Consider the following 98843-nt stretch of genomic DNA (forward strand, 5'->3'; position numbering starts at 1 on the left):
TCCAACCAAACCGGCTATTCCAGCCCTTCCGGACCCAGCATCCAGTCCCAGGTTTCCCGCCGGCGCACAAGGCACACAGCAGATCAACCATCGAAAGAAAGTTGGGGTTTGGCCGCCATGCTTCAGGCGCTCCGTGAGCGTCCCGGCTGCGGCGACTCAGAAAACATTACAGGCCTGCGGACGGCTGCGCAAATCGGAATGACGTGTCCTGCGACACCCTGAGAATCATCACCAAACTGACAAAATTACGACTCTTGATTCAGGCCCTCCGCCCTGCCGTCCCGCGCAGTCAAGACGAGGCACTGGCTATTGTCAGGAGCCCTATACATAGGGGCACTTCTGCGGGCGGCCATCTATTGGTGCGGCAGAGCCGGCCAGCACCCGCAGGGCGCCTGGCGCAGACGGCGCCGTTCAGGCCCCGGCCGTCGGGTCCCTGCACAAGACGCAGCGCACCAGGCCCTGCCCGCCGGGGTGTGCAGGAGTACGGCGCAGGACCAGCAGTCCTGGATACGCAGGGGCGTCTGTATATAGGAGTCCTATATACAGACCTATATACAGACCTGCGGACGTGTCATCCCCACTGCCCTGTTCCTGGCCGGACAACCCACCCGGTGACGCCGCCTCCGCCGATGTCCTGCGCCCAGAATTCCGGGCAGTCCGCCAACGCAGGCCAAGGCCCACGGAGCCCGGAATAGGCACCCGAAAAATCGGGTAGACTTGTTCCCGGCCCCTCATGTGGTGTCATCCTGTGAACTCCCCCAGGACCGGAAGGTAGCAAGGGTAAGCGGGCTCTGGCAGGTGCATGGGGGGTCTTTAATTTATCCGGAAACAGCGGTGCTGCACCCCGCCCCGGGTCCGGATGCGAACCGTCAGTGCCAACCGATAAGGTTCTATCTGTGAGTACAGCCCTTTACCGCCGTTACCGTCCCGAGAGCTTCGCGGACGTGATCGGCCAGGAGCATGTCACCGAGCCGCTGATGGCGGCCCTCTCAAAGAACCGCGTCAACCACGCCTACCTCTTCTCAGGTCCGCGCGGATGCGGCAAGACCACCTCAGCCCGAATCCTGGCCAGGTGCCTAAACTGCGCGCAGGGTCCGACGCCGATCCCCTGCGGCACATGCGACAGCTGTGTTGAACTGGCCCGCAACGGCGCCGGCAGCCTTGATGTCATTGAAATCGACGCGGCCAGCCACGGCGGCGTGGACGACGCCCGCGACCTGCGCGAGCGGGCCACCTTTGCCCCCGTGCGGGACCGGTACAAGATCTTCATCATCGATGAAGCCCACATGGTCACCTCTGCCGGGTTCAATGCCCTGCTGAAGATCGTGGAAGAGCCGCCTGAACACATCAAGTTCATCTTTGCCACTACGGAACCGGACAAGGTCATTGGCACCATCCGTTCCCGGACGCACCACTACCCGTTCCGGCTGGTTCCGCCGGAGCCGCTGCTGGCTTACCTGGAGAAACTCTGCGTCCAGGAAGGCGTTCCGGTTGCCCCGGGCGTACTGTCCCTCGTGATCCGGGCCGGCGGCGGGTCCGTCCGCGACTCCCTCTCCGTCCTGGACCAGCTGATGGCCGGCGCCGGGGAATCCGGCCTGGACTATGAGCTCGCCGTCAACCTCCTTGGCTACACCCATGTGGCCCTGCTCGACGACGTCGTCGACGCCTTTGCTGCCGGCGACGCCGCCACGGTCTTCAGCGCTGTTGACCGCGTCATCCAGACCGGACAGGATCCCCGCCGCTTCGTGGAGGACCTCCTGGAACGCTTCCGGGACCTGATTGTGGTCAATGCGATGCCCGACGCCGCTGCCGCGGTACTGCGCGGCGTGCCGGAGGACCAGATCAACCGCATGCGCACACAGTCTGCACAGTTTGGCGGTGCAGAGCTTTCCCGAGCAGCGGACATCACCAATACCGCACTGACGGAAATGACCGGCGCCACCTCGCCCCGCCTGCATTTGGAACTGCTCTGCGCGCGGATCCTGCTTCCCGCAGCCGATCAGTCCGAACGCGGAACCGCGGCACGGGTGGACCGGATTGAGCGCCGGCTGACCTACGCGGGCGACGCCGCTCCCCCCGCCGCGGCCATTCCGCAGCAGCGTGCCGCGCAGGTACCAGAGCAGAGCACGGCACCGGCCGCTTCGCAGCAGGGTTCACGCCAGCCGGCCGCGCCGGCAACGAGTGCGCCGGCACCCAGCACTCCGGCGGCAGCTCCGGTTGCCGTCGACACTGCGTCCGACGCCGCAGCCTCCGCCAGCGGCGCAGCCGACTGGGGCGGCACTTGGGCCACCCCGGCAGCTCCGGCAACCCCCGCCGCGTCCAGCGCCCGCCCGGCTCCTGCCGGCGGTTCGATGCCCGATGCCGCGGCGCCCGGCCGCACCTGGGACGACGTCTCCCGTGAGGCCGCGTCGCAGCAGCCGCAGGGACCGGGCGAGCAGCACGCCACCCAGCCGCAGCAGTCCGCCCAGCGGCAGGGCCCTGATCCGGAAGCCGACACAGCGCAGCGCGGTCCAGCCGGCACAGCGCAGGGCGGTCCGGCCGACGCGGTCCACGGCCGTCCGGCCGACGCCGCGCAGGCTCGTGTTCCGTCGACCCCGGCGAACCCGCTGTCGAACACTCCATCAACAGCTCCGGCAGCCGCCGGGGTCCAGTCTGCGGCGCCCGTCCAGCAGGGTGCAGCCGGCAACACTCCGACTGCCCCCACAGGCGCGTCAGGACCCGGTCAGGTGGAAATGATCCGCCGTGCGTGGCCGGAGATCATGGACGCCCTAACCAGCATCCGCCGGGCAACCTGGCTCAATGTCAGCAAGAACGCTTCACCGCGTTCCTTCGACGGCCGGGTGCTGGAACTCGCCTTCTCCAACCCCGGCGCGGCCACGAACTTCAACCGTCCGGACCACCTGGAGAACCTGCGCAAGGCCATCCACCAGGTCCTGGGCGTTGACTGCCAGGTCAACGCCGTACACGACAGCACCGCGTCAGCGGGTGAACCCGGCCCAAAAGCTGGTAGCCGGCTGACGCCGCCGGCACAGACTCCGGCACCGGCTTCCACTTCCGCGCAGCCCCAAGGGAATTCTTCGGTTCCTGCGGCGGCAGGAGCACTCGCGCCCGCACGTGACGGAGCGCCCACCGGCGGACCGGCAGCCGGTGCACCCGTCTGGAACATCCCGCCCGCTGCCCCCGCACGCGCGAAACAGGCTCCCGCAGGATCCGCTCCGGCAGCCCGGCAGGCTCCCGCAAATCCGCAGGCACCCGCAACTCCGCAGGCACCCGCATCCGAACAGAGGGCGCAGGTCCCTCCGGCGGCAGATCCGGCGGCAGGTCAGGCCAAGGGCCAGGCAGCCCCAGCACAGAAACCCATGCAGCCGGCACCGCGAACGCAGCCGCCTGCATCCGGTTCAGGGCCGCGCGGCGGCGCACCTCTGCCCGAGGACTGGCCACAGGAACCCTCAGAGCCGGCTGACGCACCGGAAAGCAACGCCTGGGAAACGGCTGCCGTCCCCGAGGACATCCATGTCAGCAGCGCCGTCAGCGACGACGAATGGGCCAGCACCAATTGGGCGGGCACCACGGCGACGCGCCCGGGCACCGCTTCCAGCGCCGGTCCCGGCACGGGATCCAGCATGCCCGGCCCAGGCTCCACCGCTCCCGGCGGCACTGACACGGCAGGGTCGGGGCGTGGAACGGCTCCGCAGCCGTCAGCCCATGGCGCTTCGGCCCAGCAGTCCGCGGCCCATCCCGCAGCAGGCGCGAACACACCCGGCGCGACCTCCCCCAGCCCGAACAGCAACGGCGCCTCGCCCGCAGCTGCAGGCTCCGCGCCGTCGGGCGTCACAGCGTATGCGGGGGCACCTGGAAGCAGCGGCAGCGCCGCACCCGGCACCCCGCAGGGCGCCCCGGATCAAGCCGGCCAGGTGCAGCGCCAGCCGGCCCCCGGCCAGAAACTCAGCCGCTACCAGCAGCTGCTCAACGAGGCTGCCCAGCGGGGCGGCACTGCGCCGTCCGCAGCGGTCCGCGGCAACGTAGACTTGGCGTACGTCGAAGATGTCCCCAGCGCCGACGATGTAACGCTTGAAGATTCCGGGCTGGTTGGCCGCAAGGCAATCGAACGGATCCTGGGCGGCCGGCTCATTGAGGAACGAAGCCTCGACGGCCACGGCGCCCACCGGTAGCCGGCGGCAATCAGCCGGAACAACAACTATCTCCCTAAGAAGGCCACGTGTACGAAGGTGCGGTTCAGGAACTGATCGACGAGTTGGGCCGCCTTCCCGGCGTGGGCCCCAAGTCGGCCCAGCGGATCGCGTTTCACATCCTCGAGTCCAATGCCGAGGACATGTCCCGGCTGGCTGCGGCCATCGTGACGGTGAAGGAAAAAGTGAAGTTCTGCCAGGCGTGCGGCAACGTCACCGAGCAGGAAACCTGCAATATCTGCCGCGACCCGCGCCGGGACCCCACCATGATCTGCGTGGTGGAAGAGTCCAAGGACGTGATCGCCGTCGAGCGCACCCGCTCCTTCCGCGGCCGCTACCACGTCCTGGGCGGGGCGATTAACCCCATCGCCGGCATCGGCCCCGATCAGCTGCGCATCCGCGAACTGCTCAGCCGGCTCTCCGATGAGCAGATCAGCGAGATCATCATTGCCACCGACCCGAACCTGGAAGGCGAGGCCACGGCCACCTACCTGGTCCGCATGCTCAAGACCCTGGGCATCACCGTCACCCGGCTGGCCTCCGGCCTTCCCGTTGGCGGCGACCTTGAATACGCCGACGAGATCACGCTGGGCCGCGCCTTCGAAGGACGCCGCAGCCTCAGCTAGGCCCCGCCACCCCGGCCCCTACGCGATCCGGGTCCCGGCTGACAGCCTGCGGGCGGGCGTGCGCAGCCGGCGCCAGGCGAGCACCAGTGCCAGCGCCGCACCCGCAAACTGCACGGCCAGCCCCAGCGGCCAGATGGGGGAAGACGACGGCGGCGCCGTGGGGTTCCGTGCCTCGCCGTCCACGCACAGCGGGCCCGTGTATTCGGATCCTGCCTGCACGTACCGCACTGCTTGGCTAATGCCTTCCAGCGGACCTCCGCTGGTGCCTTCGGCCGCGTACGGCAGGGCATCGGCGAGGACTACGAAAGGATTCGCGGCCAGCATCCAGGCGACCCGGTCCGTGTGGATGACATCCACCTCCAAAAGCGGTCCAACGCAGGTAAACCCGGGGTCGCCGTCCACCGGCGGGTAATAGGTTTGTTGCCACTGCGGGCTGTTGGCTTCGGCAGTTCCCCTCACCAGCGGCGTGCTCAGGCCAAAGGCGATGACGGTGCCGATGGAAAGCAGTGCCACCAGCATGTAGGTGACCACGATCGAGAAGAGCGGCCGGTTGGCCAGGGTGGAAACTGCAACACCGAGTGCGCAGACCACTCCCAGTTCGACGCCGAGCAGCAGCAGGGATACCACGGCAATACCCGGGTTCACCCCGCCCAGCGCCAGCGCCCACAACAGGAACGGGACACTGGCTGCCAGGAAACCCAGCGAAGCTGCCCAGGACGCCAGCCACTTCCCGGCCAGGAGCTGCCCCGGACGCAGCAGGGTCACCTGCAGGACCGCCAAGGTTCCGGCCGCCCGGTCACCGTTCACGGCATTCGCGGACAGGGCAGGAGCCACGAGGAGCCCGAAGAACAGCACAAAGGCAACCATCAGCTCGAAGAGCACCTGGCCGGCTTCGGCCTGCTGGTCAGTCACCCAGGCCGTGAAGGCGGCCACAAGACCGATCACCACAAACCAGACTCCCAGCAGGATGTACCAGCCGCGGGAGCGCAGCCGCTGCTTCATCTCCAGCCCAAAGACTGTTCCCACGCCGGTGAAGTAACCGAGTCCCGCCTGCTGCGGGCTGAGTGCTGTGCTCATTCTTTCTCGGCCTCCAGGCTCATGTAGGTTTCCTCCAGTGCTCCGGTGGCGGGCGCGAAGGCGTAAACCTCGACGCCGGAGGCCACCAGGTGCCGCAGCACTTCCGCGGCCTGCTCCTCGCCGCCAAGCTGCACCCGCACGTGGCTGCGCCGGGTCCCTTCCCCCACGGCCGCGGCCAGGCCCCGGGATTCAAGGGCCCGCAGCAGCGCCCCGGTGTTGCGGGCGCTGACGGCGTACCAGCGAAGCTGCGTTCCGGCGTCGTCCAGGCTTTGTGTCTTGACCGTCTCACCGCCGGAGACGAACACGGCGCGGTCCGCCATCTCGTCCAGTTCGGAGAGCACATGGGAAGAGACCAGGATGGTCTTGCCGGCAGAAGCCAGGCGCCGCAGCAGCAGCCGAAGCTCCACCCGGGAGCCCGGGTCCAGGCCGGAGGCCGGTTCATCGAGCAGGAGCACTGCCGGATCGTGGATAAGCGCGCGGGCCAGGCTTAGCCGCTGCTGCTGCCCACGGGAAAAGACCCTGGCCGGTTTGTCCGCGAAGTCCAATAGGCGCACTTCGGCGAGGAGCTCCCCGGCCCGCTGTGCGGCGGCGGCAGGTGCCATCCCATACAGCTTGCCCATTGTGACCAGGATTTCGGCAGCGGTCAGGGAGTCCCAGACCCCAAGGGTGTCCGGCATCCAGCCCACGGAGCGGCGCACGGCCAGCGGATCCTGCACCGGATCGGCACCGGCAATCCGGATTGCCCCCGAATCCGGGGCCAGCAGGGACGCCAGCATCAGCAGCAGCGTCGTCTTGCCGGACCCGTTGGGGCCGATCAGTGCAGTGACGGCGCCCTGAGGTGCCTCAAACGTCATGCCCCGCACGGCCTGCACGGTTCCGAAGCTGCGCGTAACGCCCTGGGCGGAGATGCCGCCGTGTTCACTAGTCCCCATGCGCACACCCTATAGCCCCGGATTGCTTCCACGACCTGTCTGCGGGCACTCGCCGCAGCATGTCCCGGCGGGTAAAGCGCAACTTTCAGTGCGCTGGATTCGTTAAGGACAGGTTGAGCGGCATGTCGGCATCATTTCGGTGCCGCAGGACGGCCGCTATAGACTTTGGAGGTTGGCCGCCGTCGCGCGGCCCCACGGACATTCAGTGCCGCAGCGGCTTACACGCCGCCGGGCAACAAGTTGGAAGAGTTCCAGAGAGCGTGTACGCATGAGCCTGATAGTGCAGAAATTCGGCGGATCCTCCGTATCGGACGCCGAGGGCATCAAGCGCGTTGCCAAGCGCGTGGTGGACACACAGAACGCCGGGAACGACGTCATCGTGGTGGTTTCAGCGATGGGCGACAGCACCGACGAGCTGCTGGACCTGGCCGGACAGATCACTACCGGCGCCTACCCCCGTGAGATGGACATGCTGCTGAGCTCCGGGGAGCGCATCTCCATGGCCCTGCTGGCGATGGCCATCAACGAACTCGGCGCCTCAGCCCAGTCCTTCACCGGCAGCCAGGCCGGCATGATCACCGACGCGATCCACGGCAAGGCCCGGATCATCGACGTCTCCCCGCACCGGATCAAGACGGCCATCGAAAAGGGCGACGTTGCGATCGTCGCAGGGTTCCAGGGCATGAGCCGGGACAGCCACGACATCACCACCCTGGGCCGGGGCGGTTCGGACACCACCGCCGTCGCCCTTGCAGCAGCGCTCGACGCCGATGTCTGCGAGATCTACACGGACGTGGACGGCGTCTACACCGCCGACCCGCGCGTGGCCCCCACAGCCCAGAAGATCGAAAAGATCTCCAGCGAGGAAATGCTGGAGATGGCGGCGTCCGGTGCGAAGATCCTGCACCTGCGCTGTGTCGAGTACGCCCGCCGCTTCGGAGTGCCGCTGCACGTGCGGTCCTCCTTCAGCCAGCACGAGGGGACCTGGGTACTGCCCAGCCCGGATGACAAGATCAAGATTCAAGAGGGAGAACCCTTGGAACAGCCCATCATTTCCGGCGTCGCGCATGACCGCTCCGAAGCCAAGCTCACCGTCGTCGGTGTTCCGGATATCCCCGGCAAGGCCGCGGAGATCTTCGGCATCGTCGCCGGCGCCAACACGAACATCGACATGATCGTGCAGAACGTCTCCACCAAGGGCTCGGGCAAGACGGATATTTCCTTCACCCTGCCGATCGTCGACGGCCAGGCCGCGATGGCCGCACTGAACGCCGCCAAGGCCGAGGTCGGCTTCGACAGCATCGACTACGACGAGCAGATCGGCAAGCTCTCCCTGATCGGCGCCGGCATGCGCTCCAACCCGGGCGTCTCGCACAAGTTCTTCGAAGCGCTCCACCTGGCCGGCGTGAACATCGACATGATCTCGACATCGGAGATCCGCATCTCCGTGGTCACCAGCGCTTCCAAGCTCGACGACGCAGTCCGTGCGGTTCACGCCGCGTTCGGGCTCGACGGCGAAGCAGAAGCCACCGTATACGGCGGCACCGGCCGCTAGCCGCAGCTTGCAGCCAGGGGCGTCCGGGAGACCGGGCGCTCCTTTTGTCTGGGCCCAGCAGGCCTGTCAGTACAGGTGCTCGCGGAACAGCGGCGAGTGCATGTAGTCCTGGTACACCACCGGTTCGGCCGGTTCACGGTGCGGTTTGCCGTCCATGTACTCCCGGTCCACTCCGTAGTGGTGCCCTTCGCTGTCTATTTCAACGACGTAGTCGGGCAGTTCGGATTGCGGAAACTCATCTTCGGGCAGCCTCGGCTCTCCGCCGCTGCCCGGATCCGGCATGGTTGCCATGTGGATCCCCTCCTTCAAGGACCAACGCAGGTTCCTTCAGGATAGGGTTCCGGGGCGGAAAAGGACCCCGCCCGCGAAAAAGTCAGTCCTTCTTGCGGGGCAGGATGTAGCTGCTGCCGTCGGCCCTCTTCACGGTCTCCCACATGGCCTTCTCTTCGGCCTGCTGGGCTTCGAGGAGGCGCTTGTTCTCCTCCGTCATGTCATGGGTAAGGGAGGAACTTTGGGCGGGGCCAAAGATGAGCCGGGCCTTGCCGGTTGCACGCATAAATCTTGCCGTGAAGCTTTCCCGAGCTGCCATGAGATGTCCCTTCCGAGGTGTACCTGTGATCTATAGTACGCTAATTGTTAGTGCACTAAACATGAGGAGGCGGCCATGGATCCGGTCGACGATGATCTGCTGCTGGAACACCAGCTGTGCTTCGCCCTGTCCGTCGCATCCCGGTCAGTGGTCGGCGCCTACCGTCCGGTCCTGGAAGACCTGGGGGTTACCCATCCCCAGTACCTGGTGCTGCTGGCGCTCTGGGAACAGAGCCCCCGCACCGTGCGCAACCTGAGCGAAGCCCTCCTGATGGAACCTGCCACGCTCTCCCCCATGCTCAAGCGGATGGAATCCGCTGGCCTGGTATCACGCAACCGCGCACCGGACAATGACCGGTCCCTGGCCGTGGACCTGACCGAACACGGCCGCGCCTTGCGCCAAAAGGCCCTTGCTGTCCCCGGGGCCATGTTGGAGCGCCTGCAGCTCAGCCGGAAGGAAGTCCTGGAGCTCAACGCCTCCATGCGGCGCCTGATCGAGGCCACCCAGGACTCCGGTGCACTTAACGACGCCCATTAGACAAATTCGCACGTAAAGGGCAACAACAAGATAACAATTGAAGTGTGGTATATAAGTCACCTTATTGCCGCAATCAATAGGACATATAAGGCGTATTCTTCTTCGCGTCCCAAAACGCACCCCATGGGCGGCAGCGCGTCCGCCCCAAGGAGAAGAAACCTGTGGATACACCGCCCTCATCAAGGCAGACACCGCCCTCCGGGCCGTCCGAAGACGGCTCGCCCGGCAGCCCCGGCCGCCGCAAGGGAAGTGAACGGCCGGCCAAGGCCTCCCTGGGCCAGCGGGCCGCCCGCGTGCTCCGCAGGGAGAAGAAAGAGTACCCGCATAACACCCATCCCGGCCTGGTGCCCGGGATCGCCGTCGATGACCAGCGTGTCCGCTACGGGACGGATCCCCTGGTCTTTGGGGTCGCTGCCGTGCTGGTGCTTGGGTTCGTGGCCTGGGGAATCTTCTCCACCGAGACGCTGAAGTCGGTATCCGACCTCGCACTGGGCTGGGTTGTGAAGAATACCGGCTGGCTGTTCAGCTCTCTGCTGGTAGTGATCCTGGTGTTCATGCTGTTCATCGGGTTCAGCCGCTATGGGAAAATTCCGCTTGGCGTGGACGGGGAGAAACCCGAGTATTCAAAATTCTCCTGGGTGGCCATGATGTTCTCCGCCGGCGTCGGAATCGGCCTGTTCTTCTTCGGACCGTACGAGCCGCTGACCTACTTCATGACGCCGGCCCCCGGCGAGGCCGCGCCCGAATCAGCGGAAGCCCTGCACAAGGCCATGGCCCAGACCTACTTCCACTGGGGTTTCAACGCCTGGGCCATCTATGCCCTGGTGGGCGCGGCCGTGGCGTACGGTTCCTACCGCCGCGGCAGGGTTCCCCTGATGAGCGCTATCTTCACGCCGCTGCTCGGACGCAGGCAGGCAGACGGCCCCGCGGGACGGCTGATCGACATGTTCGCCATCGTCGCCACCCTCTTTGGCACCGCCGCTTCCCTGGGCATCGGCGCACTGCAGATCGGCCGCGGCGTGGAAATCGTCAGCGGTATCGGAGCGCTCCCCAATGCCGCGCTGATCGGCATCATCGCCGTCCTCACAGCGGCGTTCATTGCTTCCGCCGTTTCCGGAATAGGCCGCGGCATTCGAATGCTCTCCAACATCAACATGTCCCTGGCGATAGTGCTGGTGGTCTTCATCTTCCTGACCGGCCCCACACTGTTCCTTCTGAACCTGATTCCCGCTTCCATTACTGAATACCTCTCCGACCTTCTGCACCTGATGAGCAAGGGACCGTCCTGGGGTGCGGAGGCGGCGGATTTCTCCGCTAACTGGACTGTCTTCTACTGGGCCTGGTGGATTTCCTGGTCCCCGTTCGTTGGCATCTTCCTGGCCCGTATCTCACGTGGACGGACACTGCGTGAATACGTGCAGTACGTCCTGGTGGTGCCCACGCTGGTGTGCGTGATCGCGTTCGGCATTTTCGGCGGCACTGCGATCTGGATGCGGATGCAGGGGTCGGAGATCTCCGCGGACGGCGCTCCGGAAGCGCTGTTCTTCCAGATCCTGGACGGACTTCCCCTGGGCTCCATCACGCCGTTCCTCGCGATGTTCTGCATCGCAATTTTCTTCATCACCTCAGCCGACTCCGCCTCGCTGGTCATGGGAAGCCTGTCACAGCGCGGCAAACCGGCACCGGACCGCAAGGTCACCGTCTTCTGGGGCCTGGCCATGATGGGCATTGCCGTGGTCATGCTGCTGGTGGGAGGAAACGAGGCATTGTCCGGCCTGCAGAACCTGATTATCGTTTCTGCGCTGCCCTTCGCCGTTATCCTGGCGCTGATGATGGTCGCCTTCACCAGGGACCTCCAGACCGACCCGCTGATTATCCGCCGCGAGTACGCGACGGCCGCCCTGGAACAGGCCGTGCGGACCGGCATCGATGAACACGGAGACGACTTCGCCATTGCGGTCAAGAAGGCTCCGCAAGGGCAGGGCGCCGGAGCCGATTTCGACTCCCACGACAAGACCGTCACCGACTGGTACCAGCGCAGGGACGAGGACGGTAAGCCCGTGGACTACGACTACGACTCCGGAGAATACGCCGACGGCTGGACCCCGGAGGGCGTAGACGCGGAGGAGGGCGCCGGAACGGCTGGCGACCGGGACAGCGGCCTGTCCCCCGACTCGCAGCCTTCACCGGTCCGCTAGGAGGCCCGGCAGCATGGCGGGATAATGGGGGCCGTGAGCCATTCTTATTCCGCCGTGCTGCCTGAGCAGGCTTGGCTTCCCCGCCAGGCCGCCTACCAGGAGCGGGTCCGCCCGTTCACGGACGGTTTCCTGCGCCGCCGTTCTGCCGGGCAGAAGCACCCGGTGGAGGATTTCCTCTTCACCTACTACTCCCTGAAACCGGGCCAGCTGATGCGCTGGCACCCGGGCGCCGGCGTCGTACTGACCGGCGCCGCCGCGGCGGAGCGAACGGATTGGAAGTTCTACCGCGAGCTGACGCCGGAGGAGCTGGCTGCCTCCGGACTGGACCCGGAATCGCCGGCAGTCACGGTGGACCTGGCGGCATTCGCCGCAGCCCGGGGCACGGCCGCCGGATTCACCCGAATGCTGCTCTCCCGCACGGCCGCGAGGAAACCGTCACTGGGCTGCTTCGGCATGCACGAGTGGGCTATGGCCTACAAGTCCGAGGTGAACGGAATCCGGCATGAATACCTCGGGCTGCGGCTGGGCGCCCAGGGCACGAATAACCTGGTGGAGCAAAGCCGAATCCGCTGCACCCACTTCGACGCGTTCCGGTTCTACGCACCCGAGGCCATTGAACTCAATGAGCTGACGCCCACGCGGGAAAACCAGCGCGACCTGGAACAGCCCGGCTGCCTCCACGCGAACATGGACCTCTACAAGTGGGCCTACAAACTGACCCCGCTGCTGCCGGGGGACCTGGTGATGGACTGTTTCGAACTGGCCTGGCGGATCCGCGAGATGGACATGCGCGCTTCGCCGTACGATCTGCAGGACTGGGGATATGAACCTATCCAGGTAGAGACTCCGGCGGGGCGCGCGGCGTACGCTTCCTACCAACGCGGTTTCACCGAAGAATCGCAGCAGCTGCGGGCCCGGATTCTGGACCTGCTTGATCCGCTCCAGGAGCAGCTATGCAGCGCGAACCCACAGGCCGGGTCCACCGCACCGGAGAACACTCCTACAACCTGGTCCTAACCCGCCGGCTTGCCGGCACTCCGTCAGAAGTCTGGACCAGCTTTACGGATGCACGCCAGGCTGCCGCCTGGATCGGACGCTGGGACGGCGCCCCCGGGCCGGGAGCAGAGTTCGACTTCCAGCTGCTCTACGAAGAAGGGCAGCCAACCAGCCCGGCCCGGCTCTCCCAGTGCATTCCCCGGGAGCGCCTGCGCGTGCTCATGGAGGACGACGGCGGCAGCTGGGACGTGGAGGTGCGGCTCCGGGACGACGACGGCGGAACCCGGCTGGAGTTCATCCAGCACCTTGCCGTTCCGGCCCCGGCGGAAGACACCGGTCCGGGCTGGGAGTACTACCTTGACCGGCTTGAGGCCGCCCGCGCCGGCGCCGCCCCGCCGGAGTTCGACCAGCATTACCTTGACCAGGGCCCCTACTATGCCGCCCAGGCCCGGGACGCGGCCGCCGCACCACCCCCCGCCTGACCTTCCCCTCACCACACCCCGGGCCGCTAGGCTGTATGCCAATCGACTCCGGAAGGTCCTGCCACATGCCGAACCGCCTGCCCCGCACCGCCCTGGCCCTGACCGCTGCTGCCCTTCTGCTCGCCGGGTGCGCCGACTCGAATCCCGGCACCTCGCCGTCGTCGTCGGAGCCCGCGCCGCCGGCGTCCAGTTCCGCGGCGTCAACGCCTGCGTCACCTGCCGCGGCAACGTCGCTGAGCGTGGAGCTGATGGCCGACGGCGAGGCCGTTACGGACACATGGACCCTGGAGTGCGACGGCGCCAATCCGGTGGGGGAATCGGGTGCCCCTGATCCCGCAGCGGCGTGCGCTGCCCTCGCCGAGGGCGGAACCGGGCTGTTCGCGGAACCGGGCACCGACGTCGCCTGCACCATGCAGTACGGGGGACCGCAGCGGGCATCCGTAAGCGGCACCGTGGACGGTGAAGAGGTTGACGCGGAGTTCGCGGCGTCGGACGGCTGTCAGATCAGCCGCTGGGAAGCGCTTAGCGGACTGCTTGGTCCGGCAACGGCGGCAATGTAGCGCTGCCGGCGGGGCCTCCGGCGGCGGGCAGGTCCCGCTTGCGGCGCAGGTAGACCTGCTTGCGGACCCGTGCCACGACGTCACCGCTTGAATCACGGACTTCGACGGTGAACCACTCCAGCACTTTCGCGCCGCCGGCCGCCGCCTTCCGCAGCCGCTCAATGTCCGCCTCTGTGATGGCGAAGTGCGCCGCCACGTCTCCCTTGCCCGGCTTGATGAAGTCGATTTCGGCCGCGCGGTCCCAGATGACGTTCTCCTTGCCCAGGTGGCGCAGCAGCAGCATCATCCAGAACGGGTCCGTCATGGCGAAGAGGCTCCCGCCGAACAGCACCCCCGCAACGTTGCGGTTCCACCAGCGCAGACGCAGGCGGACCGTGGCGGACAGGAAGTCTTCCGGCAGGTCCGTGATCTTGATGCCTGAAAAGAGGAAAGGCGGCCAGAGGTTCATGGACATCCGGACAAGGCCCGGGCGCGCAGCAACGAGTTTCACCAGGCCACTCTATCGAGTGTGATCCAGGCCATTCCAACTTCCATAGTAAGTACCCTTAGGGCTATTATTGGATCAGCTTGCTTACTATCCACGTACGGACCGCGCCCCGACAGGCGCACCGGGCTTTACCGGAGGAACCAGATTGTCGATCGAAGCAACACCTGAAGACCCGCAGTGCCCAGCAGCACCGAACGCAGAGGCGCCCGCAGAGTACGTGCCGTGGTGCTCCTACTGCGGCACCGATGAGTACCTGATCATCGAATCCGTTGAACCGTCCAGGACCGCCGATGCGGCCGAGTTCCTGGAAATCAGCTACACCTGCGGCGAATGTGACCGTTTCTACGGGCACCCGGTACGCCATTCCCCGCTGTGGGCCCGCGTGGCCACGGCCGAACCGGCGGATACTGAGTACCTGCACTGCGGCGAGCCGATGAAGCCGAAGGACACCCGCACTGTTTCACTCTTCGAGCCGCTGAGCACCGACCCGGATGCGGATACCGGAGATGTGCGCCTGGAAATCAACATCCTGCGCTGCACGTGCGGATTCCAGATCGAACTTCCGGCCTAATTATCGGGCAACAGTGGAGCGCTTCCGGACTCTCCGGGGGCGCTCCTGCTGTTTCCGGCCACTGCGATTCCTGGAGGGACCCGATGCGAAAACTGAAGATCACCGCCGCTTTCGCAGCAGGTGCCGCATCGCTTTTCCTGACGGCATGCGCCGGCGGGTCACCGACCAGCCTTGACGCTATCCGGAACGAAGGGACGCTGGTTGTCGGCACGGAAGGTACATACCGGCCGTTCAGCTTCCATGCGGACGGCGTTGGAGACCTGACGGGATACGACGTCGAGATCACCGAAGCCGTCGCAGCGAAACTCGGTGTCGAAGCGCAGTTTGGGGAAGCGCCGTGGGATGCGCTTTTCGCCGGCCTGAACGCGGGACGCTTCGCCATGGTCGCCAACCAGGTCTCGATCACCCCGGAGCGCGTGGATTCCTATGAGTTCTCCGATCCCTACACGGTGAGTCCAGGGGTGATAGTGGTGCCGAAGGGAGACACAACCATTACCTCCTTTCCTGACCTGACGGGCAAGACAACGGCACAGTCCCTGTCCAGCAACTGGTACGAGCTGGCCCAGGAAAACGGTGCCAGTGTGGAAGCAGTCGAGGGCTGGGCCCAGTCCGTCTCCCTGCTGGAGCAGGGACGGGTGGACGCCACCATCAATGACCGCCTGACCTTCCTGGACTACATTCTGCAGACTCCGGACGCGCCGATTCAGGTCGCTGCCGAAACTGATGACCCGGCCCTCATGGCTTTTGCCTTCGCCAAGGGCAACACTGAACTGCGGAACGCCGTCAACGCAGCCTTGGAGGAACTGCGCGAGGACGGCACCCTGGCAGAGATCTCAATGAAGTACTTCGGCGAAGACGTTTCGCAGTAAGGGGCCGCCGTGGACCAGCCGACGTGGGACCTCATAGCCGCTTCCTTCCTGCCCCTGCTCCAGGGCGCCGTCACCGGCACCATTCCCCTGGCCCTCATCTCCTTCGCCGTCGGCCTGGTGCTGGCCCTCGGTGTTGCGCTGATGCGGCTGTCCAAAATCCGGCTGGTATCCGGAATCGCACGGGCGTACGTGTCCATCATCCGCGGCACGCCCCTGCTGGTTCAGCTGTTCGTCATCTTCTACGGCCTGCCCTCCATCGGAGTCCTGGTCGATCCATGGCCCAGCGCCATCATCGCGTTCTCCCTGAACGTGGGCGGGTACGCCGCGGAAGTGATCCGGGCAGCGATCCTCTCGGTGCCGCGCGGACAGTGGGAAGCGGCCTACACCATCCGGATGTCTCCGGCACAGACGCTTATGCGAGTGATCCTCCCCCAGGCCGCCCGGGTGTCGGTGCCGCCGCTGTCCAACACCTTCATCAGCCTGGTCAAGGACACCTCCCTGGCATCACTGATCCTGGTCACGGAGCTGTTCCGGCGGGCCCAGGAGATTGCGGCGTTCAGCCAGGAGTTCATGGTCATCTACATAGAGGCTGCCCTTATCTACTGGCTTATCTGCGTTGTGCTCTCAACCGGGCAGTCGGCGCTGGAGAGGAGGCTCGACCGCCATGTCGCAAACTGAAGACGGCAGCGCTCCGGTCCTGAGTGCCCGGGACCTGCACAAGCGGTTCGGGAGCGTTGAGGTGCTTAAGGGCATCGACCTGGAAATCCCCGGCGGCCAGGTTGTGGCTCTGATAGGTCCCAGCGGATCAGGGAAGACCACCGTGCTCCGCTGCCTCAACGGGCTGGAGGTTCCGGACTCCGGAACCGTCCGGTTCGACGGCGGTGAGACCGTGGATTTCGGCGCCAAGCCTCCCCGCTCAGCAGTCTCCGGACTGCGCGAGTACAGCGCCATGGTGTTCCAGCACTACAACCTGTTTCCGCACCGCACGGTCCTGGAGAACATCATCGAAGGACCGGTCCGGGTGCAGCGCCGCCCCAAAGCGGAGGCTACGGCGGATGCGATGGCCCTGCTTTCCCGGGTGGGACTCGAAGACAAGGCCGGAGCCTACCCCAACGAGCTCTCCGGCGGACAGCAGCAGCGGGTGGGCATTGTCCGCGCGCTGGCGCTGAAACCCCGCCTGCTGCTTTTCGACGAGCCGACCTCCGCGCTTGACCCGGAACTGGTGGGCGACGTCCTGGAAGCTATCCGCGAACTCGCTTCCGAGGGCTGGACCATGCTCCTTGTCACCCACGAACTGCGCTTCGCCCGGGACGTCGCGGACCAGGTGGTCTTTATGGACGGCGGGGTGGTGGTTGAGTCCGGTCCGCCGTCCGAGGTGCTTGGCGCCCCGCGCCAGGAGCGCACCCTGCAGTTCGTCCAGCGGCTGCTCAACCATTAGCCCCTCCCCTGCCCCCGCTCCAAATCGAGATAGCAGAAAGTGCTCCTTTGAGCCCTGTAACGGGCACTTTCTGCTATCTCGCGGTGCGGCCGTAGAATGAAGGAGCAAGCTCGCGGAGCGCTGAATCAGCGTGAGACGGCACGGTCCGCGGCCACCCTTTTCACTCACAGGAGTTACCCCGATGCCCCGGATCGTTGTTGACGTCATGCCCAAGCCCGAGATCCTCGATCCGCAGGGCAAGGCCATTGCCGGCGCCCTTCCCCGACTGGGCCTGAACGGCTTCACCGGGGTCCGCCAGGGCAAGCGCTTCGAACTCACCGTTGACGGCGACGTCACCCCTGAAATCCTGGAGCAGGCCCGCACCGCAGCCGCCACCCTGCTCTCCAACCCCGTGATCGAAGACGTCACCCGCGTCGAAGTTATTTCGGAGGCTTAGTCTTGAGTACCCCGCTGATCGGCGACTACTCCGCCGCTCCCGAGGACGCTGCCCTGCGCGCCGTCCGCGTTGGCGTCATCACCTTCCCCGGCACGCTTGACGACCGCGACGCCGCCCGCGCCGTGCGCCTGGCCGGCGGCACCGCCGTCGAACTCTGGCACGGAGACGCGAACCTGCGCGACGTCGACGCCGTCATCATCCCCGGCGGCTTCTCCTACGGCGACTACCTGCGCGCCGGAGCGATTTCCCGGTTTGCCCCGCTGATGGAAAAGGTCGTGGACGCCTCCAAGGGCGGCATGCCCGTGCTGGGCATCTGCAACGGCTTCCAGATCCTCACCGAAGCGCACCTGCTGCCCGGTTCGATGATCAAGAACGACCACCTGAAGTTCATGTGCCGGGACCAGCTGCTCCGCGTGGAGAACAACGCCACCGCCTGGACGTCCGGCTACACGCAGGGCGAAGGCATGGTCATTCCGCTGAAGAACCAGGACGGCCAGTACGTCGCCGACGAAAAGACCCTGGATGAGCTGGAAGGCGAAGGCCGTGTGGTCTTCCGCTACGACGGCTTCAACCCCAACGGTTCTCGCCGCGACATCGCCGGCATCACCAACGCCGCCGGCAACGTCGTCGGCCTGATGCCGCACCCCGAACACGCTGTGGAAGCCGGCTTCGGCCCGGATTCCTCCGCCCGAGGCAACGTCGCACTGCGCGGCGGCACCGACGGAATCGGCGTCTTCACCTCTGTACTCACCTCGCTCGTTGCCGGAGGCAAATAATGACTGTGTCCGCGAACTCCACCGCCGAGCAGAAGAAGTTCAACATCGATACCGTTGAGCACGCGGCGTCCACCCCGGACACCCCGCTGCCGTGGGCCGAACTGGGCCTGAAGGAAGACGAATACAACCGCGTCGTCGAGATCCTGGGCCGCCGCCCCACTGCCGCCGAATTGGCAATGTACTCGGTCATGTGGTCCGAGCACTGCTCCTACAAGTCTTCCAAGGTGCACCTAAAGCAGTTCGGTGACAAGGTCACCGAGAAGATGAAGGAACACCTGCTGGTCGGCATCGGCGAGAACGCCGGCGTCGTGGACATCGGCGAGGGCTGGGCGGTGACCTTCAAGGTCGAGTCCCACAACCACCCGTCCTTCGTGGAGCCGTACCAGGGTGCCGCGACCGGCGTCGGCGGCATTGTCCGCGACATCATCTCCATGGGTGCCCGCCCGGTTGCCGTGATGGATCCGCTGCGCTTCGGCGCGATCGACCACCCGGACACCGCACGCCTGGTGCACGGCATCGTCTCCGGCATCGGCGGCTACGGCAACTCCCTGGGCCTGCCGAACATCGGCGGCGAAGTCGTCTTCGACTCCGTCTACCAGGGCAACCCGCTGGTCAACGCACTGGCAGTCGGCGTCATGCGCCACGAGGACATCCGCCTGGCCAACGCTTCCGGCGCCGGCAACAAGGTGGTCCTCTTCGGTGCCCGCACCGGCGGCGACGGGATCGGCGGCGCTTCGGTGCTGGCTTCAGAATCCTTCGACGACGCCAAGCCTTCCAAGCGGCCCGCCGTACAGGTTGGCGACCCGTTCGCTGAAAAGGTGCTCATCGAGTGCTGCCTGGAACTGTTCAAGGCCTCCGTGGTCGAAGGCATCCAGGACCTCGGCGCGGCCGGCATCTCCTGCGCGACGTCGGAACTCGCTTCCAACGGCGACGGCGGCATGCACGTTGAGCTGACCAAGGTCCTGCTCCGCGACCCGTCCCTGACCCCGGGTGAAATCCTGATGTCCGAGTCGCAGGAACGCATGATGGCCGTAGTGACGCCGGAGAACGTGGAAGCGTTCGAGGCGATCATGGACAAGTGGAACGTCGAATACTCCTGGCTGGGCGAAGTCACCGGCACCGGCCGGCTGATCATCGACTGGGACGGCGAGACGATTGTCGACGTCGATCCCCGCACCGTGGCGCACGAAGGCCCGGTCTACAACCGTCCGTTCCACCGCCCCGAGTGGCTCGACGGCGTGCAGGCCGACTCCTTCGCCGCGGAGCGCCCCTTCGGCGGCGATGCCGTGAAGCAGGCCGTGCTGGAGCTGATGGCGTCCCCGAACATGTGCGACAAGTCCTGGGTCACCAACCAGTACGACCGCTACGTGCAGGGCAACACGGCCCTGGCCATGCCCGACGACGCCGGCGTGATCCGCGTTGACGAGGAAACCGGCCTGGGCGTGGCAATCTCCACCGACGCCAACGGCCGCTACACCTACCTGAACCCGTACGAGGGCGCCAAGCTGGCCCTCGCCGAGTCCTACCGCAACGTCGCCACCTCCGGCGCTCGCCCGATGGCCGTCACCGACTGCCTGAACTTCGGCTCCCCCGAGGATCCCGAGGTCATGTGGCAGTTCGCCGAAGCCGTCCGCGGCCTGGCCGACGGCTGCCAGGAACTCGGCGTGCCCGTCACCGGCGGCAACGTTTCGCTCTACAACCAGACCGGCGGCGTCGCCATCCACCCCACCCCCGTGGTGGGCGTGCTGGGCGTGTTCGACGACGTCTCCCGCCGCACGCCGTCGGGCTGGCGCGAAGACGGGCAGGCCATCTACCTGATGGGCGTCACCCGGGACGAGCTGGACGGTTCCGAGTTCGCCAACCTGCGCGGACACCTGGGCGGCCAGCCGCCGAAGGTGGACCTGCAGGCCGAGAAGCTGCTGGGCGACCTGCTGATCAACGCTTCACGCGACGGCATGATCGACGCTGCGCACGACCTCTCCGAGGGCGGCCTCGCGGCTGCGCTGTCCGAGATGGCGCTGCGCTTCGGCGTCGGTGCCCGGATTGGCTTGGACGAAGTTGCCGAGCGCGACGGCGTGGACCTGTTCACGCTGCTGTTCTCCGAGTCCCAGGCACGCGCCGTCGTCTCCGTGGCCCGCAGCGAAGAGGTCCGGTTCAAGGACATGTGCTCCGCCCGCGGCTTTGCGCACTCCCGCATCGGCGTCGTGGACACCGAGATTGGCGCACTGGATTTCCAGGGCCACTTTGTCCTGCCGCTCGCTGAGCTGAAGGAAGCCCACGAGGGGACCCTGCCGAAGCACTTCGGCTAACCCCTCCCTCTCCGGGATCCCATCGAGATTACAGAAACTGCCCGTTTGGAGCCTCAAACGGGCAGTTTCTGTAATCTCGTTCAAGGGATCAGGCCGCCGGACGGTCAGCGCGCCAGCCCGCCGCCCACAGCGCAGCCCGGACCTTCTCCACAGCGGGCCGGGCGCCGTCGACCATGTGCCGCCGCGATAAGCGCACCTCGGTCCAGCCCAGCGCGCGGGTACGCTCTTCACGGCTGATGTCCCGTGCCACCTGTTCCGGGTCCGAATGCCCGGCGCCTTCATACTGGACTGCCACCCGGTACTTTCGGTATCCCAGGTCCGGCTCATGGTGCAGGACGCCGTCGTCATCCACTATGGGGGCATTTACCTCCGGTTCGGGCAGCCCCGCCGCGCCAAGCGCAAGCCGCAGCTGGGTTTCCGGCGGGGAATCCGCACCCACCCGGCTCAGCTGCAAGGCCTCACGTGCCGTCCGGATGCCCCGCTGGCCCGGATGACGTCCGATGATCTCAGCCAGTTCTTCCTGTGTCGCATACGGATCCGACCGCCCTTCGAACAGCGGCCGGGGAAACCGGATCAGGTAATCCGCGATCACCGTGAGTTCCTCCACAGTGAGGTCTTTCGACAGGTCGAGCCACGTTTTTACCCGTGAGGTAAGGACCAAACCTTCCAGCGTGGTCACTTCGCCGGGCAGTATCCGGCCGGTGTGGCCAACCACACCGAACCGTCTCGGCGGCGCCAGCCCTTCCGGACGGGTGATGTGCAGTTCGGGTGCCCGCCCAGGCACAACCGGAAGTGGAAAACCCCAAGCCTCTGCCGCCGTCCGGTGCGAAGCCACGGAAAATGAGGTGACCCTTGTGAACGGGGCAATCCTCTCCGGCGGCACAGATGAGCTGCGGTCACTCAAATCCAGGTTGTCCGCGGCCCGGATAGCCCTGCTGATACGGCGGATGCGAACGTTGCGAAGAGTCCCTCTGCTTACTCCAAGGGCATCCGAGTCATAGACGGTATACGTCGACTGGCTGAGCTCTTGGGGCAGTTCACGAGGAGTGCGCATGGCCAGCATTATGGTTGTTGAAATGAGGCGGCGTTTCGTTATCCACAGCTCCGCTCATCGAGATTGCAGAAAGTGCACGTTACGGGCCTCAAACGGGCAGTTTCTGTCATCTCGATGGTGGAGAATATTGCCGTGACCATCCTTTCGAATGAGCCGGTACCCGCCAGCAGCCTGCTGACTGAGCGGTTGGAACTGGCGGAAATGTCGGCCGCGGACGTCGACGCACTAATAGTCGGCGCCCGCTGCGAGCTGTGGGCCGACGACTTTCCCCAGGGCGTCGACGAAGACGCCGCCCTGCAGTACTTCCAGGCAGGTTTGCTGGGGCCGCGCGCCGGAACCTTTGGGGCACGGCTGATCCGCGAGCGCGGCGGCCTGGTGATCGGCACCATTGGCTTCCTGGGCCCGCCCGTCGACGGCGCCGTGGAAGTCACCTACAACATCGTTCCCTCGCGGCAGAACCTCGGGTTCGCCACCGAAGCGCTCATCGCCTTGAGCAGGTTCGCGCTGAACCAGCCCGACGTCGACTGCGTCACCGCCTACACCGACGAAGCCAACGAGGCCTCCATCTCGCTGCTGCTGACGGCCGGGTTCATGCCGGTTGAACTCTCCGGACCCGCGCTGGCATTCGTGCTGCACAGCAAGGAACAGCTGCCCGACGCCGCGGACTGAGCTGGTAGGGTCGGCTCAACTTTAGGGGGCCGGAATGAAGAAAGCGTCGCGCAGCGACAGGGCCATGCTTGCAGCAGGCCTGGTGCTTCTGGCTATGGGAACGGTCTCGGTAGCCGTGAACCTCCCGTATCTGCCCGACGGCGGCGGTTGGGACGCCGGCGTGCCCTGGGTCGCTGCGGGATGCGGCGTCGTAGGTTTTGCCTGCGGCCTGTGGTGCCTGGCCCAGTTTTGGCGCACCTCGGAGGTCACCGGCCTGGTGCTGCGAAGCGGCGGCGGCCTTACGTTCGGCGTGATCATGCTGGGTGTTTGCATCGCCTTGCTGCTGGCGGGCCTGACCGTTTCCCAGCCATCCGTGAGTACCGGTCTGCCGTCGCTGATCGCCTTCAACTTCATCCGCAGCCTGTTCACGCCCCGCCGGGACGTTACCCCGCCCCCTCAGCCAACCGCCGGGCAGCGCGGTAACACCGGCAGGTAACCGGCTCCCGCTCCTCCTATGGGGCGGGCGCGAAGTGGTCCTGGGATTGTGCACTGGCCTCAGCGGTCACTGGTTTCCCGAAGAAGCCGGCAAGCACAAAGGCCATGGCAAGCGCCCCGCCCGCGAATGCCGTCCGCTCGATTTTCGTCATACGCCGGCGGAGCAGCGCAACGCCGGCGGCGGTGTTGGCTGCGCTCCACGCGACGTTGGCTGCAGGGGAAGACGGGGCACGGCCTGGCGGGTTGGAAAACGGCGACGGGAACTCCCGGCCCTGAACGCCGCTAACACCGTGTGGAATGGCATTGACCAGAAAAACACCGGCTGCAAGGCTTGAAATCACGCGGGCGGCTGACATATTGCTCCTCAAGACGTTGGTGCTCGGCACTGTACCCGATGCTCCCCGGCCGTCACCGCGGCACCTGCTTCTAGGCACTCCCCACGGCAAGACGCCGGGCAGCGCGGACATAGCGGCGGGTGATCAGTTCCTGGGTCCGCCGGCTCACCGGATTGCCCAGCGCCATGAACCAGTTGGCCGGCCGGCTGTAGGCAGCCACCCGGAAGAACAGCCGCCCGTCCGCTGTGAGTTCCGCGTAGAAGCCTTCTTCCCCGGCCACGGGATGGCCGTGCAGCGTGCCGTAGCCGAACCCGGCCCGCTGGCCGGGAACCGGAACGCCGCCGTCGAGCATCGGTTCAGCACTCCAGAGCACCCGGCACGGTGCCTGCCAGCGCAGCGGACCCAACCCCACCCCGGAGGCCATCTCCACACCGGCCGCCGCCCGCGGCGTCGATGCGGCAACCCGCAGCCCGCTGCCCCGGTGCAGGTCCCAGCCGAGCACGCCGTCCGCCAGCCGCAGGAAAGCAGCGGCGGGCTCCGGCACGTCAATCAGTTCGGACCGCAGCACCAGCCGGTAACCCTCCGGCCATCCGCCCTCCAGGGGCCGGGGATACGGCCGCTCCGTGAACCCGGCGTCCGGGTAGGTCAGCGGGCGGTTGCTCACCCTTCCGCCAATCCTTTCCAGGCCAGTGACTCGCGGTCCCGGCGCGGCAGCGAGGCCACCACCAGGTCATAGGAGTCCTCCACCAGATTCCGCACCAGTTCTTCCTCGAGCTCGCCGGTGAGATCCAGCTGGTTCCAGTGCGTCTTATTCATGTGCCACGCGCCGGTGATTTCGGGGTGGGCCGCGCGCAGCTGCAACGCCAGTTCGGGTTCGCATTTGAGGCTGACCAGGAGCGGATCCGCCTCCAGCGTGCTCATGGCAAACATCTTGGCAGGCCGGGCCGGACCGCCGGCGCGCACCTTGAACACCGAGGTTTCCGGGCCAAAGGGAAAGTCTTCGTATGATCCGGTCAGGGACAGGCAGTACTGCCTCAGCGATGCGGCGTCCATAAACCGACCTTAGCCCGGCGTAGGTCCGGGTGCATCACAGATGGCAGGATGGAAGGGGATCACTAAGCATACGAAGAATTTCACCGGCGGTTCACTGCCGCCTGCGACCCTTGGAGGACCGATTGGCTACGGATCGTAAACACGGGAGCTCGGGCAGGGTTGCCCGGACAGCGGAACGGGCAGCGGATTCGAAGGCCTTCGAACGTGCTGCCCGCATGGGATACGTTGCCAGCGGCGTACTCCATGCCCTGATCGGCTTCATTGCCCTCCAGATTGCCGGCGGAGGCGGAGGCGACGCCGATTCCTCCGGCGCGGTGGCAGCCCTGGCGGACCAGCCGGGCGGCATCTTCCTGATCTGGGCCTGCTTCCTCGGCTGCCTGGCCCTGTCCCTTTTCCAGGCCACGCGCGTGTTCCTGGATACGGGCGAAGACCGCAAGGAAGTCTGGAAGAAGCGGGCCACGGATGCCGGATCGGCTGTAGTCTACGGCGCCATTGGCATCAGCTTCGGGGTATTCGCCCTCGGTGGTTCCAGCGACAGTGAGCAGAGCCAGGTCACCTGGACAGCCCGCATCCTGAGCCAGCCGGCAGGACAGGTGCTGGTTGGCCTGACGGGTGCGGTGATCGCCGGGATCGGTGTCTACTTCATCTACAAAGGCGCAACCCGCAAGTTCCGCAAGGACCTTGGTCCCATACCGGCACGGACCTGGCAGCGTACGGCAACAGCCACCGGTGTAGCCGGATTCGTGGCCAAGGGCATCTCGCTGCTGATTCTTGGCGGACTGGTAGTAGCCGCGGCCGTGACCGCGGACCCCGAGAAGTCCACCGGACTCGACGGCGCCCTGCGCACCCTGCATGAGGCGCCTTTGGGCTGGCTGGCGCTGGGCGCCGTCGGAGTGGGACTGGTACTTTACGGGCTCTATATGGCCCTGATCCGGGCCCGGTTCGGCAAGCTCTAGGCCTGCCACCAGGAGTCGAGTTCCTCCAGCGGATCCGCGTCCCACGGGGTGGGCAGCACACCGCCCATGTAGCCGGCGAACCATTCCCGGACCTCCGGTGACTGGTAGGCCTCCTGCAGGACCTTCGCCTTCTCGGAGTCGGCGAATTCCGCGGTGCCGGCCACGACGCAGCGGAACGGAACCTGGTCTGCTTCAGCCTCGAAGGCCAGCGCGTCATCCGGGGACAGCCCGATTTCGGCGGCCAGCCGCACGAACAGCACACCGGCGTCCACATCCGGCAGCGTCTTGGAGAGGGACTGCTGGTCCACTTCCACGAATTCGAAGTTCTTCGGGTTGGCGGTGATGCTCTCCTGCGAGGTGTGGATGACGCCTACCCCGTCCTTGAGTTCCAGCAGGCCCGCATCGCGCAGCAGCACCAGCCCGCGGCCGTTGTTGGCGGGGTCCACCGGCAGCGCGATCCGTGCGCCGTCGGGCAGTTCCTGCAGGGACTTCCACCGCTCTGACCAGATGCCCGCCGGCGAACCGTAAACGTAGAACAGCGGCTGCACCTCAAGCTTCTGGTCCACGTTGAACTGCTGCAGGTAGGCCCCGTGCTGGAAGTAGTTGGCATCGAACTCGCCGTTGGAGACGGCGAGGTTGGGCTGGATGATGTCCGTGACGTAGGTGGCCTCCAGCGTCCAGCCCTTGGCCTTGAGCAGTTCGGCGGCAATCTTGGTGGGTTCCTGGTACGGAGCGGATTCGGTGGCAATGATCTTGATGGTCTTGTCCCCGGAGGCTGCCGCACCCCCGGTCAGGCCGCAGCCGGTAGCGGCGGTCAGCGAGGCAGCACCTGCGCCGGCGAGTGCGAGTTTGAGGAAGTTCCTGCGTTCCATGGTGTTTCCTTTGAAAGAGTGCGAGTGGTTTAGCGGTAGGCGGAGGGAACCGGTTCGGTTCCGGTGAGGAAGTACCGGCCGAGTTCGTTGTATTTCCAGGCAACGGGGTCGTGCAGGGTGTGGGTGCGGACGTCCCGCCAGTACCGGTCGAACCCGTATTTGCTGGCCGCCGCCCGCGCGCCGGTGACGTCGAAGATCCGCGCCGTGACGTCAAGCGACACCTCGTGGGCGGTGACCTTCGCGGCGGCGATCTGCTCGGCCACGCCGGCGCGGTCGGCGGCAGTCAGCGCGTCCCCGGCGTCGAAGGCCCACTGCAGTGCGGTGGTGGCCTGGTCGACGGCGGCGGCCAGCGCCTGGAGCCGGGCCGCGAAGGATCCGTAGTGGTTCTGGATAAACGGATCGTCCGACGCCGATTCCACCTCGGCGTGGAACCACGGCCTTGCGCTGGAGAGCGTGTAGTCCCGGGCCGCGAGCACGGCGCCCTCCGCGGCGGCGAGGTACACGTGGGCGAAGAGCAGCTGGAAGGCGGGGGTGGTGAGCACCTGGTGCGGGCGGCGTTCGCCGTCGTGGGTTCCCAGGTTGGTGATCACCTCGGCGTCGGGCACAAACACATTCCGGAACTCGATGGTGTTGGTGGCGGTGAGGCGGGAGCCCAGGACGTCCCAGTCATCGTGGCGCACCACGCCGTCGGAGGCGGTGTCGATGATCAGCGCCAGCCGGTCACCGCCGTCGAGCACTGCCCGGGCGTAGATCTTCTCTGCGACCCGGCTGCCGGTGGCGAACGGTTTCCTGCCGGTGACCAGGTAGCCGCCCTCGGTGCGGACGGCGGTGGCCTGGGGGCCCTGGGGAGTGCCGGTGGAGGACCAGAGCCACTGGCGGACCAGGCACTGCTCCGCCAGGTCCTGCCCGCGTTCCGGATCGAGGTCGATGTAGGGGAAGGCCTGGAAAATGTAGTGGTAGCCCAGCAGCTGTCCAATCGAGTTGTCCGCGCGGGCTACCCGCTGCACGATTTCGAAGGCGGTGCTCCAGTTGATTCCGGCGCCGCCGTAGCGGGCGGGAATGGTGAGCGGCAGCAGCCCGGACCGGCGCAGGATCTCCAGTTCCGTGAACGGCGGCTTGTTGGCGGCGTCGCGCTCGAGGGCATCCGCGCCGAGGATCGCCGCGACCTCGTCTGCGACGTCGAACCAGCGCTGCGCCTCTGCTGGCACCGTGTGTCCGTATCGGGTGAGCAGGCTGGCAGTCATCGGGTAGCTCCTGGGGTTGCAAGGGTATTTTCGGGGGTGAAGGCGCCGCGGAACTGCGAAGCCCGGTGCCGTTCGTTCAGCAGCGGACCTGCGCCAAAGAGTTTCTCGCGCAGTGTCCCGGGGGCGTATTCGCTCTGTGCCAGGCCGCGGCGGCGCAGCTCAGGCAGCACACCGTCGATGAAGTCGGTGTAGGAGCCGGGCAGGATGGCGTTGATGATGTTGATGCCGTCCACCCCCGCGTCCTGCCAGCGTTCAAGTTCATCGGCGATCTGTTCCGGGGTGCCGGTGACCTGCTGGGCCTCGGTGCGGTAGCGGGCAACGTCGGCCAGGGTGGGATTGCCGCCCGGGGTGGAGTCGATGATCGCCTGCAGTACTCCCCGGCCCCCTTCGGTCTGTACGTCCCCCAGCGGGGTGTCCAGGTCCAGGCCGCCGAGGTCGATGCCCAGGCCGCCGCCGATGTGCGCGATCACGGCATCCAGGTCCAGGAATTCGTCCTGCTCGGCCTTTTTCCGCTGTGCTTCGGCTTCGGTGCCGCCCACCACGAAGGACAGGCCGGTGAAGACCTTGATGTCGTCGGGCCGCCGCCCGGCTTCTGCGGCGCGTGCCCGGACTCCCGCGGAGACCTTGGCCGCGTGGGCGTGGTTGGGGGCGAAGATGAACGTCGCCTCGGCGTTGGCTGCAGCGAACTGCTGCCCCCGCCCGGAACTTCCGGCCTGGAAGAGCACGGGCGTGCGCTGCGGGGAAGGTGAGCTCAGGTGCGGTCCGTCGATCGAGTACCGTTCGCCGCGGTGGTGGATCTTGTGGACTTTGTCCGGATCCGCGTGAATGCCGCTGGTTTTGTCCTGGACCAGGGCGCCGTCGTCCCAGGACCCTTCCCAGAGCTTGTACACGGCGTCGGTGTATTCGTCCGCCCAGTCGTAGCGGCGGTCGTGTTCCGTGAGGCCGTCGCCGCCGAAGTTGCGGTGCGCGTTCTCCAGCACGGAGGTGACGATGTTCCAGCCGGCACGGCCACCGGAGAGATGGTCAAGGGTGGAGAGCTGCCGCGCGAACTGGAACGGATGGCTCTGCACCACGGACGACGTCGCAGCCAGGCCGATATCCCTGGTGGCACCTGAGAGTGCGGCGAGCAGAAGCAGCGGATCGTTGGCCGGCACCTGCAGGCCGCGGCGCACGTGGGATGACCAGCCGCCGTCGTGGTTCCCGTACAGGCCCACGACGTCGGCAAAGAACAGGGCGTCGAACTTCGCCGCTTCGAGCTGCCGGGCAAGGTCTGTCCAGAAGGACAGCTCGTTGAAGCGGTGCTGCTCGGCATCGGGGTGGCGCCACTGGCCGCCGCGGATGTGGCTGGTGGTGTTCATCAGGAAGGCGTTCAGCAGAAGGCGCGGACGCCCGCCGGGAAAACGGGTACTGGGAATGCTCATGGAAGTAACTTTCGGTAGGAGCGGGAAGGCTAGAGGCGCTTGTCGGCGCGGCGGGAGAGCCAGGAGCCGCCCAGCTGCACGGCCTGGACCAGCAGGACCATCAGCACAATGGCAGTGAGCATCAGCCCGGTCTCGTAGCGGTAGTAGCCGTAGCGGATGGCAAAGTCGCCGATTCCCCCGCCGCCCACCAGGCCGGCCATGGCGGAGTAGGAGATGAAGCTGACCGTCATGATGGTCACCGAGCTGATCAGGGCCGGACGGGCTTCAACCAGCAGCACGTCCCGCACAATCTGCCCGCGGGTGGCGCCCATGGAGCGGGCCGCTTCCACTACCCCGCCGCCGAGCGCGGTGATGTTCTGCTCCACGAACCGGGCAAAGTACGGGATGGCGTTGATGGTCAGCGGCACGATAACGGCTGCGGTGCCGATGGTTGTTCCCACCACGAAGCGGGTGAACGGGATGATCGCGATCAGCAGGATCAGGAACGGAAAGGAACGCACCAGATTCACCAGTGAGTCCAGGACGCGGTGCAGCCGCGGTTTGTGCCCCAGCCCGTCCGGCCCAAGGGAGTAGAGCAGCACACCCAGCGGGGTGCCGATCAGCACCGCCAGCGGAATCGCGACCAGCAGCATGGTGCCGGTCTGGCCCAGTGCGGCGAGCAGTTCCGGCCAGACTTCGGCAATTCGCTCAAGCAACGCGGACTCCTTCCCGGCCGGCAGCCCGGTCCAGGGTGATTTCGTCGGAGATCAGGTACCGGCCGATTGCGGTGGCTGGCGTGAACCCGGGCCGGGCCAGCTCCGCGAGCGCGAACTGTTCCACCACCCGGCCTTCCTCCATCACGGCCACGTTGTCCGCAATCGCCTTGATGACGTTCATTTCATGGGTCACCACCACGATCGTGATGCCGAACCGTGCGTTGACGTCGCTGAGGTACTGCAGCACGGAGGCGGTGGTCCGCGGGTCGACGGCGGAGGTCGGTTCGTCGCAGAGCAGCACCTTGGGCCGCGTGGCCAGGGCACGGGCGATTGCAACTCGCTGCTTCTGTCCGCCGGAGAGCTTGGCCGGATAGGTCCCCGCCTTCTCCGAGAGGTCGACGACGGCGAGCGCCTCCAGTGCGCGGGCGCGGCGTTCGGCGGCGTTCTTCACTCCGGCGAACTTGAGCGAGAGCTCCACGTTCTGCGCCGCGGTCCGGTTGTTCAGGAGGTTGAAGTGCTGGAAGATCATGCCGATCTCATGCCTGGCCGCCCGAAGCTCGGCATCACCCAAGCCGGTCAGGTCCGTTCCATCCACCAGTACACGGCCGGACGTTGGGCGTTCCAGCAGGTTGATGTTGCGCAGCAGGGTGGATTTACCGGCACCGGAGAACCCGATGATGCCCTGGATGCTTCCCTTGGGGATGGACAGGGTGACGTTGTCCACTGCCGTGAAGGCCGATTCACCGCCCCCAAAGACGGTAGAGACGTTTTCGATCCGGATCATGCTGTCCTCCTGCGGTCTGAGCCCGGGAAGAGGTGCACGCCTCCGCAGGCTCACGCAGCCGTGCGGAAGGCACGGGGCAGCGGACCGCAAAGAGCAGGTGCTTCTCCATCGGTCCTGGCGGTAGCACCCTTCTTCAGCGGAAAGCCCGCGGAAGGGGGTTGCTGCGGCGTCACGGAGCCAGGTCTCTCAGCCGCTCTGGATGGTTACGGGACTATCTAAACCGCCCAGGCACCGGCGGGGCCAGAAGATTTCCCCGTGCGGCCGAATGCGTCGGTGCGTAACGCGCCGCGGCGTCACAATCCGTTTTGTTACGTCCGTGGGGGTCCCTGCCCCAACCCACGCGCCACCCGCGCAGACGCACGGGCGTTCTGCGGCGCGGGAGCACTGATTCTCCTGGGAATCCGCGAGGATGGGAACGTGAGATCTACGGAACGCCCCGCCCTTTCGCCCTCGCTTGGGCCGGCCGAATTCCGCCGCTGGTACTGGCTAAAGGAAGAGCTGCAGGCGTTCGCGCGCACGCAGGAGATATCCGCTGCCGGTTCAAAGGAGCAGCTGGCAGAACGCATCGCCGCATTCCTGGCGGGCACACCGCTTCCTCCCCCGGCCGGCAGGCCTCACATGTCCCGGCAGCGGCTCGTACCGCCGCTGACCATCCACACCGTGATTCCGGCGGGACATCCGTGCAGCCAGGTGCTGCGGGAGTTCTTCGTCCACGCCCTCGGGCCCGGGTTCCGGTTCGATGCGCCGATGCGGGAGTTCTTTGCCGCCAATGACGGGACCGCGACCCTGGCCGCAGCCCTGGACCACTGGCACGCCACCCGGGATACTGCTGCGCGGCCGATCAGCCCGCAGTTCGAACTCAACCGCTTCTCCAGGGACTGGCATGCAGCACATCCCGGCGGCAGCCGCGATCAGATGATTCAGGCCTGGAAAGCGTACCGGGCGCTGCCCGTGGACCAGCGGATCCAGGACAGCGTCTGATGTTCCGTCGCTAGAGTCCAAACCTTCCGGCCTCGATGACCGGGCAGGTGTTCATGACGACGTCGAGCCCTGCGTTTGCGGCGCGCTTCGCGGCGTCTTCATCGACCACGCCCAGCTGCAGCCACACGGCCTTGGCGCCGATTGAAATGGCCTGGTCCACGATGTTTCCCACCTTGGCCGAATTCACGAAGCAATCCACAACGTCCACCTGGCCGGGGATGTCCGCCAGCTTGCTGTAGCCCTGCTGGCCGTGGACGGCCTGCCCGGAAAGGTTCACGGGGATGATCTCCATGCCCAGGGAATCCCGGACAAACCGTGAAACACCGACGGCGGGACGGGCCGGATTGTTCGAAAGGCCCACTACCGCCCAGCGGCCCTTGGCCGTGAGCAGCCGGGTAATGACCTCGGGATCATTGAGGTGCACCATGCGGTCTCTCCTTTGAGTCTCTGCAGGGCTCCCACCCTACGCTCAGGGTACAAACGCGGCAGACTGCGGACCTATTCCAGGAAAGCGTCGACGGCGGCGGCCAGGGTCTGGTCATCCAGCCCGTGCCAGCTGCCCTCCAGCAGCTGGAATGACCCCTCGGGCAGCAGCTCGGCAGTCTCACGCGCCCATTCGCGCAGCCGGTCATCACTTCCGGAACTCGCCAGCACCAGCACCGGCACGCGGATTCCGGTCAGGGACCGCACGTCGGTTTCCAGCAGCAGGGTCAGGTCATAGGAGATGGTGTGAGCCGCCGGCTCAAACGGAGCCGGGTCCGAGGCCTCGATGATCTCCGCCGGCACTCCGATGGACTCCTGGAACAGCCGAACGGCTCCTGCCCGGTCACCTGCCGCAACCAGCTCATCCAGCTCAGGGCGGATGTCCGGATCTTCGTCAGTGTCCCCGGTGAGCGGAGGTTCCACGGCGATGACGCTGGAGATGACCGCGGACTCCGAGGCAGCCCGGAGCGCGAGGACGGCGCCGGAGGAGGTTCCCAGCAGATCGGCCGTGCCGCCGGCGGTTTCCACCACGGCCAGCAGGTCGTCCACCTCGGATTCCGGGGTGTACTCCTCCCCGTCCCCGCTCTCGCCCTTGCCTCGGCGGTCATACGTGTAGACGGTGTGGCCTGCGGCCAGCAGTTCGGCAACACCTGCCATCCCCGAGGTGGTCCGGTCCATCATGACGGGATCCACCACCACCAGCGGAGGCCCTTCCCCCCGGCGCTGCCACGCAATAGGCGTTCCGTCGGCGGAAAGCACACGTCCTGAAGCTTCGGCTGATGGATCCATGGGGTTCTCCTTACCTGGAGGCTGGGGGTCCCTCAACGGTAGGAGCGCCAGGGGAGGCGGTCAATGGCCCGCCACGGCTCACAGCTCGGCCGCCCCCCGCCGTCAGGACCTCCGTGACGTCCGCCGTCCCCTGCCCGTAGTCGAAGATGGCGGTGGCAGCGTGCGGCTTGCACACGGCCCTTTCCGCACTGGAGGCAGGTGGGATACCGGCACCTGCACCGTCATCTCGCCTCGGGCACGCGCCCGCTTGGAGGTGACGTTCAGGCTGACCAGACGGGCGTCCCCTTGTTCATCGTGATGACGAGGGAAATACGTCAAGCTCCTAGCCGGTGACGGCGGGGGCCAGGCGGAACTTCGCCCCGCGGTGGTCTGCGGGGAGCTTATCCCCTGCTCCGAAGAGCTTCTGCCGCAGCGTTCCCGGCGCGTATTCCGTGGGGTACGCGCCACGCTTCTGCAGTTCCGGCACCACAAACTCAACCACGTCCTCAAAGGTGCCGGGAGTGACGGCATAGGCCAGGTTGAAACCGTCGACGTCGGTTTCCTCCACCCAGCGGATCAGCTCCTCTGCGACCTCCGCGCCGGAGCCCACCAGACGGGGACCAAGTCCGCCGATTCCGGCACTCGCGGCAATGTCGCGCACCGTCCACGGCTCGCCGTCGTCGTTCACCTTCTGGAAGTTCGCCGCAGCTGACTGGATGGCGTTGGACTTCACGGCGCCCAGCGGCTCGTCGAGGTTGTAGGTGGAGAGGTCAACGCCCATCCAGCCGGACAGCAGTGCAAGGGCGCCTTCGTCGCTGGTGTAGCGCTGGTAGTCCTGGTGCTTGGCTTCGGCTTCCTCGGCGGTGGCGGCAGTGATGATGGTCAGCAGGGTATAAATCCGAACTGAGTGCCGGTCCCGGCCGGCGGCCTCAGCGGCGTCGCGGATCCTGGTGACGGTTGCTTTCAGCTTTTCCGGCGTGGGAGCACCCACAAACACGGCTTCGGCGTTTTCGGCTGCGAAGGCGATGCCCCGCGGCGAGGCACCGGCCTGGTAGATCACCGGGGTGCGCTGCGGGGAGGGCTCGGAGATGTGGATGCCGGGGACCTTGAAGTACTTGCCCTCGTGGTTGATGTCGTGGACCTTGGCCGGGTCGGTGAACACGCCGGTTTCCTTGTCGCGGACGACGGCATCGTCTTCCCAGGAGCCTTCGAGCAGCTTGTAGACCACTTCGAGGTATTCGTCGGCGTGGTTGTAGCGCTCGTCGTGCTCCAGCTGGTCTTCGGCGCCCATGTTCCGCGCCGCGGAGGGAAGGTAGCCGGTCACAACGTTCCAGCCCACCCGTCCCTCGGTGAGGTGGTCCAGGGTAGAGAGCCGGCGCGCGAACGGGTACGGGTGCTCGTAGGCCGTGCCTGCAGTGACGCCGAAGCCGAGATGTTCGGTTACCAGGGCCATGGCGGAGACCAGCAGCAGCGGATCGTTGACCGGCACCTGGGTGCCCTGGCGCAGGGTTGCCTCGTTGGACGAACCGTAGACGTCGTAGGTGCCGAGTACATCCGCGATGAAGATGCCGTCGAACAGGCCGCGTTCGCAGGTCTGCGCCAGGTGCGTCCAGTAACTGAGCTTGGTGTAGTCGGCGGAGCGGTCTTCCGGGTGGCGCCAGAGTCCGGGTGACTGGTGGCCCACGCAGTTCATGTCGAAGGCGTTGAAGCGAATGTGGCGGGCGGGCGTGGTGGCCATGAGGGTCCTTTGCATGCGGGACGCCGCGCAGGGGCGCCGTACTTGCCGCCGGCGGTCTTGCCGGTCGACCGGATCGTCATCTGGGGCACCCCGCTACGGGAGAGGGTTGCCGCCCAACCAGCCAGAGCTTCGCGTTGGGACTCATGATCCTGCGGGTTCAGTATGCGCCGGGCCCCGGGGGTGCACGCAAGCCCCGCCTGTCACGGGGCGTAACGGCCGCCGTCGTGCTCCCCCGCCCAGGCACCCAGCCACCCCTCCCCGAACCATCGAGATGACAGAAACTGCCCGTTTCAGCGCTGTAACGTGCAGTTTCTGCTATCTCGATGGAAAGGGAGCGGGATTCGAAATGTTACGCCGGGACTTGCCGGAAACGGACTCTTGGGCGTTTAGTTGGGTCTTGACCATCCCGAGCGGCTGAGAGACCTGGATCAGTGAAGCCGCAGCAACCCTGGTCGGAGTGCTTCCTCCTTGAGGCACTGCGATAGCGAGGTGGACGTCGCAGGAGGCCGCTAACCCGGCCCAGGACGTTTTCCGTAGGGTGCTACTGCCAGGACCGATGGAGTGTTCACATGACTGCAGTACTTTCCTCCGGCTCCCATGCCGTCTCCGCTGCCCCGCGCACCGCGCCTGACACTGCCCTGTCCGTGACGTTCGACGGCGTTGGCCGCAGCTTCGGCTCCGGTGCAGATGCCCACGTGGTGCTTCGGGACATCAACTTCGAAGTGCGCCCCGGGGAAGTCCTGGCGATCCTCGGGTCCAGCGGCTGCGGCAAGTCCACCCTGCTGCGCGCCACCGCAGGGCTCGACGCCGCTTCCACCGGTCAGGTGCTGATCGACGGGACCGCAGTGCGCGGCATCGACGACCGCTGCGCCGTCGCCTTCCAGGAACCCCGGCTGCTGCCCTGGCAGACCCTGCAGGCCAACGTTGCCATCGGCTTGCCCAAGGGTGTCAGCGCCAGCGAAGGCAAGGCCAAGGTTTCCGAGCTGCTCAAGCTGGTGGAGCTGGACAGCTTCGCCAAGCACCAGCCCCGCGCAGTGTCCGGCGGCATGGCCCAGCGTGCTTCGCTGGCCCGTGCGCTGGCCCGCAAACCCGGCGTCCTGCTGCTGGATGAGCCTTTCGGCGCCCTCGATGCCCTGACCCGTTTGAAGATGCAGGACCTGCTGCTGGACGTGCACCGCGCGGCTCCGGCAACCGTCCTGCTTGTCACGCACGACGTCGATGAAGCCCTGCAGCTCGCCGACCGGATCATCGTGCTGGGCCGCGAACCGGGCAAACCCGGCGCCACCATCACCCAAACCATCACCGTGCCCGGCGCCCGGCCGCGGGACCGTGCCTCGGCCGAGCTTGCCCGAATGCGCGGCGAGCTCCTGGCGAGCCTCGGCGTCGACCGCCACTAAGGCCCGTTTTCCCCTGCCCCCGGTGTCCTGCGGGGCGAATCCGCAGTCCCTCTGTGCCTGCACCCGTGCTTTCCCTGAATTTTTCCGCACCACCCGTCTCGAAGGAATCCCCATGAACAGCCGTTCCAGCTTCTCCCGCCGCCCGCCCCGCTTCTCCCGCCGCCCGCTCACCGCACTGGCAGCCACCGCCGCCGCCCTCACGCTGGCCCTGACCGGCTGCGTGGCCGGAGAGGATTCCTCCGGTGCGGCCGCCAATGACGCAGCCGACGGCGGCACCCTGAACATCGACTTCGCCACGTACAACCCGCTCAGCCTGGTCATCAAGGACCAGGGCTGGCTCGAAGCAACCCTTGAAGAGCAGGGTGTGGAGGTCAACTGGGTGCAGTCCGCCGGGTCGAACAAAGCCAATGAGGCGCTGCGTGCCGGTGCGATCGACGTCGGCTCCACCGCCGGTTCGGCAGCCCTGCTGGCCCGCTCCAACGGTTCGCCGATCAAGACCATCAGCATCTACTCGCAGCCGGAATGGGCGGGACTGCTGGTCTCCCCCGATTCGGATATCACCTCGGTAGCTGATCTGGCCGGCAAGTCCGTAGCCGCCACCAAGGGCACCGATCCGTACTTCTTCCTGGTTCAGGCACTGGAAGAGGCCGGCCTGAGCACCTCAGACGTCACGGTCGAGAACCTGCAGCACGCCGACGGCCGCACCGCCCTCGAGAACGGTTCGGTGGACGCCTGGTCCGGACTGGATCCGATCATGGCCGGAGCCGAGCACGCCGGCGCCGAGTTCCTCTACCGGAACCTGGACTTCAACACCTACGGTTTCCTGAACGCCACTGAGTCCTTCCTCGAGGAAAAGCCGGAACTGGCCCAGACCGTGGTGGACGCCTACGAAAAGGCCCGCGCCTGGGCCGCGGAGAACCCCGAGGAAACTGCGCAGATCCTCGCCGACGTCGCAGGCCTGGACCTTGAGGTGGCCCGCACCGTGATCCTGGAACGCAGCAACCTCGACGTCGACGCCGCCCCGGGCGACGCGCAGCGCAAGGTCCTGGAAAAGGTTGGTCCAGTCTTCGTCGAAACCGGCGACGTCGCCAACCAGAAGGCGATCGACGACGCCGTGGCCTCCCTGCTCGATGACACCTTCGTGCAGAAGGCCAACGCGGAAACCATCAAGGACTCCTAATGAGCACCAATCCTTCTCCTGCCGCTGCACCCGCAGCGGCAGGCCCGTTCGGACCTTCCGCAGCGCCGGCACCTGTCCGGAAGACCAGCTCCGGCGGCTTCCTGTCCCGGACCTGGGCGCGCGTGGCCCTGGGCCTGGTGGTTCCCGTCCTGCTGCTGGGCCTCTGGCAGCTGGTCTCCGTGCTCGGCGTCTTCAGCGCCGTGCAGCTGCCCTCTCCGGGCGCGGTGCTGACCTCGGCTGCGGACCTGATTGAGCGCGGCGAGCTGGGCACGCACATTGCCATCTCCACTCAGCGGGTGCTGACCGGCTTCGCGCTCGGCGCGGCCCTGGGCCTGGTCCTGGGCGCCCTGCTGGGCCTGTCCAAGCTGGCGGACGTACTGCTGGGCCCGCTGTTCGGTGCGGTACGCGCCGTTCCCTCCCTGGCCCTGGTTCCGCTGCTGATCCTCTGGATGGGTATCGGTGAGGATTCAAAGGTCACGCTGATCACCATCGGCGCGTTTTTCCCGGTCTTCACCACCGTGTCCCTCGCCCTGCGCCATGTGGACAAGAACCTCGTCGAAGCGGCCCGTGCCTTCGGCCTGAACGGGATCAGGCTGCTCACCACGGTGCAGCTGCCTGCCGTCGTACCCGCCGTGTTCTCCGGCCTGCGGCTCGCCCTGGCACAGTCTTGGCTGTTCCTGGTGGCTGCGGAACTGATCGCGTCCTCCATGGGGCTGGGCTTCCTGCTCACGGACTCCCAGAACAACGGCCGCACCGACCGGATGTTCCTGGCGATCGTGCTGCTGGCAGTTATCGGCAAAACAACGGATGCCCTGCTGGGTGTCGCAGAGAAGTGGGCAGTGAAGAAGTGGGCGTAAGCACAGCACTCCAACCAGCAGCCGAACCGGAGTTCGCCACCGAGGCTGAGCGCATCGCGTTCTGGGAGGACGCCGCCCGGCGCCTGCAGTGGGAACAGCCGTGGCACGCCGCCCACACCTTCCGCCCTCCGCAGCGGCTCAGCGGCCCGGAGGTTCCGGAAGCCGACGCCGAATACTCCGTCCCGGAAATCGAGTGGTTCGCCGGCGGAAAGCTCAACGTCGCCGTGAACTGCGTGGACCGCCATGTGGCGGCCGGCCGCGGGGACAAAGTGGCGCTGCACGCCGAGGGCGAGCCCGGCGACCGGCGCAGCATCACCTACGCGCAGCTGCAGAAGGAAGTCTCCAAGGCAGCCAACGCCCTGCTGGCACTGGGCATCGAAAAAGGCGACCGGGTGGTCATCTACCTGCCCGTCATCGCCGAAACCATCATCATCACCCTGGCCTGCGCCCGGATCGGCGCCATCCACTCACTGGTCTTCGGCGGCTTCTCCGCCGAGGCCCTGAAGTTCCGGGTGGAAAACACCCGCGCCAAGCTGCTGGTCACCACCGACGGCCAGTTCCGCCGCGGCGCAGCCGTTCCGGTCAAGGACAACGCGGACGAGGCGGTTTCCGGGGACAACGCGATCGAACATGTGCTGGTCATCCGGCGCACCGGCTGCGACATTGCTTGGACCGAAGGCCGGGACATCTGGTGGCATGACACCGTGGACACCGCCTCCGACATCCACGAACCCGAGGCCTTCGACGCCGAGACGCCGCTGTTCATCATGTACACCTCCGGCACCACCGGAAAGCCCAAGGGCCTGGTGCACACCATGGGCGGTTACCTCACCCAGGCGTCCTGGAGCTACGAGTTCCTCTTCGCCAACCCGGACGAATCCGCCCGGGATGCGGACGTCCACTGGTGCACCGCGGACCTGGCGTGGGTCACCGCGCACACCTATGAGATGTACGGGCCGCTCTCCAACGGCGTCACCCAGGTGATCTTTGAAGGCACCCCGAACACCCCGCATCCGGGCCGGCACTTCGAAATCATCGAACGCTACAAGGTGACCAGCTACTACACAGCCCCCACCCTGGTCCGGTCCCTGATGGGCTGGTTCCCCGACGGCGTCCCGGACACCTGGGACCTGTCCTCCATCCGGCTGCTGGGCACCGTGGGCGAAGCCGTGAACCCGGAAGTCTGGCGCTGGATGCGGGAGAACATCGGCCGAGGCGAAGTTCCCGTAATCGACACCTGGTGGCAGTCCGAAACCGGCGCCACCATCCTCTCCCCGCGCCAGACGGACACCGTCTTCAAGCCCGGCTGCGCCTCCCGCGCCCTGCCCGGCGTTTCCACCCGGATCGTCGACGAGCACGGCGCCGATGTGCCCCCGAACGTCCAGGGCTTTATTGTGGTGGATAAGACCGGGCCGTCCATGGCGCGCACCTGCTGGGGCGACCCGCAGCGCTACCTCTCCTCCTACTGGCGGCAGTACGCGCAGCAGGGCTGGTTCCTGGCCGGGGACGGAGCCCGCTATGACGACGACGGCGACACCTGGATCCTGGGGCGGGTGGACGACGTCCTGAATGTCTCCGGACACCGGCTCTCCACAATCGAGATCGAGTCCGCGCTGGTCTCCCATCCTTGGGTGGTCGAAGCCGGGGTCTGCCCGGTGGCCGATCCGAAGACCGGGCACGCCATCGCCGCGTTCGTGGTCCTCACCGAGACCGCGTCGCAGGACGCAGAAACCGTTACCGCGCAGCTGCGGGCCCATGTGGCGAAGGAGATCGGACCGATTGCCAAGCCCGCCGCCGTCGTCGCGGTTCCGGACGTGCCCAAGACCCGCTCCGGCAAGATCATGCGGCGCCTGCTCACCCAGCTGTTCGAGGGCACCACGCTCGGGGACACCACCAGCCTGCAGAACGAACCCTGCATTCCCGCGATCCATGCCGTGTGCGAAGCGCGCCGGACCGGGGCCGGGAACTAATGCGCAGTGCTGTGAACCCTGGCCAGGGTCACCCGGTCCAGTTCCACCGCTCCGCCCATGGCACGGTGCAGGCGCAGGAACTCCACGGGGGAGACCTCCAGGAACGAGGTGTCGTTCTTCTCCGGCAGCAGTTCGGGATGCCCGCCGTCCATCATCTCGGTGAACATCTGCTCCGCGGCGACGCGGGTCATCGGCTCGGTGGGAGTGATCTTGTGGTTCGCGGACGCCAGTTTGTAGCCGGTTTCAACCACGATCACGTACTCGTCCATGCCCGCTCCCAGGATTGCCCCGCTGCAACTGTCCTCAACATTGTTGGTATCCAGCACCCAATAAAGCAACCATTGGCGAACCGCCTACCCGCGGTTCCCCCAAGGAAGGAGCACTCAGTCCATGAGTGACCGCCAGTTCGGATTCCGTACCCGCGCTCTGCACGCCGGTGGAACACCCGACGCCATCCACGGCGCACGTGCCGTTCCCATCTACCAGTCGACGTCGTTCGTCTTCAAGGACACCGCCGACGCCGCCAACCTCTTCTCGCTGCAGAAGTACGGCAACATCTACTCCCGGATCGGCAACCCCACGGTCGCCGCGTTCGAGGAGCGCATCGCCTCCCTTGAGGGTGGAATCGGTGCGGTGGCGACGGCGTCGGGCATGTCAGCGGAATTCGTCACCTTCGCGGCGATCTGCTCCGCCGGGGACCACATCGTCGCCGCTTCCCAGCTCTACGGCGGCACGGTCACGCAGCTGGACGTGACGCTGCGCCGCTTCGGCATCGAAACCACCTTCGTTCCCGGCACCGACCCGGCGGACTACGCCGCGGCCATCCAGGAAAACACCAAGGCCGTGTACGCGGAAGTGGTAGCCAACCCCAGCGGCGAGGTCACCGACATTGAGGGCCTGGCCAAGGTGGCGCACGACGCCGGTGTGCCGCTGATCCTCGATGCCACCCTGAGCACGCCCTACCTGGTGCAGCCGTTCAAGCACGGCGCGGACATTGTGATCCACTCCGCCACCAAGTTCATCGGCGGGCACGGCACCACCCTGGGCGGCGTCGTCGTGGAAGCCGGCACCTTCAACTGGGGCAACGGCAAGTTCCCGGCCATGACCGAGCCGGTGCCGTCCTACGGCAACATCTCCTGGTGGGGGAACTTCGGCGAGTACGGCTTCCTGACCAAGCTGCGCTCCGAACAGCTGCGCGACATTGGGCCCACGCTCTCCGCGCAGTCCGCGTTCCAGCTGCTGCAGGGGGTTGAAACCCTGGCCCAGCGCGTGGACGAGCACCTGCGCAACGCCCAGGCCGTGGCCGAATGGCTTCAGGCCGATGAGCGGGTGGCCTGGGTGTCCTACGCCGGCCTTGAATCCCACCCGCACCACGAACGGGCCCAAAAGTACCTGCCCAAGGGCCCGGGTTCCGTCTTCAGCTTCGGCGTCAAGGGCGGCCGTTCTGCCGGACAGACGTTCATCGAATCCCTGCAGCTTGCCTCGCACCTGGCCAACGTGGGCGACTCCCGCACCCTGGTGATCCATCCGGCGTCGACCACCCACCAGCAGCTCTCCCCCGAGCAGCTTGCAGCCGGCGGCGTGCCGGAGGACCTTGTGCGCATCTCCGTTGGCCTGGAGGACCTGGAGGATATTCTCTGGGACCTTGACCAGGCGCTTACCGCAGCCGCCGCGGATACGGCGCCCGCCGCCGTCGAACCCGCCGCGTCCTGCAGCCTTCCGCTTGAAACCGAGGAGTCAGCCAATGTCTGAGAACCGCACCTGGGTGGGGCCCAGCGCCCCGGAACGCCTGTCGCTGCTGCGTTCGGCCACATCGATCGCCATTGTGGGTGCCTCGGACAAACCGTCCCGTGCCTCCTACTTTGTGGCCACGTACCTGCTCTCCTCCTCGCCGTACAAGGTGTACTTCGTGAACCCGGTGGCCAAGGAAATCCTGGGCCAGCCGGTGTACGCCTCGCTGGCGGACCTGCCGGAGACCCCGGACATCGTGGACGTGTTCCGCCGGCACGACGACCTGCCTACAGTCCTGGAGGAAGCCAAGGCCGTGGGCGCCAAGACGCTGTGGCTGCAGCTGGGGTCCTGGCATGAAGAGGTTGCCCGAGACGCGGAAGCCGCCGGAATGAACGTGGTGATGGACCGCTGCGTGAAGATCGAGCACGCCCGGTTCCACGGTGGCCTGAACCTCGCGGGCTTCAACACCGGGGTGATCTCCTCCAAGCGGCAGCTCACCGCCTAGCCTTCCCTCACCGGAGCGGGCAGTGCGCGGGATACTCAGTCGCGGCCGGAGCCGTGCCCGCGGTTGCCGTCCTTGCCCGCATCGCCGCGGCCCGGGCCGTCCTGGCCTTTGTCCCGGCCGGGTCCCTGGCCGTTGTTTCCGCCCGGGCGTCCCGGACGGTCCTGGCCTTTCTGCCCCTGGGAGAAGCCATCACGGTCTGCTTCCGATCCATGCCCCGGGTTGTCGCGGCGGCCGCTGCCGCTGTTCCACCCGGATTCCGCAGGCTTGCCGGCGTACTGCCCGGGCTCTTCGGGAGCCTGCCCGCCGGGCACCGGGGCTTCCTCCGCGGGCACCGGGACGGGCTCAACCGGTGTGGCGGGAGCGACCGGCGGCAGTGTGGCCGGGTCCGGTTCAATGGGTGTGGCGGCCGGAACGGGGGCGGGAACCTGCTCGTACTCCACGGGCGCAGGCACATCGTGGGTGTCTTCGGCCGTGATCCACAGGCCGCCGTTGGTGGCTGCCACTCCGGTGGTACCGGCTGCCATGGCCGCGATGATCGCGCCGCCAAGCATGTAGCCGCGCCTGCGTGAAATCTTCTTCAAGGGGGTCACCCCGGGTGTAAAGAAGGCTTCCAGCTCAGGGGACGGTTCCGGGGCAGGCATGCGTGCTTCAGCCCGCAGGTCCAGGAGGGCGTCGCTCAACTCCCGGGTTTCCCCTACCCCTGATTCCATCAGGAGGCGCCGGATCACATCTGCGTCACTGGGGTTGCTGGACGTGCTGTTCATCTTCCGCGGCCTCCTTTCCTGCGATTTGCTCCCTGAGCGCCAGGAGCGCCCGTCTCTGAAGTTGTTTGACGGTGTTGACCGTCTTCCCCATGATCTGCGCGGATTCCTCCAGCGACAGGTCCGCCACTACCCTCAGCAGCAGGACTTCGCGTTGCGGGCCGGTGAGCCCGTCCAGCATCTGCGCCGCCACCAGCCCGGATTCAAGCACGGTGTCTTCTGCCGAGTCGGTGGATCTGGTGTCGAGCTGCGGATCATACGGAGCAGGGGCCGGCTGGCGCTCACGACGGCGGTGCTCATCCACCACCCGGGCATGGGCTACCGAAAAAGCGAAGGTGCGCAGCCCTGAAGGACCTCCTGTGACCGTGGAGATCTTGGAAAAAACCGTCAGGAAAACGTCCTGCGTCAGCGCTTCCGGATCCTCGCATCCCTTGGACCTGAGATAGCCAAGGACCGCGGGTGCCAGCGACTCGTAAACCGCCCGCAATGCCGCCGGATTGTTTTCACGCGCCGCAGAGACCATGGGCTCTGTCAGCGGGTCAGCCAAGGCGGGGTCCTTCGGTCTGGGACGTTGGGGCGAACCAAATCGTACCCCGCCCAGGCTGATCCTGCTCAGGAGATGGCCGCGCCGTTGCTCGTTGGGGGGATGAGCCACGGCGCGGCCATTACACATACGTAATCGCCCGGGGAATCGAAAAGGTTATGCGGATTCGGGAAAAGTTTTTTGCCGGTCCCCGCTCCCAGAGCGTTCGGAGGAGAATGTGGAAGACTTGACGGCGGTCCGCCCTTCCTCGGCGGATCCGTAACGGCGGCCCAAAGCAACCCACCTGCCCGCTCCAATCCAGCAATACCGGACCCCGCGGGTCCGGCCAGGAAGATCATGCCCAGCACCACGCCTCACCACACAGATCTAAAGCGCGGCCTTTCGCTGCGGCACATCCGCTTCATCGCCCTTGGATCCGCAATCGGAACAGGGCTGTTCTACGGTTCATCCGAAACCATCCAGGCCGCAGGCCCCGCTGTCCTGATTGCCTACATCATCGCCGGGTGCGCCGTGTTCCTGGTCATGCGGGCACTGGGAGAGATGGCCGTCCGCCACCCGGTGGCGGGTTCCTTTTCCCAGTACGCCGGCCGCTACCTCGGTCCGCGCCTTGGTTTCCTTACCGGCTGGACGTTTGCCTTCGAGATGATCATCGTGGCCATCGCGGACATGACGGCGGTGAGCATGTATATGGGCCTCTGGTTCCCGGACACACCGGGATGGGTGTGGATGATCGCGGCGATGCTCCTGATCGGCGGGCTGAACCTCATGCGGGTCAGTGTCTTTGGCGAGATGGAGTTCTGGTTCACCCTGATCAAGGTTTCCACCATCATCGCCATGATCGCCGGAGGGCTGTACCTGATTGTCTTCGGTGTCAGCACCGGCGGCTACGAGCCTGGCGTCAACCACCTGGTGGACCATGGCGGGTTCGCACCCTTTGGCGTGTGGGGCATCGTCATGAGCCTGGGAATCGTGGTGTTCTCCTTCGGCGGGATCGAGACCCTCGGCGTCACTGCCGGTGAGACCGGAGACCCGCAGCGGGCCATCCCCAAGGCCGTGAACACCGTCCCGGTGCGCATCCTGCTCTTCTACGTCCTGTCCCTCGGCGTGATGCTCTGCCTGCTTCCGTGGGACCGGATCGGGTCCGAAGGCAGTCCCTTTGTCCAGGTCTTTGCCGGGATAGGCATCCCGTTCGCTGAGCACGTGATCAACGCCGTGGTGCTCACTGCTGCCCTGTCCGCGATGAACTCGATCTTCTATGCGGCCTCGCGGACCATGTACGGCCTGGCCGAGCAGGGACATGCGCCGAAGAGCTTCACCAGCGTCTCCCGCTACGGGGTGCCGGTGTGGCCCGTGGTCATCATCATGGCGAGCCTCATCGCGGGCCTGGGCCTCTATCTGTGGATTCCGGAGCAGCTGTTCCTGGTGGTCGCTTCCACCGCCACCTTCGCCACGATCTTCACCTGGTCTTCGATCCTGCTCAGCCACCACCGGATGCGCCGGCAGATGCGGCGGGACGGTACGCCGTCGGCCGGTTTCGCCTTCCCGGGGTGGCCGGTGCTGAACTACATCGTCCTGGGCTTCATGGCCCTGGTGACGGTAATCCTCGCGTTCACAGCCCCGGGACGCACGGCCCTGGCGGTCGGCGTGGTGTGGCTGCTCCTGATGCTCGCTGCGTACCGCTTCCTGGTTAAGGACGAAGGCCGCAGGCCGATCGAGCTGCCCGAACCGGCAAGCAACGCCCAGCGCTAACCCGCCCCTCAAGGCAGGCTAGGGCGCTATCTCCTCGGCGGCAGCGAACCGCCGGTTGGCCAGCACCGGAAGGTACTCACGGACTTCCTCGATCCGGGTCCGCACCACGTCCGCCGTTGCTACGGCTTCGCTTTCCTCGCCGAGGAAGACCTCCGGTACTCCCATGGGGTCCAGGATCGCCGAGTGGCCGATGGTGTGGCCGCTGGCTGTTCCGGCCGCGGCCACCCAGACAGTGTTCTCAATGGCCCGTGCCTTCAGCAGCGTTTCCCAGTGGTCGATCTTGTGCTCACCTTTGAACCAGGCTGCCGGAACGGCGATCAGGTCCGCGTCCTGCACTGCCAGCGCCCGGGCCAGTTCCGGGAAGCGCAGGTCATAGCAGGTCATCAGGCCCACCCGGAGGTCGCCCAGCTCCACCACCTGGACGCCCCGGTCTCCGGGCTTTATGCGGGTGGACTCGGAATAGCTGAACGCATCGTAGAGGTGCAGTTTGCGGTACGTGGCCGCAATACGGCCGTCGGCTTCAATAGCCACCAGCGTGTTGTAGGGACGCTCCTCACCGGAGGATTCGTAACCGCCGGCAACGACGGCGATGCCCAGTTGTGCAGCGGCCAGGGACAGCCGCTGCACGAAGGTGCTCCACCCGGCGTCCACGGCAGCTGCCAGCGGACCGTCCACCTTGCCGATGCTGAACATCGACTCTTCCGGGAACACGATCAGTTCCGATCCTTCGGCCCTGGCCTTCTCGGCCAGCGAGCGCATCACCGCCAGGTTGGCTTCGACGTCGCCGCCTGGACTGAACTGACCTACGCTGACCAACATGGGGAACCGCCTTGCCTTCGGGACCGGATGTGACCCCAGCCTAGTGCAGGTCCTCGAAGTGCAGCACAGGTTTCAGGACCCGCCCGGACTTTGCGTCGGCGGCCGCCGTATTGATGTCCCCGAACGCGTAGCGGGTGATCATTTTCTGCAGCGGGAACCGGCCCTGCTGAACCAGGTCCACCAGGGCGGGGAGGAAGAGCTGCGGCGTCGAGTCCCCTTCCGTGATCCCTAGCACCTGCCTGCCGTTGAGCATGAAGTTCACATCCAGTTCCACCGTTGACCCCGGAGCGGGGGCGCCGATCAGGCCCAGCTTGCCCAGCGGTGCCAGGGCGTCTGCTGCCGTGGCCGCAACCCGGGTGCTGCCCGTGGTTTCCAGGGCGTGGGTGACCCCAGCGCCGTCGGTCAGTTCAAACAGGGCCTGCAGTGCGTCGGTGCTGCCGGAATTCACGACGTCGGTGGCCCCCAGCTCGCGGGCAAGCTCCAGCCTCGAGTCCACCAGGTCCATCACCACAATGCGGGTTGACCCTCCAAGGGCTGCAGCCATCACCGCGGAGAGGCCCACGGGGCCGGCACCGAACACGGCAAGGGTGGAGCCCGGTTCGGGACGCAGTACGTTCATGACTGCCCCGGCTCCGGTCTGGATGCCGCAACCAAGCGGGGCGAGGAGCGAAAGGTCGGCGTCGGGATCCACCTTGGTGACGCCGCGTTCATCCGCCAGCACCAGGTTCGAGAAGGAGGACTGCGCGAAGAAATGCCCGTGGACACCTTTCCCGTCCTTGCTGATGGTGGCGCTGCCGTCCAGCCGCTGCCCGCCCACCAGGTTCAGTTCCAGGAAGTACGTGCAGTAGGCAGGGTGGCCGCTGCGGCAGTTCCGGCACACGCCACAGCTGGTGAAGCTGAGCAGTACATGGTCACCCGGAACCACGGAGGTCACGGCGGAGCCGACGGCTTCCACGATTCCGGCTCCCTCGTGCCCCAGGACTCCGGGCAGTGGAAAGGGAATGTGCCCTGCCTGGACGCCAAGGTCCGTACCGCACACGCCGGCTGCCTCTACACGGACCAGGACCTCGTCGGGTCGGGGGTCGTCCAGGACCACGTCGGTTATTTCGAAGGGTTCGTTGATGCCGCGCAGGATCGCGGCACGCGCCTGGGTAGTCATAAGCCCCACGCTACGCGGGCAGGTGCCTGCGCGTCAGGAGTCCGGACACGGATCGGGGCGGCAGGCTGAAAGTCCGCCTGCCGCCCCGATCCGGACGCAGCCCCGTTAGGCGTTGACCGCCTCGGCGTCCTGGCGGTCTTCCGCAGCACTGAGGGAGGCACTGGAGCCGGACTGCACCTCGATGCGGCGCGGCTTGGCCTTTTCGCTGACCGGAATGATCACGTTGAGCACGCCATTCTCATAGTGGGCGGTAATGCCGTCGGTATCGATGCCCTGGCCCAGGCTGAGCTGGCGCAGGAAGGACCCGCCTTCGCGTTCCCGGGTGAGCCACTGGACGCCGTCCGTACCGCGCAGTGTGCGCTCGGCACGGATGGTCAGCAGCTGTCCGTCGACGTCGATGTCCACGGACCCCGGATCGATGCCGGGAAGGTCAACGCTCAGGACGTACCGGTCATCCTGCCGGTACAGGTCCATGGGCATGCCGCGCAGGGATTCACTGCGGACGGCCTGGGCAAAACGGTCAAGTTCACGGAACGGATCAAAGCGTGTTGCCATCACAAATCAACTCCTTCACTCCGCTGTACGCAGCGGGCTGATCTGCCATTTCGATTCAAAGTTGAGTTGGCTTCACTCAACTTTCGGCAGTAGATTAGCACTTGCAACGCGAGAGTGCTAACCCGGGTTGCTGGAGCGGAAATACCCGGTTCCGCCCGCTTTCATTCGAACCTCGTCTGGAAGGAAAGGAAGCAGTGTCCCATCCTGCGTTGTTCCGGTTTGGAACAGCCAACCGCACCGAACACCTGGAGAAACTCCGCACACTCCCCAGCCGGCTGGCCGGCTCGGCCCCGTCCCCTGCACTTGATGCGGCCGGCTGGATCAGCGGACTGTGGCTGGCCGCCGCGCTGCTGGGCATTGGTGTTTTCTCAGGCGGAACAACTTCCCTGGTGCTGGCGGTGGTGCTGCTCTACGGCACCGGCGCCGCGCTGGCCGTACTGGGGTGGCTGGCCTGGCGGGCCCTCAGCCTGCGAATGCGCCGGCGTGCTGCCTCCGAGCCAGGGGCATCGGCGGCCCGGGACTTCCTGGCCGCAACAGCTTCGGCCCGTGAAGAGATCATCCAGGCACTCTTCCCCGCTGGAGCCACCGGAACGCCCGAAGTACTGCGGGCAACGGCGCCGGCACGGGCGGCTGCAGCGGCCGCTCCCAACAGCCCCCTCCCGGCGAAGGCACCCGGCGGCGGCCCCGGTGCTGCTCCCCGGACCTCGCCGCGTTCGGGCAAATCTCCGATCCGCAAGAAGGCCAACTGCAAGTCCGCCCACCGGCGCCGCGGCGCAAAACCGCCCGCCCCGCCGGTGCAGGATGATTTCGCCCGCGCCGCCTAGACTGGGGCGCCATGGAGGAAATCAAGGAACCCGTCCAGCTGTCGCTGGAAAACGGGAAGCTAAACCCGGCTGCGGCAGGCTTCACCCGCTCACCGCTGCACGCGTTTGCGGACCTTCCCCAGGGGCTGCTGCACGGCTGGCGGACCAAGCGCTGGGAGTACTGGGGCGTGCTGACTCCGGACCTGGTGCTCGGCATGACCATTGCGCACCTGGACTATGCCGCCACGCTCCAGCTGTACGTCTTCGAGCGTGCCACCGGCAAGGAAATCGCCAGCGATCCCCTCTCGCTTCCCCCGGGATCCACCGCGCTCCTGCCCGAAACCCTCCCGCCCATCACCGCAGTGGGCACGATGGGCGGGCTGCACCTTCGCTTCCATGACGACGACGGCGGCACGCATCTGCGGGCGGAGTCGCCGCGCGTCGGCGTCGAGCTTTACGCCCCCGCGGAAGGCGACGTGCTTGGAGTCGTTGTTCCATGGTCGGACACGCGCTACCAGTACACACTCAAGGACGTGGCCCGGCGGGTCAGCGGCACCGTCACGGTTGACGGGCGGGAGTATCCGGTGGGCAAGGGCGCCTTCGCCGTGCTGGACCGCGGACGCGGACGCTGGCCATATTCGAGGCGCTGGAACTGGGCCGCCGGCTATGGCGCCTCGGGCGGGACCCGGCTTGGCCTGCAGCTTGGCGGGATGTGGACGGAGGGGACTCCCGCAACGGAAAACGCGTTGATCGTGGACGGCGTGCTGCATCATTACGACGGCGAGCTGGAGTTCAGCTACGACCTCACCGATCCGCACGCGCCCTGGCAGGTGCGCGGGCACTGGATCGACGCCACGCTGACCCCGTTCCACCGGCGCTTCGCCGCAACCAACGTTTTGGCCGTCGCCTCAAAGACCTGGCAGGCCTTCGGCGCCTGGTCCGGCTGGGCCGCTGCTCCGGACGGCACGCGCTATGGGTTGGAAGGCGTGCACGGCTGGATCGAGGAGGCACGCAACCGCTGGTAAGTCGCCCGCGCGCAGATTCCCACCCTCTGTGGCTGCTGTGCCCTGGTGGTTTCCCGCTGGTCCCACCCGTACCGGCGGCTGGGAAACCGCACACCCGGCACGTCCCACCCACACGTTTACCGGCTCTTTCGCCAATGGCACCCGGCTGCTAGGTTCTTACCGACCTCACCGATCCGAAGGAGCTCCACGTGGCCAACAGGTTTTCCTCCCTCGCCCTTGATGCCGTCAACGTGGAGAGCCAGGCCAGTTTCTGGACCGCTGCCCTGGGTTACCGGGTCGCCGAACTGTTCGACGGCGGCATCTCCCTGGCACCGGCGGAGGGAGTGGCAGGGCCTCCGATCGACATCGTCCCCGTCCCGGACGCCAAGACCGCGAAACTCCGCCTGCACATGGACCTGGTTCCCGACGGCTGCACCCAGGAAGAGGAAGTCGAGCGGCTGCTGGCTCTCGGAGCGGTGCGCGCCGACGTAGGGCAGGCACCGGATGTCCCCTGGGTTGTGCTGGCAGATCCTGAGGGCAACGAATTCTGCGTCCTTTCGGCGCGGGACTAGGCGCGCCGCAACGAAAAAGCCCCGCAGCCGTGAAGCTGCGGGGCTTTTACGTACGGATTACTCGCCGATCAGGTCGCGGATCACGATCGTCTGGTCGCGGTCCGGGCCAACGCCGATCGCGGAGAACCGGGTGCCGGACATCTTCTCCAGTGCCAGCACGTAGTTGCGGGCGTTCTCCGGCAGGTCCTCGAGGGTCTTGGCGCCGGTGATGTCCTCGGTCCAGCCGTCGAAGTACTCGAAAATCGGCTTGGCGTGGTGGAAGTCGGTCTGCGTCATCGGCATCTCATCGAAACGCACGCCGTCGACGTCGTAGGCCACACATACCGGGATCTTCTCGATGCCGGTAAGCACGTCCAGCTTGGTCACGAAGTAGTCCGTGAAACCGTTGACGCGGGAAGCGTGGCGCGCCAGCACGGCGTCGTACCAGCCGCAGCGGCGCGGGCGGCCGGTGTTTACGCCGAACTCGCCGCCGGTCTTCTGCAGGTACAGGCCCATGTCATCGAAGAGTTCCGTGGGGAACGGGCCGGCGCCAACGCGGGTGGTGTAGGCCTTGATGATGCCCACGGCGCGGTTGATGCGGGTGGGGCCAATGCCGGAGCCTACGGATGCGCCGCCGGCCGTCGGGTTGGAGGACGTGACGAACGGGTAGGTGCCGTGGTCCACGTCCAGGAACGTGGCCTGGCCGCCTTCCATCAGGATTACCTTGCCCTCATCCAATGCGCGGTTCAGTTCATAGGTGGAGTCAATGACCATCGGGCGCAGGCGGTCCGCGTAGGAGAGGAAGTACTGCACCATCTCTTCCACGTCGACGTCGCGGCGGTTGTAGACCTTCAGCAGCAGCTGGTTCTTCTGCCGCAGCGAACCTTCCACCTTCTGGCGCAGGATCGACTCGTCGAAGATGTCCTGGACGCGGATGCCAAGCCGGGCAACCTTGTCCATGTAGGCCGGGCCAATACCGCGGCCGGTGGTGCCGATGGCACGCTTGCCCAGGAAGCGCTCGGTGACCTTGTCCATGACCTGGTGGAACGGTGCCACAAGGTGGGCGTTGGCGGAGATCCGCAGCTTGGAGGTGTCTGCGCCGCGCGCTTCAAGCCCGTCAATTTCGGTAAAGAGTGCCTCCAGGTTCACCACGCAGCCGTTGCCGATCACGGGAATGGCGTTGGGGCTCAGGATGCCGGCGGGCAGCAGCTTCAGTTCGTACTTTTCACCGCCGACGACGACGGTGTGGCCGGCGTTGTTTCCCCCGTTGGGCTTGACGACGTAGTCGACGCGGCCGCCAAGCAGGTCGGTGGCCTTACCTTTACCTTCGTCGCCCCACTGGGCGCCGACGATGACAATTGCGGGCATGGGATCCTCCCCCATTAGTTACGCTAGGGAGCCGCGCCAGGCGCTGAACCGCTACCGTGCATGAGAATGCCCCTGCACCGTGAGACTGAAGGACACAGGGGTCCATGATCCAGGTTGCGGGGCTCTTACCTGTCAAGTTTAGCCGATCTGCGGGTTTGCCCGTTTGGAAGCCGCGGACGGAGGCGTACGGTTTAGCCATGGAGCGCTTCCGCGGCTATATCGCCGGGCTGGGCACTGCCTCGGGGACCCGCCTGGTTGTTGGGCACTGGCCGGACTCACCGTTCGGCCCGTTCACCGATGTCATGGTGGAGAACCGGTTCGGTTCCCGGCTGCTGCTCGCGCCCAGCGAAGCGGTTGCCCGCTATGTTTCCTCCACCTACACCTTCGACGCAATCGATGTGGTTCCGGTCAGCGCCTTCCTGGCCGAGGACAGGCTGAAGGTCGACGGCGGTCCGCTGCAGCTCAGCGCGCAGCTTGGCCGGGTGACCCTGCTGGGACGCGTCCTTGAAGCCGTTCCCGCCCCGCTGGCCGTCCATCCGCTCTGGCTGCAGGCGATCAACCCGCTGGCCAGCCTGATTGTCCGCGGGGTACGGACTGCAGGAACTACCGGGGACCGCCTGGAGTTCTACGGAGTACGCTCCATCCGCCGCCTCGCCTCCGCGCAGTGTTCCTGGAACGGCGAGGATCTGGGCTCCCTGACGCCTGTCAGCCCGCCTGTCCGGTTCGGGTTTTCCTCCGTGCCGGCCAAGCCGCAGATCCTGGCAGTGACCACCACCATCACCGCCAGGAACCCGGCGCAGAGGGAAGGAACCCACGCATGGAGAACCGCTTTCACCCGCATGCCGAGTCAGTCTGGTCCTATCCCCGTCCGCCCCGAGTCGAACCAAGCAATGAACGCGTCAAAGTCTGGCTTGGCGGAAACCTGATCGCAGACACCTCCGATGCCCTGCGCGTCCTCGAAACCAGCCATCCGCCGGTCTACTACCTGCCCCTGGACGTCTTTGCCCCCGGAGTGCTGCAGCCGGTCAGCGGAATCACGCACTGCGAGTTCAAGGGAGCAGCCGCCTATTTCGACGTCGTCTCCGGCCCGCAGCGGGCTGCCCGCGCTGCGTGGACCTACCCGCATCCGTTTCCCGGCTACGAGGAGCTCTCCCACACCGCCGCCCTGTACCCGGGGCTGATGAATTCCGTGACCGTGGACGGGGAAGAGGTGCAGCCGCAGGAAGGGGACTTCTACGGCGGCTGGATCACCAGCCGGGTGACCGGACCGTTTAAGGGCGCGCCGGGCACCTGGGGCTGGTAACTCCGGCCCCGGGCACAGCAAAGGCGCCCCCCGCACGGGAGGCGCCTTTGCTCAAGGCATGGGCGGTGCTAGCCCTCGATGGCTGCCTTGGCGGACGGGTCTGACGCGTCCAGGAACTTCTCGATCCGGTCCACTTCCTCACTCTCGCCGATCGCCGCTGCGGCACGGCCCAGGGCGTACAGCGCCCGGAGGAACCCGCGGTTGGGTTCGTGCTCCCAGGGGATGGGGCCGGTGCCGCGCCAGCCGGCGCGCCGCAGTGCGTCCAGGCCGCGGTGGTAACCCACCCGGGCGTACGCGTAGGACTCCACCGGACGTCCGTCAGCGAAGGCCTCGTCGGCCAGCGTCGCCCAGACCTGGGAGGAGGTGGGGAACTTGGCTGCCAGGTCCACTGCCTCGTCACCGGCCGCGAGGCGGGCGACGACGTCGGTCTCCTCCGGCAGGTACGTGGGCTCGGGGCCGAGCAGGTTCTTGCGGAATTCGTCTGACATTAGAGGTGCTTTCCTGCCGATCCGAGGGACTGTGCGGCTTCGACCACGCGGGCGGACATGCCCTTTTCTGCGGAGGCACCCCAGACACGCGGGTCGTACTGCTTCTTGTTGCCGACTTCGCCGTCCACCTTGAGCACGCCGTCGTAGTAGCGGAACATGTGGTCGGCCACCGGACGGGTGTAGGCGTACTGGGTGTCGGTGTCGATGTTCATCTTCACAACGCCGTAGGACACAGCGTCTGCGATTTCCTGGGCAGAGGAACCGGAACCGCCGTGGAAGACCAGGTCGAACGGGCGTTCCTTGCCGATCGAACCGCCAACGGCGGCCTGGATCTCGTCCAGGATCTCCGGGCGCAGCTTCACGCCGCCGGGCTTGTAGACGCCGTGGACGTTGCCGAAGGTCAGGGCGGTGAGGTAACGGCCCTTGCTGCCGTCTCCAAGTGCCTCGATGGTGGCCATGCCGTCGGCGACGGTGGTGTAGAGCTTCTCGTTGATTTCGTTCTCGACGCCGTCTTCCTCGCCGCCCACGGTGCCGATCTCGACTTCCAGGATGATCTTGGCGGCGGCGGTGCGGGCCAGCAGGTCCTGCGCGATCTTCAGGTTCTCTTCGAGGGTCTCGGCGGAACCGTCCCACATGTGGGAGTTGAAGACGGGGTCCTCGCCGCGCTTGACGCGCTCTTCGGAGGCTGCCAGCAGCGGCAGGACGAAGTCCTCCAGCTTGTCCTTGGGGCAGTGGTCGGTGTGCAGGGCAATGTTCACGTCGTAGCTCTTGGCCACTTCACGGGCGTACGCCGCGAAGGCCAGCGAGCCGGTGACCATGTTCTTCACCGAGGCGCCGGACCAGTACGCGGCACCGCCGGTGGAAACCTGGACAATGCCGTCCGATCCCGCCTCAGCGAAACCTGCGAGCGCGGCATTGAGGGTCTGGGAGGAGGTTACGTTGACAGCCGGGTATGCGAAGCCCCCCGCCTTGGCCCGGTCGATCATCTCTGCATAGATCTCGGGGGTTGCAATAGGCATGCTGACTCCTTAGCGAAGGTTCGAAAGTGCGGCAGGGCCGGGCCCTCTTTGGCTTCTCCCATCCTAGCCACAAGAGTCCTTTGCGCATCAGATAACACAGGTTCCGGGCTTCGCACATGCTGCTTCAGCCCGGACCAGCGCTGCGTATCAGCTCACCTTCTGCCCAAATACGTGGCGGCGGACCCAGCCGTGCATGGCAATGGCAGCGGCAGCGGATGCGTTCATGGACCGCGTGGAGCCAAACTGGGCGATGGAAAGCGTGGCTTCCGCGGCCTGGTGCACCTCGGGCGTGAGGCCGGGGCCTTCCTGGCCGAAGACCAGGACGCAGCTGCGCGGCAGGTCGTAGGTTTCCAGCGGAACTGAATCCGGGAAGTTGTCGATTCCGATGATGGCCAGGCCCTCGGAGCGTGCCCATTCGGTGAACTCTTCCACGCTCGGGTGGTGCCGCACGTGCTGGTAACGGTCGGTGACCATTGCGCCGCGGCGGTTCCAGCGGCGTCGTCCAATGATGTGGACTTCCTTGGCCAGGAAGGCGTTGGCGGTGCGCACCACGGACCCGATGTTCAGGTCATGCTGCCAGTTTTCGATGGCCACATGGAACTCATGGCGCTTGGAGTCCAGGTCCGCGACGATCGCATCGTGCTTCCAGTACCGGTACTCGTCCACCACGTTGCGCCGGTCTCCGGCGGCCAGCAGTTCAGGATCCCACTGCTCACCCTCGGGCCACGGCCCCTCCCACGGCCCAACACCAACCTGCGGCATTTCGGCTTCTGCCGGCTCTGTTGGGGGAATTGTTTCAGGGCTCTCTATCACCCTTCCAGCGTAAGGTGAAAGACTGGACCATCCCGCATCCGCACCGGGAGACACAGGCCTGCGCCCGGACTCCCGATTGGCTGCGGGTACGAAGCAGAACACGCACTGGAGGCAAACTGTGGGCGAGAACGAGAACATCGAGTGCTGGCTGACGGACATGGACGGCGTGCTGGTCCATGAGAACCAGGCGATTCCCGGAGCCGCGGAGCTGATCAACCGCTGGGTGGACACTTCCAAGCGGTTCCTGGTGCTGACCAACAACTCGATCTACACCCCGCGGGACCTCGCCGCCCGGCTGCATGCCTCCGGCCTGGATGTCCCGGAGGAAAACCTCTGGACGTCCGCACTGGCGACGGCCGAATTCCTCAAGGACCAGCTCAAGGGCTCCTCCACCCCCGGGCGCGCCTTCGTGATCGGCGAGGCGGGATTGACGACGGCGCTGCATGAGGCCGGGATGATCCTCACGGACACCAACCCGGACTATGTGGTGCTGGGAGAAACCCGCACCTATTCCTTCGGCACCATCACCAAGGCGATCCGGCTCATCCTCGACGGCGCGCGGTTCATTGCCACCAACCCGGACGTCACCGGCCCTTCAGCGGAGGGACCCATCCCGGCCACCGGCGCCATCGCAGCGCTGATCACGGCCGCCACGGACAGGGAGCCCTACATTGTGGGCAAGCCGAATCCCATGATGTTCCGCTCCGCCATGAACAAGATCGACGCGCATTCCGAGACCACCGGCATGATCGGGGACCGGATGGACACGGACATCATCGCCGGGATCGAAGCGGGGCTGACCACGGTGCTGGTACTTACCGGCATCACCCAGCGCGAGGACATTGCCCGCTACTCCTTCCGGCCAACCCAGGTGATCGACTCCGTGGCGGACCTGATCAAGACCGTCTAGCCGGAGGGGGCTAGAACGGCACCTTGCCGCCGCCGCCGCCCACGGCAGGCACCGGAACGTAGGTGTCCAGGACCTCGTCCACCACACGCTGGTAGACCACCGGATTCCACTGCGGGCTGGCATGTGCCGGGCGTGCACCCTCGGTGACGAGCGAATTCGAGACCATGTTGTTCGGAAAGACCTCGGTCCAGCGGGCCCGGGCGGTGTAGTAGTTCACCGTCTCATCGCCCGGGTTTCCGATGAAGGCCAGCTCGGCGTCTCCAATGGCACCCGCGAACGCAGCGGCGTCGTAATGGTAAATGTAGGAGGACTCCGACTGGATCAGGGTGCTCGACGGCGCCAGCGGGGAAAGCTGTTCCAGCGTCTGGTCCACCACCGTGCTCCAGCTGCGCTCGTCCTTGTGCAGGATCCGCTCCCCCAGCTCGTAGCCTCCGCGCAGCGCGCTGGGGATCCGGTAGCCCGCTTCGTAGAGCAGCACTACGCCGCGGATCATGTTCTGGTCCAGGACATCGAAACGCCCGGCCGGGCTTGAGTCCAGGATGACCAGCTCCACCTGCACTCCACGGGCCAGCAGCCGTGCCGCCAGTTCCACGGCCACCATCCCGCCAAAGCTGTGCCCGTAGAAATACACGCGGTTGAGGCGCCGGGTACGGATGTGCCGGAAAACCTCGGCCTCGACCGTGTCCAGGTCAAGGCCCTTGTTGGAATACCCCACTGCCGCCATCTGCCCGCGCCTGGCCAGCGCCGGGCGCAGCGAGTTCACAATCCAGACCGCCTCTTCCCAGCTGGTCTTGTAGCCCGGGAAGAGGAACCACATGGCGCGGGGGAACTCGGAGGCAGCGGCGTCGTCGCGGACCGTGAGGATTTGCAGCTCTTCGCGCTGTTCCTGGATCAGGCGTGTGACAAAAAGGTCGGCGGCCAGCGTCAGGCCGGCGGCGGCCCCAACCAGGAACCGTCGCCGGGAAAAGCGGCCCAGGCTCTCCGCATAGCGGAGGACCTTTGCTGGGTCATCGCTCATGGGCTCGGCGCAACCGGTGTGGGTGTTAGTCGAGGCCGAGCTCGTCCTTGCCGAACGCGAACAGGTACGGCACGCCCGCTTCGGCTTCGATGCGTTCCTTGGCACCGGTGTCCCGGTCCACGATCACTGCGACGGCGACGACGTTGCCACCCGCGTTCCGCACACCCTCCACCGCGGTCAGCGCCGATCCGCCGGTGGTGGATGTGTCCTCCAGGACAACGACGTCGCGGCCCGCCACGTCGGGACCTTCCACCTGGCGGCCCATGCCGTAGGACTTCTGCGCCTTGCGGACCACGAACGCATCAACGGTGCCTCCGCTGCGGGCGGAGGCGTTCATGACGGCGGTTGCGACCGGGTCCGCACCCATGGTCAGGCCCCCGGCACTGGCGAACTGGATACCGGCGGATTCGATCATGTCCAGCATGACTTCACCCACCAGCTGTGAAGCCTCGTGGTGCAGGGTGATGCGGCGCAGGTCGATGTAGTAATCGGCTTCCTTTCCGGAAGAAAGGATCACCTTTCCGCGCACCACGGCCAGTTCCTTGATTAGTTCCAGGAGGCGGGCACGGGACGCGGCGATCTGCGGGGAAGTCATGCCCCAATCCTATCCGAGCACCTCCCTGCGGCCCTTCCGGAGGCCGGGCACGGGCGTCACAGAACGTCCGGCCCCTGCCCCGGCAAACAGTGCGTTGTATAGGCTGAACGCCATGCGCGAACTTCAAGCCGAAATCATTGCCGAAATGGGTGTGCACCCCGCCATTGATCCGGAAGCGGAGATCCGGCGCCGGGTGGACTTCCTCAAGGACTACCTGCACGCATCCCACACCAAGGGGTTTGTGCTGGGCATCAGCGGCGGCGTGGACTCCACGCTGGCCGGCCGCCTGGCCCAGCTGGCCGTCGAGGAACTGAACGCGGAGGGTACGGAGGCGAACTTCATTGCCCTGCGGCTGCCGTACCGGGTACAGCACGACGAAGACGACGCCCAGGCAGCGCTGGAGTTCATCCAGCCCAAGACCTCCTGGACCTACAACATCGGGGACGCGGTGGACGGTTTCGAGAAGGCCTACGCGGCCATGGAAACCGGAAGCCTCAGCGACTTCAACAAGGGCAACATCAAGGCCCGGGTGCGGATGACGGCCCAGTACGCCGTTGGCGGGGAACACAACCTCCTGGTCATCGGCACGGACCACGGAGCCGAATCCGTAACCGGCTTCTTCACCAAGTATGGAGACGGCGGCGCCGACGTCCTGCCCCTGTTCGGGCTCGACAAACGGCAGGTCCGTTCCCTGCTCAGCGCCCTGGGCGCCTCGGACAAGCTTGTTGGCAAGGCACCGACCGCCGACCTGCTCGACGGCGTACCCGGCCAGACGGACGAGACGGAACTGGGCATTACGTACAACCAGATCGACGACTACCTCGAGGGCCGCGAAGTCTCCGACGACGCAGCCGAGAAGATCGAGAAGCGTTACCTGATGACGCGGCACAAGCGGACGACGCCGGTTTCGATTCTTGACGGCTGGTGGAAATAATCCTGTAGGTGGGGCCGATGGCCCCGGGACGGCGGCAACGAAACTCCTTCGCTCGCAGAGCTCGCTTGGAGTATTAAAGCCGCCTAACCCGGGACCACCTGCCCGCTCAGGAAGGCAGTGGCGAGCCGCCTATGAAACCACGGCGTCGGCCGTTTCCAGCTGAATGGTGAAGGTCGCTGCAGTGTCTGACCGCAGTGAGTCGATGTCCTGGCCGGGAGCCATGCGGCGGAGAACCAGGGCGTTGTCGACGACGTCGAAGACGGCACGGTCGGTGATGATGCGGTCCACGACGCCAACGCCGGTGAGCGGAAGATCGCACTGCTGCACAATCTTCGGAGTTCCGTCCTTCGCCGTGTGGTCCGTGATCACAATCACCCGCGGGGTACCGGCCACCAGGTCCATGGCGCCGCCCATCCCTTTGACCAGCTTGCCCGGAATGGTCCAGTTCGCCAGGTCACCGGAGGCGGAGACCTGCAGCGCGCCGAGGATCGCCGTCTGCACGTGGCCTCCGCGGATCATGCCGAAAGACGTTGCCGAGTCGAAGAAGCTGCCGCCTGGAAGCACCGTCACTGTCTGCTTGCCCGCGTTGATCAGGTCGGCATCCTCCTCACCCTCATACGGAAACGGTCCCATGCCCAGCAACCCGTTCTCACTCTGCAGGAAAACGCTCACGCCCGGGGGCAGGTGATTCGCCACCAGCGTGGGAATGCCGATTCCGAGGTTGACGTATTGGCCGTCCTGGAGCTCTGCAGCGGCAAGCGCCGCCATTTCATCACGTGTCCACATGCTCTTATGCCTCCGCCCGGACCCGAACGGTCCGCTGCTCGATGTGCTTTTCAGTGTTTTCCGCGGGCACCACTGCCTGGACAAAGATTCCCGGCGTGTGGATGCGGTCCGGGTCCAGGAAGTCCGGGGTGATCTGCTCGGCCTCGGCAATCGTCATCCGCCCTGCGGCCGCCACCAGCGGATTGAAGTTCTGCGCCGTCATCCGGTACCGGAGATTACCTTCGGCGTCGGCCAGGTGCGCCCGCACCAGGGCAATATCCGCCACGATTCCGCGTTCCAGGATGGCACGCCGTCCGTCGAAGACCGCTTCGGGCTTACCTTCGGCGACGGGGGTTCCCACACCGGTGGGCGTGTAGAAGGCAGGGATGCCGGCGCCGCCGGCACGCAGCCGCTCCGCGAGGGTTCCCTGCGGAACAAACTCCACTTCAAGGTCCCCGGACAGATACTGTTCGGCGAACAGTTTGTTCTCCCCCACGTAGGAACCCAGCACCTTGGAAACCTGCCTGTTCTCCAGCAGCACTCCCAGCCCCTTGCCGTCCACGCCCATGTTGTTGGAGACGATCGTCAGCCCGCTGGCTCCGCTCTCCCGCAGCGCGGTGATTAGGTTGACCGGAATACCGCTGAGGCCAAACCCGCCGACGGCGATGGTCATGCCGTCCCGGACGGTCCCCGCCAGCGCCTCGCCTGCACTGCCTAGGATCTTTCGAGCCATTGACGCGCTCCTCTGCTCATAATGTGGACTGTGCCCCTTCTGGCTCCCGAGGCTAAATAGCAGGGTGTAAGCCGTCAACGAATGCGACAGAAGTGTTCGAATGATGGCCGGAATGCCGCTAAACGTTCATAATGTGGACATGGTTGAGGGAGTCCAAGGTGCGCAGGTTGTCCATCGGCTCGCCGGAGTGCTCCGAACCGTTAGCGCCGCGATGCCTCACGGAATAGCCACCAGCGACGTCGCCCGGACCGCGGCGCTCCCTCGCCCCACCGCGCACCGCCTGCTTGCCTCGCTGGCCGCCGAAGGGTTCCTGGACCATGACCGGCGTTCCGGCCGCTGGCTGCTGGGCCCGGAGCTGTACCTCATGGGATCCGTAGCCGCTGAACGCTACGACATTTCCCCGCTGGCCCGTGAACACGTCCGGGCCCTCGCCGAAGCCACCGGTGAAAGCGCCTTCTTCTCGGTTCGCCGCGGGAATGAGACGGTCTGCCTGCTGCGTGAGGACGGCGCGTTCCCTATCCGCTCCTTCGTCCTTCACGAAGGCAAGAGGTTTCCCCTCGGGGTAGCCTCCGCAGGGCTGGCCATCCTGGCGTTCCTGCCGGAGAAGGCGGTAGAGCAATACCTTGCGACCACTGACCTCGCTGCCGACCACAGTGACAGCCACGGCCCGGACGCGATCCGGTCCAGGGTTCGCGACACCCGCGCCCTTGGTTACGCGGTCAACCCGGGACTGATCGTCAGCGGCAGCTGGGGCATGGGTGCCGCGGTGTTCGATCCTTCCGGGCAGCCGGCCTGGGCGCTGAGTCTCACCGGCATAGCTCCCCGCTTCGCTGACGAGCGCCGCCCGGAACTTGGCCGCCTGCTGCTCCACCATGCCCACGAACTCTCAAGGAAGCTCCGCCCTACCCCGGCCCGGTAGCGCGTTCGAGCTACCCAGGCCGGACGAGAAAGGCGGCACCCAGGAACGTAGGCCCTCCTTGCGCGGATTGGGTAACGTAGCAAGGGTGAAGATTGCTACCTGGAATGTGAACTCCATCCGCGCCCGTGCCGACCGCGTTGAAGCCTGGCTGCAGCGCTCCGACGTCGACGTCCTGGCTATCCAGGAGACCAAGGCCAAGGACGAGAACTTCCCCTGGGAGATGTTCGAAAACAACGGCTACGAGGTGGCGCACTTCGGGCTGAGCCAGTGGAACGGCGTCGCCATCGCCTCGCGCGTGGGGCTCGACGACGTCGAGCGCACTTTCCCGGGCCAGCCGCACTTCGGCAAGACCGAGGAAACCACTGCCGCCGAAGCCCGAGCCATCGGTGCAACCTGCGGCGGTGTGCGGATCTGGAGCCTCTACGTTCCCAACGGCCGCGCCGTGGATGATCCCCACATGCCGTACAAGCTCGAGTGGCTGAAGGTCCTGAAGGAACAGGCCGTGTCCTGGGTTGAGGAAGACCCCAAGCTGAACCTGGCGCTCATGGGCGACTGGAACATCGCCCCGCGGGACGAGGACGTCTGGGACATCGACTGGTTCCGCGCCCAGAACGCCACCCACATCACCGAACCGGAGCGGGCCGCCTTCCAGGCATTCCTGGATTCAGGTTTCCAGGACCTGACCCGCCAGTACACCGAAGGCCCCGGGGTTTACACGTACTGGGATTACACCCAGCTGCGCTTCCCGAAGAAGCAGGGAATGCGGATCGACTTCGCGCTGGGCTCCCCCGCCCTGGCCGCCCGGGTAACCGGTGCCACCATCGACCGGGAGGAACGCAAGGGCAAGGGCGCCTCCGACCACGCGCCCGTGATCGTGGAACTGGACTAGGCATGGCCGGGACACCGGAGGCTACCGTGTGGCGGACGTTCCCGTACGTGTCCTACCTTCGTGCCTACGAACCGCTGGACGCATTCGATGACGCCCAGCAGCTGCGCATCCTGAGCCAGCGCTCCCGTGCCCGCCACGAGACGGAGGTGCTGGAACGCAGCGACGCCGTCCGGCGGCTGGTGCGCGCCGTTTCGGACCCTTTCCCGCACAATTCAACCGACCTGGTCCGGGTGCTGCACCACCCCGGTCCGGACGGGATCACCACGCGGCTTTACTGCCCCAACCAGCTTGCTGTCCGGACATCCCTGGCAGCAGAGTCCCTGGGCGAAACGGTCCACGGGCCGCTGGTGGATGTGCTGCTGCCCGAGGTTGCCAGGGAGGCCCACGCAGCCCGGATCGACCCGGACTCCTTCGCGGATTCACTGGCCAAACTGCATACCCGGTCGGCCACCTGGGGTGTGCCGTTTGGCTGGTTCGTGCTGATGCATGAGGATGACCAGACCGAGGTCATCGAGGAGGACGGCCGGGTACTTACTGTCCGGCTCTCAGCTCCCGTACAGCAGTGCATTGAACGTGCGCGGCACGCCGCGGCAGCCCTGGCACTGGCTGCTCCGGAGCTGGACCTGCTGGACGAACTCACCGACCTCGTCGCGTGGATGGAGGTCTTCTCCCCCGCCGCGGTGCTGGAACTGGACTACGGCCCCGTCGCAGACCTGGTCTACCCGGATGATTCCCCCTCCGACGTGCGGCTGGGCATCGAGTCGCTGGCCGACGGCGATATGACGGGCGCGGCCGCGGCGTACCGGCGGCTCGCCGGACGCTGGATCCCTATCCGGCAGCTGGCCCGCGCCTCCTGACCCGGGGGCAGCGGCAGCCCCCGGCGACCGGTCAGCGGACCCGCTCTTCGCGGCCCAGCCGGTAGCGCCGGCCGGCTTCCAAGCTGATCAGCACGGTTGAGCTGCGGCCCAGCGCGGCATCGAGGGCATCAACGAGGTTGGTGGCGTCTGCCGCCACCAGGTGCGGAGCGGCTCCCTGCCGCGGCACGATCCGCACCCTCAGGCCGTTGCCGTCGGCCATGGTCCAGGTGCTGACTGCCACCGAGCTTACGTCCGGGTCCTTGAGCAGGGCTTCCCGCAGTGCCTGCTCAGGCACTGACCCGCTGATGGCGATCCGGCCGGGGGCGCCGTCTTCGCTGTACTCGGCAACCAGGGTGTCTGCCCGCCCGCGGCCCTGCGCGGCAATCCACAGCACCAGCAATACGGCACAGACAATCATGGCCAGCGCCAGGGCAGGCCAGAGCCAGCTTTGGCGCTGGCCCGGAATGGCCGTGTCATTGAGCAGGCGTCCGCCTTCAGCCATGAAGGCCGGGGCGGTGTCCTGCCACCAGCGTGCGGCAGCGGGGTCGACGCTGAGCAGCACGAGCCCGGCGCCCACGGCAAGCAGCAGCAGGCCGCCGAGTCCCAGGAGAAGACGGTTTAGGGAGCGTGGGGTACGGTTCACTGTCCGATCGCCCCCACGGTGGAGACCAGGACGGTTACGGTCGGCTGCGGCTGGAGTCCGGTCAGTGCCAGTTCGTCCTCCACGGCAGCACGCACGGCGTCCGAATCAACCGGAATCCCGGAGGTGGGCCGCACCCTTACCTCCACCCGCGTCCGGCCTACGGTCACCAGGACCTGGTCCGGGGTAACCCCCGCGGTAAGCCGGGCGCGGCGGGCCAGCGAAGAGGCGAGGACTTCTGCGTCCACGACGACGGCGGCACGCGGGTTGGGGATGGCATAGCGGGCACGGCGTCCCGGCAGGACTGCCATCAGGAAGAACCAGAGTCCGGCGACGAAAATCAGGGCTCCGGCGAGGCCCAGCAACAGGGGGTCGGCGTCGCGCGGCAGGCCCGCCACCCAGTGGGCGAAGGTGGGCGGATCAATCAGCCATTCATCCTGTCCGAGGGACTGCAGCACTGATTCGAGCAGGACATACAAGCAGAAAAGGATGCCGGCGACGGCGGCGATCACGGCTGGCACGGTTCGGGCGGCATGGGTTTCCCGCCGGACTATCCGGCCGGTGGAACCCTCGGTGGGCGGGGCGGCAGTGGTATCGCTCATTTCACCCTGCTCCCTTCCTGCACCCGGATGCCGGTGACCCGGATATCCACGAGGGAGAGGATGGACCCGGTGAGGTAGGTAATGCGCTTAAGCAGTGCGGGCTTGGCCGCGTGGGCCCTGTCCCAGACTGATCCACCGGTGCGAGCCACCAGCCCCGGGTCCTTCACCACTGCCCCCAGCGGCGGCATGGTGACCGGAAGTGCCAGCGAGAGTGCCAGCAGGCCCTGGTCATCGCTCCACGTGACGCGGACTGCCGACGCGGGAACGCCAAAGTGCTGGGCCGCAACTGCCTGCGCGGTGCTGGTCAGCGCCTGGGTGCTGATCCGGTTGTGCCCGGCCAGCGGTACTGCGGCGGGGAGTTTGGTTTCCCCCGGTACGACGGCAGTGCTCATGAGGACGAACGACGCCCGGTGAGCGCGTCCCGCACGCTGCGGAAGTCAACCTTGCCTTCAGCGGCCCGGCCGAAGAAGGCTCCGACGGCGATGAACAATGCCATCAGCAGGAAACCCCAGAAATCGAAGAGAAGAGCCGTGAAAGCCAGCACGGCACCTACGGCCATGCCCACCACTGTCGGTTTCATTGTTCCTGCCTTACTCATTGTCCCGCGCGGGGAGGGATCCGCGCTGGTTGGTCTTTCGAAGCCCGGAAGGTTCAGCATGCCCTAGTCCTGGCCGGCGGCCGGCTGGCGCTTGGCTGTCCGGGGATCCAGCGCTTCCGGGATGTGTACGTCTGCCACCGAAACGTTGACCTCTACGACGTTCAGTCCCACAAGGTCTTCCACGGCTGCATAGACGGCCGAACGCACGGAGTCGGCGAGTGCTGTCAGCGGGATGCCGTAATCAGCCACCAGCGTGATGTCCACGGCGGCCTCGGTTTCACCCACTTCAACGTTCACCCCGGCAGTGGCGCTGCTGTCGGAACCGGCGACGGCGTCCCGCACTGCGCCGAGGGTCCGGCCGGCACCGGTGCCGAGCGCATGGACTCCCGGGACTGCCCGCGCGGCGATAGCAGCTACCTTCGCAACTGCCTGCTCCGCGATGGATGTGCGTCCGCCGGGTTCTTCGCCGGAAGCGGCACCGGACGTGCCGGCAGCAGCTGCTCCGGACAGGTTCGGGGGCACGTCAGGCTGCAGTGCCGGCACGGCAGGGCCGGGTTTTGGGCCGGGGCCGGGCGGCGGGGAAACTGCACCGGGACCCGCCTGGGCCGGCGTCGGGCTCACTGGCTGGTTTCCGGGAGCGGCAGGACCGTTTCCCGGAGTGTTCTGGGCATCTTCCATAAGAGCCAAGCCTAGCCCCTCACCTGCTTCGTTGGGCAGGGAGGACGAGGCTCATCCCATCCTGACGCGGCGCCCGGTAACCTGCGTGGGATCGATCCCCACGAACAGGTTCCGCTGCCCGCCGCCGTAAGGAGCCGTGCTTCGCTTCCCCCAGAGCGTGGTCAGGAGCGAATCGTCCCGAACGGCGTTGGCGGGCCCGCTGACCAGCACGGACCAGCCAGCCATCGCTTCGCCGTCGTGCGCGTCCACCTGGAAGGAAGTGTTCAGGTCCCCCGGCAGCAGGGCCAGTCCGCTGCCTGCACTGGTGCGGAAATACACGTTCTTCTTATGCACCAGGTAGTTCACCGGGAAGACCAGCAGCCTGCCGTCCTGCAGGAACGCGATCCTGCCGGTCTCCTGGCCGCCCAGCAGGGACCAGCACTGGGCCTCGCTCAGCTCCTCGTCTTCGTGCGGGCTGACCGAGTCCCACTGGAACGCTTCACTGCTTGGAATCATCGTTGACCTCCACGTCGTTGGGGTCCCAGTGAATCCGGGAACCGCGGGGAAGGGAAGGGTTCCGGCCCCGCCGGGGAGCGGCGCACCGGGATCAGCCCAGGACTGTTCCGCCGGAGGAGGATTTCGGGTCCGGTAGCTTCAGCATCCGAAAGGACGTCAACAGGCCCAGAACGCCGGCAAGGATCGGGATGGACAGCGCAATCTGCAGGGCAGCCGGCCGCGCCTCGGTGTTGATGCGCAGGATTTCTGCCTGGCTCTCCGCCGGCTGGCCCTGCAGCAGATCCTGGAGCTGGGTATCGCTCAGGAGCTGCGCGTCATCCTCAAGTACCCGGGCCACCTGCTGCTTTTCATTGTCCGGCAGGACCGTGCTGGATTCGGACAGACTGGTGAAGATCAGGGACAGCGCCGCCAGCATGATGCCGCCCGCAAAAGCCAGCCCAAAGGACAGGCCAAAGGACCCTGCAGCGGAGTTCACGCTTGCTGCCTCACTGACCCGTTCGTCGGAGATTGGAGACAGGGTGTAGTTGTTCAGCTGGGAGACCAGCAGCCCCAGCCCGGATCCGGCGATGAGCAGCGGAACAAGCAGCCACCATCCGGAGTCGGCTCGCGGTATCACCGGCAGGAGCAGCACGAGGCCGGCGGCAAGGAGCAGAAACCCCCACCTGATCAGGCCGGCGGGGCGTCGCTTGGCTGCCCGTTTCCCGGCAATCAGTGCGACGGCGAACATGGTCAGGGAGAGCGGTGCGATGGACAGCCCTGATTCCATGGCGTTGTAGCCAAGCACCATCTGCAGGTAGATGGGCAGCACGATCATGGTGCCTCCCAGGGCTATCTGCTGCTGCATTTGCCCCGTGGCACCAAACCGGAAGGGTTTCGACCGGAAAAGGTCCGGGTCCAGCAGGGTGGGCTTTCCCCGGCGCTTGCGCCGGATGAGCCACAGGACCAGCGAGCCCAGTCCAACGGCGCCGGCAGCCAGCAGCGCACCCACGGCTTCGCCGCCCTCCTGCCACACCAGGATGCCCAGCACAATCCCGCCCATCCCCAGGATGGACAGCAGTGATCCGGCCACGTCCAGGGTCCTCGGCCCCTCGTAGGGAACATCGTGGACTAGTTTGATTCCGGCCAGCACCACGGCGATGACGAGGGCCTCCAGCAGGAAGGCCACGCGCCAGGACAGGAATGTGGTGATGAAGCCGCCCAGCAGCGGACCGACCGCTGCCGCAATTGCCGCCGAGGCGCCAACGAGCGCGTAGACCCGCTGCTGCGCGGCTCCCTCGAAATTGCCGTGAATGAGGGATTGGATTGCCGGCAGCAGAAGCGAGGCACCAAGGCCGCCGATCACCGCCCAGAAGAGAATAATCGGCAGCAGGCTCTGTGCCAGGGTCATGGCGACGGCACCGACGGCATAGCAAACCAGCCCAATGATGTAGGCCCGCTTGCGCCCAAACAGATCGCCGATCTTGCCGCCGATCAGGATGAACGCTGCAGACACCAGCGCCTCCAGGGCGATCGTCGACTGCAGTCCGCTGACCGTCGCGCCGACGTCGTGCACCACGGCGGAGATCGAGACGTTCATGATCGAGGTATCGACCACAAGCACGAACATGGCCATGGCCAGCAGCAGTGCCAGCCGCCCGTTGAAGGGCGCCTCACCGGGTCCGCCGCCAGGCGCCGGACTCATGAGCCGTTTCCTTCCGGACCGGGTATGACCGGGCTGGCCTTCAAACCGGGCATCTCGCTCCTCTGACGGCCGTGCGCGGGCCGGCCGGCGGTTTGGTCCCCCACCTGCATGCAACCACAGCCCCAGCCGGGAAGGAAGGAGAAACCAAGACTCGTCCCGGGCAAAGAAAAACCCCGCACTCATCGAGTACGGGGTTTTAGCTGGTGGCTCCGACCGGCGTCGATCCGGTGACCTTTCGATTTTCAGTCGAACGCTCTACCAACTGAGCTACAGAGCCGGGCATCATCGAAGAGATGATCACCGAGATCTTCCAAATCGCTTCAGAAAATCTGAGCGACCCTGACGGGACTTGAACCCGCGACCTCCGCCGTGACAGGGCGGCGCGCTAACCAACTGCGCTACAGGGCCTTGCTTTTCACGAGTGTAAACTCTACCAGCTTTTCAGCGGTGCGATTACCACTCTCGTGAGTACCCCCAACGGGATTCGAACCCGTGCCGCCGCCGTGAAAGGGCGGTGTCCTAGGCCGCTAGACGATGGGGGCTCAGAACACGCAGCTTTCAACTTGGCTGGCACCGAAAACTTCCCGGCTCCAGTCGTGTTTCCCGGCTGCGGACTTATAAAACTATAGGGCCTATTCGCGCGATCTTCAAAATCGGGTTCCGGGCGCCCCCGGCTAGAGTGGAAATGTGCCGATCGAGATGAGCCCCGATGACTTCGAAGCCGCCGTCGACGACGCCCTGGACTCCATCCCGGAGGACCTGGCCAAGGCGATGAACAACGTGGCTGTCTTCATCGAGGACGAGTACATTCCCGGCCCGCACGAAGACCCGGAGACTGAACTGCTGGGCCTGTATGACGGCACGCCGCTGACCGAGCGCGACTCGTGGTGGGGAGCGGGCTCCCTCCCGGACCGGATTGTCATTTTCAGCGGTCCGCTGACCCGCATGTGTGAAAGCAGGGAAGAACTGGTTGACGAAATCCGCATCACCGTCATCCACGAGGTGGCCCACCACTTCGGCATCGACGACGCCCGGCTGCACGAACTGGGCTGGGGCTAGCTAGCCTGTAGGTATGGGCGATCATTCCGGCCACAGCCATGGCCTGCCGTCAGGCACAGCCACCGGCAGGCACCGCCGCAAGCTGCTGGCAGTTTTCCTCATCACCATCACGGTGGTGGTCATCCAGGCAGCCGGGGCGCTGATCTCCGGCTCCCTGGCCCTGCTTGCCGACGCCGGGCACATGCTTTCCGACGCCGCCGGGGTTTCCATCGCGCTGCTGGCCGCATGGATTGCAGGCCGGCCGGCAACATCGAAACGGACCTACGGCTACCAGCGGGCGGAGGTCCTGGCCGCGCTGGCCAACGCCGTGCTGCTAATCGTGATCGCCGTCGTCATCTTCACCGAAGCGGTCCGCAGGATCGGAGACGCTCCGGAGGTCCATACCGGGATCATGCTCTTCGCGGCGATCGTGGGCGGGCTTGCCAACCTGGTTTCGCTGCTGATCCTGCACTCGGGACGCAAGGAGAGCCTGAATGTGCGCGGCGCGTACCTGGAGGTACTTGGGGACCTGCTGGGTTCGGCCGCGGTGGTGGTCTCCGCCGTCGTCATCATCCTGACCGGTTACCAGCAGGCCGATGTCTGGGCTTCGTTCCTGATTGCGGCGATGATCCTGCCGCGCGCCTGGTCGCTGCTGCGCGAAGTAATCGATGTGCTGCTCGAAGCCACGCCGCAGGGGGTGGATGTGGAGATGATCCGCGAACACATAGTCCGGGTGGACGGCGTCCAGGACGCCCACGACATCCACATCTGGACCATCACCTCCGGGGTTCCGGTGTTCTCCGCCCATGTTGTGGTGGATGAGGAGTACCTCACACCGCACGGGATGGACACCATTCTGGACCGGCTCTCGAACTGCCTTTCAAGCCACTTCGACACCGAGCACTGCACGTTCCAGCTCGAACCGGAACGGCATGCCGTCCACGAAGGCGAACGGCACGCCTGAGCCAGGTCCTACTCTTCGGCCATCGGGCCGAACTTCGCCCGGTCCGCCAATCGGGGATCGTCGTAGTCGGGAACCACCATGACGGGGCCCTTCGCGTGGTGCAGCACGCTCTGGCTGGTTGAGCCCAGCAGCATGCCGGCGAACCCGCCCCGGCCACGCGTGCCAAGCACCACCAGTTCAACGTTGGCGGTGCGGCCCACCATGATTTCCGCAGGCGGACCGTCGACCAGCTCTACGGACATCTCCACGTCCGGGAAGTGGCTCTGCAGCCAGTTCCGGCCGGCGGTCAGCTGCTCCATCAGTTCCGCATGCAGCGCATCGACGTCCAGCGGGGCCGGAACCCAGGCCAGCGAACCGCTGAACGGAGGAAGTGCACAGACAATGCGCAGCGGCAGCCCAGTGCTGCGGGCCTGCTCGGCAGCCACCAGGGAGGCGGCACGTCCCTGCTCGGAACCGTCAACGCCGACGACGACCGCTTGGTGCACGTCGTCCGTCACCGGGGAGCCTGCGGGGGCCGAAACACCGGATTCGGGCAGCCGGCCGGCGGTCCGAAGCGGAACAATGACAGTGGGGCATTTGGCGTGGGCGGGCAGGGCACTGGACACGGACCCAAGCAGCCGCCCAACGAATCCACCCCGGCCGCGGGACCCGACCACCATGAGTTCTGCGTCTTGGGATAGTTCAAGGAGCACTGCGGCGGCGTCTCCGCTCTCCACCCGGGACATGACTTCGAGTCCCGGCTGGGAGATACGCGCCAGGGCTTTTTCCTGGACGGAGCGGGCGCCGTCGCGAATCACTGCGTCGTCGACGGCGGTGTACCCGGCGTCCATGGAGGACGCCGCGAAGATGGGAACCGTGTAGGCCGTCACCACGTGCAGCGGGACATTCCGGCGGCGCGCTTCCCTGGCGGCCCAGGTGAGGGCGCAGATGCTCTGGTCCGAACCATCCACACCGACCACGATTCCGGAGCGGACCGGGTCCGCCTCAAACTCAGCATCGAACACAATCGGCTCCCTTCGGGTGCACACAACCACCTTTGGCTGCGCTCCTATTGAAAGCCTACCCGCGAAGGTTCCCGAGCGGTGGTACATGTTTCGGCGCGGACCTGCGCATTAAAAGCTCGGGGCACCGCAGGACTAATATCGAAACTGGTGCTTTCGCACATCCCCGAGCCACAACACTCACTCAGAGGAAAACAGTCATGCTCAAGCAAGGTTCAAGACTGGACCGGTATTTCGAAATCTCCAAGCGGGGCTCCACAGTTGGAACGGAGATCCGCGGAGGTCTGGCCACATTCTTCGCCATGAGCTACATCGTGGTCCTGAACCCGCTGATCCTCGGAGGAGAAGACGGTGCCGGCAACGTCCTGGGTGCACCTGCGGTCGCCGCGGCCACAGCACTGGTTGCCGGTGTCCTGACCATCATCATGGGCGCGTGGGCCAAGCACCCGTTTGCCCTGGCCACCGGGCTGGGCGTCAACGCGTTCGTCGCCGTCACCGTTGCCACGACCGATGACCTCACCTGGCCCGATGTGATGGGTTTGGTAGTCCTGGCTGGCATCACGATGCTTATCCTGGTGCTGACCGGGTTCCGGACAGCGGTCTTCAGGGCTGTTCCGGCGAGCCTCAAGACCGCCATCGTTGTGGGCATTGGGCTCTTCATTGCGCTGCTCGGATTCGTCAACGCCGGTTTTGTCCGCCGCGTCCCGGACGCCGCCGGCACCACTGTTCCTGTGGAGCTTGGCTCCGGCGGAGACCTGCTGGGCTGGCCGACCTTCGTGTTCGTTTTTGGCCTGATCCTCACCATCGTGCTCATGGCCCGCAAGGTTCGCGGCGCCATCCTTATTGGCATCCTGTCGTCCACGGCGCTGGCCGTGATCATTGAAACCGTTGCCGCCCCCGGCAGCCAGGGCGCAGGCGTAGCAACCGGCTGGTCCCTGGTCACCCCAAGCATGCCGCAGTGGGGCGCCCCCGATCTTTCCCTGATCGGCAACTTCAGCCTCTTCGGGTCCTTTGAGACGATGGGCATCATCGGTGCGTCGCTGCTGGCCTTCGTGATCCTGCTCAGCATCTTCTTTGATGCCATGGGAACCATGGTGGGTCTCTCCACCGGCGCCGGAAGCATCGACAAGGACGGCAATATCCCCAACGTTGACCGTGTGCTGCTTGTTGACGCAGCCGGCGCGATCGCCGGCGGCGGTGCCAGCGTCTCCTCCAACCAGCTGTTCGTTGAATCAGGCGCCGGCATCGGCGAAGGCGCCCGCACCGGTCTGGCATCGATCGTCACCGGCCTGCTGTTTATCGCAGCCATGTTCCTGACCCCGCTGATCTACCTGGTGCCGTTCGAAGCAGTGGCACCGGCACTCGTCGTCGTGGGTTACCTGATGACCACCCAGGTGGCGAAGATCGATTGGTCGGACATCGGACTGGCTTTGCCGTCCTTCCTGACCATCGTGCTGATGCCCTTTACCTACTCCATCGCCAACGGCCTGGGAGCCGGCTTCGTTTCCTACGTGATCATCCGCACCGTGCAGGGCCGGGCCCGGGAAGTCCACCCGGTGATGTGGATTGTCGCCTTGGCGTTCGCCGTCTTCTTCTGCGTTGGCCCGATCGAAGCTGCCCTGGGCGTCTAGACCCTTATCTCCCCAGCTGCATCAGGGAAGTGCCCCCTCCGGACGGAGGGGGCACTTCCCTTTTACGGCCCGGCCTTGTCTGCGGTTACTCCCGCTGTCTCGGCGTCGCGGATCACCTGGGACCCGCGGCCGAAGGACCGGACCTTCGCGTCCTCCCACAGGTGGGCCGGCATCGCCCCGCCCAGCAGCGTGCGCGGCAGCGAGGCGTCCTCGGCGAAGGGAACGTCCGAACCGGCAATGATGATGTTTCCGTAGCGCCTGCCCTTGAGCATGGCGGGGTCCGCAATGATGGCGGTGTGGCGGAAGGCTGACGCGATGGTTGCTGCTTCGCGGCGGGCTGTCTTGAGGTCAGGAGCGTCGCCGCAGTTGACCACGTAGAGTCCGTCCGCCGCCAGGACGCGCTTCGCGTGCGCCAGGAACTCCGCAGAGGTCAGCGGGGCCGGAGTCTTGTCCCCGGCGAAGACGTCGCGGATGATCAGGTCCCGGCTGTCCTCGCTGAGGGATTCGGTGACCTCCCGGGCTTCACCCACGCGCAGCCGCATCAGCGGGGCGCGGGGAAGGTCGAACCAGCCGCGCACCAGTTCCGCGAGTTTCCCGTCCAGTTCGACGACGACCTGCCGGGCACCGGGATACACGTCCGCGAAGTAGCGGGCCATGGAACATGCTCCTCCGCCCAGGTGCAGTGCACGCAGCCTGGCATCTGCCGGGAACCTGGATTCCACGAGGGCCGCGATCCACCGCATGTACTCGAAATCCAGCTCCCGCGGGTTCGCCAGATCGATGTGCGAGGAGTGCACGCCGTTGATTTTCAGGAGCCAGCCGGTGGAGGAGAACTGGTCCGGCAGCAGTTCGCAGGTTCCCGTGTCGATCTCATAACGGCCTGCTACCGGCCCGCTTCCGGGTACGGGTTCTTCCGGCTTGCTCTTGCCGGGGCGCTGGCGGCCCATCAGTTGGCTGCCGGGGAAACATGGGTAGAGCTCATGGTTCCAGCTTAGGCTTCAGCTGCCCGCCGGAAGTTCCCCTCCCCGGGCGCCCGGGTCCGGCCTGACAAGAAGGTGCCGCCTTCCGCGGCGGCTTCTCCGGGCGCTGCGTTGGAGCTAGGAGTGTCCGCGATATTCGTCTTCGGCTGCCAGCACCTGTTCCAGCCGCTCAACCTTGCCGGCCAGCTCCCCGGTATGGCCGGGGCGGATGTCCGCCTTGAGCACCAGGGATACCCGGCTTCCGTACCGGCCCACCGCTTCAGTGGCGCGGCGAACCACCTCCATGACTTCGTCCCATTCACCCTCAATCGTGGTGAACATGGCGTCCGTGCGGTTCGGCAGGCCGGACTGGCGGACGATTTTCACGGCGGCGGCAACGGCGTCGTGCACTGAAGCATCAGCAGAAGGACCGCTGGGACCTGTTTCGGGTCCAACACCGGACGGGGCAACGGAGAAGGCTACTAGCATGCGCCCAGTCTGCCACTGGAAGCGGCGAACCTGAACCGTTGCCCGACGCGGCGCGGCGCGGGAGAACTACTGTTTGGGCTGCTCCTGCGGCGTAACCGCGGTGGCTCCGCCGGCCGGCAGCGGCTGGGCGTTCTTCGGGTTCAGCCGGGAACGGCGCTGGCCGTAGATGAAGTACAGCACAAAGCCGAATGCCAGCCAGAACATGAAGTAGATCCAGGTTTCAACGGACAGGTTGGTCATCAGGTACAGGCACAACAGGGCGGAGAGCACCGGAAGCACCGGGCCGAACGGCACCCGGAAGGCGGGCTTGAGGTCCGGGCGCTTACGGCGCAGCACCAGCACTCCGGCGCTGACGACGACGAATGCCGAGAGCGTGCCGATGTTGATCATTTCCTCGAGCAGGTCCACCTGGGTGAAGCCGGCAACCAGAGCAACCAGGACGCCGCACAGGATCTGCAGGCGGGCCGGTGTGGCGTGCTTGGAGCTGGTCCGGGACAGTGAGCGGGGCAGCAGTCCGTCGCGGGACATGGCCAACACCACACGGGCCAGACCCATCAGCAGCACCATGATCACGGTGGTGAGTCCAATCAGCGACCCAATGGCAATTACCTGCGCGGCACCGGTGTTGCCCACCAGGCTGAAGGCCGTAGCCAGGTTGGGTGCCTCAACCGATGCAAGCTCCGTGTAGGAGACCATGCCGGTCAGCGCCAGGGAGACGCCGATGTACAGGGCGGTCACCACGGCCAGGCCGGCGAAAATGCCGCGGGGCAGGGTGCGTCCGGGGTTCTTGACCTCCTCTGCGGAGGTGGCTACGACGTCGAACCCGATGAAGGCGAAGAACACCACGGCAGCGCCGGCGAAGACGCCCAGTACGCCGTACTGGGCCGGGGCTGCGCCGGTCATGAAGGAGAACAGCGACTGGGCCATGACGCCTTCGCTGCCGGCAGATGCGGTGGAAACCGGGTCCGGAATGAACGGGGTGTAGTTCTCGAAGTCGATGTAGAAGAACCCGACCACGATCACGAAAAGCACGACGCCGATCTTGATCAGGGTGAAGATGTTGCCGACGCGGGCGGAGAGCTTAGTGCCCATCACGAGCAGCACGGTGAAGAGGGCCACGATCAGGAACGGACCCCAGGTCATGTCCACCGGGCCGAGGGAAATGGTGGGCGGAATGTCCCAGCCGATCAGCGCAAAGACCTCACTGAGGTAGATCCCCCAGTACTTGGCGATGACAGCCGCGGCCGTGAAGAGTTCCAGGATGAGGTTCCAGCCGATAATCCAGGCGATCAGCTCCCCCATGGTGGCGTACGTGAAGACGTATGCAGACCCGGCAACCGGGATCGCCGTGGCGAATTCCGCGTAGCACATGATCGCCAGGGCACAGGTGACGGCAGCCAGGATGAAGGACAGCGTGACGGCCGGACCGGAGAACTCAGCCGCGGCTTTGGCACCAACGGAGAAAATGCCGGCGCCTACGGCCACGGCGACGCCCATGATCATAAGGTCCCAGGTGGTCAGGGACCTTTTGAGCCGCCTCCCCTCCTCGTCTGCATCTGCCAGTGATTGCTCAATCGGCTTGGTACGGAACAGGCTCACTTGCTTGGGTCCTTGCTGTGGGGGGATGCCAGGAACGGTCATAAGAAGGCCGCGGGTACAAGTGTAAACACAGGCTGCTGGCTATGTGCAGTTGGCTTTGCAAGTATGGATTAGGCCCGCCTGCGCGCGGGCGCCTTCCTAGAGAACGGACATCGCCATGGCCCGCGGAATCTATGTAAGCGCCATGACTCCGGGATCCGGCAAGTCCCTGATCACCCTTGGCCTGGCGGACATGCTCCAGCGGCACGCAGACCGGATCGGCTTCTTCCGTCCGATCGTGGAGGGCACCGACCGCGAGAACGACCCGATGGTGCGGCTGATGCAGCGCCGCTTTGACCTCAGCACCTCCAACTGCCGCGGCGGCCTCACCCGTCCGGAGCTGCGCGCACTGCTGGTTGCCGGGGAGCGGGGCGAAGTTGATGCCCGCTGCCTGGCGGTCTACAGCGAAATAGCGGCGGACTGTGACGTGGTGATCGTGGAGGGCACGGACCTTTCAGGGCACGACGTCGCCCTGGAGTTCGATCTCAACGCGCGCCTTGCGAACAACCTGGGTGCCATGGTCATGGCGGTGGTAAACGCCCGGGACATGGGTGTGGAAGAAGCGGCAGACGCCGTCGACGTTTCCCGGCGCGAGCTCGCCGCCGCCAAGTGCGATTTGCTGGCCGTGATGGTGAACCGCGCCGAGGAAGGCGCCGTGGATGAGCTGCGCGCCCACGTCCGGCCCGGCGCTTCCCACCGTCCGGTCTACGTACTGCCGGAATTGAACGAAATCTCCCAGCCTTCCATTTCCGAAGTCGCCAAGGCGCTCAGCGCCCGGCAGATAGCCGGCAGCCGGTCCTTGGAACGGGACGTCACCGGTGTGAAGGTGGCGGCCATGACCGTGGGAAACTTCATCGGACAGCTGGCGGACGGCTCGCTGGTGATCGCACCCGGTGACCGGGCGGATGTGATGGTGGCAGCACTGGCGTCCTCCTTCTCCTCCGAGTTTCCGGTCCCCAGCGGCATGATCCTCACCGGCGGCCTGCCCCTGGAAGCGGGAATCCTGGCCCTCCTGGCCCAGGCGCCCTTCCCGGTCTTCGCAGTGGAGTCGGACACCTATGCCGCGGCGCGCGACGTAAGCAACGTCCGCGGCGAAATCGCAACCGGCCAGCCGCGCAAGGTCGCTGCGGCGCTTGGAGTCTGGTCCCGGTACGTGGACGAAAACGAACTGCTTGAACGCCTGGAGCTGCCCCGTCCGGAGAAGACGACGCCGCTGCGGTTCCTGAACGAGCTCATTGTCCGGGCGCGTACCAAGCGCCAGCACATCGTGCTGCCCGAAGGGCTGGACGTGCGGATCCTGCGCGCGGCGGAGATCCTGCGGCGCCGCGACGTTTGTTCCCTGACGCTGCTGGGTCCTGCCGACCAGGTCCGTGAACTGGCCGCCAGCGAAGGCATCGACCTCAGCGGGATCACCGTGATCAACCCGGCTACCAGCGGAATGCGGGACGACTTCGCACGGGAGTACCAGCAGCTGCGGGCGAAGAAGGGCGTGACCCTCGACGAAGCCGCCGAACGTATGCTTCAGGGGGCATACTTCGGAACCATGATGGTGAAGCTGGGCAGGGTGGACGGAATGGTGTCCGGCGCAGCGCACACCACCGCCAACACGATCCGCCCGGCACTTGAGTTCATCCGCACCCGGGAAAACGTGCAGATTGTCTCCTCCGTGTTCCTGATGCTGCTCCAGGACCGCGTGCTGGTCTACGGCGACTGCGCAGTGAACCCCGAACCGGACGCCGGGCAGCTCGCGGACATTGCCTTGGCCTCCGCGGACACGGCCGAGCAGTTTGGAATTACGCCGCGGGTCGCCATGCTTTCCTACTCCACGGGTGCTTCCGGCAAGGGCGGTTCCGTGGAAAAGGTTCGCGAAGCAACCGAGCTGGTCCGCAAGGCCCGCCCCGAACTGCCGGTGGAAGGCCCCATCCAGTACGACGCCGCCGTGGATGCCTCGGTGGCGGCATCCAAGGCACCCGGATCCTCCGTGGCCGGCCAGGCCACGGTGTTCATCTTCCCGGACCTGAACACCGGCAACAACACCTACAAGGCCGTCCAGCAGTCCGCCGGCGCAGTGGCGGTCGGCCCGATCCTGCAGGGCCTGCGCAAACCGGTCAACGACCTATCCCGCGGCTGCACCGTTGATGACATCGTCAACACCGTGGCCATCACCGCCGTCCAGGCGCAGGAGGACTAAATGCTGGTTCTAGTGGTCAACTCCGGATCCTCGTCCCTGAAGTACCAGGTACGGGACACAGATACGCGCGAGGTTGTGGCCAAGGGCCTCATTGACCGTATTGGCGGCCAGGAGGTCCCGGACCACCACGAGGCGCTCGTCCGCCTGCACCGGGAAGTCGCCGAGGCCCTGGACGGGAAGTCCATCGACGCCGTCGGGCACCGGGTGGTCCACGGCGGCGAGCGTTTCAGCCAGCCCGTCCTGGTGGACAACGAGATCACCCGCGCCATTGAACGCCTCAGCCCGCTGGCTCCGCTGCACAATCCAGCCAGCGCCATGGGTATCCGTGCCGTAGCGGACCTGTATCCGAATGTCCCGCAGGTGGCGGTCTTTGACACCGCGTTCCACCGCACCCTTCCCCAGCGTGCCTGGCGCTACGCCATCCCGCAGTCCCTGTACCGCAGGTACGGGATCCGCCGTTACGGCTTCCACGGGACCAGCTGCGACTACGTAAGCGGGCTGGCCGCCGATTTCCTGGGCGTGCCGGCGGAGACGCTCGACGCCGTGATCGCCCATCTGGGCAACGGCGCCTCCGTGACGGCCCTGAAAGAGGGCCGGAGCATCGACACCTCCATGGGCTTCACCCCCATGGCCGGACTCGTCATGGGAACCCGCTCCGGGGACATCGACCCGTCCATCCTGGTGTTCCTTGGCCGGGAGGGTTACGGCCCGGATGACATCGACAACCTGCTGAACCGGGAATCCGGGCTGCTCGCACTGGGCGGCGCAGCGGATATGCGGGAGGTTGAAGTGGACGCCGATGCCGGCAGTGAGCAGGCCCGGCTGGCCCTTGAAATAGCCGCCTACCGGCTTGCGAAGTACATCGGTGCCTACCATGTGGCTGTGGGCGGGGCGCAGGCAATCGTCTTTACTGCCGGGATCGGCGAGAACGCCGGCGACTTCCGTGCGCAGGTGGTGGACATGCTGGGCGCACTGAACGTGCGCCTCGACCCGGAGGCCAACGCCGTGCGCTCGAAAGAGGTCCGGAGGATCAGTTCGGCGGAATCGGCGATCGAGGTACTGGTGGTCCCAACCGACGAAGAGGAAGCCATCGCCGAAGCAACCGTGGATACGGTGCTCGCCTCAGGACGCGAATAGCCACCACGGGCACCGGCGCACCGCAACCCTACTGGCGGGTACTCGGACATTCCGGAACGAGGAGCCCTTCCAAGGCGACACCGCCCGCAAACCGTTGCTATATTGCAGGTCAGGTTAAGCAGAGGCCGCGGATTTTTCTTGTGCGTGGAGCTGGCATGGAGCACACCCTGCGGGTACTGGTACGAATCGACACGAAGACCTCTTCCGCCTGCATTGAAGTGCGCGGATGCCTGGTGCCGGAAAACTGCGGCGACCTGGTCGGGATCCTTCGGCATACTGCCCTGCTGGGCGCACATTTGATTGTGAACCTCTCACGCGCATCCCATCTGGACGCGCTGGCCCTGGACGAGCTCCTTGCCCGCGCAGATGAAGTGCCCTCCCAGCCCGTCGCCGGCGGGCACACGACGGTTTCGGTGCAGATCCCCGAACGGCTGCCCGTATGCCTTCCGCGGGTACCGGAACATCCTGATCCCCTGGACAACGAGCTGGCCTTCGAGCTGGCGTTCCTGCAGCGCAGCACGGAGGTTTTCCGCCGTCCGGGATAGCGCCCGCCTGCAGCGCCGGCAGCACGCATTCTTCCCGTCCGCCGCTTCACCCTCCCGGGCCCCGCCGCGCCGCACAATTGTCAGCAGGCTTATAAATTTGGCAGGATGGTGGCAACTTATCCCGCAGCAACCAGCAGGAGGTCAGGATGAAGGCAGTTACGTGGCAGGGCAAGCGGAAGGTCAGCGTCGAAGAGGTTCCCGATCCGGTGATCCAGGAGCCTACGGACGCGATCATCCGGATCACCTCCACCGCACTGTGCGGCTCGGACCTGCACCTCTATGAGGTCCTGGGCCCTTACATGAACGCCGGGGACATCGTGGGACACGAGCCAATGGGCATCGTGGAAGAGGTCGGCAGCGCCGTCACCAACCTCAAGCGCGGCGACCGCGTGGTGATTCCGTTCCAGATTGCCTGCGGCGAGTGCTTTATGTGCCGCCAGGGCCTCCAGACCCAGTGCGAGGTCACCCAGGTACGGGAAAAGGGTTCCGGGGCGGCACTGTTCGGCTACTCGGAGCTCTACGGCTCGGTTCCCGGCGGACAGGCTGAGTTCCTGCGCGTCCCGCACGCCGACTACGGCCCCATCAAGGTCAGCTCCGAAGGCCCGGATGACAAGTACCTCTTCCTCTCCGACATCCTTCCCACCGCCTGGCAGGGCGTGCAGTACGCCAATGTGCCCGACGGCGGAACCCTAGCCGTTTACGGGCTTGGTCCCGTAGGCCAGTTCGCCGCACGGATCGGCACCCACCTCGGTTACCGCGTGATCGGCATCGAACCGCAGGCAGAACGCCGGGACCTTGCCGCCCGCTACGGGGCCGAAGTGCTGGACTTCTCCAAGGATCTCGGCGATGAGCTGCGTGAGATGACCCAGGGCCGCGGACCGGACTCGGTGGTGGACGCCGTCGGCATGGAAGCCCACGGCTCCCATGTGGGGTCCTTCGCCCAGGCTGCTGTAGGTCTGCTCCCGGATGCACTCGCGCAGAAGGCCATGGAGACCGCCGGAACGGACCGGCTGTCCGTGCTGCACAGCGCGATCGACGCGGTGCGGCGCGGCGGCACGGTTTCCCTGAGCGGCGTCTACGGCGGCACCGCCAGCCCCATGCCGCTGATGACCATGTTCGACAAGCAGCTGAACTTCCGCATGGGCCAGGCCAACGTGAAGCGCTGGATCGATGACCTGCTTCCGCTGGTTGAGGACTCCGCGGATCCGTTGGGCGTCATGGACCTGGTGACGCACCGGGCCGGCCTTGAGGAGGCCCCGGAACTGTACGAGAAGTTCCAGAAGAAGGAAGACGGCTGCATCAAGGTGGTCTTCCAGCCGGGCCTGAACTAGGCATTCCTGAAGTAACGAAAACAGCTGTTCCCGCTCGGACTACCGGGCGGGAACAGCTGTTTTTAGGCTCCTCGAAGGCTCCAGGCCCAGCGGATGAGGGGCAGCTGCAGGGGCAGGCGCACGGCGTGGATCACCTTGTCACGGTCCGAACCCTGCTCCCCGAAGGCCCGCTCCAGGGCACTGAGGTGGCCGGCAATAAAGACCACGTACATCAGCGCTGTCCCGGTGGCGGCTGCCCGCCGGGTGGCCGGAACCAGCAGGGCCCCGGCAGCGGCCGCCTCGATGACGCCGCTGGCACTGATCCACTGGCTGCGGGTCAGCACGCCGAAGCGGCCTCCCTTGTCCCGGCAGAGGCTGTGGGGAACGACTCCTGCGTAGAAGCCGGGGTTGCGGAAGTGGTTGACCGCGCTGATGCCAAGGAGGGCAGCCATGGCCGCGGCAGAGGCGTTCTGTTTGTTCATGGGCTGCTTTCCATCGGTTCGGCTGTCTGGGACCTGCGGCGCAGCAGGCCGGCTTCCGCGGCGTGGATGGCATCCGCCGCCCGGACCAGCGCCAGGTGGGAGAACGCCTGCGGATAGTTGCCTGCCATGCGCCCGTTCACTGTGTCATATTCCTCGCTCAGCAGGCCAACCTCGTTGGCGTAGCCCACCAGCTGGTCCATCAGCCGGATCGCCTCGTCCAGCCGACCGGTGTGGGCGTACTGTTCGGCCAGCCAGAAACTGCAGGCCAGGAAGGGGTTCTCCCCGGGTTCCAGCCCATCCACTCCCGTCCCGCTGCGGTAGCGCAGCAGCAGTCCCTGCCCATTGAGCAGTTCCCGCTCCAGGAAGGCCACGGTCCCGAGCATCCGCGGATCGTCGTAGTCCAGGAACCCGACGTGGGTGAGCTGCAGGAGCGAGGCGTCTGCTTCGGCAGCGCCGTAGCACTGCACGAACGTATTCCGGCCCGCGTCGTAGCCGCGGTCAAGGATCTCAGTACGCAGTCCGTCCCGGATTGCTTCCCAGAGTTCCACCGGCCCCTCCATGTCGCTCTCCCGTGCCGCCCGGGCAGCACGGTCGAACGCCGCCCACATCATGACGCGGGAATGCGTAAAGAACTGCGGCTCCCCCCGCACCTCCCAGATTCCGTGGTCGGGGTCCTCCAGGTGGCGTTCCAGGAATCCCAGCAGCGCGCGCTGCAGCGGCCAGGAGAAGCTGTCTTCAGCGACTCCGCGGTCCCGGAGCCTGGCCAATGCCACCATCACCGTGCCGACGACGTCGCCCTGGTACTGCTCAACGGCACCGTTGCCGAGCCGGACCGGGAGCGAGCCGGCATGGCCGGGGAACTGCGGAAGGATCCTCTCGGGCAGCTCCCGCCCGCCGTCCACCGCGTACATAATCTGCAGGTCACCCGGGTCACCGGCCACGGCCCGAAGCAGCCAGTTCCGCCAGTGCGCCGCTTCGTCGTCGTACCCGTGGGTCATCATCGCCTCAAGCGTGAGCGCTGCGTCCCGCAGCCAGCAGTACCTGTAGTCCCAATTCCGGGACCCGCCGAATTCCTCCGGCAGCGACGTCGTAGGTGCCGCCACAATCCCGCCGGTGTCTTCGTGGGTCAGTGCGCGCAGTACCAGCAGCGAGCGCCGGACGGGCAGCCGGTAGCGGTCCCGGTCCACGCAGAGTCCGGCCCAGTCCTGCCAGTACCGGGTGGTGACCGCAAGGGCAGCGTCAATATCCGCCTCCTCAGGCGTCTCGCGGTGGGAGGGGTACCAGAGCAGTTCCAGGTCCACGGTCTCTCCCTTGCCTACCGTGAACTCTCCGGTATGCCTGTGGTCACTGCCGTGCGGAATGTTCCCTCCGCTCAGGACCATGGCACTGGGACCGGCGATGGCCAGCAGCCGTTCGACGCCGCCCACGGTCTCCCGGCGCATCCAGGGCACAGTGGTGCCGTAGTTGAACCGGCACTGCAGCTCCTGGCGCATCTGCACCGTTCCGGCCAGTCCTTCTACCCGCCGCACCACCGAGGCCCGCCGGTCCTTGACCGGCATGAAGTCTGTTACCAGCACCTCGCCGCTGACGGTGCGCCAGTGGGTCTGCAGGATGAAGGTGGATTCAAGGTATTCCCGCCGCAGCACCCGCGCCCCGGCCTGGCACGGCTCCAAGAGCCACCGGCCGTGCTCCTCGGTGCCCAGGAGCGCCCCGAACACTGACGGCGAGTCGAACCTGGGAAGGCACAGCCAGTCAATGCTCCCCGTCCGGGACACCAGCGCACCGGTATGGAGGTCCGAAATCAGGGCGTAGTCCTCGATTGGAGTGGCCATTGCACCACTCAACCACAAGCCCGCCGCGGGGCCTACGGCTGCGGCGCCGTGCCTGTTCCGGAGCCGGTGAGGTCGTCGAGGATGCGGCGCATCCGGGCGGGATGGTTCGTGGTGAACTCCCGGACTCCCAGTGCGTAAGCGAACTCTGCGTCCGCTGGTTCATCCACTGTCCACGCGCGCACCGTCCGTCCGGACTTCACCCAGTCCCCCACCGTCCCGGGATGGGAGTGGATGTACTCCACTCCCGGACCCGCTATGCCGGCGGTTCCGGCAGCCAGCAGGGACAGGGCCTGGCCCAGGCCTTCCTCCAGCACGGCACGGGCGTCGCTTCCCTCCGGCAGCACGGCTGCCGTTTCGGCAATCGCTGCGGCGCCGACGTCGGACACCAGCTGGCACACGAACTCTGCGTCCACGCTGCGGCGCAGGTGGGCGACCGACTCCGGGCTGAAGCTCATGAAGCTGACGTGGATATTGGCGAGGCGGGATGTGGCCGCGTCCCAGCCCCTGGACGCCAGGAGCGAAAGGACGGTGTCTTCGAGCCGCAGGCCAAACGGACCGGGCTGCTTGAATTCAACGGCCAGGCCCACGTCCCGCCCTGCCGCAAGGAGCAGGTCCAGCAGTTCGGCAAGGGTGAGGAACTGCTCTGCCGCACTGCCCCGGTCCGCCGGAATCTCCACCCCCTTCCAGCTGCTGAAGTCCAGGGAGCGAAGCTGTTCCAGGGTGTGGCCGGACACCGGTCCGGTGCCGTTGGAGGTGCGGTCCAGCACGGAGTCGTGCAGCAGGACCGGCTCAAGGTCGGAGCTGAGGTGGACATCGCATTCCACGCCGTCGGCACCCTCCTCGAGCGCCTGCAGGTACGCAGCCCTAGTGTGCTCCGCGTATTGTCCGCTGGCTCCGCGGTGGGCATAGATCTTGGGCTGCACGTGTGGCCTTTCGCTCGGGTACGGACCTCCACGCTACGTGAGCAGCCTCGAACCGCACGGCAGGCACGGCTGCCCACGCAGCGTGGCGCCGGAGCCGTGCTGCTGATTAGATGGCAGTGCGGGACAGGCGCGGACTTGCCGCGCACCGGGAGACCGGCACCGCAACCGAGCTGGGACTGGAGGAGCGCCGGTGAGCACACCGCTGCTGGAGAAGGATGCCGTCAAAGCCGCGGCGCTGCGCCGCATGAAGCTGGTGGCCACCGGGCTGCTGGTGCTGCTGGGCATCATCTTTGTGATTGCGTTTGCCCTCCAGGACCGCTATCCGTGGCTGCAGTACGTCCGCGCCGCTGCGGAGGGCGGGATGGTCGGCGCCCTGGCCGACTGGTTCGCGGTCACCGCCCTGTTCAAGCATCCGCTGGGGCTGAAGATCCCCCACACCGCGATTATCCCCCGGAACAAGGACCAGATCGGCGCCACCCTGGGCGACTTCGTGGAGGACAACTTCCTCTCCGACGAGGTAGTGAAGACCAAGCTCGACTCGATCGGCATCGCGCAGCGCGCCGGTGCCTGGCTGTCCCGCCCCGAGGGTGCCGAACGGGTAGCCACTGAGGGAGCCGCCGCCATCCGGGGGATCCTGCGTGTCCTGGACGACGAAGCCGTGCGCGATGTCCTCGAATCCCTGTTCCGGCGGCACGTGGTGGACGTCCCGTGGGGACCGCCCGTGGGACGAATGGCCGAACAGGTATTTGAAGAGGGCCACCATCACCAGCTGGTGGATCTCCTGGTGGACAGCCTCAACGACTGGGTGCACCAGAATCCCGAGGTGGTGGCCCGGCTGGTGGCCGAGAGGTCGCCGTCGTGGGTTCCCAGTTTCCTGGATGACCTGGTGGGAGACCGGGTGCAGGTTGAGCTGGGCCGGTTCCTGGATGCCGTGCAGGACGATCCAAACCACCAGGTCCGACGCTCGCTGGACGAATACCTCCGCGGCCTGGCTTCCGACCTGCAGCACGACCCCGGGGCGATGGCCAAGGCGGAACGGATCAAGGAGCAGGTGCTCGATGATCCGCGGGTGAAGGAACTCATGGCGCAGACCTGGGCAACCATCAAGGGCGCCCTGGCCAACGCCGTGGATGACCCGGACAGTGAGCTCACCGCCAACTTCAAATCCGCCGTGCAGGACTTCGGCACCCGGCTGGTTACCGAACCGGAGCTGGCACAGAAGGTCAACGCTTACGTGGGCGACGCCGCGGGCTACCTGGTGCGGACGTACCGCAAGGACATTGCCGGCGTCATCACCGAAACTGTGGAGCGCTGGGACGCCGAAGAGACCTCGGAAAAGATCGAGCTGCAGGTCGGCAAGGACCTGCAGTTCATCCGCATCAACGGCACCGTGGTGGGTTCGTTGGCGGGACTGGCCATCTTTTCGGTGGCCCACGCTATCTTCGGCTAGTGCACCCTCAGGCCCCGCGGCCCTCGGGCAGGTCCCGGATCTCCGCGGCCAGCTCGCCCGGGATGGTCTCCGGCGCTTCACCGAAGGCCCGGTGCGCAGCCTTGATCACGGACCGGCCCATAGTGTAGTTGCCGGCTCCGCCGATGACTGCACCGATCCCCAAGGGGAGAGCCCGGCCAATGATCACCGATCCCTGGCGCGCCAGCATCCTCTTCAGGAACTGTTTGCGAATGGTGGATCCGAGCGTGCCAAGCATCCCCGACGAAGCCCCGCCCATGGCGCTTCCCCAGGGCTGGCCCTTGCTCAGCTGCTGCATCATGGCCGTACCTTCTTCGCCGAGCATGATGGCCATCACCACTGTGCGGGAGCGTTCCGGATCCTGCAGCCGTACCCCGTGCAGCTCTGCGACTGACTGTGCGTAGAGCGCGGTCGCCTCCAGGAAGCCGAAGGTGGCCGCTGCGGAAAGCCCCAGGGCGGCCGCGGTTCCGACGGCCGGGACCACGGCGGTTGCGCCGACCGCGGCACCGCCGCCGGCAACTGCGGCCAGGTAATGGTGCTCCAGGATCTTCACGAGTTCTGCCGCGGAAGCATCGGGATGCCTGCGCTGCAGGCGCCGGATATTTGCCAGCACCAGCGGTCGCTGGACTTCCACGGCACGCTCAATTCCGCGGGCAATGTGGGTCTTGGGGCGTCCGTCGCTGTCAAAGACGGCGCCGCCTGCCAGCCGGAGTGCGCTGTTGGTCTTGAAGCCCATGGATGCTCCTTAGGTAGTGCCGGACACGCAGTCCGGGCGATCCGCGTATTCAGCCTACGCGACGGCCTGTTAACGAAGAACGGGCCCGCGGAAGCATGTTCCGTGGGCCCGTTCTTGGCTGCGGGCGCTGCCCGCATGCTGACTTACTAGGCGCGGGCGCCGCGCTTGGTGATCATGCCGTAGACCAGCAGGACAACCAGCGAACCGAGGATGGCCACGATCCAGGTCTGGATCGAGAAGAACTCCTCGAGGCCGATACCGAAGATTGCGTTACCAATGAAGCCGCCCAGCAGGGCGCCAACGACGCCGAGCACGAGGGTGATAACCCATCCGCCGCCCTGGCGTCCCGGAAGCAGGGCCTTCGCAATGGCGCCTGCAATGAGTCCCAGAATAAGGAAAGCAATGATACCCATGTGAATACTCCTTGCTGTGTGTGAGTGACTAGTGAAAGTCTGCGTGGCCTGTGGGCCGCGCTTTCCATAAGCGTACTTCATAAGCATGCTTACGCGAAGCCGTTTTTCACGGATCCGACCCCCGAAAAAAATATAATGCCTAGTCAGACCGCTAATAAGGGGCCTTATTTTTTTCCGTGGGAAGGGCGAAAGTTCGGAGAAAAATGCCCACGTCACGCCCTTCTTCGCCGCCAATGCGGTGACCCATGCCGGGGTAGGTCCGGGCTGTTAGCGCAGTGTTCGCCTCCAGCCATTGGGCTGCGCCGGCCACGGCACCGGAATGGATTACCCAGTCCGCACGGTCCCGCCCCCAGAAAAAGGGGACCCTCACGGGAAGGGGCTCCGACATCGCGAGCAGCTCACTGGGAACAATGAAGCCCGAGAGCCCGACCACACACGTGAAGTCTTCCGGCCGGAGCCGAAGGGCGGTCACTGCCATGGCCATGCCCTGCGAGAATCCGAGCAGGGACACCCCGGTGAACCCTCCCAGCCGTTTAAGCTCGGCAATGGTGCCCAGGAGGCTGGATCCCGCGGCCAGCACGTCGGCTTCGTCCGATTCCAGCATCGGATCCAGCAGGAACCAGCCGCTGCGCCCACCTGCGTCGAAGGGTCCCCGCAGGGCAGCGCCGGTGACACCCCGGGGCAAATGGCGGAACAGCGGAGTCATCGCGGACTCATCCGAACCGTAGCCGTGGAGCATAACGAGCAGGTGCGTGCCCGCGCGCTCTGACTCGGGCGCGGACCAGGTGACCGGATGCATGCCACCCAGCCTAGGCGCCAGCGGGCACCCGGGACGTTTGCCGCAGCCAGCACCCGGGCCGGACGCCAAAGCATTGCATTGGATAAGCCGGGAACCTACCGTTGCAGACAGCGCATAGTCGTGCGTCGCGGCCACTGAATGCGGGGGCACATGTACGCAGGAAAGAACCGGGGCGCCATCGTGACGCTCACCGCCAATCCAAGCCTTGACCGGACAGTAGAACTGTCAGGAGTCCTGGTCCGCGGCGCCGTTCAGCGGGCCGCAGGGGTTCACGAAGAGCCCGGGGGCAAGGGCGTGAACGTCTGCCGGGCGCTTGCAGCGTCCGGTTTTCCCGCAGTGGCAGTGCTTCCGGGAGACAATGCCGACCCCGTGATGCAGGCACTGCGAACCACGGGCATAGCCCACCGCAACCTGCCCATCGGGGCCCCGCTGCGGGCAAACCTCACCCTCACCGAGACAGACGGCACCACAACGAAGATCAACCTTCCCGGGCCGGAACTGGGCGCTGCGGTCCAAGAGAGCCTGCTGGCCCTGGCAGTCGACGCGTGCGGCGGCCCGGAAGGAACGGACCCGGCAAGCTGGCTGGTCCTGGCAGGCTCCCTGCCGCCAGGAGTTCCTGCGGACTACTACGCCGTAGTTGCCCATGCCCTGCGCGCACGGTTTGAAGCCGCCGCCCCGCGGCTGGCCATTGATTCCTCCGGCCCTCCCCTCCTGGGTGCCCTGCTGCACGACGCGGCACCTGACCTGCTCAAGCCCAACGGGGAAGAACTCGCCGAGGTAACCGGCGTGGCCACCGGAGATGAGCTGGAAGCGGATCCGTCCCTGGCCGCCGGCGCGGCGCTGACCCTTGTGGAGCGGGGCGTCGGGGCGGTTCTGGCCACCCTCGGTGCACGGGGTGCGCTGCTGGTGACCGCCGACGGCGCGTGGCTGGCAACACGTCCGCCCGTCACCCCAAAGTCCACGGTTGGTGCCGGGGATTCCTCGCTGGCCGGATACCTGCTTGCCCACACCGAGGGAAGAACCCCGCCCGAGTGCCTTCGCCAGGCGGTGGCACATGGTGCGGCCGCAGCTTCCCTGCCGGGAACCACCGTGCCTTCCCTCGCGCAAACGGATCCCGGAGCCGTAACCGTGACCCCCCTTGAACTGCATCCGGTGCCCGCTTCGGGCACCAGACGCGGCCCGGCTACACCCACGCCGAAGGAGCATCACTGATGTCAGAACTCATTACCCCGGAATTGGTCACCCTGGACCAGGACCTCGGCGGCACCCGGGAAACGGTCATCCGCCACCTGGCTGAAAAGGTGGTTGCCGCGGGCCGGGCAACCACGCTGGAAGAGCTGTTTGCCGATGCCATGGCCAGGGAACAGAAAACGGCCACCGGCGTCCCGGGCGGAATCGCCATTCCCCACTGCCGTTCCGCGGCGGTGACACAGGCTTCCCTGGCGATGGCCCGGCTGAAGCCTCCGGTGGATTGGGGAGCCAAGGACGGTCCGGCGGACATCGTGTTCTTCATTGCGGCGCCGGAGGGCGCGGACCAGGAGCATCTGCAGCTGCTGGCAAAGCTTGCACGGTCGCTGATCAAGAAGGACTTCACGGCGTCGCTGCGCAGCGCGGCGACGCCGCAGGCAATCGTCGAACTGGTAGACGGCGCCCTGGGCCTGGGACCGGTGCCGGAATCGGCCCAGCCCGGCGCTGCCGGCACTCCGGCGTCGGACGCCGCACCTGCAGGCTCCCCGCATGGCGCGTCCGGCGCCGCGGGTGCGGCCGCCGGCGGGACGGCAGCAGCGGCCTCAGGCGCACACCGCGGCGCCCACGCCGAGGACCGTACCGGCGAGCGCCGCACCGGCGAGGTGCATGGCGGCAGCGGGACAGCGACGTCGGGCGACGCCCCCGCATCAGCGACAGGCCCCCGGCCTGAGCGCCTGGTGGCGGTGACCGCCTGTCCCACCGGCATTGCGCACACCTATATGGCTGCAGATTCCCTCGCTGCCGCCGCCGCGGAGCGCGGCATCGACCTGCAGGTTGAGACGCAGGGTTCCGCGGGCTCCACCCCGCTTGATCCCGAGGTGATCAGGAACGCGGATGCCGTGATTTTCGCCGTCGACGTCGATGTCCGGGACAAGGGCCGCTTTGCCGGCAAACCGCTGGTCAGCGGCCCGGTGAAGCGCGGCATTGACGAACCAGGCGTGATGATCGAGGAAGCCCTGGCCGCAGCCAAGGACCCCAATGCCCGGACGGTGTCCGGCGGCGGCGGGGGCGGGGAAGAACGCGCCTCCACTGGCGGGGAAAACTTCGGCGGCCAGCTGAAGCGGGCCCTGCTCACCGGCGTCAGTTACATGATTCCTTTCGTTGCCGGCGGCGGCCTCTTGATTGCCTTGGGCTTCCTGCTGGGCGGGTATGAACTTTCGCTCTCGAATGACGAGGGCGTCGCCAACGGCGACATCCTCCTGGACGGAACGGGTCTCTTCAACCTTCCCCCTGACGGACTGCTGGCATATTTGGGTGCCGTGTTCTGGAAGATCGGAAACATTTCGCTCGGGTTCCTGGTCCCGGCGCTGGCCGGCTACATCGCCTACGCGCTGGCGGACCGCCCCGGCATTGCCCCGGGATTCACTGCCGGCGCCGTCGCCCTGTACATGGACGCCGGGTTCCTCGGCGGGATCGCCGGAGGCCTGCTGGCCGGTTACGTCGCCATGTGGGTGGGCGGCTGGAAGGTTCCCAGCTGGCTCCGCGGGCTGATGCCAGTGGTCATCATTCCGCTCATAGCCTCACTCATAGCCTCCGGCTTGCTGCTGCTGGTGCTGGGCGGGCCCATCGCGGCGCTGACCCTCGCCCTGAATGACTGGCTGTCCGGGCTCACCGGCGTCGCCGCCATTGGACTCGGCGTGATCCTGGGCCTGATGATGGGCGCGGACCTCGGCGGACCAATCAACAAGGTTGCCTACGCCTTCGCCGTCGCCGGCCTGGGCGAGGGAGCGTTCGACAACCAGGCTCCCTGGCAGATCATGGCCGCTGTGATGGCCGCAGGCATGGTCCCGCCGCTTGGCATGGCCCTGGCAACGGTCCTGGACAAGAGCCAGTTCTCCATGGCCCTGCGGGAGAACGGCAAGGCCGCCTGGCTGCTGGGGGCCGCGTTCATTTCCGAGGGCGCAATCCCGTTCGCCGCAGCGGATCCGCTTCGCGTCATCCCGTCCACCATGCTCGGCGGCGCGGTGGCCGGTGCCATCTGCATGGCCGCCGGAGTCACCTCGCAGGCCCCGCACGGCGGAATCTTCGTCTTCTTCGCCATTGGCAACGTTTTTATGTTCATCGTGGCCATCCTGGCCGGTATGGTCGTCAGCGCACTGGTCCTCGTTGGGCTCAAGCGGCTCACCGGATCGAAGAAGGCGGAGGAACCCGTTGTTGCCTAGGAATCCGGTTTTGGTTTACAGGAAGGTTCAGTGATGCGCACCATCAAGGGAATCGGAGTCAGTCCCGGCCGGGTCCTTGGGCCTTCTCTCCGGATGCCTCCGCCCGTTCCAGAGCCCGACGCCGACTCCAAGTACGCACCGGAGAGCTCCGTCGACCAGGAAAAGGCCCGCTTGAAGGACGCCGCGGATGCCGTGCGGGAGGACCTCTTACACCGCTCCTCCGTTGCTTCGGGCGACGCAAAGGCGGTCCTGGACGCAACGGCGATGATGGCTACGGATCCCATGCTGCTCAAGGCTGCCGGCAAGCACATCAACCAGGGCATGGCAGCGGACCGGGCGGTGTGGGAAGCCGGGCTGGAAGTAGCGGCAATGCTGCAGGGCCTGGGCGGGTACATGGCCGAACGTACGCAGGACGTCCTGGACGTCCGCTCACGCATCGTGGCGCAGCTGGACGGCCTGCCCGCACCCGGCATTCCGGCGTCGGACGTTCCGTTTATCCTCACAGCGGAGGAACTGGCACCGGCCGACACCGCAACGCTGGATCCGTCCCTCGTGATCGGGCTGGTTACCAGCGGCGGCGGCCCGCAGTCCCACACGGCCATCCTGGCCCGTTCCCTGGGCCTGCCCGCCGTGGTAGGTGCCGCCAGCGCGGATTCAATTGCTGACGGCACGGAAGTCTATCTGGACGGCGGAACCGGAACAGTGGTGGTGAACCCCGGCGTCGCCGAGCGCGAAGCCGCACAGAAATACGCCGCCCGCTCCTCACTTCCGGCCTTCAACGGCGTGGGCAGCACCTCTGACGGCCATCGGGTGCCGCTGCTGGCCAACGTCGGGTCCGGCAAGGACGCCGAGGCAGCCGCTGCGGCCGGCGCGGAAGGCGTGGGACTGCTGCGCACCGAGTTCTGCTTTTTGGGCCGGGACTCCGAACCCAGCATGCAGGAACAGGTAGCAGCCTACGGAGCGGTCTTTGATGCCTTCCCCGGCCGGAAAGTGGTGGTACGGACGCTCGACGCCGGTGCGGACAAGCCGCTGCCGTTCCTCACTGACAAAAGCGAACCCAATCCGGCGCTGGGCGTGCGCGGCTTCCGCACCGACCGGTCGGCTCCCGGCGTCCTGGCCCGCCAGCTGGAAGCGATCGCTGACGCCGCCGGCTCACACGACTGCGACGTCTGGGTCATGGCCCCCATGATCTCCACCGCCGACGAGGCGTCCGACTTTGCCGTAATGTGCGCCGCCGCCGGCCTGGCGACGCCGGGGGTGATGATCGAGGTGCCCGCTGCGGCCATCAAGGCCGAGGCCGTGCTGTCCAAGGTGAAGTTCGCTTCGCTGGGCACCAACGACCTCACGCAGTACACCATGGCAGCTGACCGGCAGCTGGGAACCCTGGCGTCCCTGAACGACCCGTGGCAGCCTGCCGTGCTGCAGCTGATTGCCATGACGGTCCAGGGCGGCGCGCTAGCCGGTGCGGCTGACAGCGTGCCCCGCAATGTTGGCGTATGCGGTGAGGCTGCCGCGGACCCTGCCCTCGCCGTCGTGCTGACCGGACTCGGCGTGAATACCCTGTCCATGACTCCGCGGGCGCTGTCCACCGTGGGCGCGGTGCTTTCCTCCGTGACCCTCGCCGAGGCCCAGGCGCTTGCCGGAACCGCACTGGTGGCCAGGACCGCTGCCGAAGCCCGGACCCAGGTCCGCAGCCAGCTCCCCATCCTTGAACAGCTTGGCCTCTAGCGAGGCCGGCAGAACACCAACCCGGAAGGAAGAACCCCGATGCCAGAACGCGAAGCCACCATAGCCAGCAGGGTTGGCCTGCACGCCCGCCCTGCCTCCCTCTTCGCCGAAGCGGCTGCCGCTCAGCCGGTGGAAGTGACCATAGCGATGCAGGGTGAGCCCGCCGAAGAAGCACTGGATGCCTCAAGCATGCTCTCGCTCATGAGCCTTGGTGCCTCCCACGGAGACGTGGTGGTCCTGCGTGCCGAAGGCGACGGCGCGGACGCCGCATTGGATGCGCTGGTGAAAATCCTCGAAACCGACCTCGACGCGACCTAGGAACAGGGTGCCCCGGCCGCCATTCCATAAGGACCCGGAACAAAGCGAAGCCAGCGGCCAATGGCCGCTGGCTTCGATAGCAACTTCACGCTGACCCCCCACAGGCAGCGGACGTTACATATTCATTAGTCTGGCACAGGGTCATGAATTTGTGAACGAATCCAGTGATTTTCAACTCACATTTTTGTAACGTTCTGCAGGCCTGCAGCCCCCGTGGGGCGGCGCATCTGCCGCCGGTGCGACATCCACATGACGGCAAGGCCGAGAGTCACCAGGATGACCGCGGAAAACGGGAGCAGCAGCATAAAGACTCCGATGTCTGCAACCAGGGTGAGCGCGGTGAACAGCACCACCACCGCCAGGCCCGTGCCGAAGAGGCCCGACCCCACGCGGTGCGGCATCCGGTATCGGGAGTTCCTTGCGGCAGCGAGCGCCGGCGCGCAGACGCAGGCTGCTACATAGGCGGGATACATCCTCCCGAGCATCCCGTACACCTCAACGGTCACCTGGTCGTTGTAGTCCAGCAGCCCCGTCGAGGTAACAGGGATGTCGCTGGCGGCAAAGAACCCGGCTGTCAGCACAACGGTGAGCCCAAGGACAGCAAGTCCAACCGGCCCGACGATGAGGCGGCGCGCCCAGTCGGCGCCGAAGGCTGCTGCGCCGCGCACACCCAGGATCACGAAGACCCCGTACAGCGAATAACGCAGCAGCAGGTTCGCGAGGTTGAATCCACCCAGCAGCGGATCAATGAAGTCGTAGATCACTGACAGGCTCAGGCCGGTGGAGACGGCTATGAGCACCATGCAGAAAAAGATGCTGCGGTTGCGGCCGCGGATGGCGTCCGGCAGCCGGAACAGCGCAAAAAGGGAACTCAGCGCGAACGCCGATACCTGTACGGCGAATCCTGCGGTCATCCCAAATTCTCCAAGAGTGCGTGGTCGTACTTTTCGTCTTGTTCGCGTTTGCGCAGCACCTTGGCCAGCGCATCCAGCCTGTCCCTGGCGAGTGAGACAAGTTCAGCGTCGGTGAGTGCAGCCAGGGCCTCTTCACGGCCCGTGGGCGGCCAGCCGCCCTCATCGGGTTCCAGCACGCCGGTAACCACCAGCCCGCTGGTCAGGGATACGCCCGCCTGGCGTGCGGCCTCGACGGCGAGCTTCGTAGCCAGGCGTCCCGCCGTCAGCTGGGCGGAAATGTTCTGGGGAGCGATTCCCGTGGCCGCTGAGAGCGCGAGGCGCAGGTCCCCGGGATCCACGGCGTCGAACCAGGGCCGCACCGCTATTGATTCGGCATACCCTGCCACCCTGGGGACGGCCGGATGCTCTTGGTCGGCACCCGCCCTGGCCAGGAGGTACTCCAGGATGCACTGGTAGGGAACCTGGCTGATGAGCTCGGCGGGGGTAGGGGCGCGGCGGCCTTCGGCCAGCCCGTGGAATCCGTCGAATTCGGAAAGCACGGCCACTGGATCCTGCCCGTAGGCCCGGGCCACGCGGACCACGGTTGCCACGGCCACGTTTCCCCGCACCAGCTGCTGGGCCAGGGTTGAGCGCTTGATGCCCGTCCTGCGGCACAGATCCGCGGTGGATTCATTGGGAGCAACACGGGTCCGCCAGTTCTGGAAGGCCTTAGCGGACACCCCCATTTGACCCCCGTAGCTGCTCGATTGGATTCCCTGCGACCGGATCAGTATACTTCTAGCACTGGCTCCCCCCTCTGCGTTCCCCCCATATGCAGAGGCGGGAGCCAGCTCCAATTAACACGAGTAACGGTAATTAGCCGCGCGCCGATTAAGGCCAGCCCGGCCTGGCTACCCGGCCCGCCGCCTGGCAGCTTCCCTGGCACGCTCCCAGGCAGCTTCAAGATCGCCCACCGCGCTGCCGTAGCGCTCCACTGCCGCATCGTCCGCTGCGTCCGACCCGGCGGCTTCGTGCGCCTCCGTGGCCTCCCGCGCAGCGCGGGCCAGCTGGCTTGTTTCTTTTTCGCGCACGTCCGTCAGTCCCGGGAACTCCGCGCCCTTCCAAGGGTCAAGTTCGTACGAACCCCATTCCAGCAGGACGGCTTCACGCCGCCGGGCGAGGGATTCAAGGCGGCGGCGCCGAAGTTTCTCCACCCGCGCACGCTTTCTGGCCCGGTGCCGGCGGTCCACCCAGTACCAGGCGCCGGCGGACCCGCCCAGGGCCAGGAGGCCGACCACCGCCCCGGCACCCGGGGCGGCGAGTGAAGCCCAGGCAATCGCCGCGACAACGGCCAGTCCGCCGGTCAGGCTCACCCAAAAGAGCCGCTCTCCATCCTCGCGGCGAAGGGCCGAGTCGAGCCCCGGGGCTGTAAGCCCTATAGCGGCAGCGGCCAGAAGGAGGGCAGGCAGGCCTGCCAGAAAGCCTGAATCCACGCGTTGGCCTCCTCTCCGTGCGGCTCGAGGCGACATGCGGCAGCTACATCACCAAAATCTACCAAGTATGCTGATAAACAATGTTTTCCGCCGAGGTATTCGGAAGACTCAAGCATTGCACGACGCCTCACAGCTAAGGAATGACATGTTGGTACCTGCCCCGCGCGGTGAACTCACCTCCGCGCTCCTGACCGTGCTGCATGAGGGTCCGCAGGCGGCTGCCGAACAGTACGGGAAGCTCGACGGCGCCGCCGACCGGATCCTCGCCGGCTCAACGGACGTTCTGCGTGACGATGACCTGCAGCTGGCCCTCTTCCTCCTGTACGAGCTCCACTACAGCGGACTGGACGGCATCGACCCGGACCTGGAATGGCAGCCGGAACTCATCCGGGTGCGCAGGAAGCTGGAGGCAGCTTTCGAAACCGCCCTCCGGCAGGCCGTTCCAGTCCCCGACGCTCCCTCCCCCGTCGCGGAAGACGTAGCCCAGGCGCTGTTCACGCTGGCTGCTGACGACGACGGCCCCAGCGTGTCCCGTTTTATCGCCAGGCACGCCACCGAAGACCAGCTTCGGGAATTCCTGGTGCTGCGCTCGGTGTACCAGCTCCGTGAAGCCGACCCGCACAGCTGGGCGATCCCCCGCCTGGCCGTGGGACGGGCAAAGGCTGCCCTGGTGGAAATCCAGGCTGACGAGTACGGCGGCGGACGCCCGGAACGGATGCACTCCGCACTGTTTGCCCGCACCATGGAAGGGCTTGGGCTGGACACCGCCTACGGACGCTACCTGGACCGCATTCCGGCGCTGGTGCTCGCCTCCTCCAACGCCATGTCCCTCTTCGGGTTGAACCGCCGCCTCAGGGGCTGCATCGCCGGGCACCTCGCAGCCTTTGAAATGACCTCATCGATCCCGAATTCCTTCTACGCCCGCGGCTTCAAGCGCGCCGGCTACGGACCGGAGGTCACCTTCTACTTTGATGAGCACGTTGAGGCGGATGCGGTGCACGAACAGATCGCCGCCCGGGATCTCGCGGGAGGGCTGGCAGAGGCTGAACCCCACCTGCTGGAAGACATCCTCTTTGGCGCCGCTACCGTCCTCACGCTCGATGCCCTGCAGGGCGCGGAACAGCTGGAGGCATGGAAGCAGGGCCGGAGCGCCCTCCGGGAGGATTCGCCGCCCCGCGCGGACGCCCAGGCGCTGGACGCCGCAGCAGCGGCCGCAGGAGTGATGGCATGAGCATCCTGCCCGCCGCCGGCGCGGACGAAGTGTCCGTACCCGGTTCCGAAGTTACCGTCGTGCCGTCCGCTGATGCCCGGGAATCAGAACCGTTCGCGGTTACGGAGTGTCCGGGTGGACCGTTGCTGGTGCGGGGCGACTTCGAAATCACGGACAGCAGCGGCAACGAGGTGCCAAAGAACCGGGAGACGGTTGCCCTTTGCCGCTGTGCCGGATCACGGATCAAGCCCTGGTGCGACGGTACGCACAAACTGCTTCGGCGGGCATCGGAAAACTGACGGCGCCTCGCGCCTCGCCAAACAGCTTCGGACAGCAGAACACCCCGGCTCCATAAGGAACCGGGGTGTTCTCGCTTTTCAGCGGCGGGTGGGCCCTGTGGGGCTCGAACCCACGACCCACGGATTAAAAGTCCGATGCTCTACCAACTGAGCTAAAGGCCCCCCATCGATACGGCGGCAGCAGAGCCACCCCATCGACTTTTCCACTTTATCGCACCCCTTGGTAATCGTGGAAACCCTCCCCGGGGCGATAATCAACCCCTGCCCGCGAAGTGGATTCCACCTGTGGAAAACGGCTTCGATTCCGAAGACCGGCGGGAGTATTCTCAAGACATGACTGAGTCGAATGCATCGGTTCCCCGTCACCACAAGCCCAAGCTGTACGCACCCATGGACTTCGCCAACCACCCCGGCGGCGCCGATCCTGCTCGGGTTTCGGAAGCTGCCCATTTGGCGGCGCAGGCCCTGGTGCACCACGGCAGGGAAAGCGATGACCCCGAAGTCACCCGGCGGCTGGTAGAACTGGCCGACCAGCAGGGCCTCGAGGCCGTCGCCGAGATCTGGGCCACGAGTCCGGCCAGGTCCCTGCCAGGCGCTCTCTGGCGCCTTTACGCCCTGCGCGCAGCGGTACAGCAGAACCCGGAGAAGGTAGCAGCCTTCTACGCCGCCGGCATGGAGGCAGCACAGGTCTCCAGGGTGGTCTCCGGCGTCGCCGAGCCTATGGGCGCCGAAGAGGTCCGCGCCATGGCGGACACCATTCTCTCCGGCGCCTTTGAAGGAGAGTTCGACGTCGCACTGGAGCGTTTCGCCGCATTCTGCCGGGTGGTGGCACTTGGTGAAACCCATCACGCTGACTCTGCGGAAGCGGCCAGCAGTGCGCGGGCTACGGAGCTGACCCGCAATGCCCGGCAGCTGGTGCTGACCGCGGAAGACCTCGAACACTCGGCCGAGGCGTGGCGCCGCGGGGAACTGGACTGAGCCTGCGGCACCGTGCCAGGGCTGTGGATACTCCGGTTGACATCAGGGACCCCGAGTAGAAAACTGAAAGTGGTGTCGGACCGCGGAACCCCCGGGCTTCAACTTAGAGCCGCTTCGAGCGGCCTTCCGCCGAGAGGCGCTCCCGGTCCGGCACCGTTACTCTTTTCCGCATCGGATATTCTTACCGGTGTGATGACCCCCAAGCGCAACAGGCCAGTCCGGTGAAGCTCCGGCTGTTTCCCCAGGAAAACGCCGGCCTTGACCTTCTGTCCCGAATGGCCGCACAGGCCGTCAGTGGTACCGCCACCCTCTCGGAGGCGCTGGGAGCAGACCCAGCAGAGTTCCCAAGGCTCGCCGAGGAACTGCATACCCTTGAGGCGGAGACCACCGAACTGCACTTTGCGCTTATGACGCAGATGCGCACCAGCTTCATCAACCCGCTTCCCCGTGAAGACCTGTACGACCTCTCCCTGATCCTGCTGGCGCTCATGGAGCGGCTGGACAGTGCGGCGGAGATCGTCTCGCTCTACAAGCTGACCAATGTTTCGCGGCGGGCTGCCGAACAGCTGGAGGTGCTGGGCCGGCAGGCCGAGCTCTCGGTGGCTGCCATGCGCACCCTTGCCTCCCTTGAGGATCTGGAAGACTACTGGATCGAAATGCTCCGGCTGAGCAAGCGGGTGGAACGCACGCACCGCATTTGGCTCGCCGAGCTGATCCACGACCACAAGGCACTGGCCTACATCCGCCACCGTGACCTGGCCGACCAGCTGGCCGCTGCGTCCAAGGAACTGCGCCGGCTCGGCACCTACGTCGGCAACATCCTGGTCCGGGAATCGTAGTTGACCACCGTACTGCTGGTGGCAGTATTCGCCTTCGCGGGTGCCTACGCCTTCATCAACGGCTTTCACGACGTCTCCAACTCGGTGGCCGCTGCCATCCGCACCCGGGCACTCACCCCGGGCGTCGCCGTCGTGCTGGCCAGCGTTTTCAACCTGCTGGGCGCCCTCATGAGCACGGCGCTGGCCCTGGTGCTGGCGGACCTGTTCGTCAAGCTGCCCGAAGGCAGCAACGGCCTGGGCATCCTGATAGCCGCACTTGCCGCTGCGTGCGCGTGGGGCCTGTGGACGTGGTGGCGGCGCATGCCTTCGTCCTCCACGCACGCCCTGGTGGGCGGGATCGTGGGTTCCGCTGCCGCTTCCCCGCTGGTAGGCGGGCCGGGCGTTTCAGAGTCCTTCCGGCTCCTCTGGGACCAGATTGCCCTGCCCCTGCTGCTTTCCCCCGTGATCGCCTTCGTACTGGCGTACCTGCTGGTATACCCGGTGATGTGGCTGATGCGGTACAGCTCGCTGCGTCGCGGCGATGCCGGCAACCGGATCGCGCAGTCCGTGCTTTCTGCTGCGTTCTCACTGGGCCACGGTATGCAGGACGGGCAACGGACCATGGCGGTCCTGGTGCTGGGGCTTGCCGCTGCCGGCTACTCCACCGGCGGCGGGATTCCCTGGGGCGTGCAGGTGTTCGCCGGCGTCGCTCTGGCCGTGGGGGCCCTCTTCGGCGGCTGGCGGATTACCCATACCCTCGGCTACCGGCTGGTGCGGATTGATCCGCTGCGCGGCATGAGCGCCCAGGCCGTGGCTACCGGAATGCTCTTCCTGGGCGGGCTCTGGCTGCACATCCCGCTCTCCAGTACGCAGACCATGACCAGCGCAGTTGTGGGTGCCGGCGCGAACCGCCGGTTTGCCGCCGTCCGGTTCATTCCGCTGCGCGAGATCCTCTTCACCTGGCTGGTGACCGCTCCGGCTGCTGCACTGCTGGGCGGCATCTTCCTGCTCGCCCTCAGCCCGCTGCTCTAAGCCCGCACGTTCCGCGCCAGCCCTGACCCAACCCCAAACACGCCGAGAGGCCAGTTACGGCTC

Annotated in this window: 104 protein-coding genes, 4 tRNA genes, 1 other RNA gene and 2 riboswitches; of the genes, 54 read left to right on the top strand and 55 right to left on the bottom strand. The window is 66.2% G+C overall.

The genetic code is table 11. The features are described from left to right. Positions 1 to 722 precede the first annotated feature (722 nt). From ffs to recR, 3 genes are all read left to right on the top strand, one after another. Positions 723 to 818, top strand: an RNA gene (gene ffs / locus ABFX29_RS03110) — signal recognition particle sRNA small type. A 78-nt stretch (positions 819 to 896) separates the two neighbouring features. Further along, positions 897 to 4172, top strand: coding sequence for a DNA polymerase III subunit gamma and tau (locus ABFX29_RS03115; RefSeq protein ID WP_152224753.1), 3276 nt, complete (start codon positions 897 to 899; stop codon positions 4170 to 4172). 47 nt (positions 4173 to 4219) lie between these two features. After that, positions 4220 to 4816 carry a recombination mediator RecR gene (gene recR / locus ABFX29_RS03120; RefSeq protein ID WP_152224755.1) on the top strand — a complete coding sequence of 199 codons (597 nt, stop codon included), beginning with the start codon at positions 4220 to 4222 and terminating at the stop codon, positions 4814 to 4816. 18 nt (positions 4817 to 4834) lie between these two features. Here the strand turns inward: recR and ABFX29_RS03125 are convergent, their stop codons facing one another. Together ABFX29_RS03125 and ABFX29_RS03130 are read right to left on the bottom strand one after the other, a co-directional pair. After that, positions 4835 to 5893 carry an ABC transporter permease gene (locus ABFX29_RS03125; protein ID WP_152224757.1) on the bottom strand — a complete coding sequence of 353 codons (1059 nt, stop codon included), beginning with the start codon at positions 5891 to 5893 and terminating at the stop codon, positions 4835 to 4837. Continuing rightward, positions 5890 to 6825: an ABC transporter ATP-binding protein gene (locus tag ABFX29_RS03130; RefSeq protein ID WP_152224759.1), complete on the bottom strand. Its 936-nt coding sequence runs from the start codon at positions 6823 to 6825 to the stop codon at positions 5890 to 5892. The genes ABFX29_RS03125 and ABFX29_RS03130 overlap by 4 nt, the downstream gene beginning before the upstream one ends. 268 nt (positions 6826 to 7093) lie before the next feature. Here ABFX29_RS03130 and ABFX29_RS03135 point away from each other — a divergent pair, with 268 nt between their 5' ends. Further along, positions 7094 to 8380, top strand: a complete 1287-nt coding sequence (locus ABFX29_RS03135) for an aspartate kinase (RefSeq protein WP_152224761.1) — start codon at positions 7094 to 7096, stop codon at positions 8378 to 8380. 66 nt (positions 8381 to 8446) lie between these two features. On the opposite strand, the gene ABFX29_RS03140 is transcribed toward ABFX29_RS03135, so the two are convergent. Together ABFX29_RS03140 and ABFX29_RS03145 are read right to left on the bottom strand one after the other, a co-directional pair. After that, positions 8447 to 8671 carry a hypothetical protein gene (locus ABFX29_RS03140; RefSeq protein WP_152224763.1) on the bottom strand — a complete coding sequence of 75 codons (225 nt, stop codon included), beginning with the start codon at positions 8669 to 8671 and terminating at the stop codon, positions 8447 to 8449. Positions 8672 to 8753: 82 nt separating this feature from the next. After that, complete coding sequence (locus tag ABFX29_RS03145; protein ID WP_152224765.1) at positions 8754 to 8969, bottom strand: hypothetical protein; 216 nt, start codon at positions 8967 to 8969, stop codon at positions 8754 to 8756. A gap of 75 nt (positions 8970 to 9044) precedes the next feature. Between ABFX29_RS03145 and ABFX29_RS03150 the strand changes: the two genes are divergently transcribed. From ABFX29_RS03150 to ABFX29_RS03170, 5 genes are all read left to right on the top strand, one after another. Further along, on the top strand, positions 9045 to 9506 hold the full coding sequence (locus ABFX29_RS03150; RefSeq protein ID WP_152224767.1) for a MarR family winged helix-turn-helix transcriptional regulator: 462 nt from the start codon (positions 9045 to 9047) through the stop codon (positions 9504 to 9506). A gap of 161 nt (positions 9507 to 9667) precedes the next feature. Further along, positions 9668 to 11704, top strand: a complete 2037-nt coding sequence (locus tag ABFX29_RS03155; RefSeq protein ID WP_246167159.1) for a BCCT family transporter — start codon at positions 9668 to 9670, stop codon at positions 11702 to 11704. Positions 11705 to 11728: 24 nt separating this feature from the next. Then, positions 11729 to 12721 (top strand): 3-methyladenine DNA glycosylase, encoded by a 993-nt coding sequence (locus ABFX29_RS03160; protein ID WP_152224769.1) that lies wholly within the window; start codon positions 11729 to 11731, stop codon positions 12719 to 12721. Continuing rightward, positions 12658 to 13182 carry an SRPBCC domain-containing protein gene (locus ABFX29_RS03165; RefSeq protein ID WP_152224771.1) on the top strand — a complete coding sequence of 175 codons (525 nt, stop codon included), beginning with the start codon at positions 12658 to 12660 and terminating at the stop codon, positions 13180 to 13182. Before ABFX29_RS03160 ends, ABFX29_RS03165 begins: the two co-directional genes overlap by 64 nt. Positions 13183 to 13247: 65 nt before the next feature. Next, a complete protein-coding gene (locus ABFX29_RS03170) occupies positions 13248 to 13742 on the top strand; it encodes a serine protease inhibitor (RefSeq protein ID WP_152224773.1) in 495 nt (164 codons plus the stop codon). Here ABFX29_RS03170 and ABFX29_RS03175 read toward each other — a convergent pair. Beyond that, positions 13705 to 14232, bottom strand: a complete 528-nt coding sequence (locus ABFX29_RS03175; protein ID WP_246167162.1) for a DUF4442 domain-containing protein — start codon at positions 14230 to 14232, stop codon at positions 13705 to 13707. The genes ABFX29_RS03170 and ABFX29_RS03175 overlap by 38 nt on opposite strands. 142 nt (positions 14233 to 14374) lie before the next feature. Here ABFX29_RS03175 and ABFX29_RS03180 point away from each other — a divergent pair, with 142 nt between their 5' ends. From ABFX29_RS03180 to purL, 7 genes are all read left to right on the top strand, one after another. Then, a complete protein-coding gene (locus ABFX29_RS03180; protein ID WP_152224775.1) occupies positions 14375 to 14800 on the top strand; it encodes a hypothetical protein in 426 nt (141 codons plus the stop codon). Positions 14801 to 14883: 83 nt separating this feature from the next. Continuing rightward, positions 14884 to 15669 (top strand): amino acid ABC transporter substrate-binding protein, encoded by a 786-nt coding sequence (locus tag ABFX29_RS03185; protein ID WP_152224777.1) that lies wholly within the window; start codon positions 14884 to 14886, stop codon positions 15667 to 15669. Between the two features lie 9 nt (positions 15670 to 15678). Continuing rightward, a complete protein-coding gene (locus tag ABFX29_RS03190; protein ID WP_055240626.1) occupies positions 15679 to 16347 on the top strand; it encodes an amino acid ABC transporter permease in 669 nt (222 codons plus the stop codon). Continuing rightward, a complete protein-coding gene (locus ABFX29_RS03195; RefSeq protein WP_152224778.1) occupies positions 16334 to 17107 on the top strand; it encodes an amino acid ABC transporter ATP-binding protein in 774 nt (257 codons plus the stop codon). Before ABFX29_RS03190 ends, ABFX29_RS03195 begins: the two co-directional genes overlap by 14 nt. Before the next feature lie 181 nt (positions 17108 to 17288). Further along, on the top strand, positions 17289 to 17543 hold the full coding sequence (gene purS / locus ABFX29_RS03200; RefSeq protein WP_091600688.1) for a phosphoribosylformylglycinamidine synthase subunit PurS: 255 nt from the start codon (positions 17289 to 17291) through the stop codon (positions 17541 to 17543). 2 nt (positions 17544 to 17545) lie between these two features. After that, positions 17546 to 18319, top strand: a complete 774-nt coding sequence (gene purQ / locus ABFX29_RS03205) for a phosphoribosylformylglycinamidine synthase subunit PurQ (protein ID WP_152224780.1) — start codon at positions 17546 to 17548, stop codon at positions 18317 to 18319. Beyond that, positions 18319 to 20628: a phosphoribosylformylglycinamidine synthase subunit PurL gene (gene purL / locus ABFX29_RS03210; protein ID WP_152224782.1), complete on the top strand. Its 2310-nt coding sequence runs from the start codon at positions 18319 to 18321 to the stop codon at positions 20626 to 20628. The genes purQ and purL overlap by 1 nt, the downstream gene beginning before the upstream one ends. Before the next feature lie 88 nt (positions 20629 to 20716). Here the strand turns inward: purL and ABFX29_RS03215 are convergent, their stop codons facing one another. Further along, positions 20717 to 21412, bottom strand: a complete 696-nt coding sequence (locus ABFX29_RS03215) for a hypothetical protein (RefSeq protein WP_246167164.1) — start codon at positions 21410 to 21412, stop codon at positions 20717 to 20719. A gap of 402 nt (positions 21413 to 21814) precedes the next feature. Here ABFX29_RS03215 and ABFX29_RS03220 point away from each other — a divergent pair, with 402 nt between their 5' ends. Beyond that, a complete protein-coding gene (locus ABFX29_RS03220; protein WP_170287686.1) occupies positions 21815 to 22351 on the top strand; it encodes a GNAT family N-acetyltransferase in 537 nt (178 codons plus the stop codon). 34 nt (positions 22352 to 22385) lie between these two features. Further along, complete coding sequence (locus ABFX29_RS03225; RefSeq protein WP_152224786.1) at positions 22386 to 22826, top strand: hypothetical protein; 441 nt, start codon at positions 22386 to 22388, stop codon at positions 22824 to 22826. A gap of 16 nt (positions 22827 to 22842) precedes the next feature. Here ABFX29_RS03225 and ABFX29_RS03230 read toward each other — a convergent pair whose 3' ends face one another. From ABFX29_RS03230 to ABFX29_RS03240, 3 genes are all read right to left on the bottom strand, one after another. Next, complete coding sequence (locus ABFX29_RS03230; RefSeq protein WP_152224788.1) at positions 22843 to 23181, bottom strand: chalcone isomerase family protein; 339 nt, start codon at positions 23179 to 23181, stop codon at positions 22843 to 22845. Between the two features lie 70 nt (positions 23182 to 23251). Beyond that, the gene (locus ABFX29_RS03235) at positions 23252 to 23824 is read right to left on the bottom strand and encodes a DUF1990 domain-containing protein (RefSeq protein ID WP_246167166.1); all 573 of its coding nucleotides are present in this window, start codon (positions 23822 to 23824) and stop codon (positions 23252 to 23254) included. Next, positions 23821 to 24213, bottom strand: coding sequence for an MmcQ/YjbR family DNA-binding protein (locus tag ABFX29_RS03240; RefSeq protein ID WP_152224793.1), 393 nt, complete (start codon positions 24211 to 24213; stop codon positions 23821 to 23823). Before ABFX29_RS03240 ends, ABFX29_RS03235 begins: the two co-directional genes overlap by 4 nt. Positions 24214 to 24335: 122 nt before the next feature. On the opposite strand from ABFX29_RS03240, the gene ABFX29_RS03245 reads away from it, so the two are divergent. Then, positions 24336 to 25169, top strand: a complete 834-nt coding sequence (locus tag ABFX29_RS03245) for a DUF1206 domain-containing protein (protein WP_246167168.1) — start codon at positions 24336 to 24338, stop codon at positions 25167 to 25169. Here the strand turns inward: ABFX29_RS03245 and ABFX29_RS03250 are convergent. From ABFX29_RS03250 to ABFX29_RS03270, 5 genes are read right to left on the bottom strand one after another with little or no spacing between them, the layout of a single operon-like run. Next, on the bottom strand, positions 25166 to 26041 hold the full coding sequence (locus tag ABFX29_RS03250) for a MetQ/NlpA family ABC transporter substrate-binding protein (protein ID WP_152224795.1): 876 nt from the start codon (positions 26039 to 26041) through the stop codon (positions 25166 to 25168). The genes ABFX29_RS03245 and ABFX29_RS03250 overlap by 4 nt on opposite strands. A gap of 29 nt (positions 26042 to 26070) precedes the next feature. Then, the gene (locus ABFX29_RS03255) at positions 26071 to 27285 is read right to left on the bottom strand and encodes an acyl-CoA dehydrogenase family protein (RefSeq protein ID WP_346038476.1); all 1215 of its coding nucleotides are present in this window, start codon (positions 27283 to 27285) and stop codon (positions 26071 to 26073) included. Further along, a complete protein-coding gene (locus ABFX29_RS03260) occupies positions 27282 to 28706 on the bottom strand; it encodes an NtaA/DmoA family FMN-dependent monooxygenase (RefSeq protein WP_152224799.1) in 1425 nt (474 codons plus the stop codon). Before ABFX29_RS03260 ends, ABFX29_RS03255 begins: the two co-directional genes overlap by 4 nt. A 29-nt stretch (positions 28707 to 28735) precedes the next feature. After that, positions 28736 to 29401 (bottom strand): methionine ABC transporter permease, encoded by a 666-nt coding sequence (locus ABFX29_RS03265; RefSeq protein ID WP_055240613.1) that lies wholly within the window; start codon positions 29399 to 29401, stop codon positions 28736 to 28738. Next, positions 29394 to 30185 (bottom strand): methionine ABC transporter ATP-binding protein, encoded by a 792-nt coding sequence (locus ABFX29_RS03270; RefSeq protein ID WP_152224801.1) that lies wholly within the window; start codon positions 30183 to 30185, stop codon positions 29394 to 29396. Before ABFX29_RS03270 ends, ABFX29_RS03265 begins: the two co-directional genes overlap by 8 nt. A gap of 102 nt (positions 30186 to 30287) precedes the next feature. Further along, positions 30288 to 30391: riboswitch (SAM riboswitch) on the bottom strand. Positions 30392 to 30602: 211 nt separating this feature from the next. Here ABFX29_RS03270 and ABFX29_RS03275 point away from each other — a divergent pair. Further along, positions 30603 to 31166, top strand: coding sequence for a hypothetical protein (locus ABFX29_RS03275; protein ID WP_211372306.1), 564 nt, complete (start codon positions 30603 to 30605; stop codon positions 31164 to 31166). A gap of 10 nt (positions 31167 to 31176) precedes the next feature. On the opposite strand, the gene ABFX29_RS03280 is transcribed toward ABFX29_RS03275, so the two are convergent. The 3 genes from ABFX29_RS03280 to ABFX29_RS03290 all read right to left on the bottom strand — a co-directional run bounded on the left by ABFX29_RS03280 (position 31177) and on the right by ABFX29_RS03290 (position 34155). Next, positions 31177 to 31593, bottom strand: a complete 417-nt coding sequence (locus tag ABFX29_RS03280; RefSeq protein ID WP_152224803.1) for a CoA-binding protein — start codon at positions 31591 to 31593, stop codon at positions 31177 to 31179. 71 nt (positions 31594 to 31664) lie between these two features. Continuing rightward, positions 31665 to 32438, bottom strand: a complete 774-nt coding sequence (locus tag ABFX29_RS03285; RefSeq protein WP_152224805.1) for an alpha/beta fold hydrolase — start codon at positions 32436 to 32438, stop codon at positions 31665 to 31667. 322 nt (positions 32439 to 32760) lie between these two features. Next, positions 32761 to 34155 (bottom strand): LLM class flavin-dependent oxidoreductase, encoded by a 1395-nt coding sequence (locus tag ABFX29_RS03290; RefSeq protein ID WP_152224807.1) that lies wholly within the window; start codon positions 34153 to 34155, stop codon positions 32761 to 32763. A 33-nt stretch (positions 34156 to 34188) separates the two neighbouring features. After that, positions 34189 to 34304, bottom strand: a riboswitch (SAM riboswitch). A gap of 420 nt (positions 34305 to 34724) precedes the next feature. Here ABFX29_RS03290 and ABFX29_RS03295 point away from each other — a divergent pair. The 4 genes from ABFX29_RS03295 to acs all read left to right on the top strand — a co-directional run bounded on the left by ABFX29_RS03295 (position 34725) and on the right by acs (position 39559). Next, entirely contained in the window at positions 34725 to 35552 is an 828-nt protein-coding gene (locus tag ABFX29_RS03295; RefSeq protein WP_152224809.1) for an ABC transporter ATP-binding protein, read from the top strand. Between the two features lie 112 nt (positions 35553 to 35664). After that, on the top strand, positions 35665 to 36732 hold the full coding sequence (locus ABFX29_RS03300) for an aliphatic sulfonate ABC transporter substrate-binding protein (protein WP_152224811.1): 1068 nt from the start codon (positions 35665 to 35667) through the stop codon (positions 36730 to 36732). Next, positions 36732 to 37589 (top strand): ABC transporter permease, encoded by an 858-nt coding sequence (locus ABFX29_RS03305; RefSeq protein ID WP_152224813.1) that lies wholly within the window; start codon positions 36732 to 36734, stop codon positions 37587 to 37589. The genes ABFX29_RS03300 and ABFX29_RS03305 overlap by 1 nt, the downstream gene beginning before the upstream one ends. Further along, on the top strand, positions 37580 to 39559 hold the full coding sequence (acs, locus tag ABFX29_RS03310) for an acetate--CoA ligase (RefSeq protein ID WP_246167170.1): 1980 nt from the start codon (positions 37580 to 37582) through the stop codon (positions 39557 to 39559). The genes ABFX29_RS03305 and acs overlap by 10 nt, the downstream gene beginning before the upstream one ends. On the opposite strand, the gene ABFX29_RS03315 is transcribed toward acs, so the two are convergent. Next, complete coding sequence (locus tag ABFX29_RS03315) at positions 39556 to 39885, bottom strand: hypothetical protein (protein ID WP_152224817.1); 330 nt, start codon at positions 39883 to 39885, stop codon at positions 39556 to 39558. The two genes, acs and ABFX29_RS03315, sit on opposite strands and share 4 nt — an antisense overlap. A gap of 64 nt (positions 39886 to 39949) precedes the next feature. On the opposite strand from ABFX29_RS03315, the gene ABFX29_RS03320 reads away from it, so the two are divergent. Continuing rightward, a complete protein-coding gene (locus tag ABFX29_RS03320) occupies positions 39950 to 41311 on the top strand; it encodes an O-acetylhomoserine aminocarboxypropyltransferase/cysteine synthase family protein (protein ID WP_152224818.1) in 1362 nt (453 codons plus the stop codon). Beyond that, a complete protein-coding gene (locus ABFX29_RS03325) occupies positions 41304 to 41795 on the top strand; it encodes a CoA-binding protein (protein ID WP_152224820.1) in 492 nt (163 codons plus the stop codon). The genes ABFX29_RS03320 and ABFX29_RS03325 overlap by 8 nt, the downstream gene beginning before the upstream one ends. Positions 41796 to 41830: 35 nt before the next feature. On the opposite strand, the gene ABFX29_RS03330 is transcribed toward ABFX29_RS03325, so the two are convergent. Further along, complete coding sequence (locus ABFX29_RS03330; RefSeq protein WP_152224822.1) at positions 41831 to 42559, bottom strand: hypothetical protein; 729 nt, start codon at positions 42557 to 42559, stop codon at positions 41831 to 41833. Continuing rightward, complete coding sequence (locus ABFX29_RS03335; RefSeq protein ID WP_211372307.1) at positions 42531 to 43103, bottom strand: RNA polymerase sigma factor; 573 nt, start codon at positions 43101 to 43103, stop codon at positions 42531 to 42533. The genes ABFX29_RS03330 and ABFX29_RS03335 overlap by 29 nt, the downstream gene beginning before the upstream one ends. Before the next feature lie 333 nt (positions 43104 to 43436). On the opposite strand from ABFX29_RS03335, the gene ABFX29_RS03340 reads away from it, so the two are divergent. Further along, entirely contained in the window at positions 43437 to 44849 is a 1413-nt protein-coding gene (locus ABFX29_RS03340) for an amino acid permease (protein ID WP_152224824.1), read from the top strand. Between the two features lie 18 nt (positions 44850 to 44867). On the opposite strand, the gene ABFX29_RS03345 is transcribed toward ABFX29_RS03340, so the two are convergent. The 3 genes from ABFX29_RS03345 to ABFX29_RS03355 all read right to left on the bottom strand — a co-directional run bounded on the left by ABFX29_RS03345 (position 44868) and on the right by ABFX29_RS03355 (position 47382). Then, entirely contained in the window at positions 44868 to 45668 is an 801-nt protein-coding gene (locus ABFX29_RS03345; RefSeq protein ID WP_152224826.1) for a carbon-nitrogen hydrolase family protein, read from the bottom strand. A gap of 40 nt (positions 45669 to 45708) precedes the next feature. Next, positions 45709 to 46827 (bottom strand): NAD(P)-dependent alcohol dehydrogenase, encoded by a 1119-nt coding sequence (locus tag ABFX29_RS03350; protein ID WP_152224828.1) that lies wholly within the window; start codon positions 46825 to 46827, stop codon positions 45709 to 45711. Between the two features lie 105 nt (positions 46828 to 46932). After that, a complete protein-coding gene (locus ABFX29_RS03355) occupies positions 46933 to 47382 on the bottom strand; it encodes an Hsp20/alpha crystallin family protein (protein WP_152224830.1) in 450 nt (149 codons plus the stop codon). Between the two features lie 194 nt (positions 47383 to 47576). Here ABFX29_RS03355 and ABFX29_RS03360 point away from each other — a divergent pair, with 194 nt between their 5' ends. The 3 genes from ABFX29_RS03360 to ABFX29_RS03370 all read left to right on the top strand — a co-directional run bounded on the left by ABFX29_RS03360 (position 47577) and on the right by ABFX29_RS03370 (position 49761). Continuing rightward, positions 47577 to 48206 (top strand): hypothetical protein, encoded by a 630-nt coding sequence (locus tag ABFX29_RS03360; RefSeq protein ID WP_152224832.1) that lies wholly within the window; start codon positions 47577 to 47579, stop codon positions 48204 to 48206. A gap of 11 nt (positions 48207 to 48217) precedes the next feature. Next, entirely contained in the window at positions 48218 to 49210 is a 993-nt protein-coding gene (locus tag ABFX29_RS03365) for a DUF2804 domain-containing protein (protein ID WP_152224834.1), read from the top strand. Positions 49211 to 49398: 188 nt separating this feature from the next. Continuing rightward, entirely contained in the window at positions 49399 to 49761 is a 363-nt protein-coding gene (locus ABFX29_RS03370) for a VOC family protein (protein WP_152224836.1), read from the top strand. A 57-nt stretch (positions 49762 to 49818) separates the two neighbouring features. On the opposite strand, the gene ABFX29_RS03375 is transcribed toward ABFX29_RS03370, so the two are convergent. Continuing rightward, positions 49819 to 51108 (bottom strand): adenylosuccinate synthase, encoded by a 1290-nt coding sequence (locus ABFX29_RS03375; protein WP_152224838.1) that lies wholly within the window; start codon positions 51106 to 51108, stop codon positions 49819 to 49821. A gap of 197 nt (positions 51109 to 51305) precedes the next feature. On the opposite strand from ABFX29_RS03375, the gene ABFX29_RS03380 reads away from it, so the two are divergent. Both ABFX29_RS03380 and ABFX29_RS03385 read left to right on the top strand, forming a co-directional pair. Further along, a complete protein-coding gene (locus ABFX29_RS03380; protein ID WP_338079133.1) occupies positions 51306 to 52034 on the top strand; it encodes a hypothetical protein in 729 nt (242 codons plus the stop codon). After that, positions 51926 to 52411 carry a DUF427 domain-containing protein gene (locus ABFX29_RS03385; RefSeq protein WP_152224840.1) on the top strand — a complete coding sequence of 162 codons (486 nt, stop codon included), beginning with the start codon at positions 51926 to 51928 and terminating at the stop codon, positions 52409 to 52411. Before ABFX29_RS03380 ends, ABFX29_RS03385 begins: the two co-directional genes overlap by 109 nt. Positions 52412 to 52479: 68 nt before the next feature. Here ABFX29_RS03385 and ABFX29_RS03390 read toward each other — a convergent pair whose 3' ends face one another. From ABFX29_RS03390 to ABFX29_RS03400, 3 genes are all read right to left on the bottom strand, one after another. Next, positions 52480 to 52899, bottom strand: a complete 420-nt coding sequence (locus ABFX29_RS03390) for a DUF3151 domain-containing protein (RefSeq protein WP_152224842.1) — start codon at positions 52897 to 52899, stop codon at positions 52480 to 52482. Further along, a complete protein-coding gene (gene fbaA / locus ABFX29_RS03395; RefSeq protein WP_152224844.1) occupies positions 52899 to 53918 on the bottom strand; it encodes a class II fructose-bisphosphate aldolase in 1020 nt (339 codons plus the stop codon). Before fbaA ends, ABFX29_RS03390 begins: the two co-directional genes overlap by 1 nt. 147 nt (positions 53919 to 54065) lie before the next feature. Continuing rightward, positions 54066 to 54680 carry a TrmH family RNA methyltransferase gene (locus ABFX29_RS03400; protein WP_152224846.1) on the bottom strand — a complete coding sequence of 205 codons (615 nt, stop codon included), beginning with the start codon at positions 54678 to 54680 and terminating at the stop codon, positions 54066 to 54068. Between the two features lie 208 nt (positions 54681 to 54888). On the opposite strand from ABFX29_RS03400, the gene ABFX29_RS03405 reads away from it, so the two are divergent. Then, positions 54889 to 55641, top strand: a complete 753-nt coding sequence (locus ABFX29_RS03405) for an HAD-IIA family hydrolase (RefSeq protein ID WP_152224896.1) — start codon at positions 54889 to 54891, stop codon at positions 55639 to 55641. Positions 55642 to 55651: 10 nt separating this feature from the next. Here the strand turns inward: ABFX29_RS03405 and ABFX29_RS03410 are convergent, their stop codons facing one another. Continuing rightward, on the bottom strand, positions 55652 to 56659 hold the full coding sequence (locus ABFX29_RS03410; protein ID WP_152224848.1) for an alpha/beta fold hydrolase: 1008 nt from the start codon (positions 56657 to 56659) through the stop codon (positions 55652 to 55654). Positions 56660 to 56684: 25 nt separating this feature from the next. After that, complete coding sequence (gene pyrE, locus ABFX29_RS03415) at positions 56685 to 57254, bottom strand: orotate phosphoribosyltransferase (RefSeq protein WP_152224850.1); 570 nt, start codon at positions 57252 to 57254, stop codon at positions 56685 to 56687. A gap of 112 nt (positions 57255 to 57366) precedes the next feature. Here pyrE and nadE point away from each other — a divergent pair, with 112 nt between their 5' ends. Next, complete coding sequence (gene nadE / locus ABFX29_RS03420; RefSeq protein ID WP_152224852.1) at positions 57367 to 58188, top strand: ammonia-dependent NAD(+) synthetase; 822 nt, start codon at positions 57367 to 57369, stop codon at positions 58186 to 58188. 129 nt (positions 58189 to 58317) lie between these two features. Here nadE and ABFX29_RS03425 read toward each other — a convergent pair whose 3' ends face one another. Together ABFX29_RS03425 and ABFX29_RS03430 are read right to left on the bottom strand one after the other, a co-directional pair. After that, positions 58318 to 58974, bottom strand: a complete 657-nt coding sequence (locus tag ABFX29_RS03425; protein ID WP_152224854.1) for a CoA transferase subunit B — start codon at positions 58972 to 58974, stop codon at positions 58318 to 58320. 4 nt (positions 58975 to 58978) lie between these two features. Further along, entirely contained in the window at positions 58979 to 59686 is a 708-nt protein-coding gene (locus ABFX29_RS03430) for a CoA transferase subunit A (RefSeq protein WP_152224856.1), read from the bottom strand. A 139-nt stretch (positions 59687 to 59825) separates the two neighbouring features. Between ABFX29_RS03430 and ABFX29_RS03435 the strand changes: the two genes are divergently transcribed. The 3 genes from ABFX29_RS03435 (at position 59826) to ABFX29_RS03445 (ending at position 62351) form a co-directional block, all read left to right on the top strand. Beyond that, positions 59826 to 60605, top strand: coding sequence for an IclR family transcriptional regulator (locus tag ABFX29_RS03435; protein ID WP_152224859.1), 780 nt, complete (start codon positions 59826 to 59828; stop codon positions 60603 to 60605). Positions 60606 to 60690: 85 nt separating this feature from the next. Then, positions 60691 to 61494, top strand: coding sequence for an exodeoxyribonuclease III (locus tag ABFX29_RS03440; RefSeq protein WP_152224861.1), 804 nt, complete (start codon positions 60691 to 60693; stop codon positions 61492 to 61494). A 2-nt stretch (positions 61495 to 61496) separates the two neighbouring features. Continuing rightward, positions 61497 to 62351: a DUF8083 family protein gene (locus ABFX29_RS03445; RefSeq protein ID WP_152224863.1), complete on the top strand. Its 855-nt coding sequence runs from the start codon at positions 61497 to 61499 to the stop codon at positions 62349 to 62351. A gap of 31 nt (positions 62352 to 62382) precedes the next feature. Here ABFX29_RS03445 and ABFX29_RS03450 read toward each other — a convergent pair whose 3' ends face one another. The 10 genes from ABFX29_RS03450 to ABFX29_RS03495 all read right to left on the bottom strand — a co-directional run bounded on the left by ABFX29_RS03450 (position 62383) and on the right by ABFX29_RS03495 (position 67587). Beyond that, positions 62383 to 62994 carry a hypothetical protein gene (locus tag ABFX29_RS03450; RefSeq protein WP_152224864.1) on the bottom strand — a complete coding sequence of 204 codons (612 nt, stop codon included), beginning with the start codon at positions 62992 to 62994 and terminating at the stop codon, positions 62383 to 62385. Continuing rightward, complete coding sequence (locus tag ABFX29_RS03455) at positions 62991 to 63593, bottom strand: DUF6286 domain-containing protein (protein ID WP_152224866.1); 603 nt, start codon at positions 63591 to 63593, stop codon at positions 62991 to 62993. Before ABFX29_RS03455 ends, ABFX29_RS03450 begins: the two co-directional genes overlap by 4 nt. Further along, on the bottom strand, positions 63590 to 63985 hold the full coding sequence (locus tag ABFX29_RS03460) for a hypothetical protein (protein ID WP_152224868.1): 396 nt from the start codon (positions 63983 to 63985) through the stop codon (positions 63590 to 63592). Before ABFX29_RS03460 ends, ABFX29_RS03455 begins: the two co-directional genes overlap by 4 nt. Next, positions 63982 to 64173: a DUF2273 domain-containing protein gene (locus ABFX29_RS03465; RefSeq protein WP_152224870.1), complete on the bottom strand. Its 192-nt coding sequence runs from the start codon at positions 64171 to 64173 to the stop codon at positions 63982 to 63984. Before ABFX29_RS03465 ends, ABFX29_RS03460 begins: the two co-directional genes overlap by 4 nt. Positions 64174 to 64254: 81 nt before the next feature. Continuing rightward, on the bottom strand, positions 64255 to 64713 hold the full coding sequence (locus ABFX29_RS03470) for an Asp23/Gls24 family envelope stress response protein (protein WP_400485361.1): 459 nt from the start codon (positions 64711 to 64713) through the stop codon (positions 64255 to 64257). A 207-nt stretch (positions 64714 to 64920) separates the two neighbouring features. Next, entirely contained in the window at positions 64921 to 65364 is a 444-nt protein-coding gene (locus ABFX29_RS03475; protein WP_152224874.1) for a pyridoxamine 5'-phosphate oxidase family protein, read from the bottom strand. Between the two features lie 91 nt (positions 65365 to 65455). After that, positions 65456 to 67045: an MFS transporter gene (locus ABFX29_RS03480; protein ID WP_152224877.1), complete on the bottom strand. Its 1590-nt coding sequence runs from the start codon at positions 67043 to 67045 to the stop codon at positions 65456 to 65458. 201 nt (positions 67046 to 67246) lie between these two features. Further along, positions 67247 to 67322 (bottom strand) — tRNA-Phe (locus ABFX29_RS03485). Between the two features lie 57 nt (positions 67323 to 67379). Then, positions 67380 to 67453, bottom strand: a tRNA-Asp gene (locus ABFX29_RS03490). Positions 67454 to 67514: 61 nt separating this feature from the next. Continuing rightward, positions 67515 to 67587, bottom strand: a tRNA-Glu gene (locus ABFX29_RS03495). A 157-nt stretch (positions 67588 to 67744) separates the two neighbouring features. On the opposite strand from ABFX29_RS03495, the gene ABFX29_RS03500 reads away from it, so the two are divergent. Both ABFX29_RS03500 and ABFX29_RS03505 read left to right on the top strand, forming a co-directional pair. Then, a complete protein-coding gene (locus ABFX29_RS03500) occupies positions 67745 to 68104 on the top strand; it encodes a metallopeptidase family protein (protein ID WP_152224898.1) in 360 nt (119 codons plus the stop codon). Positions 68105 to 68117: 13 nt separating this feature from the next. After that, complete coding sequence (locus ABFX29_RS03505; RefSeq protein WP_152224879.1) at positions 68118 to 69047, top strand: cation diffusion facilitator family transporter; 930 nt, start codon at positions 68118 to 68120, stop codon at positions 69045 to 69047. An 8-nt stretch (positions 69048 to 69055) separates the two neighbouring features. Here ABFX29_RS03505 and ABFX29_RS03510 read toward each other — a convergent pair whose 3' ends face one another. Beyond that, positions 69056 to 70051: a universal stress protein gene (locus ABFX29_RS03510; RefSeq protein WP_246167172.1), complete on the bottom strand. Its 996-nt coding sequence runs from the start codon at positions 70049 to 70051 to the stop codon at positions 69056 to 69058. Between the two features lie 197 nt (positions 70052 to 70248). Here ABFX29_RS03510 and ABFX29_RS03515 point away from each other — a divergent pair, with 197 nt between their 5' ends. Beyond that, positions 70249 to 71679, top strand: coding sequence for an NCS2 family permease (locus ABFX29_RS03515; RefSeq protein ID WP_152224883.1), 1431 nt, complete (start codon positions 70249 to 70251; stop codon positions 71677 to 71679). Between the two features lie 62 nt (positions 71680 to 71741). Here ABFX29_RS03515 and ABFX29_RS03520 read toward each other — a convergent pair whose 3' ends face one another. The 3 genes from ABFX29_RS03520 to ABFX29_RS03530 form a co-directional block, all read right to left on the bottom strand. Beyond that, entirely contained in the window at positions 71742 to 72626 is an 885-nt protein-coding gene (locus tag ABFX29_RS03520; protein WP_152224901.1) for a spermidine synthase, read from the bottom strand. A gap of 150 nt (positions 72627 to 72776) precedes the next feature. Next, positions 72777 to 73127 carry a thiamine-binding protein gene (locus ABFX29_RS03525; RefSeq protein ID WP_152224903.1) on the bottom strand — a complete coding sequence of 117 codons (351 nt, stop codon included), beginning with the start codon at positions 73125 to 73127 and terminating at the stop codon, positions 72777 to 72779. A gap of 66 nt (positions 73128 to 73193) precedes the next feature. Beyond that, positions 73194 to 74726: an amino acid permease gene (locus tag ABFX29_RS03530; RefSeq protein WP_152224905.1), complete on the bottom strand. Its 1533-nt coding sequence runs from the start codon at positions 74724 to 74726 to the stop codon at positions 73194 to 73196. A 157-nt stretch (positions 74727 to 74883) separates the two neighbouring features. Between ABFX29_RS03530 and pta the strand changes: the two genes are divergently transcribed. From pta to ABFX29_RS03550, 4 genes are all read left to right on the top strand, one after another. After that, complete coding sequence (gene pta / locus ABFX29_RS03535) at positions 74884 to 76956, top strand: phosphate acetyltransferase (protein ID WP_152224907.1); 2073 nt, start codon at positions 74884 to 74886, stop codon at positions 76954 to 76956. Then, positions 76957 to 78093 (top strand): acetate/propionate family kinase, encoded by a 1137-nt coding sequence (locus ABFX29_RS03540; RefSeq protein ID WP_152224909.1) that lies wholly within the window; start codon positions 76957 to 76959, stop codon positions 78091 to 78093. A 155-nt stretch (positions 78094 to 78248) separates the two neighbouring features. Beyond that, positions 78249 to 78638 carry a hypothetical protein gene (locus tag ABFX29_RS03545; protein ID WP_152224911.1) on the top strand — a complete coding sequence of 130 codons (390 nt, stop codon included), beginning with the start codon at positions 78249 to 78251 and terminating at the stop codon, positions 78636 to 78638. A 146-nt stretch (positions 78639 to 78784) separates the two neighbouring features. Then, on the top strand, positions 78785 to 79969 hold the full coding sequence (locus ABFX29_RS03550) for a zinc-dependent alcohol dehydrogenase (protein WP_152224913.1): 1185 nt from the start codon (positions 78785 to 78787) through the stop codon (positions 79967 to 79969). Positions 79970 to 80031: 62 nt separating this feature from the next. Here the strand turns inward: ABFX29_RS03550 and ABFX29_RS03555 are convergent, their stop codons facing one another. The 3 genes from ABFX29_RS03555 to ABFX29_RS03565 are packed head-to-tail and all read right to left on the bottom strand — an operon-like array spanning position 80032 to position 83185. Then, the gene (locus ABFX29_RS03555; protein ID WP_152224915.1) at positions 80032 to 80430 is read right to left on the bottom strand and encodes a DoxX family protein; all 399 of its coding nucleotides are present in this window, start codon (positions 80428 to 80430) and stop codon (positions 80032 to 80034) included. Further along, positions 80427 to 82280 (bottom strand): glycoside hydrolase family 15 protein, encoded by a 1854-nt coding sequence (locus ABFX29_RS03560; protein ID WP_275124634.1) that lies wholly within the window; start codon positions 82278 to 82280, stop codon positions 80427 to 80429. The genes ABFX29_RS03555 and ABFX29_RS03560 overlap by 4 nt, the downstream gene beginning before the upstream one ends. 14 nt (positions 82281 to 82294) lie before the next feature. Then, positions 82295 to 83185: a glycerophosphodiester phosphodiesterase gene (locus ABFX29_RS03565; protein WP_152224919.1), complete on the bottom strand. Its 891-nt coding sequence runs from the start codon at positions 83183 to 83185 to the stop codon at positions 82295 to 82297. Between the two features lie 244 nt (positions 83186 to 83429). Between ABFX29_RS03565 and ABFX29_RS03570 the strand changes: the two genes are divergently transcribed. Continuing rightward, on the top strand, positions 83430 to 84635 hold the full coding sequence (locus tag ABFX29_RS03570; RefSeq protein ID WP_152227144.1) for a DUF445 domain-containing protein: 1206 nt from the start codon (positions 83430 to 83432) through the stop codon (positions 84633 to 84635). 7 nt (positions 84636 to 84642) lie between these two features. On the opposite strand, the gene ABFX29_RS03575 is transcribed toward ABFX29_RS03570, so the two are convergent. From ABFX29_RS03575 to ABFX29_RS03585, 3 genes are all read right to left on the bottom strand, one after another. Then, on the bottom strand, positions 84643 to 85389 hold the full coding sequence (locus tag ABFX29_RS03575) for a hypothetical protein (protein WP_152224921.1): 747 nt from the start codon (positions 85387 to 85389) through the stop codon (positions 84643 to 84645). A 146-nt stretch (positions 85390 to 85535) separates the two neighbouring features. Further along, on the bottom strand, positions 85536 to 85802 hold the full coding sequence (locus ABFX29_RS03580) for a GlsB/YeaQ/YmgE family stress response membrane protein (RefSeq protein WP_152224923.1): 267 nt from the start codon (positions 85800 to 85802) through the stop codon (positions 85536 to 85538). A gap of 151 nt (positions 85803 to 85953) precedes the next feature. Continuing rightward, positions 85954 to 86601, bottom strand: a complete 648-nt coding sequence (locus ABFX29_RS03585; RefSeq protein ID WP_152224925.1) for an alpha/beta hydrolase — start codon at positions 86599 to 86601, stop codon at positions 85954 to 85956. Positions 86602 to 86751: 150 nt separating this feature from the next. On the opposite strand from ABFX29_RS03585, the gene ABFX29_RS03590 reads away from it, so the two are divergent. The 4 genes from ABFX29_RS03590 to ABFX29_RS03605 are packed head-to-tail and all read left to right on the top strand — an operon-like array spanning position 86752 to position 92057. Beyond that, entirely contained in the window at positions 86752 to 87813 is a 1062-nt protein-coding gene (locus ABFX29_RS03590; RefSeq protein ID WP_152224927.1) for a 1-phosphofructokinase family hexose kinase, read from the top strand. Then, positions 87813 to 90011, top strand: a complete 2199-nt coding sequence (locus tag ABFX29_RS03595) for a PTS fructose transporter subunit IIABC (RefSeq protein ID WP_152224929.1) — start codon at positions 87813 to 87815, stop codon at positions 90009 to 90011. Before ABFX29_RS03590 ends, ABFX29_RS03595 begins: the two co-directional genes overlap by 1 nt. A 33-nt stretch (positions 90012 to 90044) precedes the next feature. Beyond that, a complete protein-coding gene (gene ptsP / locus ABFX29_RS03600) occupies positions 90045 to 91739 on the top strand; it encodes a phosphoenolpyruvate--protein phosphotransferase (RefSeq protein ID WP_152224931.1) in 1695 nt (564 codons plus the stop codon). A 39-nt stretch (positions 91740 to 91778) separates the two neighbouring features. Continuing rightward, positions 91779 to 92057, top strand: coding sequence for an HPr family phosphocarrier protein (locus ABFX29_RS03605; RefSeq protein ID WP_152224934.1), 279 nt, complete (start codon positions 91779 to 91781; stop codon positions 92055 to 92057). A gap of 176 nt (positions 92058 to 92233) precedes the next feature. On the opposite strand, the gene ABFX29_RS03610 is transcribed toward ABFX29_RS03605, so the two are convergent. The 3 genes from ABFX29_RS03610 to ABFX29_RS03620 form a co-directional block, all read right to left on the bottom strand. Further along, positions 92234 to 92971, bottom strand: a complete 738-nt coding sequence (locus ABFX29_RS03610; protein ID WP_152224936.1) for a hypothetical protein — start codon at positions 92969 to 92971, stop codon at positions 92234 to 92236. Further along, on the bottom strand, positions 92968 to 93696 hold the full coding sequence (locus tag ABFX29_RS03615; RefSeq protein WP_152224938.1) for a hypothetical protein: 729 nt from the start codon (positions 93694 to 93696) through the stop codon (positions 92968 to 92970). The genes ABFX29_RS03610 and ABFX29_RS03615 overlap by 4 nt, the downstream gene beginning before the upstream one ends. Positions 93697 to 93861: 165 nt before the next feature. Next, on the bottom strand, positions 93862 to 94443 hold the full coding sequence (locus tag ABFX29_RS03620; protein ID WP_152224941.1) for a hypothetical protein: 582 nt from the start codon (positions 94441 to 94443) through the stop codon (positions 93862 to 93864). Positions 94444 to 94588: 145 nt separating this feature from the next. Between ABFX29_RS03620 and ABFX29_RS03625 the strand changes: the two genes are divergently transcribed. Together ABFX29_RS03625 and ABFX29_RS03630 are read left to right on the top strand one after the other, a co-directional pair. After that, a complete protein-coding gene (locus tag ABFX29_RS03625) occupies positions 94589 to 95674 on the top strand; it encodes an iron-containing redox enzyme family protein (protein ID WP_152224943.1) in 1086 nt (361 codons plus the stop codon). Then, positions 95671 to 95952 carry a CDGSH iron-sulfur domain-containing protein gene (locus tag ABFX29_RS03630; RefSeq protein WP_152224945.1) on the top strand — a complete coding sequence of 94 codons (282 nt, stop codon included), beginning with the start codon at positions 95671 to 95673 and terminating at the stop codon, positions 95950 to 95952. The genes ABFX29_RS03625 and ABFX29_RS03630 overlap by 4 nt, the downstream gene beginning before the upstream one ends. 89 nt (positions 95953 to 96041) lie before the next feature. On the opposite strand, the gene ABFX29_RS03635 is transcribed toward ABFX29_RS03630, so the two are convergent. Then, positions 96042 to 96114 (bottom strand) — tRNA-Lys (locus tag ABFX29_RS03635). A gap of 171 nt (positions 96115 to 96285) precedes the next feature. Here ABFX29_RS03635 and ABFX29_RS03640 point away from each other — a divergent pair. The 3 genes from ABFX29_RS03640 to ABFX29_RS03650 all read left to right on the top strand — a co-directional run bounded on the left by ABFX29_RS03640 (position 96286) and on the right by ABFX29_RS03650 (position 98780). Continuing rightward, positions 96286 to 96930, top strand: coding sequence for a hypothetical protein (locus tag ABFX29_RS03640; protein WP_152224947.1), 645 nt, complete (start codon positions 96286 to 96288; stop codon positions 96928 to 96930). A 221-nt stretch (positions 96931 to 97151) separates the two neighbouring features. Further along, on the top strand, positions 97152 to 97769 hold the full coding sequence (locus ABFX29_RS03645; RefSeq protein ID WP_152224949.1) for a DUF47 domain-containing protein: 618 nt from the start codon (positions 97152 to 97154) through the stop codon (positions 97767 to 97769). Then, entirely contained in the window at positions 97770 to 98780 is a 1011-nt protein-coding gene (locus ABFX29_RS03650; protein ID WP_152224951.1) for an inorganic phosphate transporter, read from the top strand. Positions 98781 to 98843 lie beyond the last annotated feature (63 nt).

The organism is Arthrobacter gandavensis, assembly GCF_039528575.1.
GTDB classification, from domain to species: Bacteria; Actinomycetota; Actinomycetes; order Actinomycetales; family Micrococcaceae; genus Arthrobacter_B; species Arthrobacter_B citreus_B.

Coding starts and splice junctions, on each gene's coding strand:
- ABFX29_RS03515 (WP_152224883.1), top strand. CDS start 70,249: ATGCTCAAGCAAGGTTCAAGACTGGACCGGTATTTCGAAATCTCCAAG.
- fbaA (WP_152224844.1), bottom strand. CDS start 53,918: ATGCCTATTGCAACCCCCGAGATCTATGCAGAGATGATCGACCGGGCC.
- ABFX29_RS03290 (WP_152224807.1), bottom strand. CDS start 34,155: ATGGCCACCACGCCCGCCCGCCACATTCGCTTCAACGCCTTCGACATG.
- ABFX29_RS03385 (WP_152224840.1), top strand. CDS start 51,926: ATGGAGAACCGCTTTCACCCGCATGCCGAGTCAGTCTGGTCCTATCCC.
- ABFX29_RS03355 (WP_152224830.1), bottom strand. CDS start 47,382: ATGGCAACACGCTTTGATCCGTTCCGTGAACTTGACCGTTTTGCCCAG.
- ptsP (WP_152224931.1), top strand. CDS start 90,045: ATGCGCACCATCAAGGGAATCGGAGTCAGTCCCGGCCGGGTCCTTGGG.
- ABFX29_RS03445 (WP_152224863.1), top strand. CDS start 61,497: ATGGCCGGGACACCGGAGGCTACCGTGTGGCGGACGTTCCCGTACGTG.
- ABFX29_RS03640 (WP_152224947.1), top strand. CDS start 96,286: ATGACTGAGTCGAATGCATCGGTTCCCCGTCACCACAAGCCCAAGCTG.
- ABFX29_RS03585 (WP_152224925.1), bottom strand. CDS start 86,601: ATGCATCCGGTCACCTGGTCCGCGCCCGAGTCAGAGCGCGCGGGCACG.
- ABFX29_RS03150 (WP_152224767.1), top strand. CDS start 9,045: ATGGATCCGGTCGACGATGATCTGCTGCTGGAACACCAGCTGTGCTTC.
- ABFX29_RS03625 (WP_152224943.1), top strand. CDS start 94,589: ATGTTGGTACCTGCCCCGCGCGGTGAACTCACCTCCGCGCTCCTGACC.
- ABFX29_RS03285 (WP_152224805.1), bottom strand. CDS start 32,438: ATGGATCCATCAGCCGAAGCTTCAGGACGTGTGCTTTCCGCCGACGGA.
- ABFX29_RS03325 (WP_152224820.1), top strand. CDS start 41,304: ATGTCTGAGAACCGCACCTGGGTGGGGCCCAGCGCCCCGGAACGCCTG.
- ABFX29_RS03405 (WP_152224896.1), top strand. CDS start 54,889: ATGGACGGCGTGCTGGTCCATGAGAACCAGGCGATTCCCGGAGCCGCG.
- ABFX29_RS03605 (WP_152224934.1), top strand. CDS start 91,779: ATGCCAGAACGCGAAGCCACCATAGCCAGCAGGGTTGGCCTGCACGCC.
- ABFX29_RS03480 (WP_152224877.1), bottom strand. CDS start 67,045: ATGAGTCCGGCGCCTGGCGGCGGACCCGGTGAGGCGCCCTTCAACGGG.
- ABFX29_RS03550 (WP_152224913.1), top strand. CDS start 78,785: ATGAAGGCAGTTACGTGGCAGGGCAAGCGGAAGGTCAGCGTCGAAGAG.
- ABFX29_RS03185 (WP_152224777.1), top strand. CDS start 14,884: ATGCGAAAACTGAAGATCACCGCCGCTTTCGCAGCAGGTGCCGCATCG.
- ABFX29_RS03165 (WP_152224771.1), top strand. CDS start 12,658: ATGCAGCGCGAACCCACAGGCCGGGTCCACCGCACCGGAGAACACTCC.
- ABFX29_RS03390 (WP_152224842.1), bottom strand. CDS start 52,899: ATGTCAGACGAATTCCGCAAGAACCTGCTCGGCCCCGAGCCCACGTAC.
- ABFX29_RS03610 (WP_152224936.1), bottom strand. CDS start 92,971: ATGACCGCAGGATTCGCCGTACAGGTATCGGCGTTCGCGCTGAGTTCC.
- ABFX29_RS03580 (WP_152224923.1), bottom strand. CDS start 85,802: ATGGGTATCATTGCTTTCCTTATTCTGGGACTCATTGCAGGCGCCATT.
- ABFX29_RS03455 (WP_152224866.1), bottom strand. CDS start 63,593: ATGAGCGATACCACTGCCGCCCCGCCCACCGAGGGTTCCACCGGCCGG.
- ABFX29_RS03340 (WP_152224824.1), top strand. CDS start 43,437: ATGCCCAGCACCACGCCTCACCACACAGATCTAAAGCGCGGCCTTTCG.
- ABFX29_RS03270 (WP_152224801.1), bottom strand. CDS start 30,185: ATGATCCGGATCGAAAACGTCTCTACCGTCTTTGGGGGCGGTGAATCG.
- ABFX29_RS03375 (WP_152224838.1), bottom strand. CDS start 51,108: ATGCCCGCAATTGTCATCGTCGGCGCCCAGTGGGGCGACGAAGGTAAA.
- pta (WP_152224907.1), top strand. CDS start 74,884: ATGGCCCGCGGAATCTATGTAAGCGCCATGACTCCGGGATCCGGCAAG.
- ABFX29_RS03590 (WP_152224927.1), top strand. CDS start 86,752: ATGTACGCAGGAAAGAACCGGGGCGCCATCGTGACGCTCACCGCCAAT.
- ABFX29_RS03125 (WP_152224757.1), bottom strand. CDS start 5,893: ATGAGCACAGCACTCAGCCCGCAGCAGGCGGGACTCGGTTACTTCACC.
- ABFX29_RS03365 (WP_152224834.1), top strand. CDS start 48,218: ATGGAGGAAATCAAGGAACCCGTCCAGCTGTCGCTGGAAAACGGGAAG.
- ABFX29_RS03630 (WP_152224945.1), top strand. CDS start 95,671: ATGAGCATCCTGCCCGCCGCCGGCGCGGACGAAGTGTCCGTACCCGGT.
- ABFX29_RS03280 (WP_152224803.1), bottom strand. CDS start 31,593: ATGGTGCACCTCAATGATCCCGAGGTCATTACCCGGCTGCTCACGGCC.
- ABFX29_RS03475 (WP_152224874.1), bottom strand. CDS start 65,364: ATGATTCCAAGCAGTGAAGCGTTCCAGTGGGACTCGGTCAGCCCGCAC.
- ABFX29_RS03350 (WP_152224828.1), bottom strand. CDS start 46,827: ATGACTACCCAGGCGCGTGCCGCGATCCTGCGCGGCATCAACGAACCC.
- ABFX29_RS03145 (WP_152224765.1), bottom strand. CDS start 8,969: ATGGCAGCTCGGGAAAGCTTCACGGCAAGATTTATGCGTGCAACCGGC.
- ABFX29_RS03295 (WP_152224809.1), top strand. CDS start 34,725: ATGACTGCAGTACTTTCCTCCGGCTCCCATGCCGTCTCCGCTGCCCCG.
- ABFX29_RS03300 (WP_152224811.1), top strand. CDS start 35,665: ATGAACAGCCGTTCCAGCTTCTCCCGCCGCCCGCCCCGCTTCTCCCGC.
- ABFX29_RS03505 (WP_152224879.1), top strand. CDS start 68,118: ATGGGCGATCATTCCGGCCACAGCCATGGCCTGCCGTCAGGCACAGCC.
- ABFX29_RS03345 (WP_152224826.1), bottom strand. CDS start 45,668: ATGTTGGTCAGCGTAGGTCAGTTCAGTCCAGGCGGCGACGTCGAAGCC.
- ABFX29_RS03225 (WP_152224786.1), top strand. CDS start 22,386: ATGAAGAAAGCGTCGCGCAGCGACAGGGCCATGCTTGCAGCAGGCCTG.
- ABFX29_RS03430 (WP_152224856.1), bottom strand. CDS start 59,686: ATGGCTCGAAAGATCCTAGGCAGTGCAGGCGAGGCGCTGGCGGGGACC.
- ABFX29_RS03260 (WP_152224799.1), bottom strand. CDS start 28,706: ATGAGCATTCCCAGTACCCGTTTTCCCGGCGGGCGTCCGCGCCTTCTG.
- ABFX29_RS03545 (WP_152224911.1), top strand. CDS start 78,249: ATGGAGCACACCCTGCGGGTACTGGTACGAATCGACACGAAGACCTCT.
- ABFX29_RS03140 (WP_152224763.1), bottom strand. CDS start 8,671: ATGGCAACCATGCCGGATCCGGGCAGCGGCGGAGAGCCGAGGCTGCCC.
- ABFX29_RS03425 (WP_152224854.1), bottom strand. CDS start 58,974: ATGTGGACACGTGATGAAATGGCGGCGCTTGCCGCTGCAGAGCTCCAG.
- ABFX29_RS03570 (WP_152227144.1), top strand. CDS start 83,430: ATGAAGCTGGTGGCCACCGGGCTGCTGGTGCTGCTGGGCATCATCTTT.
- ABFX29_RS03435 (WP_152224859.1), top strand. CDS start 59,826: ATGGTTGAGGGAGTCCAAGGTGCGCAGGTTGTCCATCGGCTCGCCGGA.
- ABFX29_RS03400 (WP_152224846.1), bottom strand. CDS start 54,680: ATGCCGCAGGTTGGTGTTGGGCCGTGGGAGGGGCCGTGGCCCGAGGGT.
- ABFX29_RS03460 (WP_152224868.1), bottom strand. CDS start 63,985: ATGAGCACTGCCGTCGTACCGGGGGAAACCAAACTCCCCGCCGCAGTA.
- ABFX29_RS03410 (WP_152224848.1), bottom strand. CDS start 56,659: ATGAGCGATGACCCAGCAAAGGTCCTCCGCTATGCGGAGAGCCTGGGC.
- ABFX29_RS03540 (WP_152224909.1), top strand. CDS start 76,957: ATGCTGGTTCTAGTGGTCAACTCCGGATCCTCGTCCCTGAAGTACCAG.
- ABFX29_RS03160 (WP_152224769.1), top strand. CDS start 11,729: ATGGGGGCCGTGAGCCATTCTTATTCCGCCGTGCTGCCTGAGCAGGCT.
- ABFX29_RS03465 (WP_152224870.1), bottom strand. CDS start 64,173: ATGAAACCGACAGTGGTGGGCATGGCCGTAGGTGCCGTGCTGGCTTTC.
- ABFX29_RS03130 (WP_152224759.1), bottom strand. CDS start 6,825: ATGGGGACTAGTGAACACGGCGGCATCTCCGCCCAGGGCGTTACGCGC.
- ABFX29_RS03330 (WP_152224822.1), bottom strand. CDS start 42,559: ATGAACAGCACGTCCAGCAACCCCAGTGACGCAGATGTGATCCGGCGC.
- ABFX29_RS03305 (WP_152224813.1), top strand. CDS start 36,732: ATGAGCACCAATCCTTCTCCTGCCGCTGCACCCGCAGCGGCAGGCCCG.
- ABFX29_RS03595 (WP_152224929.1), top strand. CDS start 87,813: ATGTCAGAACTCATTACCCCGGAATTGGTCACCCTGGACCAGGACCTC.
- ABFX29_RS03195 (WP_152224778.1), top strand. CDS start 16,334: ATGTCGCAAACTGAAGACGGCAGCGCTCCGGTCCTGAGTGCCCGGGAC.
- ABFX29_RS03555 (WP_152224915.1), bottom strand. CDS start 80,430: ATGAACAAACAGAACGCCTCTGCCGCGGCCATGGCTGCCCTCCTTGGC.
- pyrE (WP_152224850.1), bottom strand. CDS start 57,254: ATGACTTCCCCGCAGATCGCCGCGTCCCGTGCCCGCCTCCTGGAACTA.
- purL (WP_152224782.1), top strand. CDS start 18,319: ATGACTGTGTCCGCGAACTCCACCGCCGAGCAGAAGAAGTTCAACATC.
- purS (WP_091600688.1), top strand. CDS start 17,289: ATGCCCCGGATCGTTGTTGACGTCATGCCCAAGCCCGAGATCCTCGAT.
- ABFX29_RS03615 (WP_152224938.1), bottom strand. CDS start 93,696: ATGGGGGTGTCCGCTAAGGCCTTCCAGAACTGGCGGACCCGTGTTGCT.
- ABFX29_RS03380 (WP_338079133.1), top strand. CDS start 51,306: ATGGAGCGCTTCCGCGGCTATATCGCCGGGCTGGGCACTGCCTCGGGG.
- ABFX29_RS03500 (WP_152224898.1), top strand. CDS start 67,745: ATGAGCCCCGATGACTTCGAAGCCGCCGTCGACGACGCCCTGGACTCC.
- ABFX29_RS03575 (WP_152224921.1), bottom strand. CDS start 85,389: ATGGGCTTCAAGACCAACAGCGCACTCCGGCTGGCAGGCGGCGCCGTC.
- ABFX29_RS03170 (WP_152224773.1), top strand. CDS start 13,248: ATGCCGAACCGCCTGCCCCGCACCGCCCTGGCCCTGACCGCTGCTGCC.
- ABFX29_RS03255 (WP_346038476.1), bottom strand. CDS start 27,285: ATGACTGCCAGCCTGCTCACCCGATACGGACACACGGTGCCAGCAGAG.
- ABFX29_RS03520 (WP_152224901.1), bottom strand. CDS start 72,626: ATGGGCCGCCAGCGCCCCGGCAAGAGCAAGCCGGAAGAACCCGTACCC.
- ABFX29_RS03250 (WP_152224795.1), bottom strand. CDS start 26,041: ATGGAACGCAGGAACTTCCTCAAACTCGCACTCGCCGGCGCAGGTGCT.
- ABFX29_RS03230 (WP_152224788.1), bottom strand. CDS start 23,181: ATGTCAGCCGCCCGCGTGATTTCAAGCCTTGCAGCCGGTGTTTTTCTG.
- ABFX29_RS03320 (WP_152224818.1), top strand. CDS start 39,950: ATGAGTGACCGCCAGTTCGGATTCCGTACCCGCGCTCTGCACGCCGGT.
- nadE (WP_152224852.1), top strand. CDS start 57,367: ATGCGCGAACTTCAAGCCGAAATCATTGCCGAAATGGGTGTGCACCCC.
- ABFX29_RS03240 (WP_152224793.1), bottom strand. CDS start 24,213: ATGGACGCCGCATCGCTGAGGCAGTACTGCCTGTCCCTGACCGGATCA.
- ABFX29_RS03525 (WP_152224903.1), bottom strand. CDS start 73,127: ATGCTAGTAGCCTTCTCCGTTGCCCCGTCCGGTGTTGGACCCGAAACA.
- ABFX29_RS03135 (WP_152224761.1), top strand. CDS start 7,094: ATGAGCCTGATAGTGCAGAAATTCGGCGGATCCTCCGTATCGGACGCC.